The 114,112-nt window shown below is 73.5% G+C and carries 100 protein-coding genes, 1 pseudogene and 1 riboswitch (1 of these 102 cut by a window edge); of the genes and pseudogenes, 48 read left to right on the forward strand and 53 right to left on the reverse strand.

Annotated features, from left to right (window positions below):
* The first annotated feature begins 218 nt into the window (after window positions 1-218).
* Window positions 219-527, forward strand: a complete 309-nt coding sequence (locus BIV28_RS20050; RefSeq protein WP_207555984.1) for a hypothetical protein — start codon at window positions 219-221, stop codon at window positions 525-527.
* A gap of 18 nt (window positions 528-545) precedes the next feature.
* Here the strand turns inward: BIV28_RS20050 and BIV28_RS13695 are convergent, their stop codons facing one another.
* The 7 genes from BIV28_RS13695 to BIV28_RS13725 all read right to left on the reverse strand — a co-directional run bounded on the left by BIV28_RS13695 (window position 546) and on the right by BIV28_RS13725 (window position 8,418).
* Window positions 546-1,760 carry a pyridoxal phosphate-dependent aminotransferase gene (locus BIV28_RS13695; RefSeq protein WP_076262726.1) on the reverse strand — a complete coding sequence of 405 codons (1,215 nt, stop codon included), beginning with the start codon at window positions 1,758-1,760 and terminating at the stop codon, window positions 546-548.
* Window positions 1,761-1,890: 130 nt separating this feature from the next.
* Window positions 1,891-2,463, reverse strand: coding sequence for a hypothetical protein (locus tag BIV28_RS13700; protein WP_207555985.1), 573 nt, complete (start codon window positions 2,461-2,463; stop codon window positions 1,891-1,893).
* A gap of 81 nt (window positions 2,464-2,544) precedes the next feature.
* A complete protein-coding gene (mptB, locus tag BIV28_RS13705; protein ID WP_207555986.1) occupies window positions 2,545-4,245 on the reverse strand; it encodes a polyprenol phosphomannose-dependent alpha 1,6 mannosyltransferase MptB in 1,701 nt (566 codons plus the stop codon).
* Entirely contained in the window at window positions 4,238-4,834 is a 597-nt protein-coding gene (locus tag BIV28_RS13710; protein WP_076262729.1) for a histidine phosphatase family protein, read from the reverse strand. The genes mptB and BIV28_RS13710 overlap by 8 nt, the downstream gene beginning before the upstream one ends.
* 1 nt (window position 4,835) lies before the next feature.
* Window positions 4,836-5,327, reverse strand: coding sequence for a hypothetical protein (locus tag BIV28_RS13715; protein WP_207555987.1), 492 nt, complete (start codon window positions 5,325-5,327; stop codon window positions 4,836-4,838).
* Between the two features lie 110 nt (window positions 5,328-5,437).
* Window positions 5,438-7,696 carry an ATP-binding cassette domain-containing protein gene (locus BIV28_RS13720; RefSeq protein WP_242653021.1) on the reverse strand — a complete coding sequence of 753 codons (2,259 nt, stop codon included), beginning with the start codon at window positions 7,694-7,696 and terminating at the stop codon, window positions 5,438-5,440.
* Between the two features lie 107 nt (window positions 7,697-7,803).
* On the reverse strand, window positions 7,804-8,418 hold the full coding sequence (locus BIV28_RS13725; protein WP_076262732.1) for an ECF transporter S component: 615 nt from the start codon (window positions 8,416-8,418) through the stop codon (window positions 7,804-7,806).
* Window positions 8,419-8,486: 68 nt separating this feature from the next.
* A riboswitch (TPP riboswitch) is annotated at window positions 8,487-8,602 on the reverse strand.
* Between the two features lie 65 nt (window positions 8,603-8,667).
* Between BIV28_RS13725 and BIV28_RS13730 the strand changes: the two genes are divergently transcribed.
* On the forward strand, window positions 8,668-9,144 hold the full coding sequence (locus BIV28_RS13730; protein WP_076262734.1) for a DUF4235 domain-containing protein: 477 nt from the start codon (window positions 8,668-8,670) through the stop codon (window positions 9,142-9,144).
* A gap of 27 nt (window positions 9,145-9,171) precedes the next feature.
* On the opposite strand, the gene BIV28_RS13735 is transcribed toward BIV28_RS13730, so the two are convergent.
* Both BIV28_RS13735 and BIV28_RS13740 read right to left on the reverse strand, forming a co-directional pair.
* Entirely contained in the window at window positions 9,172-9,894 is a 723-nt protein-coding gene (locus BIV28_RS13735) for a response regulator transcription factor (protein WP_076262736.1), read from the reverse strand.
* On the reverse strand, window positions 9,891-11,192 hold the full coding sequence (locus BIV28_RS13740; protein WP_083707346.1) for a sensor histidine kinase: 1,302 nt from the start codon (window positions 11,190-11,192) through the stop codon (window positions 9,891-9,893). Before BIV28_RS13740 ends, BIV28_RS13735 begins: the two co-directional genes overlap by 4 nt.
* 201 nt (window positions 11,193-11,393) lie before the next feature.
* On the opposite strand from BIV28_RS13740, the gene BIV28_RS13745 reads away from it, so the two are divergent.
* Window positions 11,394-12,824, forward strand: a complete 1,431-nt coding sequence (locus tag BIV28_RS13745) for an MBL fold metallo-hydrolase RNA specificity domain-containing protein (protein ID WP_076262739.1) — start codon at window positions 11,394-11,396, stop codon at window positions 12,822-12,824.
* 227 nt (window positions 12,825-13,051) lie between these two features.
* Window positions 13,052-13,255, forward strand: coding sequence for a DUF1918 domain-containing protein (locus tag BIV28_RS13750; protein WP_076262740.1), 204 nt, complete (start codon window positions 13,052-13,054; stop codon window positions 13,253-13,255).
* Between the two features lie 28 nt (window positions 13,256-13,283).
* On the opposite strand, the gene hutI is transcribed toward BIV28_RS13750, so the two are convergent.
* Genes hutI through BIV28_RS13765 form a run of 3 tightly spaced genes read right to left on the reverse strand, consistent with a single transcriptional unit; the run spans window position 13,284 to window position 17,082 of the window.
* Window positions 13,284-14,489, reverse strand: a complete 1,206-nt coding sequence (gene hutI / locus BIV28_RS13755) for an imidazolonepropionase (protein WP_076262742.1) — start codon at window positions 14,487-14,489, stop codon at window positions 13,284-13,286.
* A complete protein-coding gene (locus BIV28_RS13760; RefSeq protein WP_076262744.1) occupies window positions 14,486-15,844 on the reverse strand; it encodes a formimidoylglutamate deiminase in 1,359 nt (452 codons plus the stop codon). The genes hutI and BIV28_RS13760 overlap by 4 nt, the downstream gene beginning before the upstream one ends.
* Window positions 15,841-17,082 carry an allantoate amidohydrolase gene (locus BIV28_RS13765; protein WP_278247779.1) on the reverse strand — a complete coding sequence of 414 codons (1,242 nt, stop codon included), beginning with the start codon at window positions 17,080-17,082 and terminating at the stop codon, window positions 15,841-15,843. The genes BIV28_RS13760 and BIV28_RS13765 overlap by 4 nt, the downstream gene beginning before the upstream one ends.
* A gap of 77 nt (window positions 17,083-17,159) precedes the next feature.
* Between BIV28_RS13765 and BIV28_RS13770 the strand changes: the two genes are divergently transcribed.
* Together BIV28_RS13770 and BIV28_RS13775 are read left to right on the forward strand one after the other, a co-directional pair.
* Window positions 17,160-17,705 (forward strand): aminoacyl-tRNA deacylase, encoded by a 546-nt coding sequence (locus BIV28_RS13770; RefSeq protein ID WP_083707347.1) that lies wholly within the window; start codon window positions 17,160-17,162, stop codon window positions 17,703-17,705.
* 28 nt (window positions 17,706-17,733) lie between these two features.
* The gene (locus BIV28_RS13775) at window positions 17,734-18,147 is read left to right on the forward strand and encodes a DUF2256 and DUF3253 domain-containing protein (RefSeq protein ID WP_076262746.1); all 414 of its coding nucleotides are present in this window, start codon (window positions 17,734-17,736) and stop codon (window positions 18,145-18,147) included.
* Window positions 18,148-18,158: 11 nt separating this feature from the next.
* On the opposite strand, the gene hutU is transcribed toward BIV28_RS13775, so the two are convergent.
* Both hutU and hutH read right to left on the reverse strand, forming a co-directional pair.
* A complete protein-coding gene (hutU, locus tag BIV28_RS13780; protein WP_076262748.1) occupies window positions 18,159-19,814 on the reverse strand; it encodes a urocanate hydratase in 1,656 nt (551 codons plus the stop codon).
* A gap of 41 nt (window positions 19,815-19,855) precedes the next feature.
* Window positions 19,856-21,451 (reverse strand): histidine ammonia-lyase, encoded by a 1,596-nt coding sequence (gene hutH / locus BIV28_RS13785; RefSeq protein WP_076262751.1) that lies wholly within the window; start codon window positions 21,449-21,451, stop codon window positions 19,856-19,858.
* 136 nt (window positions 21,452-21,587) lie between these two features.
* Here hutH and BIV28_RS13790 point away from each other — a divergent pair, with 136 nt between their 5' ends.
* The 7 genes from BIV28_RS13790 (at window position 21,588) to BIV28_RS13820 (ending at window position 29,190) form a co-directional block, all read left to right on the forward strand.
* A complete protein-coding gene (locus BIV28_RS13790; protein WP_076262753.1) occupies window positions 21,588-22,349 on the forward strand; it encodes an IclR family transcriptional regulator in 762 nt (253 codons plus the stop codon).
* A 30-nt stretch (window positions 22,350-22,379) separates the two neighbouring features.
* Window positions 22,380-23,357 (forward strand): NAD(P)H-quinone oxidoreductase, encoded by a 978-nt coding sequence (locus BIV28_RS13795; RefSeq protein ID WP_076262755.1) that lies wholly within the window; start codon window positions 22,380-22,382, stop codon window positions 23,355-23,357.
* Between the two features lie 149 nt (window positions 23,358-23,506).
* Entirely contained in the window at window positions 23,507-24,118 is a 612-nt protein-coding gene (locus tag BIV28_RS13800; RefSeq protein ID WP_076262757.1) for a hypothetical protein, read from the forward strand.
* Between the two features lie 89 nt (window positions 24,119-24,207).
* Window positions 24,208-24,822, forward strand: coding sequence for a PadR family transcriptional regulator (locus tag BIV28_RS13805; protein ID WP_076262759.1), 615 nt, complete (start codon window positions 24,208-24,210; stop codon window positions 24,820-24,822).
* Window positions 24,819-25,547, forward strand: coding sequence for an ABC transporter ATP-binding protein (locus tag BIV28_RS13810; protein WP_076262761.1), 729 nt, complete (start codon window positions 24,819-24,821; stop codon window positions 25,545-25,547). Before BIV28_RS13805 ends, BIV28_RS13810 begins: the two co-directional genes overlap by 4 nt.
* A 1-nt stretch (window position 25,548) precedes the next feature.
* Entirely contained in the window at window positions 25,549-28,449 is a 2,901-nt protein-coding gene (locus BIV28_RS13815; protein ID WP_207555988.1) for an FtsX-like permease family protein, read from the forward strand.
* Window positions 28,450-28,539: 90 nt separating this feature from the next.
* Complete coding sequence (locus tag BIV28_RS13820) at window positions 28,540-29,190, forward strand: bacterial proteasome activator family protein (RefSeq protein WP_076262765.1); 651 nt, start codon at window positions 28,540-28,542, stop codon at window positions 29,188-29,190.
* Between the two features lie 127 nt (window positions 29,191-29,317).
* On the opposite strand, the gene BIV28_RS13825 is transcribed toward BIV28_RS13820, so the two are convergent.
* Genes BIV28_RS13825 through BIV28_RS20055 form a run of 3 tightly spaced genes read right to left on the reverse strand, consistent with a single transcriptional unit; the run spans window position 29,318 to window position 30,729 of the window.
* Window positions 29,318-29,797 carry a GNAT family N-acetyltransferase gene (locus BIV28_RS13825; RefSeq protein ID WP_076262767.1) on the reverse strand — a complete coding sequence of 160 codons (480 nt, stop codon included), beginning with the start codon at window positions 29,795-29,797 and terminating at the stop codon, window positions 29,318-29,320.
* 25 nt (window positions 29,798-29,822) lie between these two features.
* Window positions 29,823-30,506: a histidine phosphatase family protein gene (locus tag BIV28_RS13830; RefSeq protein ID WP_076262769.1), complete on the reverse strand. Its 684-nt coding sequence runs from the start codon at window positions 30,504-30,506 to the stop codon at window positions 29,823-29,825.
* 31 nt (window positions 30,507-30,537) lie between these two features.
* Window positions 30,538-30,729 carry a hypothetical protein gene (locus tag BIV28_RS20055; RefSeq protein WP_207555989.1) on the reverse strand — a complete coding sequence of 64 codons (192 nt, stop codon included), beginning with the start codon at window positions 30,727-30,729 and terminating at the stop codon, window positions 30,538-30,540.
* A gap of 165 nt (window positions 30,730-30,894) precedes the next feature.
* Between BIV28_RS20055 and BIV28_RS13835 the strand changes: the two genes are divergently transcribed.
* On the forward strand, window positions 30,895-32,610 hold the full coding sequence (locus tag BIV28_RS13835) for a metallophosphoesterase family protein (RefSeq protein ID WP_242653022.1): 1,716 nt from the start codon (window positions 30,895-30,897) through the stop codon (window positions 32,608-32,610).
* Between the two features lie 30 nt (window positions 32,611-32,640).
* Here BIV28_RS13835 and BIV28_RS13840 read toward each other — a convergent pair whose 3' ends face one another.
* Window positions 32,641-34,383, reverse strand: a complete 1,743-nt coding sequence (locus tag BIV28_RS13840) for an AMP-binding protein (RefSeq protein WP_076262771.1) — start codon at window positions 34,381-34,383, stop codon at window positions 32,641-32,643.
* A gap of 59 nt (window positions 34,384-34,442) precedes the next feature.
* Entirely contained in the window at window positions 34,443-35,138 is a 696-nt protein-coding gene (locus tag BIV28_RS13845; RefSeq protein ID WP_076262773.1) for a PH domain-containing protein, read from the reverse strand.
* Between the two features lie 221 nt (window positions 35,139-35,359).
* On the opposite strand from BIV28_RS13845, the gene BIV28_RS13850 reads away from it, so the two are divergent.
* Window positions 35,360-36,454, forward strand: coding sequence for an SGNH/GDSL hydrolase family protein (locus BIV28_RS13850; protein ID WP_076262775.1), 1,095 nt, complete (start codon window positions 35,360-35,362; stop codon window positions 36,452-36,454).
* A gap of 150 nt (window positions 36,455-36,604) precedes the next feature.
* The gene (locus BIV28_RS13855) at window positions 36,605-38,179 is read left to right on the forward strand and encodes a phytoene desaturase family protein (protein ID WP_083707348.1); all 1,575 of its coding nucleotides are present in this window, start codon (window positions 36,605-36,607) and stop codon (window positions 38,177-38,179) included.
* Window positions 38,180-38,188: 9 nt separating this feature from the next.
* Here BIV28_RS13855 and BIV28_RS13860 read toward each other — a convergent pair whose 3' ends face one another.
* Together BIV28_RS13860 and BIV28_RS13865 are read right to left on the reverse strand one after the other, a co-directional pair.
* Window positions 38,189-38,776 carry a DNA-3-methyladenine glycosylase I gene (locus BIV28_RS13860; RefSeq protein ID WP_076262779.1) on the reverse strand — a complete coding sequence of 196 codons (588 nt, stop codon included), beginning with the start codon at window positions 38,774-38,776 and terminating at the stop codon, window positions 38,189-38,191.
* Window positions 38,777-38,831: 55 nt separating this feature from the next.
* Complete coding sequence (locus BIV28_RS13865; protein ID WP_076262780.1) at window positions 38,832-39,410, reverse strand: GNAT family N-acetyltransferase; 579 nt, start codon at window positions 39,408-39,410, stop codon at window positions 38,832-38,834.
* Between the two features lie 59 nt (window positions 39,411-39,469).
* Here BIV28_RS13865 and BIV28_RS13870 point away from each other — a divergent pair, with 59 nt between their 5' ends.
* Both BIV28_RS13870 and BIV28_RS13875 read left to right on the forward strand, forming a co-directional pair.
* Entirely contained in the window at window positions 39,470-39,748 is a 279-nt protein-coding gene (locus BIV28_RS13870) for a hypothetical protein (protein WP_076262782.1), read from the forward strand.
* Complete coding sequence (locus BIV28_RS13875) at window positions 39,745-40,245, forward strand: DUF4385 domain-containing protein (protein ID WP_076262784.1); 501 nt, start codon at window positions 39,745-39,747, stop codon at window positions 40,243-40,245. The genes BIV28_RS13870 and BIV28_RS13875 overlap by 4 nt, the downstream gene beginning before the upstream one ends.
* Before the next feature lie 15 nt (window positions 40,246-40,260).
* Here the strand turns inward: BIV28_RS13875 and BIV28_RS13880 are convergent, their stop codons facing one another.
* The 5 genes from BIV28_RS13880 to BIV28_RS13900 form a co-directional block, all read right to left on the reverse strand.
* Window positions 40,261-40,641 carry a VOC family protein gene (locus BIV28_RS13880; protein WP_076262785.1) on the reverse strand — a complete coding sequence of 127 codons (381 nt, stop codon included), beginning with the start codon at window positions 40,639-40,641 and terminating at the stop codon, window positions 40,261-40,263.
* A gap of 27 nt (window positions 40,642-40,668) precedes the next feature.
* On the reverse strand, window positions 40,669-41,583 hold the full coding sequence (locus tag BIV28_RS13885) for a carbohydrate ABC transporter permease (RefSeq protein WP_076262787.1): 915 nt from the start codon (window positions 41,581-41,583) through the stop codon (window positions 40,669-40,671).
* Entirely contained in the window at window positions 41,580-42,698 is a 1,119-nt protein-coding gene (locus BIV28_RS13890; RefSeq protein WP_076262788.1) for a carbohydrate ABC transporter permease, read from the reverse strand. The genes BIV28_RS13885 and BIV28_RS13890 overlap by 4 nt, the downstream gene beginning before the upstream one ends.
* Window positions 42,699-42,828: 130 nt before the next feature.
* Window positions 42,829-44,088 (reverse strand): sugar ABC transporter substrate-binding protein, encoded by a 1,260-nt coding sequence (locus BIV28_RS13895; protein ID WP_076262790.1) that lies wholly within the window; start codon window positions 44,086-44,088, stop codon window positions 42,829-42,831.
* A 146-nt stretch (window positions 44,089-44,234) separates the two neighbouring features.
* On the reverse strand, window positions 44,235-45,260 hold the full coding sequence (locus tag BIV28_RS13900; protein ID WP_076262792.1) for a LacI family DNA-binding transcriptional regulator: 1,026 nt from the start codon (window positions 45,258-45,260) through the stop codon (window positions 44,235-44,237).
* Window positions 45,261-45,476: 216 nt separating this feature from the next.
* On the opposite strand from BIV28_RS13900, the gene BIV28_RS13905 reads away from it, so the two are divergent.
* From BIV28_RS13905 to BIV28_RS13915, 3 genes are read left to right on the forward strand one after another with little or no spacing between them, the layout of a single operon-like run.
* A complete protein-coding gene (locus BIV28_RS13905) occupies window positions 45,477-47,579 on the forward strand; it encodes a glycogen debranching N-terminal domain-containing protein (RefSeq protein WP_076262794.1) in 2,103 nt (700 codons plus the stop codon).
* 23 nt (window positions 47,580-47,602) lie between these two features.
* Window positions 47,603-48,472, forward strand: coding sequence for a phosphatase PAP2 family protein (locus BIV28_RS13910; protein WP_076262796.1), 870 nt, complete (start codon window positions 47,603-47,605; stop codon window positions 48,470-48,472).
* 10 nt (window positions 48,473-48,482) lie between these two features.
* A complete protein-coding gene (locus tag BIV28_RS13915) occupies window positions 48,483-50,201 on the forward strand; it encodes an NAD(P)/FAD-dependent oxidoreductase (RefSeq protein WP_076262797.1) in 1,719 nt (572 codons plus the stop codon).
* Here the strand turns inward: BIV28_RS13915 and BIV28_RS13920 are convergent.
* From BIV28_RS13920 to BIV28_RS13940, 5 genes are all read right to left on the reverse strand, one after another.
* Window positions 50,188-50,514 (reverse strand): hypothetical protein, encoded by a 327-nt coding sequence (locus BIV28_RS13920; protein WP_076262799.1) that lies wholly within the window; start codon window positions 50,512-50,514, stop codon window positions 50,188-50,190. The two genes, BIV28_RS13915 and BIV28_RS13920, sit on opposite strands and share 14 nt — an antisense overlap.
* 80 nt (window positions 50,515-50,594) lie before the next feature.
* Window positions 50,595-51,251: an FMN-binding negative transcriptional regulator gene (locus BIV28_RS13925; protein ID WP_076262800.1), complete on the reverse strand. Its 657-nt coding sequence runs from the start codon at window positions 51,249-51,251 to the stop codon at window positions 50,595-50,597.
* A gap of 108 nt (window positions 51,252-51,359) precedes the next feature.
* Window positions 51,360-51,617 carry a hypothetical protein gene (locus BIV28_RS13930; RefSeq protein WP_076262802.1) on the reverse strand — a complete coding sequence of 86 codons (258 nt, stop codon included), beginning with the start codon at window positions 51,615-51,617 and terminating at the stop codon, window positions 51,360-51,362.
* Entirely contained in the window at window positions 51,614-52,480 is an 867-nt protein-coding gene (locus BIV28_RS13935; RefSeq protein WP_076262803.1) for a DUF4097 family beta strand repeat-containing protein, read from the reverse strand. The genes BIV28_RS13930 and BIV28_RS13935 overlap by 4 nt, the downstream gene beginning before the upstream one ends.
* 70 nt (window positions 52,481-52,550) lie before the next feature.
* Entirely contained in the window at window positions 52,551-53,099 is a 549-nt protein-coding gene (locus BIV28_RS13940) for a toxin-antitoxin system HicB family antitoxin (protein WP_076262804.1), read from the reverse strand.
* A 197-nt stretch (window positions 53,100-53,296) separates the two neighbouring features.
* On the opposite strand from BIV28_RS13940, the gene BIV28_RS13945 reads away from it, so the two are divergent.
* Together BIV28_RS13945 and BIV28_RS13950 are read left to right on the forward strand one after the other, a co-directional pair.
* Window positions 53,297-54,613 carry an MBL fold metallo-hydrolase gene (locus BIV28_RS13945; RefSeq protein WP_076262806.1) on the forward strand — a complete coding sequence of 439 codons (1,317 nt, stop codon included), beginning with the start codon at window positions 53,297-53,299 and terminating at the stop codon, window positions 54,611-54,613.
* A 48-nt stretch (window positions 54,614-54,661) separates the two neighbouring features.
* Window positions 54,662-55,759, forward strand: a complete 1,098-nt coding sequence (locus BIV28_RS13950) for an MBL fold metallo-hydrolase (protein ID WP_242653024.1) — start codon at window positions 54,662-54,664, stop codon at window positions 55,757-55,759.
* A 120-nt stretch (window positions 55,760-55,879) separates the two neighbouring features.
* Here BIV28_RS13950 and BIV28_RS13955 read toward each other — a convergent pair whose 3' ends face one another.
* The 5 genes from BIV28_RS13955 to BIV28_RS13975 all read right to left on the reverse strand — a co-directional run bounded on the left by BIV28_RS13955 (window position 55,880) and on the right by BIV28_RS13975 (window position 62,924).
* Window positions 55,880-57,514: a M1 family metallopeptidase gene (locus BIV28_RS13955; RefSeq protein WP_207555990.1), complete on the reverse strand. Its 1,635-nt coding sequence runs from the start codon at window positions 57,512-57,514 to the stop codon at window positions 55,880-55,882.
* 43 nt (window positions 57,515-57,557) lie between these two features.
* Complete coding sequence (locus tag BIV28_RS13960) at window positions 57,558-58,040, reverse strand: GtrA family protein (protein WP_076262808.1); 483 nt, start codon at window positions 58,038-58,040, stop codon at window positions 57,558-57,560.
* A gap of 31 nt (window positions 58,041-58,071) precedes the next feature.
* Window positions 58,072-60,213 (reverse strand): glycosyltransferase family 39 protein, encoded by a 2,142-nt coding sequence (locus tag BIV28_RS13965; RefSeq protein WP_076262809.1) that lies wholly within the window; start codon window positions 60,211-60,213, stop codon window positions 58,072-58,074.
* 202 nt (window positions 60,214-60,415) lie between these two features.
* Window positions 60,416-62,209: a sensor histidine kinase gene (locus BIV28_RS13970; protein WP_242653026.1), complete on the reverse strand. Its 1,794-nt coding sequence runs from the start codon at window positions 62,207-62,209 to the stop codon at window positions 60,416-60,418.
* Window positions 62,187-62,924 (reverse strand): response regulator transcription factor, encoded by a 738-nt coding sequence (locus BIV28_RS13975; protein WP_076262811.1) that lies wholly within the window; start codon window positions 62,922-62,924, stop codon window positions 62,187-62,189. Before BIV28_RS13975 ends, BIV28_RS13970 begins: the two co-directional genes overlap by 23 nt.
* A 183-nt stretch (window positions 62,925-63,107) precedes the next feature.
* Here BIV28_RS13975 and BIV28_RS20060 point away from each other — a divergent pair, with 183 nt between their 5' ends.
* Window positions 63,108-63,818 (forward strand): hypothetical protein, encoded by a 711-nt coding sequence (locus tag BIV28_RS20060; protein WP_076262812.1) that lies wholly within the window; start codon window positions 63,108-63,110, stop codon window positions 63,816-63,818.
* 57 nt (window positions 63,819-63,875) lie between these two features.
* Here BIV28_RS20060 and BIV28_RS13985 read toward each other — a convergent pair whose 3' ends face one another.
* A complete protein-coding gene (locus BIV28_RS13985; protein WP_076262814.1) occupies window positions 63,876-67,115 on the reverse strand; it encodes a hybrid sensor histidine kinase/response regulator in 3,240 nt (1,079 codons plus the stop codon).
* Between the two features lie 150 nt (window positions 67,116-67,265).
* Between BIV28_RS13985 and BIV28_RS13990 the strand changes: the two genes are divergently transcribed.
* The 3 genes from BIV28_RS13990 to BIV28_RS14000 all read left to right on the forward strand — a co-directional run bounded on the left by BIV28_RS13990 (window position 67,266) and on the right by BIV28_RS14000 (window position 71,895).
* On the forward strand, window positions 67,266-68,051 hold the full coding sequence (locus BIV28_RS13990) for a VIT1/CCC1 transporter family protein (RefSeq protein WP_076262815.1): 786 nt from the start codon (window positions 67,266-67,268) through the stop codon (window positions 68,049-68,051).
* Window positions 68,052-68,328: 277 nt separating this feature from the next.
* Entirely contained in the window at window positions 68,329-70,512 is a 2,184-nt protein-coding gene (locus BIV28_RS13995) for a DEAD/DEAH box helicase (protein WP_076262817.1), read from the forward strand.
* 342 nt (window positions 70,513-70,854) lie between these two features.
* Window positions 70,855-71,895 carry a zinc-binding dehydrogenase gene (locus BIV28_RS14000; protein WP_076262914.1) on the forward strand — a complete coding sequence of 347 codons (1,041 nt, stop codon included), beginning with the start codon at window positions 70,855-70,857 and terminating at the stop codon, window positions 71,893-71,895.
* Between the two features lie 33 nt (window positions 71,896-71,928).
* On the opposite strand, the gene BIV28_RS14005 is transcribed toward BIV28_RS14000, so the two are convergent.
* Both BIV28_RS14005 and BIV28_RS14010 read right to left on the reverse strand, forming a co-directional pair.
* Window positions 71,929-72,441, reverse strand: coding sequence for a GNAT family N-acetyltransferase (locus BIV28_RS14005; RefSeq protein ID WP_242653027.1), 513 nt, complete (start codon window positions 72,439-72,441; stop codon window positions 71,929-71,931).
* A 10-nt stretch (window positions 72,442-72,451) separates the two neighbouring features.
* Complete coding sequence (locus BIV28_RS14010) at window positions 72,452-74,506, reverse strand: NAD(+) synthase (protein ID WP_076262821.1); 2,055 nt, start codon at window positions 74,504-74,506, stop codon at window positions 72,452-72,454.
* Window positions 74,507-74,641: 135 nt separating this feature from the next.
* On the opposite strand from BIV28_RS14010, the gene BIV28_RS14015 reads away from it, so the two are divergent.
* The 3 genes from BIV28_RS14015 to BIV28_RS14025 all read left to right on the forward strand — a co-directional run bounded on the left by BIV28_RS14015 (window position 74,642) and on the right by BIV28_RS14025 (window position 77,326).
* Window positions 74,642-75,073, forward strand: a complete 432-nt coding sequence (locus BIV28_RS14015; protein WP_076262916.1) for a pyridoxamine 5'-phosphate oxidase family protein — start codon at window positions 74,642-74,644, stop codon at window positions 75,071-75,073.
* Between the two features lie 42 nt (window positions 75,074-75,115).
* Window positions 75,116-75,802: a hypothetical protein gene (locus tag BIV28_RS14020; protein ID WP_207555991.1), complete on the forward strand. Its 687-nt coding sequence runs from the start codon at window positions 75,116-75,118 to the stop codon at window positions 75,800-75,802.
* A gap of 66 nt (window positions 75,803-75,868) precedes the next feature.
* Window positions 75,869-77,326, forward strand: coding sequence for a PepSY-associated TM helix domain-containing protein (locus BIV28_RS14025; RefSeq protein ID WP_076262825.1), 1,458 nt, complete (start codon window positions 75,869-75,871; stop codon window positions 77,324-77,326).
* A gap of 94 nt (window positions 77,327-77,420) precedes the next feature.
* Here the strand turns inward: BIV28_RS14025 and BIV28_RS14030 are convergent, their stop codons facing one another.
* Together BIV28_RS14030 and BIV28_RS14035 are read right to left on the reverse strand one after the other, a co-directional pair.
* A complete protein-coding gene (locus BIV28_RS14030) occupies window positions 77,421-77,981 on the reverse strand; it encodes a hypothetical protein (protein WP_076262827.1) in 561 nt (186 codons plus the stop codon).
* Window positions 77,982-78,052: 71 nt separating this feature from the next.
* On the reverse strand, window positions 78,053-79,246 hold the full coding sequence (locus tag BIV28_RS14035; protein ID WP_076262829.1) for a glycine C-acetyltransferase: 1,194 nt from the start codon (window positions 79,244-79,246) through the stop codon (window positions 78,053-78,055).
* Window positions 79,247-79,321: 75 nt separating this feature from the next.
* Here BIV28_RS14035 and BIV28_RS14040 point away from each other — a divergent pair, with 75 nt between their 5' ends.
* Complete coding sequence (locus BIV28_RS14040) at window positions 79,322-79,747, forward strand: TIGR03668 family PPOX class F420-dependent oxidoreductase (protein WP_207555992.1); 426 nt, start codon at window positions 79,322-79,324, stop codon at window positions 79,745-79,747.
* 18 nt (window positions 79,748-79,765) lie between these two features.
* Here the strand turns inward: BIV28_RS14040 and BIV28_RS14045 are convergent, their stop codons facing one another.
* The gene (locus BIV28_RS14045) at window positions 79,766-80,320 is read right to left on the reverse strand and encodes a dihydrofolate reductase family protein (protein ID WP_076262833.1); all 555 of its coding nucleotides are present in this window, start codon (window positions 80,318-80,320) and stop codon (window positions 79,766-79,768) included.
* Between the two features lie 162 nt (window positions 80,321-80,482).
* Here BIV28_RS14045 and BIV28_RS14050 point away from each other — a divergent pair, with 162 nt between their 5' ends.
* The 3 genes from BIV28_RS14050 to BIV28_RS14060 all read left to right on the forward strand — a co-directional run bounded on the left by BIV28_RS14050 (window position 80,483) and on the right by BIV28_RS14060 (window position 84,830).
* The gene (locus tag BIV28_RS14050) at window positions 80,483-80,866 is read left to right on the forward strand and encodes a hypothetical protein (RefSeq protein ID WP_076262834.1); all 384 of its coding nucleotides are present in this window, start codon (window positions 80,483-80,485) and stop codon (window positions 80,864-80,866) included.
* Between the two features lie 120 nt (window positions 80,867-80,986).
* Window positions 80,987-81,811 (forward strand): caspase family protein, encoded by an 825-nt coding sequence (locus tag BIV28_RS14055; RefSeq protein ID WP_076262836.1) that lies wholly within the window; start codon window positions 80,987-80,989, stop codon window positions 81,809-81,811.
* A gap of 130 nt (window positions 81,812-81,941) precedes the next feature.
* Complete coding sequence (locus BIV28_RS14060; protein WP_076262838.1) at window positions 81,942-84,830, forward strand: CHAT domain-containing protein; 2,889 nt, start codon at window positions 81,942-81,944, stop codon at window positions 84,828-84,830.
* A 12-nt stretch (window positions 84,831-84,842) separates the two neighbouring features.
* On the opposite strand, the gene BIV28_RS14065 is transcribed toward BIV28_RS14060, so the two are convergent.
* Together BIV28_RS14065 and tdh are read right to left on the reverse strand one after the other, a co-directional pair.
* The gene (locus BIV28_RS14065; RefSeq protein ID WP_076262839.1) at window positions 84,843-85,508 is read right to left on the reverse strand and encodes an alpha/beta fold hydrolase; all 666 of its coding nucleotides are present in this window, start codon (window positions 85,506-85,508) and stop codon (window positions 84,843-84,845) included.
* Entirely contained in the window at window positions 85,505-86,542 is a 1,038-nt protein-coding gene (gene tdh, locus BIV28_RS14070; RefSeq protein ID WP_076262840.1) for an L-threonine 3-dehydrogenase, read from the reverse strand. Before tdh ends, BIV28_RS14065 begins: the two co-directional genes overlap by 4 nt.
* A gap of 45 nt (window positions 86,543-86,587) precedes the next feature.
* Between tdh and BIV28_RS14075 the strand changes: the two genes are divergently transcribed.
* Together BIV28_RS14075 and BIV28_RS14080 are read left to right on the forward strand one after the other, a co-directional pair.
* Window positions 86,588-87,061, forward strand: coding sequence for a Fur family transcriptional regulator (locus BIV28_RS14075; RefSeq protein WP_076262842.1), 474 nt, complete (start codon window positions 86,588-86,590; stop codon window positions 87,059-87,061).
* Window positions 87,062-87,142: 81 nt separating this feature from the next.
* The gene (locus tag BIV28_RS14080) at window positions 87,143-88,522 is read left to right on the forward strand and encodes an ATP-binding protein (RefSeq protein ID WP_242653029.1); all 1,380 of its coding nucleotides are present in this window, start codon (window positions 87,143-87,145) and stop codon (window positions 88,520-88,522) included.
* Window positions 88,523-88,553: 31 nt separating this feature from the next.
* On the opposite strand, the gene BIV28_RS14085 is transcribed toward BIV28_RS14080, so the two are convergent.
* The 4 genes from BIV28_RS14085 to BIV28_RS14100 are packed head-to-tail and all read right to left on the reverse strand — an operon-like array spanning window position 88,554 to window position 93,944.
* Window positions 88,554-90,755 (reverse strand): alpha-galactosidase, encoded by a 2,202-nt coding sequence (locus BIV28_RS14085; protein WP_076262844.1) that lies wholly within the window; start codon window positions 90,753-90,755, stop codon window positions 88,554-88,556.
* 1 nt (window position 90,756) lies between these two features.
* Complete coding sequence (locus BIV28_RS14090; protein WP_083707352.1) at window positions 90,757-91,683, reverse strand: carbohydrate ABC transporter permease; 927 nt, start codon at window positions 91,681-91,683, stop codon at window positions 90,757-90,759.
* Window position 91,684: 1 nt separating this feature from the next.
* Window positions 91,685-92,578, reverse strand: coding sequence for a carbohydrate ABC transporter permease (locus BIV28_RS14095; RefSeq protein ID WP_076262846.1), 894 nt, complete (start codon window positions 92,576-92,578; stop codon window positions 91,685-91,687).
* 16 nt (window positions 92,579-92,594) lie between these two features.
* Window positions 92,595-93,944: an ABC transporter substrate-binding protein gene (locus BIV28_RS14100; RefSeq protein WP_076262848.1), complete on the reverse strand. Its 1,350-nt coding sequence runs from the start codon at window positions 93,942-93,944 to the stop codon at window positions 92,595-92,597.
* A gap of 318 nt (window positions 93,945-94,262) precedes the next feature.
* Here BIV28_RS14100 and BIV28_RS14105 point away from each other — a divergent pair, with 318 nt between their 5' ends.
* The 7 genes from BIV28_RS14105 to BIV28_RS14135 are packed head-to-tail and all read left to right on the forward strand — an operon-like array spanning window position 94,263 to window position 102,646.
* The gene (locus BIV28_RS14105; RefSeq protein WP_076262850.1) at window positions 94,263-96,254 is read left to right on the forward strand and encodes a beta-galactosidase; all 1,992 of its coding nucleotides are present in this window, start codon (window positions 94,263-94,265) and stop codon (window positions 96,252-96,254) included.
* A gap of 2 nt (window positions 96,255-96,256) precedes the next feature.
* On the forward strand, window positions 96,257-97,039 hold the full coding sequence (locus BIV28_RS14110) for a DeoR/GlpR family DNA-binding transcription regulator (protein ID WP_207555993.1): 783 nt from the start codon (window positions 96,257-96,259) through the stop codon (window positions 97,037-97,039).
* The gene (galT, locus tag BIV28_RS14115) at window positions 97,036-98,145 is read left to right on the forward strand and encodes a galactose-1-phosphate uridylyltransferase (protein ID WP_076262856.1); all 1,110 of its coding nucleotides are present in this window, start codon (window positions 97,036-97,038) and stop codon (window positions 98,143-98,145) included. The genes BIV28_RS14110 and galT overlap by 4 nt, the downstream gene beginning before the upstream one ends.
* Window positions 98,142-99,326 (forward strand): galactokinase, encoded by a 1,185-nt coding sequence (gene galK / locus BIV28_RS14120; protein ID WP_076262861.1) that lies wholly within the window; start codon window positions 98,142-98,144, stop codon window positions 99,324-99,326. The genes galT and galK overlap by 4 nt, the downstream gene beginning before the upstream one ends.
* A gap of 17 nt (window positions 99,327-99,343) precedes the next feature.
* The gene (locus tag BIV28_RS14125) at window positions 99,344-100,657 is read left to right on the forward strand and encodes an MFS transporter (protein ID WP_076262862.1); all 1,314 of its coding nucleotides are present in this window, start codon (window positions 99,344-99,346) and stop codon (window positions 100,655-100,657) included.
* Window positions 100,654-102,102: a pyridoxal phosphate-dependent decarboxylase family protein gene (locus BIV28_RS14130; protein WP_076262863.1), complete on the forward strand. Its 1,449-nt coding sequence runs from the start codon at window positions 100,654-100,656 to the stop codon at window positions 102,100-102,102. Before BIV28_RS14125 ends, BIV28_RS14130 begins: the two co-directional genes overlap by 4 nt.
* A gap of 10 nt (window positions 102,103-102,112) precedes the next feature.
* A complete protein-coding gene (locus BIV28_RS14135; protein WP_076262865.1) occupies window positions 102,113-102,646 on the forward strand; it encodes a hypothetical protein in 534 nt (177 codons plus the stop codon).
* Window positions 102,647-102,739: 93 nt separating this feature from the next.
* Here BIV28_RS14135 and BIV28_RS14140 read toward each other — a convergent pair whose 3' ends face one another.
* Entirely contained in the window at window positions 102,740-103,384 is a 645-nt protein-coding gene (locus BIV28_RS14140) for a superoxide dismutase (RefSeq protein ID WP_076262866.1), read from the reverse strand.
* Window positions 103,385-103,570: 186 nt separating this feature from the next.
* Window positions 103,571-107,086 carry a DEAD/DEAH box helicase gene (locus tag BIV28_RS14145; protein WP_076262867.1) on the reverse strand — a complete coding sequence of 1,172 codons (3,516 nt, stop codon included), beginning with the start codon at window positions 107,084-107,086 and terminating at the stop codon, window positions 103,571-103,573.
* 66 nt (window positions 107,087-107,152) lie between these two features.
* Between BIV28_RS14145 and BIV28_RS14150 the strand changes: the two genes are divergently transcribed.
* From BIV28_RS14150 to BIV28_RS14165, 5 genes and pseudogenes are all read left to right on the forward strand, one after another.
* Window positions 107,153-107,620, forward strand: coding sequence for an acyl-CoA thioesterase (locus tag BIV28_RS14150; protein ID WP_076262868.1), 468 nt, complete (start codon window positions 107,153-107,155; stop codon window positions 107,618-107,620).
* Window positions 107,617-108,114, forward strand: coding sequence for a TY-Chap domain-containing protein (locus BIV28_RS14155; RefSeq protein WP_076262869.1), 498 nt, complete (start codon window positions 107,617-107,619; stop codon window positions 108,112-108,114). The genes BIV28_RS14150 and BIV28_RS14155 overlap by 4 nt, the downstream gene beginning before the upstream one ends.
* Window positions 108,115-108,181: 67 nt before the next feature.
* Window positions 108,182-109,024: pseudogene (locus BIV28_RS20295) on the forward strand (sulfatase-like hydrolase/transferase); the annotation flags it as partial.
* Between the two features lie 77 nt (window positions 109,025-109,101).
* The gene (locus tag BIV28_RS20300; protein ID WP_242653041.1) at window positions 109,102-109,683 is read left to right on the forward strand and encodes an alkaline phosphatase family protein; all 582 of its coding nucleotides are present in this window, start codon (window positions 109,102-109,104) and stop codon (window positions 109,681-109,683) included.
* A 31-nt stretch (window positions 109,684-109,714) separates the two neighbouring features.
* Window positions 109,715-110,629 carry a formylglycine-generating enzyme family protein gene (locus BIV28_RS14165; RefSeq protein WP_083707354.1) on the forward strand — a complete coding sequence of 305 codons (915 nt, stop codon included), beginning with the start codon at window positions 109,715-109,717 and terminating at the stop codon, window positions 110,627-110,629.
* A 15-nt stretch (window positions 110,630-110,644) separates the two neighbouring features.
* Here BIV28_RS14165 and BIV28_RS14170 read toward each other — a convergent pair whose 3' ends face one another.
* The 3 genes in view from BIV28_RS14170 to BIV28_RS14180 are tightly spaced (at most 8 nt apart) and all read right to left on the reverse strand, a layout consistent with a single transcriptional unit that may run on beyond the window.
* The gene (locus BIV28_RS14170; protein ID WP_076262871.1) at window positions 110,645-111,454 is read right to left on the reverse strand and encodes an SDR family NAD(P)-dependent oxidoreductase; all 810 of its coding nucleotides are present in this window, start codon (window positions 111,452-111,454) and stop codon (window positions 110,645-110,647) included.
* Between the two features lie 8 nt (window positions 111,455-111,462).
* Window positions 111,463-112,437, reverse strand: coding sequence for an NADPH:quinone oxidoreductase family protein (locus BIV28_RS14175; protein WP_076262872.1), 975 nt, complete (start codon window positions 112,435-112,437; stop codon window positions 111,463-111,465).
* On the reverse strand, window positions 112,437-114,112 hold the 3' portion of the coding sequence (locus tag BIV28_RS14180) for an exo-beta-d-1,3/1,6-glucosidase (RefSeq protein WP_076262875.1). 631 nt of this gene lie beyond the right edge of the window; the window shows 1,676 of its 2,307 coding nt (coding positions 632-2,307); its start codon lies off the right edge, out of view; the stop codon is at window positions 112,437-112,439. Before BIV28_RS14180 ends, BIV28_RS14175 begins: the two co-directional genes overlap by 1 nt.

Raw genomic sequence — 114,112 nt, forward strand, 5'->3', positions numbered from 1 at the left:
GCGTCGCGGCCGTGATGTCGACGCCGCGGTTGCGGGCGTCGAGGACGAACCTCGCCTCCGGCTCGCTGAGGCTCGGCCGGGCGCTCGCTATGTCGGAGGGCAGGTCCTGCAGGGTCGGTGCGTCGCTGCCGCAGGCCGCGAGCGTCGTGATCGTCGCGGCGGGCGGGGCGGGCGCGGCGTCGCAGGCGGCTCACGGTGTCCATCGTTACCCTGAACGCGTGAGCGACGCGGATCGTCCCGAGGACGCCGGCGCCGACCTGCCGCTGGTCGAGGCTCCGCGGGTCGGGCGGTTCTCCGACACCCCGTTGGCGGCCGGCTCGGTGGCCGCCGGGCTGGCGGGCGTCGTCGTCGGGTTCCTCTTCGTGCCGCAGCTGCTCGCGCTCGCGCTCGGCGGGCTGAGCCTGGCCCGGCGCGAGGTGAACGGCCGCGGCCGCGCCCTCGTCGGCATCGGGCTCGGGCTGCTGACGACCGTCCTGTGGGGCGTCGTCCTCGCGCTCCTGCTCAGGTGGTGGGCCACCTCGCAGTGAGGGCGGCCACCCGGCGCGTCACTGCGAGTAGGTCGACAGGAACTTGCCGATCCGGCCGACGGCGTCCTCGAGGTCCTCGACCCGGGGCAGGAACACGAGCCGGAAGTGGTCGGGCGTGGCCCAGTTGAACCCGGTGCCGTGCACGACGAGCAGGTGCTGCTCGCGGAGCAGGTCGAGGGCGAACCGTTCGTCGTCGCGGATGTCGTGGACCTTGGGGTCGAGGCGCGGGAAGAGGTAGAGCGCCCCCTCGGGCTTGGTGCACGAGACGCCCGGGATCTGGTTGAGCATCTCCCAGGCGACGTTGCGCTGCTCGAGGAGCCGGCCGCCGGGCAGGATCAACTCGTTGACGGACTGGTAGCCCCCGAGCGCCACCTGGATCGCGTGCTGCGCCGGCACGTTCGCGCACAGGCGCATGTTGGCGAGGATGTCGAGGCCCTCGAGGTAGCTGCGGGCGTGCTCCTTGGGGCCGGTGATGGCCAGCCACCCGGAGCGGAAGCCGGCGACGCGGTAGGCCTTGGAGAGCCCGTTGAAGGTGAGGCACAGCAAGTCGGGCGCGAGGCCGGCGATCGAGGTATGGGTGGCGCCGTCGTAGAGGATCTTGTCGTAGATCTCGTCGGCCATGACGATGAGCTCGTGCTCGCGCGCCACCTGCACGATGCCCTCGAGCACCTCGCGCGGGTACACGGCGCCGGTGGGGTTGTTCGGGTTGATGACGACGATCGCCTTGGTGCGGTCGGTGACCTTGCTGCGGATGTCGTCGAGGTCGGGCGCCCAGCCGGCCTGCTCGTCGCACACGTAGTGCACCGGCTTGCCGCCCGCGAGGCTCGTGGCCGCGGTCCACAGCGGGTAGTCGGGCGCCGGCAGCAGCACCTCGTCGCCGTTGTCGAGCAGGCCCTGCATCGCCATGACGATGAGCTCGCTGACGCCGTTGCCGAGGTAGATGTCCTCGACGCCGAGGTGCGGGAACTCGCGCACCTCGTAGTGCTGCACGATGGCCCGCCGCGCCGACAGGATGCCCTTGCTGTCGCTGTAGCCCTGGGCGCGGGGCAGCTCCTGGATGACGTCGACGAGGATGTCCTCGGGCGCCTCGAAGCCGAACGGCGCGGGGTTGCCGATGTTGAGCTTGAGGATCCGGTGGCCCTCCTCCTCGAGGCGCTTGGCCTCGGCGAGCACGGGACCGCGGATCTCGTAGCAGACGTCCTGAAGCTTCTTGCTCTGGCTCACCGCGCGCATGCGACCAAGGGTGGCACCGCCGTGCCGGCGTTCCCGGGAGATTCCCACCATGTGGCCCGTCGCGTCCGTCACGTCAGCGCGTGTCCCGAGGGGTGGACGCGTCGTCCACCTCGTGGAACGGGTCGACGCGTCAGCGGCCGAGGCAGCCGAACGCCGACGCCGGGCTCCGGGCGGTCAGCGTCGTCACGAGCTGGTCGAGGCTCGGCGCGACGAGGTCGATCGTCTGGGTGTGGCCCTCGACGGTGCGGGTGAGGTGGGCGACGGCCGGCGGGGTGGCCGTCGAGGACGACCAGCCGGTCTGCTGCAGGTAGCCGATCATCTGGGTGGCGGCAGGTCCGGTGGAGGGCGGGTACGTGCGGGTCACGACGCCGTCGTCGGAGTCGCGGCACGGCGGTGCCTCGCCGTGGCCCTGCGGGGTCAGGCTGCGGTCCATCACGGTGATGTCCGCGCCGAGGGCGGTGAAAGCAGCCACGTCGTCGGCGTGCACCCGCGAGCTCCAGGCCCACCCGGCCACGGCGACGAAGACGAGCAGCAGCGCGACGAACACGGTGCCCGCCGGGCCCGGTCGACGCGTCCCCCGCCGCCCGCTCTCATCCGACGGGCGAGGCGGCTCGGGCACCGCGGGTCCGCCGCCCGGTGCCGGGGCGCCACGCCGTGGCCGCGCCCGTTTCGGGGCCTCGTCGACGAAGCCGGAGTCGCTCACCGGCACAGTGTGGGACAGGGGCGACCGGCGCGTCAGGACCGGAGGCGAACCGTCTCCATTCCGTAACCGGAGATCAGCCCCTCACCGGTTGGCGCCCTCGCGTGCCGCCGGTTGCGGCGCCGGGGCGCGGCGCAGGAGCGGGCGGGAGAGTTCGAGCAGGTGCGGGTCGAGGCGTCGACCGGTGCGCCACGCGAGGACGAGCAGCACGACGAGCGCGACGAGGTCGAGCGGCACCCCGACCGCGGTCGTCGACAGCCCGAGGCTGTAGCCCTCCGGCAGCGTCATGAAGCACACGACCGTGGCGACGACGGCGAGCGGCTTCTCGGCGCGCTCCCACGTGGGGGCGAGCGACACGGCGAGCACCGGCAGCACCCACAGGTAGTACCAGGGCAGGAAGACCGGGGCGAGCCCGACGACGGCGAGCAGGCCCCAGCCCAGGGCGCGCACGGTGCGGGCGGTGTCGTCGGACGCGGCCCGGCGCCCGGGCCCGCGACGGCCCGACGCGCGGCGCCCCGTGGGGCCGGCCGGCGCGGCGGGCTTGGCGGCACCGAGCCACACGAGCACGAGCAGCAGGGCGAGCACGACGAGGCCCACGGTGCGGGCGAGGTCGACGGCGGGCTCGCGCCAGCTGTCCTGCCCGAGCACGGTCCCGACGGCCTGCACGGCGATCCCGAGGCCGGTGGGCAGCGAGGTCCACTGCTCGTTGCGTCCGGGCGTCGCACCGGGGTTGAGCCAGGCGAAGCCGAGCCGCGTCAGGAGCCCGCCGGCCGCCATGACCGCCCCGGCGACGAGCAGCGTCAGCGCCCCGGCGCGCACCACCCCCGGCCAGCGCAACGCGCCACTGCGCCCGGAACGTCGCAGGACGCGCCGGGCCCAGAGCAGCGCGAGGAAGGGCAGGGCCACGACGGCCGTCACCTTGACCATCGCGCCGAGGGCCACGATGACGGCCGCCGTGACGAACCGTCCGCGCAGCGCGAGCGCCAGCCCACCGAGGACCGCGGCGACCATGAGGGCGTCGTTGTGGGCGCCGCTGACGAAGTGCACGCCGACGAGGGGGCACGCGACCGCGAGCCACGTCGCGCGGGCCGGGTCGGTGCCGAGGCGGCGGGCGAGGTCGGGCACGGCCCACGCGATGACGACGACACCGACGACGGCGAGCAGCCGCAGCAGGAGCAGCGCTACCCAGAGGTGACCGCCCGACACCGACGCGACGCCGCGGGCCAGCAGCAGCCACACCGGGCCGTACGGCGTCGGGGTGTCGAGCCACGTCGGGGCGGTCGAGAGTCGCCAGTCGGAGTCGAGCTCGCGGACCGTGTGGTCGTAGGGGCTGAACCCCTCCGACCACAGCAGGCCCTGCGCGGCGTACGAGTAGAGGTCGCGGCTGTAGAGCGGCACCGACGCCACGAGGGGCGCGAACCACAGCGCTGCCGTCGTCTGCCACCAGGCGACGGTGACCCGCGCCCACCGCAGCCGCCACCACGCGACGACGAGCCCGAGCATCGACAGGAGCGCCACCGTCGCGAGCAGCGGGGAGCCGCCGGCGTCGCGCCACCAGGCCACGCCGGGCCAGAGCACGTGCTGGTTCAGCTCGGTGCGGGCGCCTGCTCCCCACGACGCGGCGGCCAGCACGACGGACGCCGCGACGCCGGCCCAGCGCCACCGCGCGGGGTGCGCCCGGCCGGCGACGGAGCCCAGGGCCGCGACGCGGTCGGGGTCGTCGCGCACGAGCCGGCCCCAGGCGTCGGAGAGACGGGCCCGTGGGCCGCGCGGCGATTCAGCCATGGGTGATCGGCTCGTCGCCCCAGGCGAGCAGGCGCCAACCGGCGTCGGGATCGCCCTCGAGGGTCACGACGTGGGTGTTGTCGACGCGCCGGTCGTCGAAGAAGGACCCCGGGAGCCCGAGCGAAGCCGCGCACCACACCCGCATCGCGGCTCCGTGGCTGACGGCGAGCGCCGACTCGTGGCCGTCGGAGACGATCCGGGCGATGGCGGCGTCGTAGCGGGCGAGGAACTCGGCGCCGCTCTCGCCGCCGGGGATGGCGTGGAAGGGGTCCTCCCGCCACTTCACGAGGACGTCGACGTACGGCTGCCACTCGGTCGACATCTCCCAGTCGCCGGCCTGGATCTCGCGCAGCCCGGGCAGCACGACCATCTCGAGGCCGAGCTCGGCGGCGAGCGGTGCGGCGGTCTGCTGGGTGCGGACGAGGTCCGAGGTGTAGATGGCGCCGAGGTCCTCACCCCCGAGCCGCTCGGCGAGGGCGTGCGCCTGGGCGCGACCCTCGTCGGTGAGGTCGAGGCCGGGCACCGCAGTGTCGAGCTGGCGGGCGACGTTGGCGTGGGTCTGGCCGTGGCGCACGAGGAAGAGCCGCACGTCACTGGTCCTTCACGGTGACGCCGGTGAGGCACTCGACGCCCTTCTTCGGGCCGGTCCAGAGCTTCGCGACCGACACGGGTGCGGACGCGCCGGCGGCCAGGGGCACGTCGACCTCCTTGCTCACCACCTCCGAGCCGTCGGCGGACTTGACGATGAACACGGCGACCGTGAACGTGTGCTGCTGGCTGTCGGGGTTCTTCAGCGTGCCGGTGAGGCCCCAGACGTCACCGGCCCCGGGCGCGCACTCGACGCCGGTCAGGCTCGAGCTCGCGTCGAAGAGGCCGCCGTCGCCCGCGGCGGACGGCGTCGTGTCGTCGGACCCGGTGGCGGTGTCGGGCAGGATCGTCGGCTGCACGGGCACGCTCACCGTGGCGCCGTCGTCGGGGGCCGAGGGCGTCGGCTGCCCGCACGCCCCGAGGGCGAGGGAGCCGAGCACGAGCGGCACGGCGAGAGCGAGCGGCCTCGGGGCCAGACGTCGGGGACGCGGCACGGGTCCACCTCTTCCTGCGGGTGCGTCGACGGGTGCGCCGCGGGTGGGTCGACGAGGCGTCGACGGGGTGCCCGGGCGCGGTTCGCGCCCATTGTGCCCCGGGCACCTGTTCAGGGCAGGAGCAGGCGCGCGGCCACGCCGGAGGCGATGACGAGCAGCCCCGCGAGCACCGCGAGGGTGTCGGCCCTGCGCCAGGGGGCGGGCCCGGCCCACGTGCGGCGCCGGGCCTCGGCGAACCCGCGCGCGTCCATGGCGAGCGCGAGCGCGGCCGCCTGACCGAGGGCCCCGAGGAGCAGCCCGCCGGTGACGACGACCGCCTCCCGGCCGCGGGCGAGGACACCGGCACCGGCGATGCCGCGCACCCGGCGGGTCGTCATGAGCTCGCCCCAGAGCGCGTCGAAGGACTGGAGCCGCTGCAGGGCCGCGGTGGCCGCGACGACGGGGCGAGCAGGCAGCCGAAGCCGTTGGGCGAGGTGGTCGCCGAGGGCGTCGGGGTCGATGGCGCCGACGACGACGGCCGAGGGCAGCAGGAGGCACAGGACCCGCAGGGCCGCCCCGGCCGCGACCTCGAGGTCGCGCCCGCCGAGCAGCCACGCCGACCAGGCGACGCCGGCGACGGCGAGCGCCGCCGGGGCGAGCCGGGCGAGCACGCCACGCAGGCGCCCGACCGGACGCCGTCCCTCCGCGTCGCCCCCGGGCGCGAGGAGCGCGACGATCGCGAGGAGCGCCTCGACGCCGAGCACGGCCAGGCCCTGGCGCCACGTGTCGAGCAGCGCCGGCAGCGGCAGGACGCACAGCGCGGCCGCGACGAGCGAGAGCGGTCCCGCCCGCGAGACGAGGGTGCGCCGCTCGGGCACCGGGTCGGGTGGCGGCTGCTCGGGACGCCTCACCTGGCGGACGCCGTCGGCGCGGGCGACGACGCCGGGGTCGTGGGTCGTGACGACGACGGCCGAGCCCTCGCGGCGGGCGGCGTCGAGGACGCCGGTGACGGCGGCCCACGTCAGGCGGTCCTGCCCGACCGTCGGCTCGTCGGCGAGCAGCAGCGCGGGTCCGTGGGCGACGGCCGAGGCCATGGCGAGGCGGCGCTGCTCTCCACCGGAGAGCTGGCGCGGGTCGGCGGCCGCGAGGTGGGCCAGGCCGAGGGCGGCCAGGAGCGTGTCGGCGCGGGTCGCGGCCGCCGCGTCGTCGACGCCGAGGGCGCGCAGGGTGGTGAGCACGTCGTCGCGCACGGTGCGGCCGACGACGGCCGTGGCGGCGCGCTGCGGCACCCACGCGACGGCGCGGGCGAGGTCGCGCGAGGCCCAGTCGTGCGGCGGGTCGGCGCGGGTGCGCGACGCGTCGTCGCCGGGCACGAGGGGCAGGGCGAGCTCGACGCGTCCGGTGCTCGGCTCGACGAGGCCACCGAGGGCGCTCATGAGCGACGACTTGCCGGCGCCGCTCGGGCCCACGAGGGCGAGGGTGCGTCCGGCGCGCGCCTCGAGGTCGGCGTCGACGACCGCGGTGGTGGTGCGGGCCGGCTCGCCGAGGCGGCGGGTGCGGTGCTCGACGCCGACGCCGGCCGCCGAAGCGACGACCCCACCGGTGGGCGCGAGGCCGGCCGACGCGTCGGGCAGCGGTGGGAGGTCGAGGTGCTGCGGTTCGGGGTCGGGAACGCCAGGCACCCAGATTCCTTGTGCCGCAAGGGCGCCCGCCTCGCGTTCGAGAACGTCGCGCGGCGGTCCGTCGGCCACGACCGAGCCTGCGGCGTCGAGCACGACGAGCCGGTCGACGAGGTCGACCCAACCGTCGAGCCGGTGCTCGACCACGACGAGCGTCAGGTCGCGACGCGCCACGACGTCGGCGACGACGCGTCGGACCTCGGCCGCGGTGGCGGCGTCGAGCATCGCGGTCGGCTCGTCGAGCAGCAGCACGGACGGCTCCATGACGAGCGCCCCGGCGAGGGCCAGCCGCTGCGACTCCCCGCCGCTCAGCGTCGCCGGCGGGCTCGAGGGCGGCATCGTCAGGCCGACCTCGGCGAGGGCGGCGTCGACGCGCGGGGGCATCCGGTCGCGCGGGACGAGCACGTTCTCGAGCCCGAACGCGACGTCGCGCCCCACGGTGGAGGCCACGACGCCGGCACCGGGGTCCTGCAGCACGAGGCCGACCGATCCCGGGACCGACTGCGGCGCAACGCCGCCCACGGTCACCTCGCCGGACAGGTCACCCGCGTCGGCGGTGAGCAGAAGCCCGGCGACGGCGCGCAGGAGCGTCGACTTGCCCGACCCGCTCGGGCCGGCGAGCAGCACGCGCTCGCCGGGCCCGACGGTGAGGTCGAGGTGCTCGAGGACCGGGCGCGAGCGGCCGTACGGCCGCCACGTCAGGTCGCGCACCTCGATGCCGGCACCGGATGCGTCTGCATCGGGTCGAGGTATTCGGCGACCGGATGTGGTCGCGGAATACCTCGACCCGGCGTCAGAGAGGTCGTGCACGGCGAGCCTCAGGACGCGGTCCGCTCCCGGGCCTCCTGGCCGGGCGGGAACGCCGCGAGGGCGCCGGCCCGGGCCAGCAGGCGCGTCAGGCCGACCGCGAGGGCCGAGCCGAACACGGCCACCGAGCCGCCGAGAAGGAAGAGGTAGGCGATCTTGTAGCCCCAGCCCCAGTCGGTCCAGTACGAGTACCACTCGTACACGGCCTCGAACGCGCCGCCGAGGAAGCCGCCGAGCAGCAGCGGCGCCCACCGGTACACGGCGTAGCCGAAGAGCGCGAAGCCGAGCTCGACGCCGAGGCCCTGCGCGAGGCCCGACACGACGGTCGTGATGCCCCACTGCGTGCCGATGAGGGCCGAGACGATCGCGGCCAGCAGCTCGGTGAACACGGCCGCACCGGGACGGCGGATGACGAGCATCCCGACGATGCCGGCGACGAGCCACGGCCAGTTGAAGAGGGCGCCGAGCGGCGGGAAACCGGCCGACACGGCGTCGGACGGGATGGCGTAGACGAGCCCCCAGGCCCAGTAGGCGACGCCGAAGGCGACCCCGAGGAAGGCGCAGGTGAGCAGGTCGATGGTGCGCCAGCGGGTCAGCGGCCCGCTCGCGGTGATGGTGCTGGTCATGGTGTGACTCCCGGGTCTCCGATGGATACCTCGGGGAGGACACGCCGCGGCGTCGTGACGCCGTCGGGTGGCCTGAGATACCGACTTCCTTCGCCGGTGCTAACCGGAGCAGGTTCGAGGGTCTGCGGCTCCGCCCTCCGGGCTGCCGCACTCTCAGCGCGTTCGCGCTCCCCTGTCGTATGGGTGTGGGTGGTGCTGTTCAGTTGTCGGGGGTGACTCTACCCCCGACGCCGTGGGTACAGTCACGCCATGGCACGCAGTGGAAAGCAGAGCGCGAAGAAGGCCAAGGGGGCGGCCTCCCGGGCCGCTGCGAAGGCGGACGACGCGACCACCCAGCACACCGGTGCGGGCAACGCGATGTGGAAGCTGCTGAGCGTCGGCACCACGCTCGTGGCGACCAAGCTGGCCACCGACGCCGCCCAGAAGGGCTGGAAGCTGGCCACCGGCCGCAACGTGCCGGTCAAGGGCGACTACGAGCGCGAGAAGACCCGCGACGTCATCCTCTTCACGGCGATCTCGTCGATGGCCGTGGCCGCCGCGCGCGTCGCCGCCGAGCGGGGGGCCGCGACGTACTACCGCCGGTCCACCGGCCACCTGCCCAAGGCCCTCGAGGACGACCAGGTCAAGCCCGAGGACAAGAAGACCGCCAAGAAGCTCGCCAAGGCCAAGCACAAGGCCGAGAAGGCCACCCAGAAGGCCATCGACAAGGCCACCGGCAACGGCTGAGGGCGGGGCTGCTCGGGACGGGCCGCCCTACGCGTCGCCGACGCGGACGAGCCCGGTCTCGTAGGCCAGCACGACCATCTGGACGCGGTCGCGCAGGCCGAGCTTGGCCAGGATCCGGCCGATGTGCGTCTTGACGGTCGCCTCGGCGAGGAAGAACGACGCGGCGATCTCGGTGTTGTTCAGGCCGCGGCCCACCGCGACGAGCACCTCGCGCTCGCGGTCGGTCAGCACGTCGAGGCGCTCGATCCCGTCGGGCCGCCCCGGCTCGTCGAGGGCCGGCAGGAAGCGGTCGAGGAGGCGACGCGTCGGGCCGGGGGCGACGACGGCGTCGCCGGTGCGCACGGCGCGGATCGCCGAGAGCAGCTCGGCCGGGCCGGCGTCCTTGAGCAGGAACCCGGCCGCGCCGGCCCGGAGGGCGGCGAGGACGTACTCGTCGAGGTCGAACGTCGTGAGCACGAGGACCCGCGGCCCGAAACCCCCTGCGGCGGAGGCGTTCTCGACGATCCGCCGGGTGGCCTCGATGCCGTCGAGGCGCGGCATCCGGATGTCCATGAGCACGACGTCGACGTCGCGACCGGGCAGCAGGTCGAGCGCGGCCTGGCCGTCGCCGGCCTCGGCGACGACCTCGACGTCGGGCTCGGCGTCGAGGACCATCCGGAAGCCGGCCCGCACGAGCGCCTGGTCGTCGACGATCATGACCCGGACCGGGCCGGCGGGAGCCGGCGGCTCGAGGGTGGCGGGGATGGTCATCGGGTCCTCTCGTCGACGGCGTTCGCGGTCGGGTCGTGCGTCGGGACCGCGCGGGTGGGCGTCAGCGTGACCGGCACGGTGGGGTCAGTCGGCGGTCCTGCCGGGGGCACGGCGGGCTGGGGCGGCACCGGGATCGTCGCGAGCACCTCGAACCCGCGGACCCCGCGCGGCCCCGCGGTCAGCGTGCCGTCGTGGACCGCGACGCGCTCGCGCATGCCGGCGAGGCCGTGGCCCCGGCCGTCGTCGGCGCTCGCCGCCCCGACGCCGTCGTCGGTGACCCGCACGCGCAGCCGCCCGTCCTGCTGGACGACCTCCACGACGGCCTGCGCGCCCGGGCCGGCGTGCTTGATGACGTTGGTCAGCCCCTCCTGCACGACCCGGTAGGCGGCGAGGTCGAGCGCGACCGGTCGGGACACGTCGGTGCCCCGGACGCTGAGGGTGACCGGCACGCCGGCGGCGCGGACGCCCGCGACGAGGTCGTCGAGCTGGTCGAGGCCGCCCGTCGGCGCGAGCTCGGCGCCGGACTCGGGGTCGCGGAGCACGCCGACGAGGCGGCGGGTCTCGCCGAGGGCGTCGCGAGCCGTCGCGGCGATCGTCTCGAGGGTGCGGGTGGCCTGCTCGAGGGCTCCCTCGGGCCGGCGCGTCGCGGCGTAGCCGGCGCCGTCGGCCTGCACGACGATGACCGACAGCGCGTGGGCGACGACGTCGTGCATCTCGCGGGCGATGGCGGCGCGCTCCTGCTGGGCGGCCAGGCGCAGCTCCTGCTCGCGCTCGCGCTCGACGCGCTCGGCGCGGTCCTGCAGGTCGGCCAGGCGCTGGAGCCGGGCCCGCTTGAGGTCGCCCAGGGTGTAGGCCGACAGGGCCGCCGTGGCACACGCGACGAAGGTGAAGACGACCGCCACGACGTCGGGCGAGCGGTCGACCTCGCCGGTGAAGCGCATCGCGGCGATGGCCGCCCCGAGGGCCGCCACGCCGAGGCCCGCCCACCGCACCCGGCGGCGCCGCTCGTACGCGGCCAGCGAGTAGAGGGCGACGAGGAAGGCGAGGTCGCCGAAGAGGATGTTCGACTCGGGGATCGTGCGCAGGGCGAGCCCGACGCTGACGACGCCGAAGGCGAGGGCCGGACGCCGGCGGCGCACGACGAGGGCGAGGTTCGGCAGCCCGAGGAGCGCCCAGTACACCGACGAGCTGCTCGCGCCGAGCACGAGCGTGCCCGCACCGGCGAAGAAGAGGGCGAGGGGCACGTCGAGCAGGAGGGGACGCCGCTGCAGCCAGTCGTACACGGACCCCTCCCTCATGGCTCGGAGCCTAGGCGAGCCACGGGCCCCGGCGCGTCCCACCGTGGTCGCACCGGCGTCGGGGCGGGGTGCGACCGGGGTCCGACCCCGGTCCGACGCGGGGTGCGTGGCGGGGTGCGTCGAGCGTCACGTCGCGGGTCCGCGTCGAGTCGGGGACGCGGGCCCTCCCGCGGCGGACGATGGAGGTGGGAAGGAGACGCCATGGGTGCTCGGACGCGTGGGCACCGGACCCCGACGCTGACGTTCCTCGGGGCCGCGGGCACGGTGACCGGAAGCATGTTCCTCCTCGAGGCCGCCGGGGAGGCCCGGGCCGGGCGGGGTGCGGGCTGCCGCGTCCTCGTCGAGTGCGGGCTCTACCAGGGCGAGCGTCGCTGGCGCGAGCTCAACTGGCGCCCGGCGCCGGTCGACCCGTCGGGCCTCGACGCCGTGGCCCTGACGCACGCGCACCTCGACCACTGCGGCTACCTGCCGGCGCTCGTGCGCGAGGGCTACCGCGGTCCGGTGCTCGCGACGTCCGGCACCGCCGAGCTCGCCGCGGTCGTGCTGCGCGACAGCGCCCACCTGCAGGAGGAGGAGGCCGAGTGGGCCCGGAGCAGCGGGTGGTCCAAGCACGACCCGCCGCTCCCCCTCTACACCGGCGAGGACGCCGAGCGGGCCGTGGCCCTGCTGCGCCCGACCGAGTTCGACACCGCCGTGCCGGTGTCGGCCGACGGCACGACCCGGCTGCGGTTCGTGCCGGCCGGGCACATCCTCGGGTCCTCGAGCATCCTGCTCGAGAGCGACGCGTCGAGCGTCCTCTTCTCCGGCGACCTCGGCCGGCCCACGCACCCGGTCCTGCAGCCGCGGGCCCGGCCGCCGGCGGCGCGCACCGTCGTCGTCGAGTCGACGTACGGCGACCGCGCCCACCCGCCGGTCGACCCGGGGCACACCGTCATGGCCGAGGCGATCCGTCGGACCGTGGCGCGGGGCGGGTCGGTCGTCATCCCGGCCTTCGCCGTCGACCGCACCGAGGTGGTGCTCCACGCGCTCGCCGAGCTCGTGGCGTCGGGGGCCGTGCCCGACGTGCCGGTCTGGGTGGACAGCCCGATGGCGCTCGCGGCCCTGCGGATCTACCGCGAGGCCTCCCACACCGGGGAGGTGCGCCCCGAGGCGCTCGAGGTGCTGCGCAGCCTCCACAACCTGCGCGAGGCGCGCACGGCCGAGGAGTCGATCCGGCTCAACACCCCGGGCACCCCGTCGGTCATCGTGTCGGCCTCGGGCATGGCGACCGGTGGGCGCGTCGTGCACCACCTCGCCTCGCTGCTGCCCCACGCCCGCAACACCGTGCTGCTCACCGGCTACCAGGCCGTCGGCACGCGCGGGCGGGCGCTGCTCGAGGGGGCGCGCGAGCTGAAGATCGGCGGCCGCTACGTGCGGGTGCGCGCCGAGGTCGTGTCGCTCGACGACCTGTCGGTGCACGCCGACGCCGACGAGCTGCTCGCCTGGCTGCACGAGCTGCCCGAGGCGCCGCAGACCGTCCACGTCGTGCACGGCGAGCCCGAGGCCGCCCGCGCCCTGGCCCGACGCGTCCGCGACGAGCTCGACTGCGCCGTGTCGGTCCCCCGCCTCGGCGAGCGCGTCCTGCTCGACTGACTCTCAGCCGTCCAGGAAGACGACCACCATCGACGCTAGCCGGCGCGGTCGTGCACGGGCGTCCGGCCGGACGCGGTTGGTGGTCGTCATCGTGAACGCGTGGACGCGGGACGCCGGTGATCGAGTCCGAACCCTTCCCGCGCGGGGTCCGGTGGTGGTGTGCTGGGAGTGGGCCCTCCCCGGGCTCCGGTCACGAGCACGCAGGCACTGCACGAGGAGGTGGGCCCATGGACGCCAAGGTGGGCGACCGCATCACGATGGCGGCCGAGCACGTCGGCCAGACGACGCGGACCGGCGTGATCCGCGAGGTCAAGGGCGAAGGCGGCGGCCCGCCGTACGTCGTCGAGTGGTCCGACGGCCACACCGGGCTCATCCACCCCGGCCCGGGGTCCGTCCTCAGGTGCGAGCACCCGGAGGACGCCCCCGGCTGATCCGGGCCCGACGCGTGGGCCCGACGCGTCAGAGGTCGAGGGCGCGGACGAGCGGGACGCCGGCGCGGTAGGACAGGTGCAGGTGGCTCGGGCCGTCGACGACCGCGAGCTCGGCGGGCTGCCCGGGCGCGACGCGTCGGTCGAGTCCCAGCGAGCGTGCCGACACCGCCGTGGCCGCGTGCAGCGCCTCGGCCGGGGTCATCCCCATCTCGCGGACCGCGAGGGCGATGGCGAACGGCATCGACGAGGAGTAGCAGGTGCCTGGGTTGCAGTCGGAGGCGAGCGCGACCTCGACCCCGGCGTCGATGAGCCGGCGGGCGTCGGGGTAGGGCGAGCGGGTCGAGAACTCGACGCCGGGCAGCAGGGTCGCCACCGTGGTGCCGCGCGCGTCGACGAGGGCCTCGACGTCGGCGTCGGACAGGTACGTGCAGTGGTCGACGCTGGCCGCGCCGAGCTCGCAGGCGAGCCGGACGCCGGGGCCGTGGCCGAGCTGGTTGCCGTGGACGCGCAGACGCAGGCCGCGGTCGCGCCCGGCCGTGAGCACGGCTCGCGACTCCTCGCCGTCGAAGGCGTGCGCCGAGTGCGGCTCGCAGAACACGTCGATGCTCTCGGCGAGGGCCGGGCCGCCCTGTGGCGCAACGGCATCGAGCATCGCGCCGGTGACGAGGTCGACGTAGCCGGCCCGGTCGGACGCGTACTCCGGCGGCACGACGTGGGCGCCGAGGAACGTCGTGTGCGGGGTGACCGCCCGGGCGATGCGCAGCGCCCGCACCTCGTCCTCGAGGGTCAGGCCGTAGCCGCTCTTGATCTCGACCGTCGTCGTGCCCTGGGCGCGCATCTCGGCGACCCGGCCCCGCACGAGCGCGAGCAGGTCGGCGTCGGTGGCCGACCGCGTCGCCTCGACGGACACCCGGATGCCGCCGCCGTCGTAGGGCGTGCCGGTCATCCGCGCCGCGAACTCGGCCGAGCGGTCGCCGGCGAACACAAGGTGGGTGTGCGAGTCGACGAACCCCGGGATGACGGCGCGGCCACCGAGGTCGCGCGACGCGTCGGCCGCCGGCGCGTCGGCAGCTCGGCCGACCCACTCGACCAGCCCGGCGTCCGAGACCACCACCGCGGCGTCGCGGATGATGCCCAGCAGTCGGTCGCCCGAATCGGCCTGTGCGGCAAGCGAGTCCGAGACCGTGGGGTCGTTCGTCGTCAGCTCGGCGATCCCGGTGAGGAGCAGGCTCACGCGTGCACACCACCGTGGACGCCGCTGGGCACCCCGGCGCTGAGCCGCTCGATGGCGCCGCCGAGCAGCCGGCCGACGTCGCCGATGCGGTGGTGCCCGTCATTGACGACGACCTCGCCGCCGACGACGACCGTCGACACGTCGGAGGCCGCGCACGAGTAGATGATCTGGTCGTGGTTGGACCCGGCCGTGTTGACCGTGTCGGTGCGCACCGTGACGAAGTCGGCGAGGGCGCCCTTGCTCAGGTGGCCGCCGTCGGACCAGCCGAGGGCCCGGTAGCCGTTGAACGAGGCGGCGAGGAGCAGGTCGTTGGCCGAGAACCGGTCGCGCTCGTTGGTCAGGAGCCGCTCGTGCATCTCGATGCCGCGCAGCTCGACGAAGGGGTCGATGATGACGTTCTGGTCCGAGCCGAGCGAGATCGGGCTGCCGGCGTCGTGCAGCGCCCGCGACATCCCGAGGCCGTCGGCGAGGTCGCGCTCGGTCGTCGGGCAGATGCAGGCGCCCGTGCCGGTGCCGCCGAGCAGGTCGATGTCGTGCTCGGTCAGGTGCGTCGCGTGGATGCTCGTGAGGTCGGGGCCGAGCGCCCCGGCGCCGTCGAGCAGCTCGGTGGGCGTGCAGCCGTAGTACATCTGGCAGGCGAGGTTCTCCCCCGGCTGCTCGGACAGGTGCACGTGCAGCGGCAGGTCGCCGGCCGCCTCGACGACCTTGGGCAGGTCCTCGCGGCGCACGGCGCGCACCGAGTGGATCGCGGCGCCGAGCCGGACCCGGTCGGTCGGGGCGGGGCGCGAGGCCATCCGCTCGGCCCACGCGTCGACGGTGCCGTCACTGAACCGCAGCTGCCCGGGGTGCAGCTCGACGTGACCGCCGCCGTTGAGGCCGCCCTCGAGGTAGCACGTGTCGAGGAGCGTGAGGCGGATGCCGGCCTCCTCGGCGGCCTGGCGCACGGCCAGGCCCATCGCGTTGGGGTCGCGGTAGGGGTGGCCGCCCGGCCGGTGGTGCACGTAGTGGAACTCGCCGACGACGGTGAACCCGGCCTGCACCATCTCGGCGAACACGGCCCGCGCGAGCGTGAAGTAGGTGTCGGGGTTGAGCTTCTCGGCCGCGGCGTACATCTGCTCGCGCCAGCTCCAGAAGTTGCCGCCGCCTCCGTTGACGCGTCCGCGCAGCGCCCGGTGGAAGGCGTGGCTGTGGGTGTTGGCCATGCCGGGCAGGGTGACGCCCGCGAGCCGCACGTCGCCCGGTTCGGGGTCGGCGTCGACGAGGACCTCCTTGAAGTAGCCGTCGGCGGTGACCAGCCTGACACGGTGGGCGAAACCGCCTGTCAGCCAAGCACTCTCGCACCAGAACGAAGTCATCGAGGGGTGTCCTTCCGGGTGGTGAGGGCAGAGACCACGGCCGTGAGGGCGCTGACGCCGTGGTGGCAGTCGTCGAGGTACGCGGACTCCTTCGGCGAGTGCGACACCCCGGTCGGGTTGCGCACGAACAGCATCGCCGAGGGGACGCCGTGGGTGGCGAGGATGCCCGCGTCGTGGCCGGCGCCGGTGCCGAGCAGGGGCGCGTCGGGCAGCACGGCCCGCAGCTCGTCGACGAGGCCTGCGTCGAAGGTCGTCGGCGGCGTCCACGACTCGATGGTCGTCTCGCCGCCGGTGCGCATGGCGTCGGCGCCGACGGCCTCGACGACCGCGCGCACCGCGTGCTCGGAGCGGCCACGGGCGTCGAGCCAGGCCGTGACGTGGCTCGGGACGGCGTTGACCCCACCGGGCTCGACGACGAGCTTGCCGACCGTGGCGACGCAGCCGAGCGCCGTCGCGTAGGAGCGGGCGGCGTGCACGACGTCGGCGAGGGCGATCATCGCGTCGCGGCGGTCCTCGAGGCGGGTGGTGCCGGCGTGGTTGGCCTCGCCGGGCAGGTCGATGCGCCAGCGGCCGTGCGGCCAGATGTCGGTGCCGATGGCCACGGCGCGCGCGTCGTCGGAGAGGTCGTCGGTGCCGTCGGGGGCGAGGGCGAGCGCCTTGCCCTGCTCGATGTGCAGCTCGACGAACCGGCCCACGCGGCGCACCGCCTCGGGGTCGGGCCCCATGGCGGCGGGGTCGCGGCCGGCCTTCTGCCAGGCCTCGGCCATCGTGACGCCGTCGCCGTCGGCGAGCCCGCGGGCGCGGTCGGCGTCGAGCTCGCCGGTGATGAGGCGCGAGCCGGCGCAGGCGACCCCGAAGCGGGCACCCTCCTCGTCGACGAAGTTGACGACGCCGAGGGGCACGTCGGGCTTCTCGACGCCGGCCGCCCGCAGGTCGTCGACCACGGCGAGGGCGCTGACGACCCCGAGCGGGCCGTCGAAGGCGCCGCCGTCGGGCACCGAGTCGAGGTGCGAGCCGATGACGACGCCCGGCGTCGTGTCGGGGTCGCCCCACCAGGCCCACTGGTTGCCGGCGCGGTCCTCGACGACCGCGAGCCCGCGGGCCCGGCACTCGGCCGCGAACCACTCGCGCAGGTCGTCGTCGGTGCGGGTCCACGCGTAGCGCCGGTACCCGCCTGTGCCGTCATGTCGGCCCACCGGCTGGAGGTCGGCCCACATCCGGTCGAAGCTCGTCGTCACCTCGTCACCTCGTCATTCCTGCCTCGGTCCTGCATCGCCGGTGCCGTGCACCGACCCGCGAACCTAGGCTGTCGAACATGTCCCCCGACGCCGCACCAGACACCCCTGACCGTGATGACACCGCCGAGCGTAGTGAGTCCGGGGAGATCCGCACGCCAGCGGTCGACGCCGCGCGTGCCGCGGGCATCGAGTTCACGGCGACGCGGCACGGCCGGGTGCGCAGCCTCGAGGAGGCGGCCGCCGCCCGGGGCATCGAGCCGCGCGACCTCATCAAGACCCTCGTGGTGCGCCGGGCCGAGGACGACCACGTGTTCGTGCTCGTCCCGGGCGACCGAACGTTCTCGTGGGCCAAGGTGCGCGCCCTGCTCGGCACCAACCGCATCTCGATGCCCGACGCCGACGCCGCGAGGGCCGTGACCGGCTACGAGCGCGGCACCATCACCCCGTTCGGGTCGGCCACGCCGCTGCCGGTCATCGCCGACAGCCACCTCGTCGGGCGCCGCATCTCGATCGGCGGCGGCGCGCACGGCGTCGGGCTGACCCTCGCCGGCGACGACGTCATCCGCGTCTTCGGGGCGACCGTGGCCGACATCTCCGACGAGGAGGTCCGCAAGGACCGCTGAGGCAGGCATCGGGGCGCAGACTGGCCCCATGTCACGCCGGCCGCGCCCGCCGCTGCCCACCAAGCCGTGCGCCCGCTGCGGCCGCACCATCACGTGGCGCAAGGCGTGGGAGCGCGACTGGGACGACGTGCGCTGGTGCTCCGACGCGTGCCGCCGCCACGGCGTCACCGCGGTGGACCGGCAGCTGGAGGCGACGCTGGAGGACCTCCTCGACGCCCGCGCCCGGGACGCGTCGGTGTGCCCGAGCGAGGTGGCCCGGGCCGTCGCCGGCGGTGGGAGCGCCACCGACGACGACCCGGAGCAGTGGCGCGCGCTCATGGAGCCGGCGCGGATGGCGGCCCGGCGGCTCGTGGCCGCCGGGCGCGCCGAGATCACGCAGGGCGGGCGCGTCGTCGACCCGAGCCGGGCCACGGGCCCGATCCGGGTGCGTCGACCGCGCTGAGGCACTGCGGCTCAGCCCTCCTGCATGGGGATGCGGACGCCGCGCTCGTGGGCGACCCGGTCGGCGATCTCGTAACCGGCGTCGACGTGCCGGATGACGCCCATGCCGGGGTCGTTCGTCAGCACGCGGGCCAGCTTCTGCGCCGCCAGGTCGGTGCCGTCGGCGAGGGACACCTGGCCGGCGTGGAGGCTGCGGCCGATGCCGACGCCGCCACCGTGGTGGATCGACACCCAGCTCGCGCCCGAGCTGGTGTTGACGAGGGCGTTGAGCAGCGGCCAGTCGGCGATGGCGTCGGAGCCGTCGGCCATGGCCTCGGTCTCGCGGTAGGGGCTCGCGACCGATCCCGAGTCGAGGTGGTCGCGGCCGATGACGATGGGGGCGCTGACCTCGCCGGTGCGGACGAGCTCGTTGAAGGCCAGGCCGGCCTTGTCGCGCTCGCCGTAGCCGAGCCAGCAGATGCGGGCGGGCAGGCCCTGGAAGGCGATCCGCTCCTGCGCGCCGCGGATCCACTTGTGGAGGCGGTCGTTGTCGGGGAAGAGGTCGAGCACAGCCTTGTCGGTGGCCGCGATGTCCTTGGGGTCGCCCGAGAGGGCCGCCCAGCGGAACGGGCCCTTGCCCTCGCAGAAGAGCGGGCGGATGTAGGCCGGGACGAAGCCGGGGAACTCGAAGGCGCGGTCGTAGCCGCCCTGGCGGGCCTCGTCGCGGATCGAGTTGCCGTAGTCGAACACCTCGGCGCCGGCGTCCTGGAACTCGACCATCGCCTTGACGTGCTTGGCCATCGAGGCGCGGGCGCGGTCGGTGAAGTCCTCGGGCTTCTTCTCGGCGTACTCGGCCCAGTCCTCGAGCGAGACGCCCTCGGGCAGGTAGGACAGCGGGTCGTGCGCGGAGGTCTGGTCGGTGACGATGTCGATCTCGACGCCGCGGCGCAGCAGCTCGGGGAAGACCTCGGCGGCGTTGCCGACGACGCCGACCGACCAGCCGCGACGCTCGCGCTTGGCCGCGAGGGCCTTCTCGATCGCGTCGTCGAGGTTGTCGGCCACCTCGTCGAGGTAGCGGTGCTCGACGCGGCGGTGCAGGCGGGCCGGGTCGACGTCGACGATGAGGCAGGCGCCGTCGTTGAGGGTCACGGCGAGGGGCTGCGCGCCGCCCATCCCGCCGCAGCCACCGGTGAGGGTCAGCGTGCCGGCGAGGGTGCCGCCGAAGCGCTTCTCGGCCACCGCGGCGAAGGTCTCGTAGGTGCCCTGCACGATGCCCTGGGTGCCGATGTAGATCCACGACCCGGCAGTCATCTGGCCGTACATCGTCAGGCCGAGGTGCTCGAGGCGGCGGAACTCCGGCCACGTGGCCCAGTCACCGACGAGGTTGGAGTTGGCGATGAGCACGCGCGGCGCCCACTCGTGGGTCTGCATGACGCCGACCGGGCGGCCGCTCTGGACGAGCATCGTCTCGTCCTGCTTGAGCGTCGTCAGGGTGCGGACCATGGCGTCGAACGACTTCCAGTCGCGCGCGGCGCGGCCGGTGCCGCCGTAGACGACGAGGTCGTCGGGGCGCTCGGCCACCTCGGGGTCGAGGTTGTTCATGAGCATCCGCAGCGGGGCCTCGGTGGCCCACGACTGCGCCGTCAGCTGCATACCGCGCGCGGCGCGGACCGGACGTGCACCTTCCATGGGGATCTCCTTGTGCGTCAGGGTCGTTCAGGAACGAGGTGTCAGTTGAGGGGGCCGGTGACGGCCTCGACGGCGGCGAGGACCGAACGGTCCACCACCGCGGCGCGGGCGCCCTCGATGTCGGGGGCGAGGAACCGGTCGGGGCCGGGGGCGGTCGTGGCGACGGCGTCGAGGGCGGCGATGGCGGCCGCCGTGGCCGGTGCCGGCGCCAGCGGCGCACGCAGCTGGATGCCGCGCGCCGCGGTGAGCAGCTCGACGGCGAGGACCCGTCCGAGGGCGTCGACCGACCGGCGCAGCTTGCGCGCGGCCGACCAGCCCATCGACACGTGGTCCTCCTGCATCGCCGAGCTCGGGATGGAGTCGACCGACGCCGGCACGGCGAGGCGCTTCATCTCCGAGACCATCGCGGCCTGCGTGTACTGGGCGATCATGAGGCCCGAGTCGACGCCGGGGTCGTCGGCGAGGAACGGCGGGAGCCCGTGGTTGCGGGCGGCGTCGAGGAAGCGGTCGGTGCGCCGCTCGGCCATCGAGGCGACGTCGGCCGCGACGATGGAGAGGAAGTCGAGGACGTAGGCGACCGGGGCGCCGTGGAAGTTGCCGTTGGACTCGACGCGGCCGTCGGGCGTCACGACGGGGTTGTCGACGGCGGAGGCCAGCTCGGCCGACGCGACGCGCACGGCGTGCTCGACGGTGTCGCGGGCGCCGCCGTGCACCTGGGGCGCGCAGCGCAGCGAGTACGCGTCCTGCACGCGGGTGCACTCCTCGGTGCGGTGCGACTCGCGGATCGGCGAGTTCGCCATGACCGCAAGGATGTTCGCGGCCGCGGCAGCCTGGCCCGGCTGGGGGCGCAGTGCGTGGAGGTCGGCGGCGAACACGTCGTCGGTGCCGAGCAGGCCCTCGACGCTCATGGCCGCAGACACGTCGGCGACGCGCAGCAGGTGGCGCAGGTCGTCGATGGCGAGGCAGAGCATCCCGAGCATGCCGTCGGTGCCGTTGATGAGGGCCAGGCCCTCCTTCTCGGCCAGGACGATCGGCTCGATCCCGTTGTCGCGCAGCGCGGTCGCGGCGTCGGCCAGGGTGCCGTCGGCGAGGCGGACCGGACCCTCGCCCATGACGGCGAGCGCGCAGTGCGACAGCGGGGCGAGGTCGCCCGAGCAGCCGAGCGACCCGTACTCGTGGACGACGGGCGTGATGCCGGCGGACAGCACCGCGGCGTAGGCCCGGGCGGTCTCGAGGCGCACGCCGGTGCGGCCGGTGGCGAGGGTCGACAGGCGCAGCAGCATGAGGGCGCGGACGACCTCACGCTCGACCTCGTCGCCGGTGCCGGCGGCGTGCGAGCGCACGAGGGAGCGCTGGAGCTGGGCGCGCAGGTCGGTGGGGATGTGCCGCGTGGCGAGGGCGCCGAAGCCGGTGGACACGCCGTAGTGCGGGATCGGGTCGTCGGCCAGGGCCTCGACGACGGAGCGGCTGCGCGCGATCTCGGCCTGCGCCTCGTCGGAGAGCGCGACGCGCGCGCCGTGACGGGCGACGGCGACGACCTCCTCGATGGTGAGCGGTCCGGTGCCGACGGTGACGGTGACGTCGGAGGACACCGGGGCGGGGGCGACCGAGGGGGTGCCGGGCAGCGCTGCGTTCATGGCTCCATGGAACCGCGTCCCGACTGGTGCGAACGCGTTGCGGGGAGCACAATCGTCTCGGATGCGAGACGTTCGCCGACCTCGCACCCGACCTTGCACCCGGCCTCGCACCCGGCCCCGAGGAGGTGGTGGACGCGTGTCGAACGCCCCGGCCGCCGCCAACGCGCTCGACGTGCTCGAGCACCTGTCGCGCCACGCCGAGCCGGTGCCCGCGGCCTCGATCGCCCGCGACCTCGGCCTGCCCCGCAGCTCGGTCTACCACCTGCTCAAGGTGCTCCTCGAGCGCGGCTACGTCACGCACTACGTCGAGGAGCGTCGGTACGGCCTCGGGCAGGCCGCCTACGAGCTCGGCTCGGCCTACCAGCGCCAGGCACCACTGGCCCGCGTGGCGCGCGGCCCGATGCGTCGGCTCGTCGACCGGTCCGGGCGCAACGCCCACTTCGCGACGCTCGACGGGCGCGACGTCATCTACCTGCTCGAGGAGCGCGCGCCCGGGCAGCCGATGCTCGTCACCGACGTCGGCGTGCGCCTGCCGGCCCACCTGACGGCGTCCGGGCTCGCGATGCTCGCCGCGCTGCCCGGCACCCAGGTGCGCGCCCTCTACCCTGACCGCGGGGCGTTCGTGCAGCGCCACGGCACCGGCCCCCGCTCCCTCGCGGAGCTGCGGGGCGTGCTCACCCGTTGTCGCGCCGACGGCCACGCCCGCGAGGAGGGCACGGTGACGCCCGACCTGTCCTCGGTCGCCGTGCCGGTCCTCGGCCGCGGGGGGCGTCCGCTCGCGGCGATCGCCGTCACCTTCCGCACCGCCGAGTCCTCCCCCGAGCACGTCGCCGACCTCGTCGCGCGCGCCCGGTCGGCCGCCGACGACGTCGCCCGACGCCTCAGCCCGGCCCGTTGACGCCGCTGCCGCGTCGCTAGGCTCGGCCCCATGCGCGCGATCACGGTCCCGGAGTTCGGCGACGCCGACGCCCTCGTCCCCGCCGACGTGCCCGCCCCCGTGGCCGGCCCCGGCCAGGTGCTCGTCGACGTCGTCGCCGCCGGCGTCAACCGGGCCGACGTCATGCAGCGCCTGGGGCACTACCCACCGCCGAAGGGCGCGAGCGAGCTGCCCGGGCTCGAGGTCAGCGGACACGTAGCGGCCCTCGGCGAGGGTGTCACGGGCTGGTCGGTCGGCGACGAGGTCTGCGCGCTGCTCGAGGGAGGCGGCTACGCCGAGCAGGTCGCCGTCGCGGCCGGGCAGCTGCTCCCCGCCCCGCGCGGTGTCGACCTCGTCGACGCGGCGGGCCTGCCCGAGGTCGCGTGCACCGTGTGGTCCAACGTCTTCCTCACCGCCAACATCCAGCCCGGCCAGTGGCTGCTCGTGCACGGCGGCAGCTCGGGCATCGGCACCATGGCGATCCAGCTGGCCAAGGCCGTCGGTGCGCACGTCGCCGTCACCGCCGGGTCGCAGGCCAAGCTCGACGCGTGTCGCGAGCTCGGCGCCGAGGTGCTCGTCAACTACCGGGAGCAGGACTTCGTCGAGGAGGTCCGCGCCGGCTCGAACGGCCACGGCGCAGACGTCGTCCTCGACAACATGGGCGCCAAGTACCTCGCCCGCAACGTCGACGTGCTCGCCGTCAACGGGCGGCTCGTCACCATCGGCCTGCAGGGTGGGCGCACCGGCGAGCTCGACCTCGGGATGCTCCTCGCCAAGCGCGGCGCCGTCATCGCCACGAGCCTGCGCTCCCGCCCCGCCACCGAGAAGGCGGCCATCGTTGCCGCGGTCCGCGAGCACGTGTGGCCGCTCGTCGAGTCGGGCGTCGTGCGGCCGGTGATCCACGGCCGGTTCCCGCTCGAGCAGGCCGCCGACGCGCACCGCGAGCTCGAGGCGTCGGGCCACATCGGCAAGGTGCTGCTCACCACCTGAGCAGCCCAGCCGACCTCGGGTCCCGCTGGGCCGCGGGACGATCCGGCCGAGTCCGACTCGTCCCGGTGACGCCCCCGGCCGCCCGGCGTACCGTCGACAGGTGGACCACTTCGCCAGGAAGCGGCCCCCGACCGACGGGAGGTCCCCAGGTGTTCATCCAGGTCATCCAGGGCAGGTGCACCGATGCCGACGCCCTCCACCGGCAGATGGACCGGTGGCGCGACGAGCTCGAGCCCGGCGCGTCCGGCTGGCTCGGCGGCACGTACGGCATGACCGACGACGGTGAGTTCGTCGGCGTCGTCCGCTTCGACTCCAAGGAGTCGGCCGAGCGCAACTCGGGCCGCATGGAACAGGGTGCGTGGTGGGCGGAGACGTCGAAGCTGTTCGACGGCGACGTCACCTTCCACGATTGCGACGACGTGACGATGATGCTCGACGGCGGCCGCGACGACGCCGGCTTCGTCCAGGTCATCCAGGGCCGGCTCAGCGACGCCGAGAAGTTCCGCCACGCGATGGAGGAGCCGATGGACGGTCTGCGCCAGATGCGTCCGGAGATCATCGGCGGCACGATCGCGATCGACGCGAACGGGTTCTTCACCCAGACCATGGCGTTCACGACCGAGGACGCCGCCCGCGAGGGCGAGCGGCAGACCCCGCCGCCCGACGCCCAGCAGATGATGGACGAGATGTCCTCGCTCATGACCGACGTCAGCTACCACGACCTGCACCACCCGTGGTTCGCCTCGGCCGGGGCCCGCTGACGCCTGTCCCGCACCTGCTTGCGGACCCCTGATACTCGGTATACATTCACCTCACCACAGGGGATACCGAGTATTCAGGGGAGGCGGAGATGTCCGTCAAGCAGGGACTGCTCGCGCTGCTCGCCGAGGAGCCGATGTACGGCGCTCGGCTGCGCAGCGAGTTCGAGGCACGCACCGGCGGCACGTGGCCGCTCAACGTCGGGCAGGTCTACACGACCCTCGCCCGGCTCGAGCGCGACGGCCTCGTCGAGGCCGTCGGCGGTGCCGACGACGAAGGCCGCATCGCCTACCGGCTCACCGACGCCGGCCGCGAGGCCACCGCGTCGTGGTGGCTGACGCCCGTCGACCGCGACTCGACGCCGCGCGACGAGCTCGTCATCAAGCTCGCACTCGCCGTCACGTCCCCCGGCGTCGACGTCCCGCGCGTCGTGCAGACCCAGCGCACCGCGACGCTGCGGCACCTGCGCGACCTCACCCGCCTCAAGAGCCGCGCGAGCGACGAGCCGGACGCCAACGACCTCGCCTGGCTCCTCGTCCTCGAGAACCTCCTCTTCGCCGCCGAGTCCGAGGTGCGCTGGCTCGACCACGTCGAGGCGACCATCACCCGGATGCCGCCGGCCACGCTCCGACGCCGGGGCGAGGCGGGTGCCGACGCGTCCGACGCACCCGACGCCTCCCCCGCCGTGGAGGGGGCCCGGTCGTGACCGCCGACGCTCCCGTCCTCGTGCTCGACGACGTCTCGCGGGTGCACGGCTCCGGCGAGACCGAGGTCGTCGCCCTGAGCCACGCCTCGCTCACCGTGGCCCGCGGCGAGCTCGTCGCCGTCATGGGCCCGTCGGGCTCCGGCAAGTCGAGCCTGCTCAACCTCTCCGGCGGCCTCGACCGCGCGACGAGCGGACGCGTCGTCGTCCAGGGCGTCGACGTCGCCTCGCTCGACGCGTCGGGCCTCGCGGCGCTGCGTCGCCGGTCCATCGGCTTCGTCTTCCAGGACCTCAACCTCATCCCGAGCCTCACCGCCGCCGAGAACATCGGCCTGCCGCTCGAGCTCGACGGGTGGTCGGTGCGTCGAGCCCGCACCCAGGCCATCGACGCGCTCGACCAGCTGAAGCTGCGTGAGCTCGCCGACCGCTACCCCGACCAGATGTCCGGCGGTCAGCAGCAGCGTGTCGCCATCGCGCGGGCACTCGTCGGCGAGCGGACGCTGGTCCTCGCCGACGAGCCCACCGGCGCCCTCGACTCGCACACCGGGGAGGGCGTCCTCAAGCTGCTGCGGCAGCGCTGCGACGCCGGTGCTGCGGGCCTGCTCGTCACCCACGAGGCACGGCACGCCGCCTGGGCGGACCGCGTCGTGTTCCTGCGCGACGGCGTCATCGTCGACGAGACCGGGTCCGCCGACAGCGCGGAGTCCCTTCTGGCAGAGGCCCGCTGAGGTGGGCGCGGCAGAAGTGGGCGGCCGCGAGGCGGGCCGCCTCGATCGCTGGCGCGCGGGCTGGCGGGTGTCGCTGCGGATGGCGCGCCGCGACGTCCGACGCCACCGTGGCCGAAGCCTGCTCGTCATCATCATGGTCGGCCTCCCGGTCCTGCTCCTCACGGCTGGCAGCACCCTCTGGTTCAGCGAGAACCTCGACACATCCGAGCGACTGCCGCTCCAGCTCGCGAGCAGCCCGGGCTACCTCGTCGACCCGACCCCTCAGGTCCTGCAGCAGCTGACCGATCCGCGGTCGTCGTGGTCCCGTGACGGCCAGGAGCCGCCGCCGGCCAAGCCCGTGCCGGGGTATGCCCCCGGCCGCGAGCAGGCCGCCCTCGAACGCCTCGTCGGGGCTCGACTGCGCGAGGTGACCCAGTCGATGGGCACGGCCCGGGTAGCGGGTCACGGGTCCCAGGTCGGTGTGCTGGGTATCGACCCTCGTGGCGCGGGAGACTGGTTCTCCCCGCGGGCGACCCTTCAGGCCGGTCGCTGGCCCACCGGGCCCGACGAGGTGGTCGTGACCGGGCTCGGAATCGCCGCGGGGCTGCCGAGCTCGGGGACGATGGAGCTGCGCGTCAGCACGGGCGGTGAGGAGTCAGCCACCTGGCGCACCGTGACCATCGTGGGGGTCGGCACGGGATATGCGTCCTGGGGCGTCGACGAGGTCCACCCCGTCGAGGTCGTCACGCTGCCGGCCGCAGGGTCCGGCGATCGTCAGTGGCTGGTCGATCGCCCGGCCGCCATCGGGTGGCCGGAGATCCAGAAGCTCAACGAGTACGGCGTCGGTGCGTACAGCAGGTACGTCGCGGAGCACCCCGAGTCCGTCACGACGGGCTTCACGTCGGGAACAGGTGACAACGAACTGGCGACGCTGTACGTCGTGGCGGCGGCCTCGTTGGGCCTGCTCCTGCTCACGTCGCTCTTGGCCGGACCTGCCTTCGCGGTCGGCGCCGCGCGGCAGCGGCACACCCTTGCCCTCGCGGCGTCGAACGGCGCGACCCGGGCACAGCTGCGCCGGACCGTCCTCGCTCAAGCGTTCGTCCTCGGCGTGGTGTCCGCCCTCAGCGGGGCCGTTCTCGGCGTTGCCGGCGCCGTTGTCGCCACGGCCGTGGTCCACCGCTTCGCCCCCGCCCACTTCTTCGGGCCGGCCCAGGTGTCGTGGCGCGCCGTCGCGATCGTCACCGTGGCGGGCATCGTCAGCTCGGTCGTGGCCGCCCTCATCCCCAGCCGAGGTCTCGGACGCATCGACATCGTCTCCGTGCTGCGCGGGCAGAGCATCTCGCCGCCGCTGCGACGTCGGGTGCCGGTCGTCGGCGCCGTGATGGCGGCCGTGGGCGTCGCGGCGGTGTCGTTCGCCTCCTTCCGTTCCGACGACCGGTACTTCTTCGTCTTCCTCGGCGGCGTACTGCTCATCGTCGTCGGCGCGCTGCTCATCGTCCCCCTCGTGCTCGCTCTCGGCGCTCGGGTCGCCCACCGGCTGCCTTTGCCGGCCCGCATGGCGGCACGGGAGTCGGGTCGGCTGCGAGGACGTGCGACGCCCACCGTCGCCGCCATCATGGGCAGCGCTGCGGTCCTCGTCACGGTCTGCGTCGGGCTCCAGGCCGACACCGAACGGGGGGCGCGTACCTACCATCCCGACATCGCCGTGGGGCAGGCCATCGTCTACGCCGGGACCACGCCGGCCGACGCCGAGGAGACGACGCGGGCCATCACGTCCGGCGACCCCTCGCTCCACGTCCTCCAGCCGCGCCGCGTGGCGCCGCCGGCGAGGGTCGGGGACGCGGTCGTTCGGCTCGCCGCGGTCCGCCCCGGCTGCTCGTTCGCCGAGACCGCGCCCGAGCTGCTCGCCGCCCAGACCCCGACTTCCACGCAGGAGCCCACGCTGCCGCGCTGCGCGACGGTCGCGACCGAGACGTCCTGGCCCGGCAGCCCGGCGCTCGTCGTCGACGTGGACGAGCTCGCCGACTTCGCCGGTCTCGATGCCACGCAGCGGTCCGCGCTCGCCGCCGGGGCCGTCGGCATGCTCGACCCTGCCGAGGCCGCTGCGCTGCCGCCCTCGCAGGCGACCGCGTTCACTGGGCTGGCCCTCGACCAGCTCCGCCCCCTCGATCTCGCGGTGTCGGACGGCAAGAGCCGGTGGTTCAGGTACTCGGTCACCTACGACGCGAATGCGACTCCCACCATCGTCACGAGGCACCCCGAAGTGGTCACCCTGCCCGTGGTCACCCTGAGCCACGCTCAGTGGCTGCGCACGGTCGTCGCCGGGTACGGCGGCCCCGGGGTGTTCCTGCCCAGACCGGTCGCAGACCGCCTCGGCATCGTGACGGGTCCCGACCAGGCACTGGTCCGCGCGGACGGTCCCATCACCCAGGAGCAGGAGGCGCGGCTGCGCGATGCAGTGCAGGCCCGGTTCGCTGAAGGGATCGTGAGGGTCGAGCGCGGCTACGAACGCGACGACACGATGATCATCACCCTCGTCATCGCCCTCATCGCCTTGATCATCCTCGTCGCGACGCTCATAGCCACGGCGCTGGGCCAGGCGGAAGCTGCGCCGCTGCTGGGCACGCTGGCCGCCGTGGGCGCCACGAAACGCACGCGGCGCGCGCTCGCGGCCTCGCAGGCCGTCTACCTCGCGCTGGTCGGTGCAGTGCTCGGCCTCCTCGTCGGACTCGCGCCAGGCGTCGCCATCTCACGCATCCTCACCGCCACCTACACCGACAGCGGCATGGACTACAGCACCGTCATCATCGACGTGCCGTGGCTGCAGGTGCTGGTGCCGGTCGTCCTGGTGCCGGTCGTGGCGGGGGCACTGGCGTGGGTGTCGATCCGCACGGCGCCGGTCGTCGTCCGCCGGACCACCTGACCGGGCCCGTCCCCCCAAGGACCGGGGCCCGCGCGAACCGACGGGGGACGCGCGGGCCCCACTCCCTGCCCGTGAGGCAGGATGGTCGGCATGAGTGACGACGCCACGACCACGGGCTCGACCACCGGCTCGACCACCGGCCAGGGCGGCACCGGCGACGAGCAGCGCGTCGTCGTCGTGACCCCCGACGGCATGGGCGTCTCTGCCACGCCGGTCGGCGACGCGTCGGACGGCTCCGGCGAGCGCCGCGGCCACGACCGCGACGAGCGCGAGCCGACCAACCCGGCCGACCTCGTCGAGGAGCCGGCCAAGGTCATGCGCATCGGGTCGATGATCAAGCAGCTGCTCGAGGAGGTGCGCAACGCCCCGCTCGACGCCGCCGGCCGCCGCCGCCTCGCCGAGATCCACCACCGCTCCATCGAGGAGCTCAAGGACGGCCTCGCCCCCGAGCTCGTCGCCGAGCTCGACCGCATCGCCCTGCCGTTCCGCGAGGACGAGCCGAGCGACGCCGAGCTGAGGATCGCCCAGGCCCAGCTCGTCGGCTGGCTCGAGGGCCTCTTCCACGGCATCCAGACCGCCCTCGTCGCCCAGCAGATGGCGGCCCAGCAGCAGCTGCAGCAGATGCGCGCCCTGCCGCCCGGGCCCGGCGCGTCCTACGGCACGCCGCCCGGACTGCGCCCGCACGACGGCTCGCTGCCGCCCGAGGCCGGCGACCCCGGTCCCACCGGCCAGTACCTCTGACCCGACTCCATTCCGTCACCGCCACAGGACGCCACGTGGCACGTTGTTGCGGTACCGGCGGCGTCTGGAGCGCAACAGGACGCCACCTGGCGCGTTGTCGCGGCACGTCGGCCACGGCCGCGGCGGCTCAGGCGTCGTCGAGGCGACGCTCGTGGCGTCGGAGCACGGGGAACGGGGCGAACGACGAGCGTGACGTGACGTCGGTGGCGACCCACCCGCGTCGGGCGTAGAACCGCACCCCACGCTCGTTCTCGTCGAAGACCCGCAGCGACGCCTCGGCGTGCCCGGCCGCCCGCAGCCGGTCGAGCAGCTCGTCGTGGGCACGCCCGGCCAGCCCGGTCCCCCACGTGTCGACGGCGGTGCCGAAGTGCAGCAGCTCGCTGCCCCGCAGGGCCCCGAACCCGCGGAGCCGACCGTCCTCGACGACGGCGTAGCACTCGACGTCGGGGCTCTCGATCTCACGGGCCCACCGCTCGCGGATCCGCTCGGTCGGGAACGGGTGCGTCTCCTGCGGGAAGAAATGCCCCATCCCGGCGACGGCCCCCTCGCGCTGCACGACGAGCAGGTCGTCGAGGTCGGCGTGGTCCAGGTCTCGCAGCAGCGGCACCCGCCGAACCTAGCCCACCGACGCGTCAGAGCCAGGAGGAGCGCTCGCGCTCGGTCGGGTTGACCGACGGGTCCCACTGGCGGAAGGGGCGCTGCAGGCGATAGCGGAAGTCCGGCTGGCGCTCGAGGACGACGGCCTCGGCGTTGCCGGGGTTCTCGAGCGACTCGAAGTACTCGACGCTCCAGTGGAACCAGCGCATGCAGAACAGGCGCATCGTCAGGCCGTGGGTCACGATGACGACCTCGCCCGGCGCGTGCTGGGTCTCGAAGTTGCGGAACATCGACTCGAGGAAGGTCGAGACCCGGTCGTAGACGTCCGAGCCGGACTCCCCGTGGCTGAAACGGTAGTAGAAGTGGCCGTAACGGTCGCGCACCGCCTTCTGCTCGGCGATGTCGGCGGGGTCCTGGAAGTTGGCCCAGTCCTGCTCTCGCAGACGGGGTTCCACGCGCACGTCCCGGTCGTCGACGGGCAGGGCCATCGCCTCGAGCGTCTGGCGGGTGCGCAGGTACGGCGACACGTACACGTCGACACGGTCGCCGTCGATGATCTGGCGGACGGCGGCGCCGGTCGCCTGGGCCTGCTCGATCCCCTTGGCGGTCAAGCCGATTCGGTGGTCGGGCACCGTCTCGTAGATCGTGTCGTCGACGTTGGCGAGGGACTCGCCGTGACGCACGAGGATGATCCGGTTCGGCCGGTGCTCGACACCCACGCCCCCACCCTAGGGCGGTCGCGGTGGCGCATCACGGACGCGGGCGCCCCCGCGCGGCCCAGGGAGCGACGAGCAGGAGCAGCCAGGCGAACCCCACGACGAAGCTGCCGACGAGGACGGCGACCCCGGCGCCACCGCCGAACACCCGCTGCCCGAAGAGGAGCAGCAGGACGTAGGCGGCGAGCAGGACCACGACGACGTGGCGGCGACGAGCTGGACCCATGGCTCCTCCCTTCTGCCCCGATAGCAGCAGACGCAGGTGAACGCGCGGTGCCGGCACGGTGTCGGCGCGTCGGAGTCCAGCCGGACACTGCGCAGCACCAACGCCGCTCGCGCCGGCCGCGGGCAGGTCACCGGACCGGACGCGTCGGGCAGTTAGGGTGAAACGGTGCGACGCGTGCGGGACCTCGTGCGGGATCTCCGGTCCGGCGACAACCCCTGGTTGCGCCGGGGCTCGCACGTGCTCAAGTGGCTCGCCGTCCTCGCGGCCTGCTACCTCGGCGGCGTGGCCGCCACGAACCTCGCGCCGACCGTCGCCGAGACCTCGCAGTACCGGGCCGTCCTGCGCCTCGACCCGATCCCGCGGCACACCCCCGTCCTGCACTCCCCCACGATCATCGGCGACGTCGACGTCGCCTTCGCCTCGCCGCTCATCGCGCCCGGGCTCGACGTGCAGGTCGCGGTGCGCGAGGAGATCACCAACCTCTTCACCCGGCCCAACGTCGACATCCGCTCGCTGCAGCCGTCCGGCGAGGAGATCTCCTCGGCGATCACCCAGGCCGCGGTCGGCGTCGGCATCCGCTTCCTCCTCGGGGCGCTCGCGATCGCGGTGCTCCTCTCCTTCGCGTCGCACTACATCCGCCAGCGCAACACCCGCCGCCACCACGTCGCGTTCGTCGCCTCGGCGATGGTCGTCGCGCTCGTCGGCACCTTCGGCGGCATCGCCCTGACCTACCAGCCGACACGGTTCGCCGAGTACCGCACCACCGGCGTCCTCGGCGTCGTGCAGCGCAACGCCGGGCTGCTCGCCGACGTCGAGGCCCGCGCCGCGCAGGTGACCCCCTACTTCCGCAACCTGCTCGCCGTCACCCAGGCGCTGCAGCAGAAGTACGTCCAGGGCAGCGTCAACGAGCCGGTGTCGGCGCGCATCCTGCTCGTGTCCGACATCCACGGCGCCAACCAGTACGCCCTCATGAAGACGATCGTCGAGGAGGAGGGGATCGACGCCGTCGTCGACAGCGGCGACCTCATCAACTTCGGGCGCGTGCAGGAGGCCGAGGCGGCCGGGATCTTCCGCTCGATCCAGGGCCTCGGCGTGCCGTACGTCTTCGTCAGCGGCAACCACGACCAGTCCTCCCCGACCGACCGGGCCCTCGTGGCCCGGCTGGGTCGCATCCCCAACGTCGTGCTCCTCGAGGACGCCAAGGGCGACCTCCGCGAGCTGTCCTTCCACGGCCTGCGCATCACCGGCTTCAACGACCCGCGCTACTTCGGCGACGACAACGAGGACCCCGTCGCCAAGGAGAAGCCGGCCGTCGACCGCTACAACGCGACGATGGCGGACCAGCCCGAGCCCGACGTCGTCGTCGCGCACGAGCCGTACGCCACGCAGGGCATCGACAAGGGCCGCATCCTCGTCAACGGGCACATGCACACCCCGAAGCTCGACGGCAACCGCATCCAGGTCGGCACCTTCACCGGCGGCGGGGTCGTGGCGCACTACGCCGAGGGCCAGGGCGAGGAGCTCAACGGCCAGCCCTACGCCTTCGACATCCTCGCCTTCGGCAACGCGTGCGAGCTCAACTCGCTGACCCGCTACACCTTCCGCAACCTGCTCGAGGGCCGGCCCGCCTACGACAGCGTCGAGGTCATCAGCGGCAGCCGGATCGACTCCTACGAGCCGGACAAGACGACGTCCCAGCCGGGCGAGACCGCCCCGGCCAAGCGCACGTGCGGACGCGTCGACGACACGACGCTGCGCACGCTGCCGGCGCCCGCTCCCGAGGGCGCCGGGGCGACGACCGCCCCGGGCGGGTCGACCGCGCCGGCCACGCCGACGCCGACGACCTCCACCGTGACCCTCCCGCCGCAGCTCATCCCGTGACGGTCGCTCCCGGCGGTCACTCCCTGGCGCTCAGCCCCTGAGGTCGGGGAACTGGTCGTCGCGCCACTCGTTCTCGGGCTGCGCCGCGCCCGATGCGTCGAGGTCGTTCTCGCGCCCCCGCAGCTCGACGCGGCGGATCTTGCCCGAGATCGTCTTGGGCAGCTCGTAGAACTCGATGCGCCGCACCCGCTGCCACGGCGCGAGCTTCGCGCGGGCGTGGGCCAGGATCGAGCGCGCCGTGTCGGCGCCCGGCTCGTGGCCCGGCGCGAGCGCGACGTAGGCCTTGGGCACGGCGAGGCGCACGGGGTCCGGGGCGGGCACGACGGCGGCCTCGGCGACGGCCGGGTGCTCGATGAGGACCGACTCGACCTCGAACGGGCTGATCTTGTAGTCGCTGGCCTTGAAGACGTCGTCGGTGCGCCCGACGAAGGAGATGTAGCCCTCGGCGTCGACCGAGGCGACGTCGCCCGTGTGGTAGAAACCGCCGGCCATCGCCTCGGCGTTGCGGGTCTCGTCGCCCTGGTAGCCGGTCATGAGCGGAACCGGCCGCTGCGACAGGTCGAGGCAGATCTCGCCCTCGCGGTTGCCGTCCGGATCGGCCTGCGTGACAGGCTCGTTCGTCACCGGGTCGACGACCACGACCGGGTAGCCGGGCAGCGGCCGGCCCATCGATCCCGGCTTGACCACGGACCCTGGGGTGTTGCCCACCGACAGCGTCATCTCGGTCTGGCCGTAGCCGTCGCGGATCGTCAGGCCCCACGCCTTCTCGACCTGAGCGATGACCTCGGGGTTGAGCGGCTCGCCGGCGCCGATGACCTCGCGCAGCGCGCCGGGACCGCCCGTCAGGTCGCTCTTGATGAGCATCCGCCACACGGTCGGCGGGGCGCACATCGAGGTCACCGCGTGCTCGCGCAGCACGCGCAGCAGGGCCGCGGCGTCGAAGCGGGCGTAGTTGTACACGAAGATCGTCGCCTCGGCGATCCACGGCGCGAAGAACGAGGACCACGCGTGCTTGGCCCATCCCGGGCTGCTGATGTTGAGGTGGACGTCGCCGGGCCGCAGGCCGATCCAGTACGTCGTCGTGAGGTGGCCGACCGGGTAGGAGCGCTGGGTGTGCTCGACGAGCTTGGGCCGGCTCGTCGTGCCCGAGGTGAAGTAGAGCAGGAGCCGGTCCTCGGGGCCGGTGCCCGGGTGCGGTGCCGGTGCGGCGTCGGACGCGTGGGCCTCGGCGTAGGCGTGCCAGCCCCCGAGCGTGCCTCCGGCCGGGTCGGCGCCGACGGCGACCCGCACGTAGTCGCCGGGCAGGTCGTCGAGCTTGTGCACCTCCGACGCGTTCGTCACGACGGCACGCGCCGCGACCCGCTCCATGCGGTCGGCGAGGTCGCCGGGCCCGACGGCCGTGGTGGTCGGCACGATGACGGCGCCGAGCTTCATGACGCCGAGCATCGTCTCCCACAGCTCGACCTGGTTTCCGAGCATGAGCACGACCGAGTCGCCCCGCCCGATGCCGAGTGAGCCGAGCCACGCCGCGACCCGGTCCGACCGCCTGGCCATCTCGTCGAAGCTGACGGTGGCCGACGACTCGTCCTCCTCGACGATCGTCAGAGCCGGCTTGTCGTTGCCGCGGGCGATGGCGTCGAACCAGTCGACGGCCCAGCTGAACCGGTCACCGAGCTCGGGCCAGGCGAACTCCGCCACGGCGCGGGCGTGGTCACCCCGCAGGTCGAGCAGCTGGTCGCGGGAGGCGCGGTAGGCGTCGGTCGGGTTCGTCATGGGACCGACTGTGCCACGCGGACGCCCGCTCCAGAAGAGTCTGCCGCCGGCGCTCCGCGTCAGTACGTGTCGTCGCCGGCCGTACCGGGGCGGCGGCGCTCCTCGGCCAGCGGCGGGCGGTCACGCGGGTCGCGGCGACCCTGGCGGATGACCGTCGTGTCGTCGACCGAGCCCGCCCCGCGCTCGCGGGCGTCGTCATAGCCGGCGTCGTCGTAGCCGGCGTCGTAGGCGTCGGCGACCTCGCCCCGGCCGTGGGCTCGGCGTCGGAGGTCGTCCTCGTCGATGAGGCGGTTGATGAGCTGCTGCACCTCGTTGCTGCGCGGGATGTAGCGGAGGTTCTCGTCGGGGCTGTCGCCGGCGGACTCGATGTGCAGCGAGCCGGAGCGGATGAGCCGGTCGAGAAGGGTCTGCTCGAAGCTGACGTCGGTGATCTTCGACAGGGTGATGTCCTTGCCGGTCTTGGTGAGGATGCCGCGACGCACCATGACCCGGTGCGAGGTGATGACGTAGCGCGTCGTGCGCCAACGCAGGTAGGGCGTGACCACGAACGCGACCGCCACGACGACGAGGACCGCGACGGCGATCCACTGGATCGTGTTGCCGGTGCTGTCGTTCGGGGTCCAGACCACGGCGAGCACGCACACGGCCACGACGACGAGCCCGACGAGCGTCGGACCGACGACGGTCAGCCAGTGCGGGTGCAGGTCGCGCTCGACCCGCTCGCCCCGGGCGAGGACGTTCTCGGGGAAGCCCATCGGTACTCCTGTGGTCACGGTCGCCGTCAACGGTGCGCAGCAACCCCTGTCGTCAGCGTAGGCGCTCGACGCCGGAGCGGCCCGCGACACTTCGGCTCGCGGCCCGGACCGGGTGGCCCTACCGTCCGGTATGGACGTGTGATCAGGGGCACACACGACGTGCCGGAGGACCTGTCGACGCCCGCGCTCTTCCCAGTGATCGATCCACGAAGGAGTGTGTCGTGAGTACCAGGTCTTCCCTCGGTCGCCGCCTCGCCGGTGCCGGAGCCATCGCCCTGACCGCAGCAGCCACCGCCCTCGCGCTGGGCGCCCCCGCGTCGGCCGCCGGAGCGAGCTACGTCGCCCTCGGCGACTCCTACTCGTCGGGCACCGGCACGCGCACGTACATCAGCGACGGCACCTCGTGCCAGCGCTCGGTGTACGCCTACCCCTCGCTCGACGCGTCGAGCCTCGGGCTCGCCCTGACCTTCCGGGCGTGCTCGGGCGCGACGGTCGCGGACGTGACCAACACCCAGCTGTCGGCGCTGTCGAGCAGCACCGCCTACGTGACGATCTCGGTCGGCGGCAACGACGCCGGGTTCGCCGACGTGCTCACCGAGTGCGCCCAGCCGGGCTGGATGAGCGACTGCAACGGCGCCATCGACGGCGCCCAGAGCATCATCAACAACACCCTGCCGGGGCGGCTCACGACGCTCTACACCTCGATCCGGTCCAAGGCCCCGAACGCCAAGGTCATCGTCGTCGGCTACCCGCGCATCTTCAACGGCGAGGACTGCAACGCCTTCACGTGGTTCAGCCCGACCGAGGAGAGCCGCCTCAACGCCACGGCCGACCTGCTGAACAGCAAGACGTCCTCGATCGCCGGGTCGAAGGGCTTCACCTTCGTCAACCCGACCTCGAAGTTCGTCGGGCACGCGGTGTGCGACAGCACCGAGTGGCTCAACGGCCTGTCCAACCCCATCACCGAGAGCTACCACCCGAACGTCGCCGGGCACCGCGACGGCTACGCGGTCCTGACGAAGCCGGCCTTCGGCCTCGCCGTACGGCTGTCGCCGGCGGCGGCGCTCGCCCAGGCCGAGGCGTCGGGACCCGCACTGGCCCGCGGCGCAGCCCGGTACGCGTCGGTCGACCGCACCATCACGCCCGAGCGCTTCAGCGCCCCCGACCTGACCTCGGCCAGGGCGCGTGCCGCGGCCGCCCGCGCCGGGGTCGACCTGTCGAGCCGCGCGAGCATCGACGCCGCCGACCGGGCCTGGAGCGCCCGCCAAGCCGCCGCCCACGCCCGGGCGACCTCGGGTTCCACCACGACACGCTGACCCCAGGCCACCCGCAACACACCGAGTAGCTGCCAACCCCTACTGGATATTCCAGTGGGGGTTGGCGATTTCTCGGTGTGTTGCGGGTCGGGTGCCTGACCCGTCGCGGGACCTGTTGCCCGACCACGGGCGGTGGCTAGGGTGGCGCGCGTGCACTACGACGACATCGTCATCGGGGCCGGCCACAACGGCCTGACCGCCGCCGCCTACCTCGCCCGCGCGGGCCGACGGGTCCTCGTGCTCGAGAAGGGTGAGCACGTCGGCGGGGCCGCGGTGTCGGCCCGCGCGTTCCCCGGCGTCGACGCCCGCCTGTCGCGCTACTCCTACCTCGTCTCGCTGCTGCCGCGGCAGGTGCTCACCGACCTCGACCTCGACCTGCGCCTCATCCGGCGCCGGTACTCCTCGTACACGCCGGTGCCCGCCGACCCGGCCCGCGGCCTGCTCGTCGACCACGGCGACGCCGACGCCACCCGGACCGCGTTCCGCGCGCTGACCGGCGGCGAGGACGCGTACGCCGGCTGGACCGACTTCTACGGCCGGATGGCGACGCTCGCCGAGAAGGTCTTCCCGACCGTCCTGCACCCGCTTCGCTCGCGCGATGACGTGCGCGCCCTCTCCGGCGACCCCGAGCTCTTCGACGCGCTCACGACCCGCCCGGTCGGCGAGCTCGTCGAGGCAGTGACCGATGACGACACCCTGCGCGGCATCATCGCCACCGACGCCCTCATCGGCACCTTCGCCTCGATGCGGGGCGAGGACCTGCGCCAGAACGTCTGCTTCCTCTACCACCTCATCGGCGGCGGGACCGGCGACTGGGACGTGCCGGTGGGCGGCATGGGCGCGCTGACCGACGCGCTGGCCCGGGCTGCCGTCGACGCCGGCGCGACGATCGTCAACGGCGCCGAGGTCACGGCCGTCGACCCGTCCACGGGTGAGGTCACCTGGGCGGGCGGCAGCGGCATCGACGCCGGCAGCGCGGGCGGCAGCGCCCGGGCCACGACGCTGCTCGCTGCGTGCGCGCCGACGGTCCTCAACCGGGCCCTCGCCGCGACCGGCGCCGAGCCGGTGCCCACCGAGGACGACGTCGAGGGCGCCCAGCTCAAGGTCAACATGCTCCTGACGCGCCTGCCGCGGCTGCGCGAACCGGGCGCCGACCCGCGTGCGGCGTTCGCCGGCACCTTCCACATCAACGAGGGCTACCGCCAGCTCGAGGACGCGTGGGCCGCGGCCGCCGCGGGGCGCGTCCCCGACCTGCCGCCGTGCGAGATCTACTGCCACACGCTCAGCGACCGCTCGATCCTCGGGCCCGAGCTCGCGGCGTCCGACGCGCAGACCCTGACCCTCTTCGGCCTTCACCTGCCGGCCCGGCTCTTCCGCGAGGACAACGAGGCGGCGACGAAGGCGGCCCTCGAAGCGACCCTGCGCTCGCTCGACTCGGTGCTCGCCGAGCCCATCGAGGACGTGCTCATGCGCGACGGCGACGGCAACCCGTGCCTCGAGGTCAAGAGCCCCGTCGACCTCGAGCAGTCCGTCGGCCTGCCGGGCGGCAACATCTTCCACCGCTCGCTGCAGTGGCCGTGGGCCGAGCAGCAGTCCGAGGTGGGCACGTGGGGTGTCGAGACGCCGCACGCGTCGCTGCTGCTCGCCGGTGCCGGCGCCCGACGCGGCGGCGGCGTCAGCGGCATCCCGGGCCACAACGCCGCCCGGGCCGTGCTCGAGGGCTGACGAGCGGCGTCAGGCGGGCCAGACGCCGCTGCTGCCGCGCCGGTGGCTGGTGACGAGGTGCGTGTCGACGATGCCGACGGCCTCCATGAGGGCGTACATCGTGGTCGGCCCCACGAAGGCGAAACCCTTCTTGCGCAAGGCTTTCGACAGCGCCTTGCTCTCGTCGGAGACGGTCGGCACCTCGGAGTGGTCGCTGGGTCGGGGCGTGTCAGTGGGCTGGAACGACCAGACGAAGTCGACGAGGCCACCCTCCTCGCGCAGCGCGATGGTGGCCCGCGCGTTGGAGATCGCGGCCTGGATCTTGCCGCGGTGGCGGATGATGCCGGCGTCGCCGAGGAGGCGCTCGACGTCGGCCTCGGTGTAGGCGGCCACGACGTCGGGGTCGAAGTCGGCGAAGACCTCGCGGAACCGGGGCCGCTTGCGCAGGATCGTGGCCCACGACAGCCCGGATTGGAACCCCTCGAGGCAGATCCGCTCGTAGAGCCCCCGCTCGTCGCGGACCGGCATGCCCCACTCGGTGTCGTAGTACTCCATGAGCATGGGGTCGGACGCGGCCCACACCGGGCGCACCAGACCGTCAGTTCCGACGACCGTCATGGCGCCGACCCTACGACGCCCCGGCGACAGCCCGACGCGCCGGCCGGACGCGCGCTCAGGTGAGGTCGCGCCGCATGACGACGCGCGGGAACCCACCCGAGATCGAGTCGGTGTCGGCGGCCTTGGTGAACCCGGCGCGCTCGAAGAGGCCGCGCGTGCCGACGTAGGCCATGGTCTGGTCGACCTTCTGCCCGTGGTTGTCGACCGGGTAGCCCTCGACGGCGGGCGCGCCGTGCTCCCGGGCGTAGGCCACCGCGCCCTCGAGCAGCGGCAGCGAGATGCCGCGCCTGCGGTGACCGGACCGCACCCGGATGCACCACGCCGACCACACGGGCAGGTCGTCGACGTGCGGGATGAGGCGCGAGCGTTCGAACGGCAGCTCGGCCCGTGGGGCGATCGCCGCCCACCCGACGACCGTGTCGCCGTCGTAGGCGAGGACGCCGGGGGCGACATCACGCCCGCAGAGGTCGCGCACGTACTCGCCGCGGGCCGCCCCCAACAGCGACCGGCTCTGCTTCGACGGGAGGCGGTGGCTCAGGCACCAGCAGACGGTCGAGTCCGGGTTCTTCGGCCCGAGCATTGTCGCGACGTCGTCGAACCGGTCGGCGGTGGCGGGCCGCACCTCGAAGGTCATGCCGGCAACCTAGCCCGCACCACCGACGCTCGGACCGGTGTCGGCGCTACGGTGCTGGCATGTCGCTCCGTGTCCGGGTCGCCGCCGTGGCCGTCGTCGCCCTCGCGCTCCTCGTCGCTGCCGCGGTCGCGTGGTCGCAGTCGGGGCCTGCGGTCTACGGGTGGTTCGCCTACGCCCCGCTCGCCGACCAGGCGGTCGTGCCGGACGTCTCGATGCTGACCCCGAGGATGCAGGTGGCGCTCGGCCTCGCCGCAGGCGGGCTCGTGCTCCTCGCCGGGCTGATCGGCTTCGGGCTCGGCCGCCGCGGAAGGCCGGCGCGGGGTACGTCCGAGGCGTGAGCCCACCGCCGGACCCGTACGAGGGTGTCGACCTCGAGCACCTCGACCTGCGCGCCCACCCGGAGCAGTACCGCGTCGGCCGCGGCGAGCAGGGCGTGCTGCGGGTCCCGCCGTACAAGGACGAGCTGCTGCCGCTGTGGCGGTTCCGCACGCCCGAGCTCGCGCGCGAGAGCGCTGCGGCCATCCGGGCGCGGTTCGAGGCCTACCTCGCCGACGGCGACCTCGTGGGGGCCGACGTCGCGCGCAAGTTCCTCCAGATGGGCCACACCCGGGCGCGTCGGTACGCCAACCACCCCGGTGGCCGGAAGTACGACGGTCCGGTGCCGGAGGACCGACGCGGCAGCAGCGGGGCCCACGGCCGGCGCGAGCTGCCCCGCGGCCCCGAGGACCCCGACAAGGTCGAGGCCGCCCGCATCTTCAAGGACGCGTGGGACGCCGTCGAGCAGGTGGAGGCCTACACGTCGTGGCGGGCCGAGCACCGACGCCGCTTCGGCTGAGCGGCGCGAGTGGCCTCAGTCGGGGCGCACCGCGCTGAGGCAGAACGGGTGGCCGACGGGGTCGAGCATGACGCGCCACTGGTCGGGCGCGGCCTGGTGCTCGGCCTCGCGTGCGCCGATCTCGAGCGCGGCGGCGACGCACGCGTCGAGGTCATCGGCCGCGAGGTCGAGGTGCATCTGCTGGCGCTGCGGGCCGTGCGGCCACTGCGGCGCCTCGTACGCGTCGACGCGCATCAGCGTCAGCATCGGCCCGGCGCCGGACAGGCACACCACGCCGCGGTCGGGCGTCGCGAATGCCTCCTCGAGACCGAGCAGCGCCCGGTAGAACGGCGCGAGCGCGTCGGGGTCGGGGCAGTCGATCGAGATGGATGCGAGCGGGGCGACACGGGCAGTCATGGTCACCGACCCTAGGCCGCCCCGGCGTCACTCCTTGACGGCGCCCTCGAGCGAGCCGGAGATGATGCGCTTCTGGAAGACGAAGAACATCGCGGCCACCGGGATCGTCATGAGCACCGCCGCCGCGAGCTTGAGCGGGTAGCGGTTGCCCGACCCGAGGGCACCGGTGAGCAGCCCGGCGACGCCGGTCGTCAGGGTGTTGGTCTCGGGCGACTGCCGTGACACGAGGAAGTGCGGCAGCTCGTTCCACGACGACTGGAAAGCGATGATCGTGATCGTGATGAGGGCCGGTCGGGCGATCGGCAGCACGACCGACCAGAAGGTGCGGAACACCCCGGCCCCGTCGAGCTTGGCGGCCTCCTCGAGGCTCACCGGGACCGACTCGAAGAAGTTCTTCATGATGAACACGCCTGCGGCGTCGGCGAGCAGCGGCACGACCATGCCCGCGTACGTGTCGTAGATGCCGAACTGCTTGATGATGAGGAACTTCGGGATGAGCAGCACGACGCCCGGCACCGCCATCGTCGCGACGATGGCCAGGGTGACGGCACCACGGCCGCGGAAGCGCAGCCGCGCGAGCGCGTAGCCGGCGAGCGAGTCGAAGAAGACGCGTCCGAGCGTCACGAGGACCGCGACGACGACCGAGTTGCCGAACCACAACGGGAAGTCCTGCTGGAACAGCGACTGGTAGGCAGCCGTCGTGAACTGCGAGGGGATCGGGTTGAGCGGGTTGGCCGTGGCGTCGGGGTCGGTCTTGAAGCTGGTGCCGACCTGGATGACGAACGGGAACAGGTAGAGCAGCGCGAAGACGGTCAGCGCCGAGTAGCCGAGCGCCTTGAGGATCGCCCTGCGGGTCGCGTGCGGACGCGGCTCGGCGGCCGGCGTCGGAGTGGCGGTTCCGCCGGCCGCCGCTGGCCGGGTGGTCGTCGAGGTCTGGCTCATGCGCCTGCTCCAGTCGTGGGGTTCGCGGGTGCCGCGGGCGGTCCGGTGCGACGCCGTCCGAGGAAGCCGCCCACGCGGGCGTCCTTGTCGCGCAGGACGAATGTCTGGATCGCGGTGAAGACGATGATGATCGCGAAGAGGACGAACGACATCGCCGTGCCCGTGCCCCACTCGCCGTTGTTGATCGACTGGTCGTAGGAGAGGAAGGCCGGGGTCAGGGTCGTCTTGCCCGGGTTGCCCTTGCTCATGACGTACACCTGGTCGAAGACCTGCCACGTGCCGATGAGCCCGAGCGTCAGCACCGTGAAGAGCGTCGGGCGCAGCAGCGGGATCGTGATCGAGCGCATCGTGCGCCACCGCGTCGCACCGTCGATCGCGGCGGCCTCGTAGACGTCTGCGGAGATGTTCTGCAGGCCGGCGAGGAAGAGCAGCATGTAGCCGCCGGCCGACACCCAGATGACGAGGGCGATGATCGTCAGCATCGCGACCGACGGGCCGGACACCCAGTCCCACCAGGTGAGCCCGAGGAAGTCGTGCGAGGTCATGAACGCCGGCCCGGGCGCGTCGGGACCGTTGCCGATGCCGACCCAGCCGAGCGCGATGTGGAGCACCCCGCGCGGGTCGGCGAACCAGTTCGGCCCGTCGATGCCGAAGATCCCGAGGAGCGCGTTGATGCTGCCGCTGCCGGCGAAGAGGAAGAGGAACACCGACGCGATGGCCACCGAGCTGGTCACCGACGGGAAGTAGTACGCGGTGCGGAAGAAGCTGAGCCCCTTGAGGCGTCGCTGGTTGAGCAGCAACGCCAGGCCGAGCGCGAGCACGGTCTGGATCGGGACGACGAGCAGCACGTAGTAGAGGTTGTTGCGCAGCGAGGTGGCGAAGTCGCTGCGGGTCAGGGAGTCCTGGGTCAGCAGCTGCTGGTAGTTCTCCCCGCCGACGAACTGGACGCTCGGGCTGAGCGGCGACCCGCGACCCTGCCAGTCGCTGAGGCTGACCCAGAAGGCCAGCAGGATCGGCAGCACGAGGAACAGCCCGAGGATGATGATGACGGGCGACACGAACAGCCAGCCGGATCGGGTCTCTGCTGCGCGGGCGCTGTTGCGTCCCAGCTTCATTCGACTCTCCTCGATGACGGGGCGGTGAGGTCGTGCGGGATGGGGCCCGGGTGTCGGGTCGGGGTTGCGGTGGCCGGTGCGGGCAGGGGTGTGTGCGGCACCGGCCACCGCTGCTGGTGGGGTCAGCGCGTCACTTGAGGACGGCCTCGCCGTTCTTCTGGAGCCGCTCCAGCATCGCCTTCGGGTCGCCGCCCGGCAGGCTGGCCAGCTGGGTGTCGAAGTCCTTGAGCACGGGGTCCATGCCGGCGACGGTGACCGGGCCCTGGGCGTACTCGGCCCCGGCGAGGAAGGCGGCATCGTTCGGGAAGGCGCCCTTGTAGGCGGTGACCGCGGACTTGATCGACGGCATGACGCCGAGCCCGGTCGCGAGGGCCATCGCCGGCTTCTCGGTGGAGAGGTACTTGACGAGGTCGATCGCGGCGGCCTGGTTCTTGCTCGCCGACGCGATGCCGTAGCACTGCGTGAACGACAGCGTGCCCTTGGCGGCCGGGCCCGCGGGCAGCTCGACGGCCTGCCACTTGAGGTTGGGGTAGTCGTTCTTGATGGCGCCCTTGATCCAGTTGCCCTCGATCGTCATGGCGGCCTTGCCGGTGCCCAGGGCCTCCCCGCCCCAGCCGGCGTCGACGCCCTTGGGGAAGGAGGTCGAGCCGCTGGCGAGCAGCTTCTTGACCTCGGTGAGGCCGGCGAGGTTGCTCGCGGTGTCGGCCGTCATCTTCGTCTGGTCGGGGCTGACGATCCAGCCGCCGGCCTGCTTCATGAAGGCACCGACGCGGTCACGCGTGTCGCCGATGACCAGACCCTTGACCTTGCCCTTCGTCAGCTTCTGGGCGACGGTCTCGAGCGCGGACCAGTCCTTGGGGACGTCCGCCGTGGTGAGCCCGGCCTGCTGCCACAGGTCGGTGTTGATGATGAGGGCGAGGGTCGAGAAGTCCTTCGGCGCGCAGTAGAACTTGCCGTCGTAGGTGAACGTCTGCACGAGGTTGGGGTAGAAGTCGCTCTTCATGTCGAGCTGGTCACCGTAGGCGACCATGTTCCCCGCCTTGGCGTACGTCGGGAAGACGTTGGCGTCGGTGAAGAAGAGGTCGGGCGGGGAGCCGGCGGCGAAGCCCTGCGTCAGCTGCTGGTTCATGTCCGAGGCCGCGATGACCTCGACCTTGTTGCCGGTCTTGTCCTCCCACGGCTTGACCGTGTCCTGCTGGAGCTTGACGTCGGCGGGGCCGTTCGAGGTGATCATGAACTTCAGCGTCACCGGGCCGCTCTTGGCCGGCTGGGTGGCGCCGCTTCCGGATCCGTTGTCGAACCCGCTGCCACCGCCGCACGCGGCGAGGGCGAGGGCTCCGGCGAGACCCGCGGCGAGGGCCGCGGTGGTGCGCCTGGTCCTGCGTGACATCGTTCTTCTCCTGACTGCGCTGTCGGCATCTGGTCGGTGCTGGTGCTGCGTGCTGCTGGAGTGGTGCTGGTGGTGCTCAGGTGGTGCTCGGGTGGTGCTCGGGTGGTGCGGTCCGGGCGGGTCCCGGGGGTCTCGGGGTGGGGCGGCTAGTCCCCGCGCAGGCTCGAGGCGCGGATCGTCAGCGTCGGCTCGAGCAGGACGGGGCCGGGGTGGCGGTCGGGGTCGACGAGCATGTCCCAGGCGATGCGGGCGGCGTCGGCGACGGGCTGGTGGACGCTGGTGAGGCTCATCGCGGCGGCCACGTCGGTGTCGTCGAAGCCGACGACGCCGACGTCGGCGCCCGGGCGCAGGCCGTGGTTGCGCACGGCGCGCAGCGCCCCGAGCGCGAGCAGGTCGGAGGCGCAGACGATCGCGGCGTCGGGCCCGAGCCGGCCGAGCAGCTGCTCGGCGGAGTCGGTGGCCTCGTCGATGTCCTGCACCGACGCGGCCGCGGGGGCCGCCGCGTCGAGGCCGAGCTCGGCGAGCGCGTCGCTCCACCCGCGCCGGCGGTCGTCGCCGACGGGCGAGCCGGCCGGCCAGCCGAGGAAGCCGACCTGGCGGTAGCCGGCGTCGACGAGGTGGTGCACGGCGGTGCGGACGCCGGCGTGGCCGTCGACGTCGACCCAGCGGGTCAGCTCCGGCAGGTCCCAGACGCGTCCGAACGACACGAACGGCACCTCGTGCTCGATGAGCCAGGGCGGCCGCGGATCGGACTGGCGGGTGTCGGCCAGGACGAAGCCGTCGACGAGGCCGCTCGCCAGGGTCTGGCGGTAGCCGGCGACGACGTCGTCGGGGTCGGGCGCGAAGGCGACGAGGTGGCTGGTGTGGCTCGGCGCCGAGACGGTCAGCTCGACGAGGAACTCGTCGAGGATGTGGCCCATGCGCCGGTGTCCCGACGGGTTGACCTCGAAGCCGTAGGCCCAGGCCCGCTTGCGGCGAAGCTGCTGGGCGCTGACGTGCGGCGTGAAGCCGAGCCGGTCGATCTCGCGCTGCACCCGTTCGAGGGTGTCGGGGGCGACGCGGTCGGGCCGGTTGAGGACGTTGCTCACGGTCTGCCGCGACACGCCGGCAGCGCTCGCGACGTCGACGATGGTCGGGCGTCCGCCCGGCGTCGTCGTCGTCCCGTCGCCCATGACCGCTCCTTCGCGCTCGCTGTCTTTGATCGTTCAAAAGCCGCGACGGACGCGGACTTGAACGTTCATACGAGACGGAGCATGCTCTGTCCTGCCGACGAGGTCAAGCGCCCGACACCGGATCGTGACAGGTTGGGAGGCGGCCGCGCCGGCCGCCCGACCCGCACCCCGGATCGCCGACACCGCCCCACCCCCGCCCGACGGAAGGCCCACGACGTGCCCCAGCCCGACGCGTCCACCCCCGCTCGCCAGCCCTGGCTGCACGAGCTGTCGATCCTCGTCGACGGCAACGCCACGGTGCTCGCCGACCGCTCGGGCGACGTCCTGCCGGGCACCGCCCAGGGCCTCTACGTCGACGACCGCCGGGTGCTGCACACCCTGCGCCTCGAGGTCTCCGGGGAACAGCCCTCCCCCGTCGCCGAGCGGGCCTCCGGCGCCGTCGGCCACTACGCGAGCGCCGCTCGGGCACTGGGCAACCCGGGTCCCGACCCCACGGTCGAGGTGGCCCGCACGCGGACCCTTTCTTCGACCGGCGGCCGGTGCCTCACCGAGGTCGTCGCGGTCACGTCGCGGGCCGACGCGCCCGTCACGGCCGTCCTGCGCCTCGTCGTCGCCGGCGACGGCCGCGACATCGCGGCGGTCAAGTCGGGCCACCTCGCCGGGACCGACACGACACCCGAGATCGACGGCGCGACAGTGGTGCTCGCCGACGAGTGGCACCGCACCACCGTGTCGCTCGACGGCTCGCAGCCGGCGAAGGTCGAGGCGCTGCCCGACGGCACGGCGGCCCTGACGGCCGAGGTCGTGGTGGCCCCGGGCGCCACGGAGTCGGTCGCCCTGACGGTCCGCACCGAGCGCGTCGCGGCCTCCGCCTTCGACGCCGACGCCGGGGCCGACGCCGTGCCGTGGTCCGAGGTCGTCGTCACGGCCGGCGACCACCGCCTCGGCGCCACCGTGCGCGCCGGTCTCGACGACCTCCAGCACCTGCTGCTGCGCGATCCCGAGCACCCGTCGGACGTCTTCACCGCAGCCGGATCCCCTTGGTACCTCACGCTCTTCGGTCGTGACTCGCTGTGGGCCGCGCGGCTCCTGCTGCCGTTCGGCACCAAGGTGGCCGCCGGCACGCTCCGCACCCTCGCCCGCCGCCAGGGACGCACCACCGACCCCCTCACCGGCGAGGCGCCGGGCAAGATCCCGCACGAGCTGCGCCGCCACGTGCTGCGCGACGCCAACACCGGCATGACCCTGCCGCAGGTCTACTACGGCACCGTCGACGCCACGGCGCTGTGGGTCTGCCTCCTCGCCGAGGCGCGGGCCTGGGGGCTGCCCGACGCCGAGGTCGCCGACCTCCTGCCGGCCCTGCGCGCCGCCGTCGCGTGGCTCACCGGCGACGGGCAGCCCGACGGCGACGGCGTGCTCAAGTACGTCGACGAGTCGGGCACCGGCCTCGCCAACCAGGGCTGGAAGGACTCCGGCGACTCCATCCGCGGCCGCGACGGCGTCGTCGCCACGGCACCGATCGCCCTCGTCGAGGCCCAGGCGTACGCGGTCGAGGCGCTGCGCGCGGCGGCCGGGCTGCTCCGCGCGCTCGGCGAGCCGGACGAGGAGGCCGCCCCGGCCGACGCCGCTGCCGATCGGCTGGAATCCACACTGCGAGAGCGGTTCTGGGTCGACACCGACGCCGGACACCACCTCGCGATCGCCCTCGACGGTGGCGGCCGCGCCGTCGACGGGCTCGCCTCGAACATGGGGCACGTGCTCGGCACCGGCGCCCTCACGGCCGACGAAGCCCGTCAGGTGGCCACCACCCTCACCGGGCCCGAGCTGCTCGACGCGTTCGGGGTGCGCACCTTCGGCACGGGCAACGGCGGCTTCAACCCCATCGGCTACCACACCGGCTCGATCTGGACCCACGACACCGCGATCGCCGCCACCGGCCTGGCCCGCGAGGGCCTCACCGACGAGGCCGTCGCCGTCGGACGCACCCTGCTCGCCTCGGCCGAGGCCTTCGGCTACCGCTGGCCCGAGCTCTACTCCGGCGTGCCGTTCGCCGGAGCGCCGACGCCCTACCCGGCCTCGTGCCGACCGCAGGCGTGGTCGGCGGCCTCGGCCGCGGCCCTCGTCTCCGTCGCCCTCGGGCTGCGCCCCGACGCGCCGGCGCGCACGCTGCGCCTGTCGCCGGCGCGTCCGGCACCGTTCGGGCCGATGCGGGTCGAGGGGCTGCGCTTCCTCGGCGGTCGCGTCGACCTCGAGGTCGACGCGTCGGGCGAGGTCACGGTGCTCGCGGCCCCCGAGGGCGTCACGGTCGAGGTCGGCTGAGTCCCGACGGGTACGACGGGGGCATGACCGAGCCCACGCGTCGGCGCACCCCCGACGACACCATCGGCGCCCGCGACCTCACCGCGTGGCACACCCGTGCGGGCCGGTGGCTCGTCGGCGTCTTCACGGCGCTGGCCCGGGCCTCGCGCCCGGCTGCCCGACGCGTCGCCGCGTGGTCGTCGGCGCACGTGGCCTTCGTCGTGTTCGCCGTCATCGCGGTGCTCGTCATGATGGCCCTCGTCGAGGGTGCCGAGACCGTCTACGAGGCCGTCGTCGGGCGCGACGGCGTCACCGTCGTCGACCAGCCGGTGCTCGACGCCGCCGTGTCGATGCGCTCCCCCGGGCTCGACTCCGCCGTCACCGCCTTCACCGACGTCGGGGGCCCGGTCGGCATGCCGATCCTCGCCCTCGTGGCCGTCGCCGTCATCACGTGGCGTCGCCGGCGGTGGACCCCGCTCGTGCTCATGCTCGTCGCGGCCGCCGGGTCGCTGCTCATGACGATCGTCGGCAAGGGCTTCGTCGACCGGGCCCGCCCACCCGCCTCGCTCGCCGTGCCACCGCTCGAGACGTCGGCATCCTTCCCGAGCGGTCACACGCTCAACGCGACGGTCCTGACGACCGTCGTCGTCTACCTCGTCCTCATCGAGACGACGGCCACCTGGCAGCGGGCCGTCACCGTCACCGTCGGCGCGGTCTTCGTCGTGTCGATGGGGCTGTCGCGGGTCTTCCTCGGCCACCACTGGCTCACCGACGTGCTGGCCGGGTGGCTCATCGGCCTGGCGTGGGCGCTCGTCGTCATCACGGCACACCGGCTCTGGCTCACGCTGCGCGAGCACCCGGAGGCGGTCGCGGCCGGGCCCGAGGGCATACCGCAGGCGCCGCGCGGCTCCTAGGATCGACAGGGTGAAGCCGGCCATCATCCTCGTGTCCGAGACCCGCTGCGAGCAGCTGCGCGACGAGTTCAGCCGCTACGAGCGCGACTACGAGCTGCCCACCGCCACCTCGGCCCGCGAGGCCAAGCAGGAGGCCAGGCGCGTCGTCGCCGAGGGCGGGCAGGTGGCGATGTTCGTCACCGAGTCGCGGCTGCCCGACGCCGACGTGCACCAGGCCTTCCACTGGTGGCGCCAGACCGTCCCGACCGCCCGGCGCGTCATCGCCGCCCACGTGTCGACCTTCCGCGACGACGCCGAGCGCCTCCGCGGCGGCATGGCCAAGGGCAAGTACGACGCCTACCTGCTCATGCCGCGCGGGGCCCGCGACGAGGAGTTCCACACCGCCGTCTGCGAGCTGCTCTCCGACTGGGGTTCCACGGTCGCCGAGCCCGAGGTCGTCGCCGTCGCGATCGTCTCGCCGGTCGAGGACGCCCTGACCCTCGCCATCCGCGACTACCTCGACCGCATGGGCATGCCCAACCGGGTCTACCCGCCCGAGAGCGAGAAGGGGCAGTACGTCCTGCAGCTCGTCGCGGCCGAGGGCGGCGAGCCCGAGTTCCCGCTCGTCATGGACCTCAACAAGCGGGTCGGGAGCGCGCGGAGCGTCCGCGACGTCGCCTCGCGCATCTACGGCCGGCCCGCCGACGTTACCGTCGACCGCGTCGTCGACGTCGCCATCGTGGGGGCCGGTCCGGCGGGGCTGGCCGCCGCCGTCTACGCCTCGTCCGAGGGCCTGACGACCGTCGTGCTCGAGGCGGAAGCCGTCGGCGGACAGGCCGGTACGTCCTCGATGATCCGCAACTACCTCGGCTTCCCGCGCGGCATCTCGGGCATGCGCCTGGCCCAGCGCGCCCGCAACCAGGCCATCCGCTTCGGCACGCAGTTCTTCACCGGCTGGCCCGTCACGACGGTCGTGCCCGGCACGGTCGGCGACGACGGCGTGCCCACGCCCCACCGGCTCTGCACCGAGGGCGGCGACGTGCTGGCCCGGGCTGTCGTCGTGTCGGCCGGCGTCAAGTACCGACGCCTCGACGCCCCGGGCATCGAGAAGCTCGTCGGCCTCGGCGTCCACTACGGCAGCGCCATGACGGCGGCTCGCGAGATGGAGGGCTACGACGTCATCGTCGTCGGCGGCGGCAACTCCGCCGGGCAGGCCGCGATCCACCTCGCCCGCTTCGCCGGCTCGGTCACGATCCTCGTCCGGCGCGAGACCCTCGCCGAGACGATGTCGGACTACCTCGTCGGCGAGATCGAGTACAACCCGCGGATCACGGTGCAGGGCTGCTCCGAGGTCGTGGCCGGCGGCGCCGGCGACGACGGCCGCCTCGGCTGGGTCACCGTCCGCGACACCCGCGACGGCACCGAGACGCGTCGCGACTGCCGGGGGCTGTTCCTGCTCATCGGCGCGGCGCCCTACTGCGACTGGCTGCCCGACGCCGTGGCCCGCGACGGGCGCGGGTTCGTCCTCACCGGCCGCGACGTGCCGCAGGACCGCTGGACCGGCGACCTGCCGCCCGAGAGCCTCGAGACCACCGTGCCCGGGGTCTTCGCGGCCGGCGACATCCGTGCGGGGTCGATGAAGCGGGTGGCCGCCGCGAGCGGCGAGGGCGCCTCGGTCGTGCCCCTCGTGCACGCCTGGCTCGACCCGACGCGGTGGGCACCGGCCGCCGAGCGCGTCACAGCTCGATGAGCCGGCCCGAGTCGAAGGTGTAGCGCACCGCCGTCGTCGTGGCCGGCGGGAGCGTCGTCGGGTGCGCGGCACGGCGCGGCGGGTGCTGGCGGTGCGACGCGTCGGCGGCGTACGCCAGCCCGCGCTCGACGCCGGCGGCCTGCGCCTGGGCCGCGCCGATGCCCGCCGTCCCGACGAAGGCCACGGCCACCGCGGCCCCCGCGGCACCGAGGCCGCGCCGCAGCGAGGACCGCACGCGGTGACGCGTCGCGGGGCGCGCGTCCGTCGGCAGGTCGGGGAGGTCGGTGGGCCGGGGTCCGTGTGTCGTGTCCATGTCCCGACCCTCGGGCCGGGCGCTGTGGGGCGTCTGTGACGATCCCCTGAGCCACCGAAGTCCTTGCGGCAGCGACGGGCTCAGCCCTCGTGCGCTCGCGCCGCCTCCTCCGCCATGTCGTCGGCGACGGCGTGCGCGAGCCGGCCCGGCTCGTCGCGCAGCCCGGCCACCACGCCCTCACGGTCGGCGTCGGAGCGGTTCTGCGACAGCTTCGCCTTGCCCTCGACCTTCTCCACGACGAGCTCGACGCCGAGGATGGCCCGCAGCTGCCCGCGCACGTAGGCGGCCGGTGCGTCGGTGACGGCCCACGGCTGCGGCCGGGCCGACTCGTGCCGCTGGGTCAGCCGGGTGACGACGTCGAGGACCCAGTCGGGGTCGTCGTGCACGGTGACGGCGCCGGAGAGGTGCACCTCGCTGTAGTTCCACGTCGGCACGACCCGGCCGTGCTCGCGCTTGCTGGCGTACCAGCCCGGCGACACGTACGCGTCGGCCCCGGTGACGACGACGAGGCCCGGGGAGCCCGCGGCGATCCGGGCGCACTGCTCGTTGAACCGGGCCAGGTGTCCGACGAGCCGCAGGCCGGCCGGTGCGTCGGGCGCGTCGTCGACGAGGACGGGCAGCAGCGTCGCGTCGGGACGCCCGTCGGGGCCGACCGTGACGAGGTGGCCGGACGGATGGGCGTCGAGGAAGCGCCGCACGTCCGCGTCGGCCATGGCGTTGGCGCGGGGCACGTACATGCCCTCGATCGTCGCACGCGGAACCGCCCGCCCGACGGGAGTGTCGGGCGGGCGGTCCGGGGAGGGAGCCAAGAGGGAGCCGAGGAGGGACCGGGAGGCGGCCTCGGCTCAGGAGTGCCGGTGGGGTGCCCGGCGGGGCTCGGCGGTCCACGGCCGCGGTGCCGTGCGGTCGGCGTGGACCTCGGGGGCGCAGGTCGCGGCGGGCGGGTCGAGCCGCTCGGCGAGCCGGCGCAGCAGGAGCGCGGCGCGCACGTGGCGGGTGACGCGTCGGGGCGCGTGGTGCCGCGCGGCCGAGCGCTGGACGATGAGGTCGCGGGCGAGCGCCTCCTGCGGGCTCAGGGTCATGGCCCCGTTGACGGTGCTCATGCGAGGCTCACCGAGGCGCGCTTGACGTGGATGTCGCCGCTGCCGGAGTGGACCGTCAGGCTGGCCCGGGCCTCGGAGTCGCCGGGCGCGTCGGTCGACTCGAGGTCGACGTCGACGTCGCCGGTGACGCTGTTGAGGTCGAGGTAGGTGGCCACGCCGTGCGCGATGCCGATGGTGACGTCGCCGGTGCCGGTGCGGGCCTGGACCTGCCCGCCGTGGACGGCGCCGAGGACGACGTCGCCCGTGCCGGTCATGAGCTCGAGGTCGCCGGTGCTCGCGTCGACGTGGAGGTCGCCGGAGCCGGTCTTGGCCTTGACCGGGGCGTCGGAGCGGCGCAGCGCGATGTCGCCGCTGCCGGAGACGAGGTCGAGCCGGCCGCCGGCCGTGCCGATGGAGACGTCGCCCGAGCCGGTCTTGGCGTTGACGTCACCGCGGGAGGACTGGAGGGTGAGGTCGCCCGAGCCGGACTTGAGCTGTGCCGAGGCCACTTCGTGGAAGGTGAGGTCACCCGCGCCCGTGCTGGCGCGGACGTCGCCGAGCAGGCCGGTGGCCGTGACGTCGCCGGCGCCGGTCTTGGCCTCGACCGTGCTGTCGGACGGGAGCTCGATCTCGACGTCGACCGAGCCCTTGCTGCCGAGGCCGAAGAAGCCCTCCTTCTTCGGGGCGATGACGACGACGTCGTTGCCGCGGGCCTCGACGGTGAACTTCTCGGCCATCTCGGCGCCGCTGCGGCCGCGCGGGATCAGCCGCACGACGGTGGCCGTGCCGGGCGTGACGGTGAGCGTCGCGTCGCCGACGAGCAGCTCGACCTTGAGGTTGATGGGACCCGTCGTGTCGAAGCGGGTCTCGAGGGTGTCGCTCATGGTGGTTCCCCTTCGTGGTGTCGTGCGGTAGCCGGTGGGCGGTGTGTGTCAGGTCAGCGGGTCAAGCGGGTCAGCGGACCCAGCCCTGGACCCGCTTGTTCGAGGAGCGGTTGCGGCCCGGGGCGCCCGGGCCGAACTGGACGCCGGTGGGGCCGACGTTGACGCTGAAGCCGGGGTTCGTCGCGGCGCGCACGGCGTTGACGATCCACGTGTTGAGGGACTGGCCGCGCTGCCCGGCGAGCTCCTCGGCGCGGCCCTTGAGGGCCTCGGGCAGGCGCAGGGTGATGCGGGAGGTCTCGGCACCCTCGTCGTCGGCCGACAGGGCCGTCGTGTCCTCGGTGCGGACGGCCTGGGTGTCGTCGGCCACGGCCGCGGGGCCTCCGCCGACGACGACGAAGACGGGCTCGCGGCCCTGGAGGCGAACCTCGACCGACGTGCCGTCGAGCTCGTTGGTGATCTCGGCGGCGGCGTGCGACAGCGCGTCCATGAGGGCGAGCCGGGCCGATGAGTCGAGGGCGTACCCGAGGCGTTCGGCGGCCTGCTCGAGCTCCGGACCCATCGCCCTGGCCGCCTGGGCGAGATCCCGACGCAGTGCGTCGACGTGCTCCGTGATGTCCATACGCATCACTATGACACCACTGTGGTGTCACGTCAACACCATGACGCCATCAAATGGCGTCACGGGCGCGCGGCTCTGCTCGAACCGCTCGGGAGACGGGCCGGAAACGGGTACGTCGGAGGCGTCGACGGGACGCAGAATGGTCCCCGACCGCGACCCCTCCCCTCGGGCCGTGGACCCCTCACGAAAGGGTGCCGATGCGCAGCCTCGCCACCTCCGAACACCCGGCCGTCCGGACGCTCTCGTCCGTCATCGGCACCGTCTCCTCGCGCACCCGCGCCCGGCAGTTCTCCCGGGTCATGCGGCGCATGGGCGCGGCCCCCGCGTCGATCGTGCCGCGGGTGCAGGACTCCCCAAACTTCCGCAACGGACGCTTCCAGTCGGCAGAGCCGTCGCTGCGCCCCCGCGTCAAGGCCCAGACGAGCGCCCTGCTCGCGGCGGTCCGGGTGCACAAGCGCGGCCAGCCCGTGGGCACCGTCCCGGTCGTGCCCGCCGAGCACCCCGAGCAGCCCGGCGACCTCGCCGTCACGTGGTACGGCCACGCGACGAGCGTCCTGGAGGTCGACGGCGTCCGGTTCCTGATCGACCCGGTCTTCGGCGAGCGCGTCTCACCCGTCCTGCGCACCGGCCCCAAGCGGATGCACCCGGTGCCCGGCGAGATCGAGGACCTCCCGCCCATCGACGCCGTCCTGCTGAGCCACGACCACTACGACCACCTCGACGAGCCCTCCATCGCGCGGCTCGAGCGCGCCCACCGCCCGCGCTACGTCGTCCCCCTCGGCGTCGACGCCCACCTCGTCGCCTGGGGCGTCGACGAGCACCGCGTCACGGCCCTCGACTGGCGCGAGTCCACCGAGGTCGGCGCCGTCCACGTCACGTGCACCGAGGCGCGGCACAACTCCGGGCGCGGGCTCATCGACTCCCAGACGCTCTGGGCCGGGTGGGCCCTGCGCGGCCCCCGCCACTCGGCCTACTTCCCCGGCGACTCCGGCACCTCCAAGCGCTTCGCCGCCATCGGCGCCGACCTCGGGCCCTTCGACCTGACGCTCATGCCGGTCGGCGCCTACGACCCGTACTGGCCCGACATCCACATGGACCCCGAGCAGGCCGTCGCCGCCCACCGCGACGTCAACCGGATCGGCTCCGACCCCGAGGGCGTCACCGCCGACGCCGCCGGCGAGGCCGACGGGTTCCTGCCCGAGGAGCACCGGGTCGACACCCCCGGTGGGGCGCACGAGGAGGGCGAGCCGACCTCGGGCGAGCACCGCGTCGCGACGGCGGCACGCCGGTCGGTGATGGTGCCGGTGCACTGGGCCACCTTCAACCTCGCCATGCACTGGTGGTCCGAGCCGGTGCGCCGCACCCGTGCCGCGGCGGCCGCGGCGGGCGTACCCGTCGCCTGCCCACGCGTCGGCGAGCGGGTCGACCTGACGATCGGGGAACCGGACGAGGTGGCCCGAAAGTTCAACGAGCAGTGGTGGGAGGAGTGCGCGGCCCCCGAGGACCGCGACTGACCCCGCCGACCGACCAGCCGGTCCCCCGAGGACCCGAGAGGACACCCGGTGCAGCTGCCGATCCTGCGACGCATGGGCGCCACGACGAGCGCCGTCCGTTCCCGCGTCACCGCCTCCCCCAACTACCGCGACGGCAAGTTCCGGGCGCACGAGCCCGCGCACGTCGTCGCGACGCCGGAGGCCGAGGGGCCGGGCAGCCTGCTCGGCACGATGTGGCGCGAGCGGGGTCGCGGGCGCCCGGCCGGACGCGTCCCCCTCGTGCGCCCGCAGCACCCGGCGCAGCCTGCCGAGCTCGCGGTCACGTGGTACGGCCACGCGACGTCGGTCGTCGAGGTCGACGGCGCGCGCTTCCTCCTCGACCCGGTGTTCGGCCGCCGCGCCTCGCCCTCGGGGATCGTCGGGCCCCAGCGGCTGCACCCGGTGCCCGGCACCATCGCCGAGCTGCCGCCCCTCGACGCCGTCGTCATCAGCCACGACCACTACGACCACCTCGACGAGCCCTCGATCGTCACGCTCGAGCGCACCCACCGCCCCCACTACGTCGTGCCGCTCGGCGTCGACGAGCACCTGCGGGCCTGGGGCGTGCCCGCCGGTCGCATCACCAGCCTCGACTGGCGCGAGTCGACCGTCGTTGCCGGCATCACGCTGACGTGCACCGAGGCCCGGCACTTCTCCGGGCGCGGGTTCGTGCGCGACCAGACGCTGTGGGCGGCGTGGTCGCTGCGCGGGCCCCGGCACGCCGTGTTCTTCGGCGGCGACTCCGGCCCGACGCACAGCTACGCCGACATCGGCACCGACCTCGGCCCCTTCGACCTGACGATCATCCCGGTGGGCGCGTACAGCGTGCACTGGCCCGACATCCACCTCGATCCCGAGCAGGCGATCTCGGCCCACCTCGACGTCAACCGCGGCGGCACCGAGGCCGTCATGCTGCCGATCCACTGGGCCACCTTCAACCTGGCCCACCACTGGTGGAGCGAGCCGATCCGCTGGGCCCGACGCGTCGCCGCCGACAAGGGCGTGCGCCTCGTGGCACCCCTCGTCGGTGCGCGCGTCGACCTGTCGGGCGGGGACGTCGACGCGGTCGTGGCGCAGCACCAGGACCCGTGGTGGGAGCCCGCCGCCGGTCCCGAGGACCACGACTGAGCGCACCCCGTCGTCGGCCCTGCCGACGACCGTTGGTGCGCGCCCTACCCGTGAGGCGGCGTGTCGCGCCGCGTGTCGGGACCTCGCGCGGACCAACGGTCGTCGGTGGGCGCTCCGCCGTCAGTACCGACCGGTGGCGACGCGTCGGTCGAACGCGCCCTGCCAGGAGCGCACCGCGAGCGACGTGTCGAGGGTGCGGCCGGCGAGGGCCGACCCGGAGCGGGCTGCGGCAGCGAGGCCGGTGACCGTCGGCTTGGACCCGGTGAAGAGCCACGCGTCGAAGAGGTCGTCGAGCTGCTGGCCCGACACCCGCTCGGCGAGCGCGATGAACTGCGCGGTCGTGCCGGTGCCGCCGCCGCGCTCGCGCACCCAGTCCCTGGCGATCTGCCAGAACGCGGTGTCGCCGACGCGGTTGCGCAGGACCTGCAGGGTCATCGCCCCGCGGAGGTAGACCGGGTTGCCGAACAGGTCGTCGGCCGGCGGCTGCCCGACGACGAACGACCAGAACGGGTCGTCGGCCGGGATGCCCGCGTAGGCGTCGGCGAAGACGTCCTGGGGCGTGAAGAGGCCCTCGTGCTCGGCCCAGACCCACTCGGCGTACGTGGCCCAGCCCTCGTTGAGCCAGATGTCCTGCCAGTCGTGCAGCGCGACGTCGTCGCCGTACCACTGGTGCGCCAGCTCGTGCGCGACGACGAAGTCGCCACCGTCGGGCCAGAAGTACTTCGAGTACACCGGACGCGTCTGCGTCTCGAGCGCGAAGAACAGGTCGGGCTGGTCGTCGACGATGGCGCCCACGGTCCCGAACGGGTAGCGCCCGAAGGCGGCCCCGAGCACGTCGAGCACCTCGCCCTGGCGGGCCAGCGACGCGTCGATGGAGGGCCCGTACACCGGGTCGGCGACGAGGTCGGGGTCGACGGCGTCGTAGACGGGCAGGCCGGACGTCGTCGTCCAACGGCGCACGTCCCACCTGCCGATGTCGATGGTGGCGAGGTAGCTGGCCATGGGTTCGTCTGCGCGCCAGTCGAACCGGGTCCAACCCTTCGACGAGCTCGTCCGCTTGAGCACGCCGTTCGCCACGACGCCGAGACCGGTGGGCACCTTCACGTGGAAGGCGTAGGTGGCCTTGTCGCGCGGGTGGTCGTTGACGGGGAACCAGCCCGCTGCGACGTCGGGCTGGCCCGCGACCGTCGCGCCGTCGTCGGTGGCCATGAAGCCGGTGCGCAGCGAGTTCCCGCCACCGATCGGCAGGGCGAACTCCCTCGGCACGCCGGTGTAGGAGACGCGCACGACGAGGTCGGTCCCGCGCCGGACCGGGTGCCGCGGCGTCACGACGAGCTCGCCGCCGTTGCGGGAGTAAGACGCCGCGTGCCCGTTGACGGTGAGCGTCCGGATCGTCATGCCGTCGAAGTCGAGGTCGAAGCGGCTGAGGTCCTGGGTGGCTCGGGCGCTGACGACGGTCGTCGCGGTCCAGACGTCGGTGGCGGGGTCGTACCGGCCGTCGATGTCGTAGTGCCGCACGTCGTAGCCGCCGTTGCCGGCGAGCGGGTAGTAGCGGTCCCCGACGCCGGGGGCGCCGGGCGTGAAGTGGCGGTGCCCACCGGGCCCGCCGTGGTCGTCCTTCGCCCCGGCGACCGGGGCCCCGAGGGCGAGAGTCGTGGCTGCGAGCGCGACGGCGGTGGCCGTGGCACGCTTCGGGATCCGCTTCGGAGTGGCCCCTGTCGCAGTCGTGAGTCGTGACGTCGTGCGTAGCATCATCGCCTCCCCTGCGCCCGCGCCCGGGCGACGCGGGCACTCAACGCTACTGCGGCACGGAGGCGTTCCGGGGGTGATCGTCCGCAGGTGAGGCCTCGGTCCGCTTCGGGGCGAAGATCCAGCGCCGCATCGCCACGAAGCGCGCGGAGGTGGACAGCACGTTGGCGACGGCGACGACGAGCGTCTGGACCGCGGTGCCGGCGTCGGGGGCGACGGCACCGAGCACGGCCAGCGCCGCCGTCGTCGCGGCGTAGGTGATCGCGAAGACCACGAGGGCCTGGCCGTGGTGTGTGACGAGGCCCCGTCGCCCGGTGACCCCGAAGGTCCACGCCCGGTTGAGCCCGGTGTTGAACAGCGTCGCGACGACGAGCGCCAGCCCGTTGGCGAGGATCGAGCCCACCCCGCCCCGCACCAGGGCCGCGAAGAGGCCGAGGTGCAGGGCGGTGGAGAGGACGCCGACGCCCGCGAAGCGGATCACCTGCTGCGAGAGCCGGACTCGCGTGCCACTCGTGGACGTCAGGGTCGTCATGGTCGGTCCTCCTCGCGGGGTCGGGTCGGTGTCACTGGACGGTGGTGGTGCCCGAGCCGGCCACCGGCTGGGTCAGGTCGTAGAACGTCGAGCCACCGATGGTGACGCTCGTGAAGTTCTGCTCGACCCACGACGCGATCTGGGAGGACGCGTTGCTGCCGCCATTCTGGCCACCGAAGCCGCCGCCGGAGGCGAAATAGTGGATCTTGCCGTCGGCCACGTACTGCTGGAACTGGGCCAGCGTCGGGCTCGGGTCGGAGCCGTTGAACCCGCCGATCGCCATGACCGGCAGCTGCGTGCCGAGCTGGAGCCCGGCCGCCGTCTGCGAGCCGACCGCCGCCGCGACCCAGGCGTACTTGTCCGCGTCGGCCGACAGGGCCGCGACCACCGCGGTGCTCGGCGTCGACGCGTCGAGCAGGCCGCCCATGCCCCCGCCACCGCCAGGGCCACCCTGCGGACCGCCCTGCTGCGTGGTGCCGTTGCCCTGGGTCGTGCCACCGGGCAGCTGCGGAGCCTGGCCCTGCGTGCCGGTCTGGCCGCCGAAGGGACCGCCGCCACCGAAGCCGCCACCGCCACCGGGGCCACCGCGGTTGGAGCCCGCGGGGCCCGCCGTGACGATCGAGCCGGTGTGGCCCTGCGCCGTCGTCGACACCGTGTAGGCGGCCGGGCCGGCGAGGCCCGCGACGAGCGCCCCGGCGAGGACGAGCGGCACCGCCTTGACGTGCAGCCACTGCGTGGCGAGCAGGAGCAGCGCCGAGGCCATCCCGACCGCGAGGACGGTGATGCGCAGCCAGTCGCCGTAGGCCGTCGTGCCCGACAGGAGGATGAAGCTCCAGACCGACGCCGCGGCGACGGCCACCGCGAGGGCGACGGTGCCGACGGCGCGCCGGCGGTTCTCCCAGGCCTCGACGGCACCCATGCCGACGAGCGCACCGATCGCGGGGGCGAGAGCCACGGTGTAGTACTCGTGGAAGATGCCGGCCATGAAGCTGAAGACGAGCATCGTCACGACGAGCCAGCCGCCCCAGACGAGGTAGGCGGCGCGGCGCAGGTCGGTGCGGGGGCGACGGCCCCGGAGGAAGAGCCCGACGCCGAGCAGGACCAGCGCGCTCGGGATGAGCCACGAGATCTGGTCGCCGACGCTGCTGGAGAACATCCGGAACAGGCCGGTCGAGCCCCACATGCCACCCCCGGTCGCGCCACCGCCACCGCCGCCGACCGAGCCGGTCTCGTTGCCGCTCAGTCGGCCCAGGCCGTTGTAGCCGAAGGTCAGCTCGAGGAAGGAGTTGTTCTGGCTGCCGCCGATGTAGGGGCGGGCCGAGGCAGGGATGAGCTCGACGATCGCGACCCACCAGCCGGCCGACAGCACCATGGCGCCGACCGCCATGAGCGAGTGGACGATCCGCTTGCGCAGCGTCGTCGGTGCCGCGATGAGGTAGGCGAGCCCGAAGAACGGCACGACGAGCAGCACCTGGAGCGTCTTGGTGAGGAAGCCGAGGCCGATGAAGACGCCGACGATCATCATCCACTTGGGCGAGGCCTGGGCGATCGCCTTCATCGTGGCCCAGGCACCGAGCGCCATGAGCAGCGTCAGGAGGGCGTCGGGGTTGTTGAAGGTGAACATCAGCGCGGCGACCGGCGTCAGGGCGACGACGGCGCCGGCGATGAGGCCGGCGGCGGCACCGAACTGCTTCTTGACGGTCGTGTGCACGACGCCGACGGTCGCGACGCCCATGAGCGCCTGCGGGATGAGGATGGCGAACGAGCTGAGCCCGAGGACCCGAACCGACAGCGCCATGATCCACAGCGACGCCGGGGGCTTGTCGACGGTGATCGAGCTGGCGGCGTCGGAGCTGCCGAAGAAGAACGCCTTCCAGCTCGCGCTGCCGGCCTGGACCGCGGCCGAGTAGAAGGAGTTGGCATAGCCGCTCGCGGTGAGGTTCCACGTGTAGAGCACGAGGGTCACGAGGAGCAGGCCGAACAGGGCGGGGCGCGCCCAGCTCGGGTCGGAGTCGGCGCCGCGCCAGAGGCGGTGCAGCCGGCTCGTGCCACGGCCCGCACCGGCGGGCGGCGGGGCGTCGGTGGGCCGGCGCCCCGGCAGCCCGGTGGTCTCGGCGGTCTCGGCGGCCGCGGGGGCCGAGGCGCCCGGGGAGGTGAGGGTCATGGTGTCCATGGCTCAACGGTCGGGCCGGTCGCTGTGCCGTTCCTATGACATGACTTTGGCGTGCTGATGAGTGGTTTGCCCTCCAGCCCGGCCTCGCTCCCCCTCCATCGAGTGAGCACGAAACCCCACGAGCCCCACCCGTCGTGTGACGGGTGGGGCTGGGTGCTCCCTCGACGAGGAGGGGGTGGGACGCGTCAGGTGGCGGGACGCGTCAGGTGGCGGGGAGCATGAGCGAGAACGTCGTGTCGCCGGGGCGGCTGTCCATCTCGACGCGCCCGCCGTGGGCCTTGCTCACCGCGGCGACGATCGACAGTCCGAGACCCGTGCTGCCGCCGGCCCGGTTGCGGGCGTCGTCGCCACGGGCGAACCGCTCGAAGACGTTGGGCTGCAAGGAGTCCGGGATGCCGGGGCCGTCGTCGTGCACGGCCACGCGGACCCAGTCGCCCTCGGGGCGCACCGACGTCGTGACGCGGGTGCCCTCCGGGGTGTGGGTGCGGGCGTTGGCGAGCAGGTTCGCGACGACCTGGTGCAGCCGTGCGGCATCACCCCGCACCTCGACCGGCTCGGGCGGCAGGTCGAGGTCCCACCGGTGCTCGGGCGCGGCGGCGTGCGCGTCGCTGACGGCGTTGATGACGAGCATCGAGACGTCGACCGGCGCGTCGTCGAGGGGGCGCCCGGCGTCGAGGCGGGCGAGCAGGAGCAGGTCCTCGACGAGCGAGCTCATCCGGTTGGCCTCGGACTCGATGCGGCCCATCGCGTGGGTCACCGACTGTGGCACCGGGTTCGGCTCGCGCCGGGAGATCTCGGCGTAGCCCTTGATCGAGGCCAGGGGCGTGCGCAGCTCGTGCGAGGCGTCGGCGACGAACTGGCGCACCCGCTGCTCGCTCTGGTGGCGGGCGTTGAGGGCCTCGTCGACGTGGTCGAGCATCTCGTTGAAGGCCGCGCCGACCTGGCCGACCTCGGTGCGGGTGTCGGTGTCGGCGGGGTCGACGCGTTCGGCGAGCGCCACCTTGCCGGTGTCGAGGGGCATCCGCGACACCTTCGTGGCCGTGGCGGCGAGCCGGCTCAGCGGCTCGAGGTTGCGCCGCACGAGCCACGTCCCGAGGACGGCGACGAGGATGATGCCCGCACCGAGGGTCATGACGGCGACGAGCACCATCTGCTGGATGGTCCTCTCCGTCGGGTCCATCGGCAGGCCGATGACGAGCACCCCGATCGGGACGTTGTTCGCGGTGACCGTGGTGGTCTGGACCCGGTAGCTGCCGAGGCCCGGGATCTGGATGTTGCTGGCCTCGCCGCGCAGCCCCGCACTGTCGAGCGCGGACAGCTGCGTGGCGGTCAACGCGACCGGCCGCTGTCCGCCGCTGCTCACCTTGCCGATCGCCTTGGGCAGCGACGAGGTCGGGGTGGACGGCAGGTAGGCGAGCAGGCCCTCGTCACCGGGGCCGCGGGGCGGGCCACCGTCGGGCTGCGTGCCGAAGTCGATGATGCCGCCCCGGTCCGACATGAGGCGCCCCATGGACGTGTGCAGCTGGTCGTCGACCTGGCTCGTCAGCTGGCGGCTCAGGGCGACCACGGTGAAGGCGCCCGTCGCTGCCCCGATGACGGTGAACAGGATGAGCATCGAGGCGACGAGCTTGGCGCGCAGGGTCCACGTCGACAGCGGCCGGACGCGGCCGCGCGCCTCGGCGAGCCGCTCGCGCAGCGTCGGCCCCGGCTCGTGCACCGCGTCGGCCGCCTCGGTGGCGGGGCCTGCCGCCGCGGGCACCCCGTCCCGGAGCACGACGCGCGGGTCGCCGAACGGGGACCGCGTGCCGGGCTCGGTGTCGTCGGAGAAGCCGACGCCCGACGGCTCGGGGGCGGACGCGTCGAGGCCCGGCATCGGGGCCGGGACCGACTCGGGCAGGTCGGCGCGGGTCGCCGGCACCTCGGCCGGCACCTCGACGGGCAGGTCGACCTCGGTGTCGCCGGGCGGCGCGGCCTCAGGCCGCCGGCTTGAGGACATACCCGGCACCCCGCATCGTGTGGATCATCGGCTCGCGGCCGGCGTCGATCTTCTTGCGCAGGTAGGAGATGTAGAGCTCGACGACGTTGGCCTGGCCGCCGAAGTCGTAGTTCCACACCCGGTCCAGGATCTGCGCCTTGGACAGCACGCGGCGCGGGTTGCGCATGAGGTAGCGGAGGAGCTCGAACTCGGTGGCGGTCAGGTGGATCTCCTCGCCGCCGCGGGTGACCTCGTGGCTGTCCTCGTCGAGGGTGAGGTCGCCGACGACGAGCACCGAGTCGGACGCCGAGACCGCCACGGTGGTGCGGCGCATCAGCGCGCGGACGCGGGCCACGACCTCCTCGAGCGAGAAGGGCTTGGTGACGTAGTCGTCGCCGCCGGCGGTCAGGCCCGAGACGCGGTCCTCGACGGCGTCCTTGGCCGTGAGGAAGAGGACCGGCACGTTGGGGTTGTCGCCGCGCATCCGCCGCAGCACCTCGAGGCCGTCGAAGTCGGGCAGCATCATGTCGAGGACGACGGCGTCGGGGTCGAACTCCCGGGCGGCCCGCACGGCCTCCATGCCGGTGCCGGCCGAGCGCACCTCCCAGCCCTCGTAGCGCAGGGCCATGCCGAGCAGCTCGGTGAGGTTGGCCTCGTCGTCGACGACGAGGACGCGCACCGGCGACCCGTCGAGTCGCTGGAGTCGCGCTGCAGCCGGCTTGGTCTTCTCGCTCATGTCACCCAGTGAAACCCCGGGGACTGTGCGACCGCCAGTACCTTCCTGTGCGATTCCTGTGGGATCCCGGTGCGGATCCGCCCGGCTCGGGCCGGCTCGGGAGGTGCGTGCGCCGGGCAAGTCACGGCACCCCGACGGCTGTGGCACAGCACCCGCACAGCATCCGGCCCGACCGTCGTCCCCATGAGCACCGATGCCACGACGCCGGTCCCGGTCGCCCCGGGGCGTTCGGCCCTGCCCCAGTTCGACGCGACCCGCGAGGTCCCGACCGCCGACGTGACGCGGGAGATCCCCGCCCAGGGGAGCGCCGACACGGCGACGCTTCCCGCGGCGCCCGCGCAGCCCTCCCCCATCGCCCCGCCGCAGGTCCCGTACACCTACACGGCGGCGCACCCGGCGCCCGAGGACCGGACCGGGGCCGCGGCGCCGGTCGTCCCGCCGCGTCCGGCGACAAGCGACGGACCGCGTTGGAGCGCAAAGAAGACCGCCGTGACGGCCGGGCTCGCCATCGTCCTGGCCTCGGCCGGGGCCATCGGCGCCGCCGCCGCGATGCCGGCCGGCTCGACCGGCGGCGACACCGGCCGCTTCGGGCGCGGCTTCGGGCCCGGGGGCCAGAACGGCCAGAACGGGTTCACCCCGTTCGGCCGCGGCAACCAGGGCTTCGGCAACCAGAACGGGCAGGGCAACCTGCAGAACCAGCTGCCGGGCCTGAACGGCCTGGGCAACCAGAACGGCCAGCAGGGCGGACCGGGCCTGACCAACCAGGGCGGCCAGCTGCCGAACCTGAACGGCATCGACCCGAACCAGCTGAGCCGGCTGGACCCGCAGGACCTCCTCAAGCAGCTGGACCAGCTGACCGGCGGCAGCGACGACGGCTCGTCCAGCACGACCTGAGCCGGGACGACCGTCCCGCTCCCACCTGAGCCCGATCGGCCGCCCGGCCGGTCGGGCTCAGCCGGCGCGGAGGGTGTCGGCGTACCGCTCGAGCGCGTTCGTCGCGCGCTCGACGTCGTCCTCGAGGCGTGCCACGAGGTCGGCGCCGGCGACCTGCCCATCGCGACCGAGGTCCTCGATGGCGCGGCACGTGTCGGCCAGAGCTGCCGCGCCGAGGTTCGACGCGGTCCCCTTGAGCCCGTGGGCGATCCGCTGCTGCTCCTCGGCGTCGCCCACGTGGGTGGCGCCGCGCAGCTCGGCCACCTTCTCGCGCGCCCCCACGCCGAACCGGGCGATGAAGCGCAGCAGCAGCGCGGTGTCCTCGGGGTCGATGCCGCCGAGCTCCTCGAGGCGCCGGTGGTCGATGACGTCGAGCACCGGGGCGCCGCCGGAGGAGGCCGCCACGGGCGTCGCGGCCGCTACCGCGGCCCGGAGGTGGTTCGGCCGGTGCCGGGCCACGCGCGAGCCGGTCCACCGCTGCAGCGTCGTGCCGAGCAGCGCGACGTCGATCGGCTTGGTGAGGAAGTCGTCCATGCCGGCCTGCAGGCAGCGCTCGCGCTCACCGGCGATGGCGGCCGCCGTCATGGCGATGACGGGCAGGCGCGTGCCGGGCGGCTCCTGACCGCGGATGCGCCGGGTGGCCTCGTAGCCGTCCATCTGCGGCATCTGGCAGTCCATGAGGACGGCGACGAAGTCGCGGGCGCGCTCGCGGTGCAGGTCGACGGCCTCGACGCCGTTGACCGCGAGCACGACGTCGTAGCCGAGGCTCTCGAGCACGCCCTGCGCGACGAGCTGGTTGATCTCGTTGTCCTCGACGACGAGGACGGTGCCGTTGCTCGTGGCCGGCGTCGCGGCGTCGCGCTGGCGGGCGTCGGGCCGCGGGTCGTCGGACAGGTGGGCCCCGGCGACGTTGACCATGGCGTCGAAGAGCGCGGACGGCATGACCGGCGAGGTGAGCCCCGCCTCGATGCCGGCGGCACGCAGCGTGTCGGGGTCCGGGGGCGTCGGGGTGTCGGTGACGAGCAGGATGCGGCCGTCGGTGAAGTTGCGGTCCGAGCGGATCATCGAGGCGATCTGCAGGCCGCCGGTGCCGACACCGGGGTCGTCGCACACGACGACGTCGAACGGGGTGCCCGCGCGGTCGGCGCGGTGCATCTCGACGATGCCCTCGACGCCGGAGGAGGCCGAGCGCACGTCGACCTGCCACGCGCCGAGCTGGTCCTCGATGCGCTGGCGGTGCCCGGCGTCGCGGCCGATGACGAGGACGCGGAGCGACGACACCGCCGCCACCTGCGCCTCGGGCCGGCCGACCGACCGCGACGACGCGCCGGAGAAGCAGGCGGTGAACCAGAAGACGCTGCCCTCCCCGGGCACGCTCTCGACGCCGATCTCGCCGTTGAAGGCCGCGACGATCTGGCGCGAGATGGCCAGGCCCAGCCCGGTGCCGCCGTACTGCCGGGTCGTTGAGGAGTCGCCCTGGGTGAAGGACTCGAAGAGCCGTTCGCGGACCTCGGGCGTGATGCCGGTGCCGGTGTCGTGCACCTGCACGCGCAGGACGGGCCCGCCGACCTCCATGCGCTCGAGCGACATCCGCACGTCGACGCGTCCGGAGTCGGTGAACTTCACGGCGTTGGTCGTCAGGTTGGCGACGACCTGGCCGAAGCGGACCGGGTCGCCGGACACCATGAACGGCACCTCGCCGTCGTGCGCGACGGTCAGCTCGAGGCCCTTGGCCCTGGCCCGCTCGGCGACGAGCATCGCGCTGCGCTCGAGCACCGCGGCCGGGTCGAAGTCGACCGACTCGAGCTCGAGGCGGCCGGCCTCGATCTTGGACAGGTCGAGGATGTCGTTGACGAGCTCGAGCAGCACGTGCCCGGCCTGGTCGATGCCGTCGGACAGGCGACGCTGGTGCGGCGTGAGGTCGGAGCGGCCGAGCAGCTCGGACAGGCCGATGACGCCGTTGAGCGGGGTGCGGATCTCGTGGCTCATCGTCGCGAGGAACTCGGACTTGGCGCGCGAGGCCTTCTCGGCCTCGTCGCGGGCCTGGGCGAGCCGCTCGGCGTTCCACTCGCGCTCGGCGACGCGCGCGAAGAGCGCCGTGACCTGCCGGATCGTCTCGGCGTCGCCGGCGACCGGTGGCGTCGCGGCGCGGGTGTCGAGGACGACGACGCAGGCGACGCGGTTCTCGGCGATGACGGGGATGCCGGCCACGTACGTACCGGTGCGCCCCGGCTCGAGGCGGACCTCGCGGGCGTTGACGGCACGGTTGGCCAGCTCGAGGCCCTCGTGCGGGGCGATCGCGCTGGGCTCGACCCCGCGCGGAGGAGGCACGACGCCGCCGACGTGGCCCTCGGCGTCGACGACGGCGGCCACGACGGGGCGCCACGTGGTGTGGGCGGCCACCTCGGCGAGGATCGCCGGGAGCGCCTCGGACAGCGTCGCCGACTCGTTGGCCGCCGTGGCCATCGCGGTGATGAGCGCGAGCGCCTGCTCGGCGTCCTTCTTCTCGGTGATGTCCTGGGTCGTGCCGCCCATGCGCACGACGGCGCCGTCGGCGTCGCGGCTGACGACGCCGCGACCGCGCACCCACACGTTGCCGCCGTGGCGACGCACGACGCGGGCGTCGAACTCCCACGTGTTGCCCTCGGCGAGGGCCCGCTGGATGGTGTCGGCGACGTGAGACCGGTCGTCGGGGTGGATGAGCGCCAGGAAGTCCTCGTAGGTCGGGGCGGGCTCGGACGGGTCCATGTCGTAGATGTGGAACATCTCCTGCGACCACGTCACGGCGGCCGAGCCGACCTCCCACTCCCAGCTGCCGAGCCGGGCGATCGACTGGGCCTCGGCGAGGAGGTCGACGAGCTCGCGCTGGTGGCTGTGCTCGCTGACACGGTGCAGCCAGCCCCGGCACACGCCGTCGTCGTCGAGGAGCGGGGTGTGCGAGACGAGGGCCCAGAACCGGTTGCCCTGCTTGTCGAGGAGGCTGCACTCGATGTTGTCGCCGCTGCCGGCGCTCACGCCCGAGCGGAGGTCGGCGAGGTGCGCGCGGAACTGGTCCTGGCCCACGGCGTCGACGGCGTCGAGCACGCTGAAGCCGACCATCTCCTCGACGGTGCGCCCGAGCATGGCGGCCATCCGCGGGTTCGCGTAGGTGGTGCGCCCCTCGCCGTCGAACAGCCAGAGGCCGTCCGGCGACGCAGCGGTGATCCACCTGGCGAGGTCGCCGGCGGCGGCGTCTCCCAGGCCCGGAATGTCCGACATGGTGCGAATCCTCCCCCATCGCCCGGCCTTGCACCGGGCAGTTCGCGAATTCCGTCCCAGTCTGCCCCGGTCTCCGCGTCGACGGAAGCGGAGGCAAGGACAGCCTCGCCTACCGTGACAGGCCCGCACCGCGGTGCGACGATCGGGCCCATGACGCAGCCTGAGTCGCACGAGTCCCGGAGCGACGCCGTCGCCGACGCCGACGCCGGGCACGACACCGGGCACGACAACGGGCACGCCCGTGAGGAGCCGCACGACGACAGCGTCGGGGCCCGGCTCAACTGGTTGCGGGCCGGCGTCCTCGGGGCCAACGACGGCATCGTCTCGACGGCCGGGGTCGTCGTCGGGGTCGCGGGCGCCACGACGAGTCGCGCGGCGATCGTCGTGGCCGGCATCGCGGCCCTGTCGGCCGGCGCGCTGTCGATGGCGGCCGGCGAGTACGTGTCGGTGAGCACCCAGCGCGACACCGAGCGGGCCCTCATCGCCCTCGAGCGGCGCGAGCTGCACGAGGACCCCCACGGCGAGCTCGAGGAGCTGACCCAGCTCTACGAGGCCAAGGGCATCAGCCGCCCGCTCGCCGAGCAGGTGGCCCGCGATCTGACGGCGCACGACGCCCTCACCGCGCACGCCGAGGCCGAGCTCGGCATCGACCCGACCGCCCTGACCAACCCGTGGCACGCGGCGGGCGCCTCGATGGTCGCCTTCTTCGTCGGGGCCCTCCTGCCGTTGCTGACGATCTCCTTCAGCCCCGAGTCCGTCCGGCTCTGGGTCACCGTCGCGAGCGTCGCCGTGGCCCTCGCCGTCACCGGGTGGGTCAGTGCCCGCCTCGGTGGGGCGCCGGTCGGACGGGCGGTGGCCCGCAACGTCGCGGGCGGCCTCGTCGCCATGGGGGTCACGTACGCGATCGGGGCCCTGGTCGGCGTCAACGTCGGCTGAGCCGTCCGTATTGTCCCGTCGACGACGCGTCGAGGTCGGCGGCGATGTAGAGTCGAGGAGTCCCCGCGCCGACGAGGCGCGGCCCGACCCGCCGACTCCCGCCTCCGACGGGCTCCGGCTCGGGCCCACCGGGACGTCAGCGGGGGCACGTCAGCGCGTGTCCCCCGACTCGAGTCGAGGCCGTCACGGCCGGCGGGGTCCTCCCCGTCCGGGTCGTCGCGGCATCGCGGCATCGTCAGGGCGTCGCCACGGCGCCAGACGCGTCACCAGGAGGAACATGCCCACGCGTGCGCGCACCCGGGCCGGCAACGGCCAGGCCGCTTCGAAGGGCCAGAACGGCTCGGCCGCGAACGGCTCGCGCCGGGACGAGCCGGCGCCGCTCATCCCCGTGCTCGCCCGACGCGTCCGCGAGGTCGAGTCGCGGGTCGCGAGCAAGGGCAAGGCCAGCCCGACGAACCGGACCAAGTTCCTCGTCGTCGCGCTCCTCATGCGCTCCGAGCGGGCGCGCGTCCGCGACGACGCGACGCTGCCCGCCGGCACCCGCGCCGACCTGCTCAAGCGGCTCGACGGCATCGCCGGCATCCTCGCGCAGATCGCCGCCCGCGACACCAGCCTCATCTCCCTGCTCGACGCCAGCGTCAAGCCCGGCCCCGCCGCGCAGCAGATGCGCCGCGAGTGGCTGCTCGAGTCCGGCGCCGAGGTGCCGGACGAGCCGGCCGAGGCCGCCCCAGAGCCCGACCGCCCCGTCGTGCCGCCGCAGATCGCGGCCCGCCAGGTGCTGCCGCGCTCGGTGCCGGCCCGCGCCCGCGCCAACCCCTTCCTCGTGCCCGACCTCGAGGCGGCCACCCGCCGCCCGTACCTGCCGACGCGACTGGCCGGGTGGGAGCTGCTCTCGCCGCTCTACCGCGCCTTCGAGCAGGGTGCCGGCGGCGAGGCCGCGTCGATGGACCTGCCACCCAAGCCGCGCGTCGACCGGTTCTCCCCGGCCGGGCAGCAGCTCATGGTGCACCAGTCGCAGTTCCTGCAGGCCGTCCAGGAGGGGCACCGCACCTTCCTGCTCGCCGACGAGCCCGGCCTCGGCAAGACGGCCCAGTCGGTGATGGCCGCGTCGGTCGCGAACGCCTACCCGATGCTCGCCGTCGTCCCGAACGTCGTGAAGATCAACTGGGCCCGCGAGGTCGAGCGGTGGACGCCGCAGCGCCGGGTCACGGTCATCCACGGCGACGGTGACGACGTCGACGCCTTCGCCGACGTGTTCGTCGTGAACTACGAGATCCTCGACCGGCACTTCGGCTGGCTGTCCTCGTTCGGCTTCCGCTCGATGGTCGTCGACGAGGCGCACTTCATCAAGAACCTGTCCTCGCAGCGCTCGCAGCAGGTGCTGGCCCTCGGCGACCGGCTCCGGGCCACGACGCCGGGCGGCGACCCGCTCCTCCTCGCGCTCACCGGCACGCCGCTCATCAACGACGTCAAGGACTTCGACGCGATCTGGCGCTTCCTCGGCTGGATCAAGGACGGTAAGCCGGCCTCGCCGATCCTGCGTGAGCTCGACGGCATCGGCCTGACCCCGGCCGACCGCGGGTTCTACCCCGAGGCGCGCAAGGTCGTGATCGAGCAGGGCATCGTGCGCCGCCGCAAGGTCGACGTCGCCAAGGACCTGCCCGACAAGCGGATCGCCGACATCACCGTCGAGCTCGACGACGACCTCGGCCGCTCCATCCGCGAGGCCGAGCAGGCGCTGGGCCGCCGTCTCGCGCAGCGCTACCGGGCCCTGCTCGCCGAGGGCGAGGGGCACGAGTACGACGGCGAGCCCGACGAGGCGCTGCTGCGCCGCGTCGCCGCCGCCGAGCTGCGGCACGCGTCGGAGGGCGGCGAGAAGGGCGAGAACGTCTTCAGCCTCGTGCGCCGCATCGGCCAGGCGAAGTCGACGCTGGCCGCCGACTACGCGGTGCAGCTGTCGCACTCCGTCGGCAAGGTCGTCTTCTTCGCCAAGCACATCGACGTCATGGACGCCGCCGAGGCCATATTCGCGTCGGCGGGCCTGACGACGGTGTCGGTGCGCGGCGACCAGACCGGCAAGCAGCGCCAGGAGGCCATCGACGGGTTCCAGAAGGACCCCGAGGTGTCGGTGGCGGTCTGCTCCCTCACCGCGGCCGGCGTCGGGCTCAACCTGCACGCCGCGTCCAACGTCGTGCTCGCCGAGCTGTCGTGGACGGCGGCCGAGCAGCAGCAGGCCATCGACCGCGTGCACCGCATCGGCCAGGACGAGCCGGTCACCGCGTGGCGGATCCTCGCCGCCGGCACGATCGACTCGAAGATCGCCGAGCTCATCGACGCCAAGCAGGGCCTGGCCGCCCGGGCCCTCGACGGCAGCGACGAGGAGGTCGCCTCCGGCGACACGCTCCAGCGCGACGCGCTGGTCGCGCTGCTGCGCGAGGCGCTCACGCAGACCTGGGCCTGACGCGTCGAGGGCCTGACGCGTCGGCGACCGACGCGTCGGCGACGTTCGTGCGAGCGGTGACATCCGGAGCCCCGTGCCGGGAGCAGGCACGCGGGTCGACCGAATGCCACCGGCTCGGCCATGCCCTCAACCTCGCTCCGGAACCGGCCCACTGGTAGGGACCAACGGACCTGTTTCGCTCCGCCCCGGCGGCATCCACTGGTGGTGGAGCCGCAGTCCGTTGCGGCGGTCACGAGGAGGAATGATGAGCGCGAACTCGGAGGCCACCGAGGCCAAGACCACGCACATCGAGATCAGCTGATCACCATGACCACCGACGCAGGAACGACCGGCGCGGACACGATGCGCGCCATCGTCTACCACGGTCCCGGCCAGAAGGCCTGGGAGGAGGTGCCGAAGCCGACCCTCCGCGAGGACACCGACGCCGTGGTCAAGGTCGACACCGTCACCATCTGCGGCACCGACCTGCACATCCTCAAGGGCGACGTCGCGGCCGTCACCGACGGGCGGATCCTCGGCCACGAGGCGGTCGGCACCGTGGAGCAGGTCGGGGCCGGCGTCACGAACGTCCGCCCCGGCGACCGCGTCCTCGTCTCGTGCATCACGGCCTGCGGCTCGTGCCGCTACTGCCGCGCCGGCAGCTACGGCCAGTGCATCGGGGGCGGCGGCTGGATCCTCGGACACCTCATCGACGGCACCCAGGCGGAGTACGTCCGGGTGCCCTTCGCGGACACCTCGACCTACGCCGTCCCCGACGGCGTGACTGACGAGGAGGTGCTCATGCTCGCCGACATCGGGCCCACGGGCTACGAGGTCGGCGTGCTGAACGGCCGGGTCTCACCCGGTGACGTCGTAGCGGTGGTGGGCGCCGGCCCGGTCGGCCTCTCCGCCATCATGGGTGCCAAGCTCTTCAGTCCTTCCCACGTCGTGGCCATCGACCTGGCCGATGCCCGACTCGAGGCCGCCAAGCAGTTCGGGGCCGACATCACCGTCAACCCGACCCACGAGGACGCGGTCGAGGTGCTGCGCGGCCTCACGGACGGCCTCGGCGCCGACGTCGCCGTCGAGGCCGTGGGCGTGGCGGCGACCTTCGAGCAGTGCGCGGCGCTGGTCCGACCCGGCGGCCGGGTGGCCAACGTCGGCGTGCACGGCGGCCCGGCCACGCTGCACCTGGAGGACCTCTGGATCAGGAACGTCACCATCACCACCGGGCTCGTCGACACCTACTCGACGCCGACGCTGCTCAAGCTGCTCGCGACGCACCAGGTCGACCTCGCGAGGTTCGTCACCCACCGCTTCACGATGGACGAGTTCCTCGACGCCTACGACACCTTCGCCCGTGCCGCCGACACCCGCGCCCTCAAGGTCGCCATCTCCGCCTGAGCGGGCCACGCGGGCCGGACGCGCGACGGGCCCTCAGAGGTCGACGTGCATGACGTGCGCGCCGACGAGGGTGCCGTCGGGCATCCGGTGGGCGCGGGGCACCGTGCCGATGACGGTGAACCCGAGGCTCTCGTAGAGCCGGACCGCGCCACGGTTCGTCTCGACGACGGCGTTGAACTGCATGGCCGCGAAGCCGGCCTCGCGCGCCCACGTGAGCGAGTCCTCGACGAGGGCCCGCCCGACGCCGCGCCCGCGGGCCGCGTCGCTGACCATGTAGCTCGCCGTGGCGACGTGCGAGCCGGGGCCGGGCCGGTTGCGGCCCATCTTCGCGGTGCCGAGCAGCTCGTCACCGACGAGGGCGACGCTCACCCGCCCGCCCGGGCCGTTGTCGAGCCAGATCGCGCGGCCCGTGGCCTCGTCGAGGTCGACGGGGTACGGGAAGGTGTCACCGGCGCGGACCACCTGCTCGACGATCGCCCACACGGCGGGCCAGTCGGCGTCGGTGTGGTCGCGGACGGTCACGGCGGTTCGGGATCCCAGGGGCACGGGCCCAGCCTCACGCGTCGGGGACGTTGGCGTCCAGCTCGTCCAGCCACGCCGACGCCGACGCGTCGGACGGCATCCGCCAGTCGCCGCGCGGCGACAGCGACCCGCCGGGCAGGACCTTCGGGCCGTTCGGCAGCGCCGATCGCTTGAACTGGTTGGCGAAGTAGCGGGTCACGAACACCTCCAGCCAGCGCCGGATCGTCGGCAGGTCGTAGGCGACGCGGTCGGCGTCGGGGAAGCCGGGCGGCCACTCGCCGAGCTCCGGGTCGTGCCAGGCGTTCCAGGCCAGGTAGGCGATCTTCGAGGGCCGGTAGCCGCGCCGCAGCACGTGGAAGAGCGTGAAGTCCTGCAGCGAGTACGGCCCGATCGTCGCCTGCGTGCTCTGCGGCGCCTCGCCCTCCCGGGCCGGCACGAGCTCGGGGCTGATCTCGGTGTCGAGGATCGACAGGAGCGTCTCGTCGACGTGGTCCTCGAACTGGCCCGACGACACGACCCAGCGCACGAGGTGCTGGATGAGGGTCTTGGGCACACCGGTGTTGACGGCGTAGTGGCTCATCTGGTCGCCGACGCCGTAGGTGCACCAGCCGAGGGCCAGCTCGGACAGGTCGCCGGTGCCGAGGACGATGCCGCCGCGCTGGTTGGCGATGCGGAAGAGGAAGTCGGTGCGCAGACCGGCCTGGACGTTCTCGAAGGTGACGTCGTAGACCTCCTCGCCGCGGCCGAACGGGTGGCCCATGGTGTCGAGCATCTGCGTGGCCGCCGGGCGGATGTCGAGCTCCTCCCACGTGACGTCGAGCGACTCCATGAGCGCGACGGCGTTGCGCTTGGTGTGCTCGCTCGTGGCGAAGCCGGGCATCGTGAAGGCGAGGATGTCGCTGCGAGGCCGGTCGAGGCGGTCCATCGCCTTGGCCGCGACGATGAGGGCGTGGGTCGAGTCGAGGCCGCCGCTGACGCCGATGACCACCTTGGGGCGCCACGTCTCGGTCGACATCGCGCGCAGGCGCTGCTCTAGCCCGGAGACCTGGATGTTGTAGGCCTCGTAGCAGTCGAGGGCGAGGCGCTCGGGGTCGTCGGGCACGAACGGGAACCGGTCGACCTTGCGGAGCAGGCCGAGGTCGCCGGTCGGTGGGGCGAGCTCGACCTCGACGGTGCGGAACTGGGCGGTGCGTGCCGCGTGCGTGCGCCGGTTGTCGTCGAAGGTGCCCTGCCGCTGGCGCTCCTGGCGCAGCAGGTCGAGGTCGATGTCGGCGACGGACCGGCGCGGGCCGTCGGGGAAGCGGTCGGACTCGACGAGCAGGGCGCCGTTCTCGTAGACGAGCGTCTGGCCGTCCCACGACAGGTCGGTCGACGACTCACCCTCGCCGGCCGCCGCGTACACGTAGGCGGCGAGGCAGCGGGCGGATGCGCTGCGGCACAACAGCTTCCGGTCGTCGGCGCGGGCGACGGTGATCGGCGACCCGGAGATGTTGGCGAGCACGGTCGCGCCCGCGAGCGCCGCCTCGTGGCTCGGTGGGAGCGGCACCCACATGTCCTCGCACACCTCGACGTGCACGACGAGGCCTGGCACGTCGGTGGCCCGGAAGAGCAGGTCGGGCCCGAAGGGGACGCGGTCGCCGGCCACCTCGATGGTTCCGCCGCGCTGGTCGTCGCCCGCGCCGAAGTGGCGCCGCTCGTAGAACTCCCGGTAGTTCGGCAGGTACGACTTGGGCGCGACGCCGACGACGCGTCCGGCGTGGATGACGACCGCGCAGTTGTACAGGCGGCCGTCGCGATCGAGCGGGGCTCCGACGACGACGAGCGGTCGCAGGTCGGCCGTGGCCTCGGCGATCCGCGCGATGGCGTCGTCGACGGCGTCGAGGAGGGGGTCCTGCAGGAGCAGGTCGTCGATCGCGTAGCCGGACAGGCACAGCTCGGGGAAGACGGCGAGGGCGACGCCCTCGTCGTGCAGGTCGCGCACCTGCTCGAGGACGGCGTCGGCGTTGCGGGCCGGGTCGGCGACGGTGATGGGCAGGGTGCAGGCGGCCACTCGCGCGAAGCCCTGGGCGTACGCACTCCAGAAGTCCATGGCCACAGTCAATCGCACCGTGGCTGTGACGCGAGCCTCGCCACGATCCGGGTGCGTCGGGGCCTCTTCTTACTACAATCAGTAGTAGTCCGAGGCGGGACCCGACCGACCCGGGAACCGAGAGAGGTGACGACGATGAACACGACTGAGGGCCCGGTGCACGAGCTGCATCCCGGGGAGAGCTGGGACTTCATGCGCACCAAGGAGTTCGGGCGGCTCGCCTACCACCTCGCCGACGAGGTCCACCTCGTCCCGATCAACTACGCCGTCGTCGACCACCGGTTGCTCTTCCTGACGGCCGAGGGCAGCAAGCTGCTCGGCGTCGCGATGAACTGCGACGTCGCCTTCGAGGTCGACGACTTCGAGGGCGAGCACGCCACGAGCGTCATCTGCCGCGGCCGCGCCCACGAGCTGACCGGCGACACGACGTGGGCCACCGAGCAGCTGCCGCTGCGTCCGTGGGTCGACACCCCGAAGACGATCGTCGTCGAGATCGTCGTCGACGAGATCACCGGCCGCCGCTTCGACCTGCACCGCCCCTGGCTGCACGCCCGCGTCGACGCCTGAGCAGCCTCGTCCCCGTCGGCCACGCCCGGCTAGCCTTGGCGCGTGCCGACCGGGGAGACGAGCCAGCGCGTGCAGCTGCTGCGCGCCCTCGTGCTCGCCTCCGTCGCGTCGGTGACGGCCACGGTCGCGCACGCCGCGGCCGGCGGCCACGTCGCGTCGGGGCCGGCGGTCCTCGTGGCGGTCGCGCTGCTCACCGGCGGCGCGCTGCCGCTCGTGCGCGCCCGCCCCGGCCGGGTCCGCACGGTGGCCCTCCTCGCCGGGCTGCAGGTGACGGCGCACGTCGTCCACGGCGTCTCCGGTCTCGTCGCCGGGGGTTCGGGAGGCCGCGCGCCGGGTGGCCACGCGCCGGGCGGCCACGCGCACCACGCCCACGGCGCGGTCGCCGCGTCGAGCGTCGCCGACGCGTCCACCTCCCTGCCGCTCGCCGACCTGCTGCCCTCTCCGGCCATGGTGCTGGCCCACGTCGCCGCGGCCGTGGTCGTCGGCGTCGTCCTCGCCCGCGGCGAGGCCGCCTGGTGGGCGGCGACGTCGCTCGTGGACGCCCTCGCCCGACGCGCCGCGCAGGCCCTGGTCGCGATCCTCGCGGCAGTCAGGGCGCCGGTCACCCTCGTGCCCCGACGCGTCACGCGCGCCGGGACCACCCCGCGGGCGCTGCCCCGCTCCCTCCGCGACGCCTGGCGCGCCGGTGTGCCGGGCCACCGCGGCCCACCCCTGCTCCTCGGTTCCTGACACCCCTTCCCGGCTGCCGCGTCGTACCGCGGCGGCCGAGCCGTTCCGTCATGCCCGAGGAGACCCGTGTCCGTCGTCGACGACCCCGCTCGCCCTGCCCACCCTGCCCGCCCACTCACCGAGCCGAGGCGCCGACCGGCGTCCGGCCTGTTCCGCGCCTTCTGGCGCTGGCACTTCTACGCCTCTGCGGTCGTCGTGCCCGTCCTGCTCGTGCTGGCCACCACCGGCCTCGTCTACCTGTTCCGGTTCCAGCTCGAGCCCCTGCTGCACCCCGACCTCATGCGCGTCGACCACGCGCAGGGCCAGCTGACCCAGCCGTGGCAGACCCAGCTCGGGGCCGTCACCGACGCGACGACCGACGCCGGTGCCGTGGCGCGCGTCGTGTCCTTCACCGAGCCCGACTCCCCCGACGCCTCGACCCGCTTCACCGTCGAGACGACGGCCGGCGCGACGCGCGACGTCTTCGTCGACCCGTACACGGTCCGGGTCCTCGGCTCGCTCGACCCCGACACGACGCTGAGCGGCACCGCCGTGCGGCTGCACGCCGACCTCATGGCGGGCCGGATCGGCGACACCGTCATCGAGCTCGGCGCGTGCTGGGCCGTCGTCATGGCGGTCACCGGCTACGTCCTCTTCGTCCGCGGACGCCGGGCCCGACGTCGCCAGCGTGCCGCTGGGGCCCGCGGGGCCGGGTGGCGCACGTGGCACGCGCGCACCGGCGCGTTCGTCGGCGCCGGCCTGTTGCTGCTCGTCGTGTCGGGACTGCCGTGGACCGGCTTCTGGGGCGAGCAGGTGCAGCGGTTCGCCACCGACGGCGGCACCTCGATGTGGGCCGAGGACCCGGGAGCCCTGTCGAACCCGACCTCGACGCTCGACGAGTCGCTGCCGCACAGCCACCACGCCGTGCCGTGGGCGCAGGGGAAGTCGCCTGTGCCGCAGTCGGACCCGAAGACCGGCACCGAGGATGACGCGGAGGTCAGCGTCGCGAACCTCGACACCGCGGTGGAGGTCGGCGACCGCGCCGGGTTGACGCACCCCTTCACCGTCGCGCTGCCGTCGGACGAGCGCGGCGTCTACTCGGTCATCGGCTACGCCTTCGACGACCCGGGCCGCGAACGCACCGTCCACGTCGACCGGTTCGGCGGCGAGGTGGTGAGCACCTACGGCTACGACGACTACCCGGCCCTGGCCAAGGTCGTCGCCCAGGGCATCGCGCTGCACGAGGGGCGGCGGTTCGGCCCCGTCAACTTCTGGCTGTCGGCGCTGCTCTGCGTCGCGGTCGTCGTGTCGTGCGTGACCGGTCCGGTCATGTGGTGGCGGCGCCGACCGCGCGGCTCGGGCTCCGTCGGGGCGCCGCGGGGCGGGATGCCGCTGGCCGCCTCACCGCTGCTCGCCGCCGTGGTCGTCGCCCTCGGGGTGTTCCTGCCGTTCTTCGGGGCCTCGCTCGTGCTGGCCCTGCTGCTCGACCGGTTCGTCGTGCGCCGCGTCCCCGCCCTGGCCCGCCGCCTCGACACGGTCGGCTAGCGACGCGCACTCCCTCCAGGAGTGCGGGCTTCCCGCATCGGTGCCCGCTGCATCGCGCACCCTTCGCGGAAGCCCGCACTCCTGGGGCAGTCGCTCACTGGACGGGGTGCGGTGGCGGGGAGACCGACGCGAGCGCGTCGAGGTAGCGGGTACCGACCGACACCTTGGTCAGGTGACGCAGCCGGTACCCGAGCGGCCGGTCGTGCCACGACCCGTCCGAGCGAACCTCGACCAGCCAGAGCATCCCGTCGGCCACCTCGTCGACGATGCCGACCCACATGACGTCGCGGTGGCGCCGCTCCTGCTCGACGGCGACGAGCCGACCCTCAGCCACGAGCGTCCGCAGGACGTCCCTCGTCCGGTCGAGGAGCAGACCCTCCGGTGCGGCAGGAGGCCAGCCGGGCTGCGTCGGGGCCACGAGGCGGGCGAATCCCGTGGCCGGGCGGACGCGTCGGATGCCCTTGACCCGGATGGCCGTCAGGCCGTCGAGGAACCCGTCGTCGGCGACCTCGGCCACGAGCGCCCACCGGCAGCCAGCGGCCAGCACCACCCCGGTGACCCTGGCGCTGCGATGCCCGAACCGGTGCACGTCGACGACCTCGCGGTCGGCGGCTGCGGACGCGAGGCGTCGGTGCAGGCGTTCGCGACGGCTCATGCCGGGATGGTGACACCCACGGCGCTGCCCCCGCGACGGGTTATCGACGCGGGGGCACCGTGGCACGTGGGTCAGCCGACGGCGTCGCGGCCCTTGACGAAGGCGTCGACGCAGGCGCGGACGTCGTCCTCGGAGTGCGCGGCCGAGAGCTGCACGCGGATGCGCGCCTTGCCCTTGGGCACGACCGGGTAGGAGAACGCGATGACGTAGACGCCGTTGCCGAGCATGTGGTCGGCGACCTGCGCGGCGCGGCGGGCGCCGTCCTCGCCCGGGAACATGACCGGGCGGATCGGGTGCGTGCCGGGCAGCAGCTCGAAGCCGGCCTCGGTCATGAGCGAGTGGAACAGCTCGGTGTTGCGCCGCAGCTGCTCGCGCTTCTCGGCCGAGCTCGCGACGAGCTCGATGGCGGCCTTGGAGCCCGCGGCGACGGCCGGCGCGACGGAGTTGGAGAACAGGTACGGGCGCGAGCGCTGGCGCAGCAGGTCGACGATCTCGCGGTGGCTGGCCACGTAGCCGCCCGACGCGCCGCCGAGGGCCTTGCCGAGCGTGCCGGTGATGATGTCGACGCGGTCCTGGACGCCGAAAAGCTCAGGGGTGCCGCGCCCGCCGTCGCCGACGAAGCCGACCGCGTGCGAGTCGTCGACGAACACCAGCGCGCCGAACTCGTCGGCGAGGTCGCAGATCTCGTCGAGCGGCGCGTACGAGCCGTCCATCGAGAAGACGCCGTCGGTGACGACGACCTTCCGCTTGGCCCCCGCAGCGACGGCGGCCTCGAGCTGGGCCCGCAGGTCGGTCATGTCGGCGTTCTTGTAGCGGTAGCGCATCGCCTTGGACAGGCGCACGCCGTCGATGATCGACGCGTGGTTCAGCTCGTCGCTGATGATGGCGTCCTCGGCGCCGAAGAGCACCTCGAAGACGCCGCCGTTCGCGTCGAAGCACGAAGAGTAGAGGATCGTCGCCTCGGTGCCGAGGAACTCGCTGATGGTGCGCTCGAGGTCGGTGTGCAGCGTCTGCGTGCCGCAGATGAAGCGGACCGACGCCATGCCGAAGCCCCAGTCGTCGAGCGCGGCCTTGGCGGCCCCGATGATCGCGGGGTCGTCGGCCAGGCCGAGGTAGTTGTTGGCGCAGAAGTTGAGCGCCTCGGCCTTGAGGGTGGTGACGTGGGCCGACTGGGGTGAGGTCAGCTCGCGTTCGTTCTTGTAGAGGCCGGCGTCCTCGATCTCCTGCAGGGTCGCTGCGATCTCGTCCTTGACCGATCCGTACATGGTCGTCCTTCGCGCGTCGGCGGGCGTGTGGCGTCACCCAGCGTATTGCGGCCCGCCGGGACTAGCGTGGGCCGGGTGGACGCGGACGAGGCGAGGGCGCGCTTCGCCGCCGCGCGGGTGGCCCGGCTCGCGACGGTCGCCCCCGACGGGGCACCGCACCTGGTGCCCGTCGTCTTCGCCGTCGTGGGGGAGGTCACCGGCGACGTCGTGTGGTCGGCGGTCGACGACAAGCCGAAGTCCACCCGGGCGCTGCGCCGCCTCGCCAACATCGCCGCGCACCCCCGGGTCAGCCTCCTCGTCGACCACTACGACGACGACTGGACGAGGCTGTGGTGGGTGCGCGCCGACGGCACCGCGCGCGTCCTCGACGCCACCGACGCTGCGACGCGCGCCGGCCGGGACGCGCTCGTCGGCCGCTACCCGCAGTACGCCGAGCAGCCGCCCGCGGGCCCGTTCGTCGCAGTCACCGTCGACGCGTGGCGCGGCTGGTCGGCCCGCTGACCCACGACGGGAGTGGCGTCAGACGTCGTAGCGGGCGTAGGTCGTGCCGTTGCCGAACGTGCGGGAGTCCGTGAGGCGCAGCTCCATCCGTACGTCGCCCGGCAGGACCGGCGTCCCTCCCCCGACGACGTGCGGCACCCGGAAGACGCTGACCTCGTCGACGACGCCGGCCCGCAGCGCCTGGGCCGCCAGCGTCGGCCCGCCGATGCCGACGTCACGGGGCTGCTCACGCACCCACGCCGCGACCTCGACCGGGTCGAAGAACCGCTCGAGCCGCGTCCGCGGGGCGCTGACCCCCTCGAGCGTCGTCGAGTACACGACCTTGTCGGTGGCCTGCCACACGCGGGCGTAGTCGTCCCCGACCGAGCCCTCGGGGTCGTCGGTGGGCGCGGTGTCCCAGTAGCGGAGCACCTCGTAGAGCCGTCGGCCGCACAGGTGGGTGCCGAGGCCGCGCTCGAGGTCGTTGACGAAGCGGTGCACCTCGTCGTCGGGTGCGGCCCACCCGAAGCCGCCCGACGCGTCGGCGACGTACCCGTCGAGCGAGCAGATGGACGTGTAGACGAGGCGTCCCATGTGTCGACTGTGTCACGCCGGCGTGCTCGGCGGGCCCGTCCGAACTCCGTCGGAGCCCCTTTCGAGTCGGTGCGAAGCACGTTGCGCCACTAGAGTGGCGGGGTTTGCGCGGCCCACGAGGCCCGCCGGACCAGCCCTCCCACCAGGACGCCAGGACCTCCCGTGCACCGACGACTCGCCCTCAGCTGCGCCACCGCGGCCACCGTTCTCGCCCTCGCCGCCTGCGGCGACGGCGGCCCGAGCGCCACGAAGGAGGTCGCGGGCGCGCACCCCGCGTGGATCACGGTGGCCCAGGTCGTCTGTCCCCCCGACTCCGACGCCAAGGGGTCGGTCGACGACCACAAGGTCACGTGCACCGGGCCCAAGGGCCAGCAGGTGGAGGCGTCCTTCTACGACCGGGCCGTCGACCTCGACCGCACGGTCAGCACCTTCCAGTGCAAGACCGGCGTCAAGTCGATCTCGGGCGACGACTGGCTCGTGCCCGTCGTGCCCGACGACGCCATGGCCGGCAAGCTGCTCGACGCCGGCGGCATCAACCTCTGCTGAGGGCCCGAAGCGCCCGAGACGCCTGAGACGCCCGAACCGGGTGTATCACCGCCGGCGCAGGAGGACTCTGGGAGGTGGGGCCCCACCCTGCCCCAGTGCGCTCGGCGGAAGGAGTCCGTCATGGCCCGGCGCGCCCTGCTCATCGGCATCAACCAGTACGCGATCCCGGGGGCCGACCTCCGCGGCTGCGTCAACGACGTCGAGCTCGCCGCCGGCGTCCTGCGCGACCTCTACGGCTTCCCGGACGACGCCGTCACGCTGCTCACCGACGCGGCGGCCACGAAGACGGCGATGCAGGAGGCGATCTCCGGCCTCGTCGACGGCGCCGCCCCCGGCGACGTGCTCTACCTGCACTACTCCGGCCACGGCTCGAACGTGCCCGACACGAACGGCGACGAGGCCGACGGCCGCGACGAGATCCTCTGCCCGCACGACCTCGACTGGGACGACCCGCTCACCGACGACTGGCTGCGCACGACCTTCGACCGCCTCGACCCGGCGGCGAGCCTCACCGTCGTCATGGACTGCTGCCACTCCGGCACGAACACCCGCGAGCCGCTGCCGCCGCCCGGCATGCCGCAGCCCGAGGTGGTCGACCGCTTCCTGCCCAACCCCGACGACGAGGACCGGGGCGGTGCCCACACCGGCACGCCGCGTCGGGCCCGCCGGCGCCGCGACGGCGACGTGCACGACGTCGACATCGTCGAGACGCTCGTCAGCGGCTGCCGCGACACGCAGACCTCCGCCGACGCGCACATCGACGGCTCGTACAACGGCGCCCTGACCTACTACCTCGTCAAGGCGATGCGCGAGGACCCGACCGCGTCCTACCGCGACGTGCACCGCCGCACCCTGGTCGGGCTGCGCGGCGCCTACCCGCAGGTGCCGCAGCTCGAGGGCCGCGGCGTCCGCCTCGACGCCCCCTTCCTGTCGCCCGCGGGGTGAGGTCGTGGCCCCGCTCGACGGGCCCGTCCCCACGGCGACGCCGCCCGTCCCCTCCACGAGACCCAGCCCACCCGCCGCATCGCCGGACGCGAGGGACACCGGGCCGTCCGGCACGTCCGGCACGTCCGGCGTGTCCGACGCGCGCGACACGTCCGACCCGCGTCCCCGCCCGACGGTGCACGTCGCCCACGGCGACCTGCGCTTCGCGCGCAACCACCTCGTCGTGGGCCACTACGCCGGCAGCACGCTCGTCGGCGGCGAGGCGGCCCTCGACCAGCTGCTCGACGGGCGGCTCTCCCGCGCAGCCATGCTCGGCATCTACCCGGGAGCGCTCGAGACGTGCCAGGTGTTCACCGACCCCGACAAGTGGTCGACGCCGCCGGGTGCGGTCGTCGCGGGCCTGGGCCCCATCGGCCAGCTGAGCGCGGCCTCGCTGGCCCGCGCCGTCGCCCACGCGGCCCTGACTGCGGCGCTCGGGAACCTGTCGATCGCCCGGCCCCGCAAGGCATCCCGCCGCACCGGCGGCGTGCTGCAGATGCGGCTGTCGAGCCTGCTCATCGCCACCGGCGCGGGCGGCCTGCCGGTGCGCGACAGCGTCCAGGCGCTGCTCACCGGCCTGCAGCGGGCCAACGACCGCCTCGCCGACACCGGCATGGCCGTGCACATCTGCGACCTCGAGGTCATCGAGCTGTGGCAGGACCGCGCCCTCCAGGCCCTCGACGCCGTCTCCGCGTCGATGTCGACCGGCGAGCTCGCCGACTGCTACGTGCTCGACCCGCGGCTGCGGGAGATGCCGGGGCGGCAGCGTCGGCTCGTCTTCAGCGAGCGCGACGGCTGGTGGCAGCAGGTGCGGGTGCGCAGCGAGGACGACGGGGCGCTGACGTTCGAGGCCTCGGTCGGACGGGCGGGCACGCCGACGCGGACGGTGGGCACCCAGCGGGCCCTCGTCGACCGGCTCGTCGAGTCGCTCGTCGACACCCCCTCGCCCGACGCGGTGTCGGCCCACACGCTCTTCGAGCTGCTCTTCCCCAACGACCTCAAGGCGCAGGCGCCCGACACCGACAACATCGTGCTCGTCGTCGACCGCGGCTCGGCCCACTTCCCGTGGGAGCTGCTCGACGACCACGGGGCCGACCGGGTCGGCGCGGGTGACGGCGAGCGGCGCACGCCCCTCGGGGTGCGCCGCGGCCTCGTGCGCCAGCTCGAGGGGACGACGATGCGCAGCCACGTGCTGTCGGCGACGACCGGACGGGCGTTCGTCATCGGTGACACCGAGAGCGGTCTCGGGCCGCTGCCGGCCGCCCAGAACGAGGCCCGAGCTGTGGCGAAGACGTTGCAGGACAAGGGTTTCCAGTGCGATCCGCTCATCACGGCGTCGGGCACCCAGGTGGTGCAGGGGCTCTTCGACGGCGCGTACCGCATCGTGCACCTCGCCGGGCACGGCGTCTTCGACTGGCCGGTGCCCGCGGCCGGGACCGACGGTGTTGACGGGACGGCGCGCGTCACGGGCCTCGTCCTCGGGGGCGGGATGTTCCTCACCGCCGGGGAGATCGGGCAGCTGCGCCAGGTGCCCGAGCTCGTCTTCGTCAACTGCTGCCACCTCGGCGCGGTGGCCGAGAGCGGCACGGCCGCACCGACGCTCGGGGGCCGCTACCACCGGCTCGCCGCGAGCGTCGCCACCGAGCTCATCGACATCGGCGTGCGGGCCGTGGTGGCCTGCGGCTGGGCCGTCGACGACGAGGCCGCCGCGACCTTCGCGACGACGTTCTACGACGCGATCCTCGCCGGCGAGACGTTCGGCGACGCCGTGACCCGGGCCCGCGCGGAGACGTGGAACCAGCACCCCGACGTCAACACGTGGGGTGCCTACCAGTGCTACGGCGACCCCGACTACCGCCTGGCCCGCGAGGGCATCGAGCTGACGTCCGGCCCGGCGCACCACCTCGCGAGCACCGAGCAGGCCCGCGTCGAGATCGAGAACCTCGGCCAGTCGGTCGACGTCAGCCGCGACACGAACTACGGCCTGCGCCGGCTGCACACCCTCGTGGGCCAGCTCGACGCGTCCGACCTGGCCGACGGCGCGCTGCAGGTGCTCATCGCCCGCACGTACAACAAGTTCGGCAACTTCGACCTCGCCCGCGACTACTTCCGCCGCACGCTCGCCTCCGGCGGGACGGCGCTCACGGTCCGCGACTTCGAGGTGTGGATCGACCAGACCGTGCGGACCGCCGCGACCGACGCCGTGCACGGCTCGGGCGCCCCCGGCGGCTCGGGGATCGCGCTGCTCGGCGCCGACGCGGTGGAGACCGCGGCCGCGACGATCGAGTCCTCGATCGCGACGCTGCGCCACCTCATCGACGACCCCGGCTCGGTCGTGCTCGGCAGCGGCCCGGGGCCCTCGGTGCTCGCGGCCGCGGACGCCGTGCCCGCCCCGAGCATCGACCGGCTGTGGCGTGTCGCCAGCGCCTACAAGCGGCTCGCGCTCGTCACGTGCCCGGCCCGGTCCGCCGCGGCGGCCGCCGCGGCTCCCGACGACTGGACGCGCGCGACGGCGGCACTCGTCGACGCCGCGGACTGGTACCGGCGGGCCCACGAGGCCGCCGGCCCGCACGACCGGCGCACCAACGGGGCCCTCGCCAACTGGCTCGCGGCCGAGCTGGCCCTGACGTGGCGCCCGGTGGCCGACCGCCCGGGCGTCGAGCCCGACACCGCGCGGCGGCTGCTCCACGACGCCCTCGAGGAGGCCGACGAGGAGGCGCGCCACTCGCCCTCGTTCTGGACCGTCGCGGTGGTCGGCGACCTCGTCGCCCTCGCGGCGCTGTGGGCACCGGAGCCGACACGCGCCAAGGCGGCGAAGGCCGTCGACCGCTACGAGCGGGCGGCCCTCATCGGCAGCGAGGAGCAGCTGCGCCAGGTGCGCGACCAGGTCGACTGGCTCGCCGACATGGCCAACTCCGACCACCCGCCGCAGGCGGCGTTCCTCCGGACGCTCCAGGAGGGCCTCGACGCCATCACGTGAGCCGCGCCGGCGTCAGGCGTCGGGGTCGTCCTCGGCGAGGAACTCGGCGGTGAGGTCGGCGAGCTCGCGCGCCGACTCGGTGTTGAGCATCGCCCCGGCCCCGTCGACGACGTGCAGGCGCGCACCGGGCACCTCGGCCGCGAGGCGGCGTCCGGCCTCGACCCCGGCGCGGTCGCGCGACCCCGCGACGACGAGCGTCGGGGCCTCGACGCGTCGCAGCGCGTCGGTGCCGTCGAAGTCGCGCAGCGCGTCGAGGACGGCGAGCATCCGCGGGCGCGACACCCCGGCGTCGACGAGCCTCGACTCGGGCACGAGCCGCATCGCGAGCTTCTGCATCCGCAGCGCCCCCTTCGACGGGCGCACGAGCGCGCCGGCCACGACGAGGCGCCCGACGAGCTCGGGCCGCTGCACCGCGAGGCGCAGCGCGACGCTCGCCCCGACCGACACCCCGAGGAGGTCGGCCTTGCGCACGCCCTGCAGCTCGAGCCCGTCGGCGACGCCCGACGCGGCGGCGTCGAGGTCGAACCCGACGGGGTCCTTGGGGCGCAGGCCGCGCATCCACGGGGCCGTCATCGGGCGACCGGCGCCGAAGGCCGACACGAAGTCCTGCCAGGCGATGGGCGACTGCCCGACGCCGTGGAGCAGGACGAGCGGGCGCGGCTGACCGGGCTGGTTCATGACCAGTCGAGGACGACCTTGCCGCACTGGCCCGAGCGCGCGGTGTCGAAGGCCTCCTCCCAGCGCTCGGCCGGGAACCGGTGCGTGATGACCTGCGTGACGGCCGACCGGAAGCGCTCGGACGTCGCGATCATCTGCGACATGGCGTACCACGTGTCGTACATCTCGCGGCCGTAGATGCCCTTGAGCGTCAGCATGTGGGTGATGACCTTGCCCCAGTCGAGCTCGTAGCTCTGGTGCGGCAGGCCGAGCAGCGCGATGCGCCCGCCGTGGTTCATGTTGGCGATCATGTCGGTGACGGCCGGGGCGGCCCCCGACATCTCGAGACCGATGTCGAAGCCCTCCTTCATGCCGAGGTGGTGCTGGGCGTCGGCGAGCGACTCGCGGGTGACGTTGATCGTCAGGTCGGCGCCGGCGTGCTCGGCGAGGGAGAGGCGGTAGTCGCTCGCGTCGGACACGACCACGTAGCGGGCACCGGCGTGGCGTGCGATGGCCGCGGCCATGACGCCGATGGGTCCCGCGCCGGTGATGACGACGTCCTCGCCGACCATCGGCCACTGCAGCGCCGTGTGCGTGGCGTTGCCGAGCGGGTCGAAGACGGCGCCGAGGTCGGGGTCGAGGTCGGCGGGCTGCACCCAGACGTTGCTCGCCGGCAGCACGACGTAGTCGGCGAAGGCGCCGTCGCGGTTGACGCCGATGCCCTGGGTGCGGATGCAGAGGTGGCGGCGGCCCGCGCGGCAGTTGCGGCAGACGCCGCAGACGACGTGGCCCTCGCCGGACGCGCGGTCACCGACGGACACGCTCGTGACGTCCTCGCCGACCTCGACGACCTCGCCGTAGAACTCGTGGCCGATGACGAGCGGCGGCTTGACGGTGGACTCGGCCCAGTCGTCCCAGCCCGCGAGGTGCAGGTCGGTGCCGCAGATGCCCGCCCGGAGCACGCGGATCTTGACGTCGGTGGGGCCGCAGTCGGGCTCGGGGCGGTCGACGAGCTCGAGACCGGGGCCGGCGGACAGCTTCGTGAGGGCACGCACGGAGGGCAGTCTGCCACCCGACGCCGGACGCGGGATGATGAGGGCGTGCCGACGACCCAGTCCCCGACGCCGCGCGTCGCCGAGGTCCTCGCCCGGCTGCGCGCCGTGGGTGAGCGCATGACACCCGCCCGGCGGGCCGTGATCTCCGTCGTCGACGCGGCCGACGCGTCGGGCGAGCACCTGACCGCCGAGCAGATCGGAGCGCGCGTCGGCGACCTCGAGCCGGCCGTGCACCGGGCCACGCTCTACCGGACGCTCACCTCGCTCACCGAGCTCGGCGCCCTCTCGCACGTGCACCTCGGCGGGTCCGCGACGGTCTACCACCTCGGCGGTGGGCCCGAGGAGGAGGGACCGCACGACCACGCGCACGTCCAGTGCCACGCGTGCGGACGCGTCCTCGACGTCCCGCCCGACGTCCTCGACGACGTCGCGGCGCGCCTCGAGGCCGACCTCGGCTTCGTCCTCGACACCGGCCACGCGGCCCTGCTCGGCACCTGCCGCGACTGCGCCGCCGATTGAGCCGATTCGCCGACACCGGTCACGTCGGCGCGCCACCATGGAAAGGGTGGCGAGTTCCGGGCAGCGGGTGCGGAGGCGATGATGACGACCCACGACACGACATTCGGCGCGGACGTCCGGTCCGACGACGGGCGCACCTTCGTCGCGGCGACCGAGCGGCTCAGTCCCGGTGACCTCGCCGTCATCGAGTCCGACCACGAGGCGCTGCTGGCGCAGGTGCGGTCCCGGTCCGGCAGCCCGGCCATGGCCGCGGGGGTCGTGCTCGGCCACCTCAAGGACGGCCGGCTCGTGCGCCCGCAGGGCCGCGACCTGCTCGAGCAGGCGACGATCCGGCCCGCGAACCGCGAGGAGGCCGAGCAGCTGCAGGCGGCGACCCGGGCCACGATGGAGGTCGGCACGTGGCAGCTCGGTGGCGCCGAGGCGACGCTGCGCCTGCGGCCTGCGGGGTTCGCGCGGCACACCTTCGTCTGCGGGCAGAGCGGCTCGGGCAAGACGTACGCGCTCGGCGTCGTCCTCGAGCAGCTCATCCTCCAGACGCGGCTGCGGCTGTTCGTCATCGACCCGAACGCCGACTTCATCCACCTCGGCACGACCCGCGACGACGCCCCGGTGGACGCCGGCGCGCGGCTCCGCGCGGCCGGCGACCTCGACGTGCAGCGGGCCGACGCCGATGGCTCGGATGCCCTGCGCGTGCGCTTCGGGCACCTGTCGCTCGCGGCCCAGGCGTCGGTGATGCAGCTCAACCCGGTGACCGACCGAGGCGAGTTCAACGAGTGGCTGCACGTCGACGTCGACGACCCGAGCATCGACCTCGGCGACCTCATGGCGCGGATGGCCAACGGTTCGGCGTCGGAGCGGGCCTTCGCGCAGCGCGTCGAGAACCTCGGCATCGGGGGCTGGCAGGTGTGGCCCATCAACACCCCCGGCGCGGTGCCGATGCACGAGCGGTCCGCGCGCACCACGGTGCTCGACGTCTCCGGCTTCGGCCGCCACGAGGAGCAGCTCGTCGTCGCCCTCGACCTGCTCGACCGGCTCTGGGCCGAGCGCGAGCAGCGCCAGCCCGCGCTCGTCGTCATCGACGAGTCGCACAACATCTGCCCGTCCGACCCCTCGACGCCCCTGCAGCGCGCCGTGACCGACCGGCTCATCCAGATCGCCGCCGAGGGGCGCAAGTACGGCTTGTGGCTGCTGCTGTCGACGCAGCGGCCCTCGAAGGTCCACCCGCAGGTCGTCTCGCAGTGCGACAACCTCATGCTGATGCGGATGAACTCGCCCTCCGACGTCGCCGACCTCTCGCGCCTCTTCGGCTTCGCGCCGGAGGCGATGCTCGACGCGTCGCCGAACTTCTACCAGGGCGAGGCCCTCTTCGCCGGCGCGTTCGTGCCGGTGCCGTCGTTCGGGCGCATGGGCGCCCGGCTGACGATCGAGGGCGGCATCGACGTGCCGGTGCCACTGCCCTGAGCCGGGCGGCCGGGCAGCCGGGCAGCCGGCGTCAGACGGCGCGGACGTCGAGCAGGTAGCCCTGGGCCGGGCCGAGCACCGGCACCGGCAGGCCGACGACGCCGAGCACCGAGCCGGGCACGACGACCCCGTCGGCGGCGAGGGCCGGCTCCCACCACGACGGCGCCCCGTGCTGCACGACCGCGGGCGCTCCCGCCTCCGGACGCACCCGCACGGCGTAGCTGCGCCGCGGGTCGAGACCCGGCAGGGGCAGCGCCCCCGTGGTGGCGTCGCGGCCCGTGACGAGGCGCGCCACGGTGTAGGCGGCGCGGCCACGGTCGGCGTCGACGGTGCCGGTGACGAAAACGGTCCCGTCGGGGCTCTCCGAGCGGACGAGGTCGCCGGAGTGGAGCAGCGGACGCAGCTCGCGGGCCAGGGCGGTCCAGGCGGTGATCCGCTCCAGCTCCTCCTCCGAGCACGAGCTGATGTCCCACTCGAGGCCGGCGTGCCCCTGCAGTGCCATGAGCGTGCGGAACCCGAGGTCGACGGTGCGGTGCGTCGTGTGCGCCGTGGCCGGGCCGACGTGCGTGCCCATGAGCTCGGCGGGCACGAGCAGGCTGGTCCACCGCTGGATGCTCGCCCGCTCGAGGGCGTCGTTGCAGTCGCTGGTCCAGATGCGGTCGGTGTGGTCGAGCACCTCGAGGTCGACGCGCCCGCCACCGCTGCTGCACGACTCGATCTCGAGCCGCGGGTGGCGTGCCCGGAGGTCGTCGAGGAGCCGGTAGAAGGCGAGCGTGTGCGCGTGGACCGCCGGGGCGTCGACGCGGGGCCCGCCGGGACCCTCGACCGTGTGGACGGCCTCGAGGAGGTCGCGGTTGTGGTCCCACTTGATGTAGTCGATGCCGTACTCGGCGACGAGCGCGCTGATCCGCTCGAGCAGCTGCTCGCGGGCGGCGTCGACCGTGAGGTCGAGCAGCTGTTGCCAGCGCCACTCGCGCGGTGCGCCCTCGGCCGGGCCGAGGACCCACTCGGGGTGGGCGCGCACGAGGTCGCTGTCCTCGTTGACCATCTCCGGCTCGAACCACAGGCCGAACTCGAGCCCGAGGCCCTTGACGTGGTCGACGAGGGGTCCCATCCCGTCGGGCCAGACCTCGCGCGACACGACCCAGTCGCCGAGGCCGGCGCGGTCGTGGCGACGCCCGCCGAACCAGCCGTCGTCGAGAACGAACCGCTCGACGCCGACGCGGGCGGCCGTGTCGGCCAACGACCTCAGGTGGTCGAGGTCGGTCTCGAAGTACACGGCCTCCCACGTGTTGAGCACGACGGGACGCGGTCGCGACGGGTGGCCGGCGCGGGCCCGCAGGCTGCGGTGGAGGCGGCGCGAGAGGCCGTCGAGCCCCTCGGTCGAGTGGACGAAGACGACGGTCGGGGCCGCGTACGTCTCGCCCGGCGCGAGGCGCACCTCGCCGGGTGCGAGGAGCTCCCCGCCGCCCAGGACGGCGTGGTGGCGCCCGGCTCCCTCGGGCAGGGACTCGACGAGGTGCTCGTGGTTGCCGCTCCAGGCGGTGTGCACGGCCCAGACCTCGCCCGTGCCCCAGTCGAACCCGCGGGTGCCGGCCATGAGCAGCAGCGTCGCGTCGTGCCCCGTGCGACCGCGCCGGGACGCGCGCAGGTGCGTGCCGTGGTCGAGCCGGCTGCGCTGCGGTGAGCGCTCGCGGCACCAGCGCCCGGTGAGGTCGAGCACCTCGTCGGCGCGCAGCGGCAGGGGCAGGATCGCGCGCAGCGCCGACACGTCGAGCGGGGCCTCGGCGTCGGAGGTGTTCGTCACCGACGCGTCGACGCGGAGGACGCCGTGCGCGTCGAGCGCGTGGCGCAGCTCGAGGCGGATGCCGTCAGGAGAGGTCGCGCGCGTCACGGCCGTCGTGCCCTCGGCGGTGCACGTGACGTCCGACCAGCGCACCGCGCCGGCCGCGCCGCCACGGTGCCCGGCCCACCCGGGGGTCCCCGACCAGCCGTCGGCCTCGCCCGGCAGGACGGTGAGCGGCCACGGCTCGTCGAGCGCGCTCGGCGGGACCGGGGCGACCGTCAGGGCGGACAGGGCCGCGTAGCTGCCGGCGCCACCCTCGAGGACGGGACCCCAGTGGAGCACCTCCGGCAGGCCCCCGGCGCGCGGCTCGAGCGCCAGGGCGGTGCCGGCGGACTCGACGACGACCGGGGAGGAAGTGGGCTGGGACGGGTGGGTCGGGTCGTTCACGTCATCCCTTCGTCGCGCCGAGCGTCAGGCCCGCCACGAAGTGTCGTTGGAGCACGAAGAAGATCACCAGCGTAGGCACCGCGATGATGATCGACCCGGCCGCCACGAGGTTGTTGTCGGTGAAGAACTGGCCCTGCAGGTTGTTGAGCGAGCTCGTCACCGGGTACTTGTCGCCCTGCTGGAGCAGCACGGTGGCCCAGAAGAACTCGTTGTAGATCCACGTCGTCTGCAGCACCGCGAGGGCGGCCAGGGCCGGCCGGCACAGCGGCAGGGTGATCTGGAAGAACTGGCGGGTCACGCTCGCGCCGTCGATGACGGCCGACTCGTAGAGCTCCCGGGGGAGTGCCTTCATGTAGTTGCTGAGCACGAAGGCGCAGAAGCCGGTCTGGAAGGCGACGTTGACGAGGATGAGCCCCTGGAAGCTGTTGAGCAGGGTGCCCGACTCGCTGAACCAGAACGGCACCTCGATGGCGCGGAACATCCGGTACACCGGGATGAGCAGCGCCTGCGGCGGCAGGAGGTTGGCCGCCATGAAGAAGCCGAGCAGGGCGAAGTTGACCTTCCACGAGAAGCGCGCGACGACGAAGGCGACGCACGCCGACAGGAACAGCGTCAGGAGCACGGCGGGGACCGTGATGATGAACGAGTTCCAGAAGTGGAGCGCGAAGTCGCCTCTCTCCCAAGCGTTCTTGTAGTTGTCGAGGGTGAAGCCACCCCACGACACGTAGCCGTTGCGCGCCGTGTACGCGTAGTCGCGGAAGGAGTTGACGAGCGCGAGCAGCAGCGGGAAGAGCCAGATGAGCGAGACGACGGTCAGCACGAGCGGCAGGAACCAGCGGCGTCCTGACGTCGGGCCGCCCTCGCGCGGCTGGACCCGCGACCGGGTGCGCTCCTGGACGGTGTCTGCGGCGTCGGCGGTGACGGACATGTCAGTCCTCCTTCATGGCGATGCGCAGGTAGACGAAGACGAGCACGCTCGAGATGGCGAGCATGATCGTGGCGAGCGCCGACCCGAAGCCGATGCGGCTCGCCTCGCCGACGACGTTCTGGGTGACGAGCGTCGAGATCATCTCCAGGCCGTTGCGCCCCTTGTTGATGATCCAGACCAGGTCGAAGGCGCGCAGCGACTCGATGAACGTGACGATGAGGACGATGATGTTGATCGGCCGCATCACCGGGAAGACGACGCGGAAGAACGTCGTCGTCTCGCTCGCGCCGTCGATCTTGGCGGCCTCGCGCAGCGACGGGTCGACGCCCTTGAGGCCGGCCAGGTAGAGCAGCATGATGTAGCCCGAGTGGCGCCACGTCGCCGCAACGAGGGCGGCCCAGAGGTTGACGCTGGAGTCGCCGTACCAGTCGGTCTTGGTGTGCAGGACCGCGTTGAGCAGGCCCTGGTCACGGGAGTAGATGAGCTGCCAGATGAAGCCGATGAGCGCCAGCGACAGCACGACCGGCAGGTAGATGCTCGTCTGGTAGAACCGCGTGCCTGCCGCGCCGCGGTCGACGAGGACCGCGAAGAGCATGCCGAGCGGCGTCGCGACGAGGAACATCACGGCCAACCAGATGAGGTTGTGCTGGATCGCCGGCCAGAACGGCGGGTAGATCGACGTGACGTCGCGGTAGTTCTGGAGCCCGACCGACTTGATGCCGGAGAGCGGCCCGATCCCGTCCCAGTTGGTGAACGAGAGCAGGACCGAGCCGATCGCCGGGATCCAGACGAGCCAGAGGACCAGGAGGGTCGGCACCGCCACCATGAGCGCGATGACCACACGGTCACGCGCCGACAGCTGGTCGATGCCCTTGTACCTGCGTGTGCTCGCCATGGTGAGTCGCCTCCTGTCAGGACCCGAAGATGCTCTTCTTCTGGGCCTGGATGCTCGAGCAGAGGCCGTCGATGTCCTTCGGGTTCTTCAGGAAGGTCTGCAGGGCGGGGATCATGACCGTCGAGGCGAAGTCCGGGCGGGTGTCGCGGTCCATGAACTGCGCGATGGACTTGGCCGACTGCACGTACTCCTTCGACTTCTTCTGCAGCGCCGTGTAGCCGCTCGTGTCGGCCTTGTCGTTCGTCGCGATGACGCTCGGGTCGGCCTTGAGCGCCAGCAGCTGGGCCTCGGGCTGCGAGATGTACTGGAGCAGCTTCTTGGCCGCGCCCTCGTTCTTGGGGCGGGCGCTCATCATGTAGCCGTCGATCGGCGCCTCGATGGCGTCGGTGCCGATGGTCGAGTCGACCTCGGGGAAGGTGAAGAAGTCGAGGTCGTCCTGCTCCGCACCCTTGCCGAACTGCTGGGCCAGGAACGAGCCGAGCACGTACATGCCGGACTTCTTCTGCTGGAGCGACTGCGCCGCCTCCTGCCACGTGCGGCCGAGGGCGTCGGGCTGGTGCAGCGGGAGCAGGCCGGCCCAGGTGTCGAAGACCTTCTTGACCTTGGGGTTGGTCCAGTCCTCCTTGCCGGCCATGAGGCTGACGTGGAAGTCGTAGCCGTTGACGCGCAGGTTGAGCTGGTCGAAGGTGCCCATGGCGGGCCAGCCGTCCTTGTCGCCGAAGGCGATCGGGGCGAGGCCGTCCTTCTGCATCTGGGCGCCGAGGGTCTTGAGGTCATCGAGGGTCTTGGGCACCTCGTAGCCCTTCGCCTGCCAGAGGCTCTTGCGGTAGAAGACGGCCCACGGGTAGTTGGTCATCGGCACGAAGTACTGCTTGCCGTCGGCGCCCGTCGAGGCCTTCTTCAGGGCGTCGCCCATGCCGGTGATGCCGGACCAGACGTCGGAGATGTCGCCGGCGAGGCCCTTCTCGGCGAAGAACTGCATGCGGTAGCCGGCGAACCACGTGAAGACGTCGTCGGGCGAGCCCTGCAGGTAGTTGTTGATGTTCTCCTGGAAGGAGTTGTGGTCGACGGTGTTGATCTTGACCGTCGTACCGGCGTTGGCCTTCTGGAAGGCGTCCATGTAGGACTGCACGGCGGCCTTCGGCACGGCGTCGGACTGGTTGGAGCCGACGGTGACGGTGCCGGTCACGGCCCCGGTGGGCACGCCGCTGCTGCCCGAGTTGCTGCCGCAGGCCGCGAGGCCGCCGGCACCGAGCAGGGCGCCGACGCCGACGGCGCCGCGCAGCAGGGTCCTGCGGTCGATGCCGCGAACGGAGGGGGGAACCATGCGAGCGAGGTACTCGGCCTCGGTGCTCGGGCGGGTCATTGCGGTCTCCTTTGACGCTTGCCTGGTGTGGTGCGGACGGCTTCAGAACGAACACTGACGATCAGAACCGGCCAACAACAAACATGAGAATCCCGAGCGCTGACACTTCTGTCAAGAGGACCGGACATAAAGATTCGGCCGAGAACCTTGGACAGGCCATGCTCGGACCACGCTGGGACGGTGCGTGTTCCGGGCGGTGCGGCACCGCCCGAAGCCGCGCTCGAGGAACGGCGACTGTCGTGGCGACCGGACAACCCGAGCGAGCGGACGTGTTTGAAAATGTTGACATCGCTCACGTCACCGGCCACGCTGGGCGACATGCGATCCTGGCCGACGAAGACCCTCGCCCTCGGCGGTGACTACAACCCCGAGCAGTGGCCCCGTGCCGTCTGGGACGAGGACGTCGCGCTCATGCAGCGGGCCGGCGTCTCGTTCGTCAGCCTCGGCATCTTCTCGTGGTCCTGGCTCGAGCCGGCCAAGGGCGAGTACGAGTTCGAGTGGCTCGACACGGTCATGGACAAGCTCCACGCGGGCGGCATCGCCGTCGACCTCGCGACCGCCACCGCGACCCCGCCGCCGTGGCTCTCGGCCGCGCACCCGGAGATCCTGCCGGTCGACGTCGACGGCCACACGCTGTGGCCGGGCAGCCGGCAGGCGTGGTGCCCCACCTCACCCGTCTTCCGCGAGTACGCCCTCGCCCTGACGCGGCAGCTGGCCATGCGCTACCACGAGCACCCGGCCCTGGCGATGTGGCACGTGTCCAACGAGTACGCCTGCCACAACCTGCCCTGCTACTGCGACGAGTGCGCGCGCCACTTCCGCTCGTGGCTGCAGCGTCGGTACGCGACGCTCGAGCGCCTCAACGACGCGTGGGGCACCGCCTTCTGGAGCCAGCGGTACACCGCGTGGGAGCAGGTGCTGCCGCCGCGTCGCTCGACGACGTTCAACAACCCGACCCACGTGCTGGACTACAAGCGCTTCTCCTCCGACGCGCTGCTCGACTTCATGCGCGCCGAGCGCGCCGTCCTCGACGAGTGCTCCCCCGGCGTCCTCGTCACGACGAACTTCATGACCCTGGCCCACTTCCGCCACCTCGACTACGCGCAGTGGACCGACACCGTCGACGTCGTCAGCACCGACCACTACATCGTCGACGCCCTGGCCCACCCGCGCGCCGAGCTGGCCTACAGCGGCGACCTCACCCGCGGCCTCGCCGGCGGGGCGCCGTGGATGCTCATGGAGCACTCGACGAGCGCCGTCAACTGGCAGCCGGTCAACCACGCCAAGGCCCCCGGCCAGACGATCCGCGACGCGCTCGCCCACGTCGCGCGCGGCGCCGACACCATCGGCTGGTTCCAGTGGCGCCAGTCGCGCGCCGGCGCCGAGAAGTTCCACAGCGCCGTCGTGCCGCACGCCGGGCCCGACAGCGCCCGGTTCCGCGAGGTCGAGGAGCTCGGCCGCATCGCCGGCCGGCTCGGCGAGCTCGTCGGCAGCCGCGTCGAGTCGCGGGTCGCGATCCTGCACGACTACCAGGCGATCTGGGCCTCCGAGGGTCCGTGCCTGCCCTCCTCCGACCTCGACGCGCTCGAGGCCGCCTACGCCGTGCACCGCGTGCTGCACGACCGGGGCGTCACCGCCGACGTCGTGCACCCCGACACCGACCTCGGGCGCTACGACGTCGTCGTCGTGCCGCAGCTCTACGCCGTGACCGACACGGCGGCCGCCGCGGTCTCCGCCGCGGCCGAGCGTGGCGCCCAGGTCGTCGTCACCTACTTCTCCGGCATCAGCGACGAGGACGACCACGTCCGCCTCGGCGGCTACCCCGGCGCCTTCCGCGACCTGCTCGGCGTCCGCGTCGAGGAGTTCTTCCCCCTCGACGGCGACGAGACGGTCGCGCTGTCGCAGGGCGAGGGCACGTGGTGGAGCGAGGACCTCACCGCGCTGCCGGGCACCGAGGTGCTCTCGACGTACACGGCCGGACCGCTGTCGGGCCGTCCAGCCGTGACGCGTCGCGACACCGGCGGCGGCGCCGCCTGGTACCTCAGCACGCTGCCCGACGACGCGACGCTCGGCGCCCTCCTCGACGACGTGCTCGGCGCCGCGGGGGTCGGGCCCTCGCTCGCCGGGCTCCCCTCCGGGGTCGAGGCCACGCGTCGCGTCGGGGACGACGGCTCGTGGTTGTTCCTGCTCAACCACACCGGTGCCGCGCACGAGGTCGCCGCGACGGGGTACGACCTCGTCACCGACCGACGCGTCGACGGTGTCGTCGCGCTTTCCGCCGGAGCGGTCGCCGTCGTACGAGAGGATTGAGCGTGCTCGCCAGCCAACGCCGAACCGTCATCCTCGACCTCGTCGAGGGCGAGGGCGCCGTCCGCGTGTCCGACCTCGTCGAGCGGCTCGGCGTGTCCGACATGACGATCCGCCGCGACATCGAGCGGCTCGCCGGCGACGGCCTGCTCGAGCGCGTCCACGGCGGGGCCCTCGCCATCGGCGGCACGCGCTCGAGCGAGGAGCCGGGCTTCTCGGCCAAGTCGCACCTGCAGCTGGCGCAGAAGCAGGCGCTCGGCCAGCACGCCGCCCGCCTCGTCGGGCCGGGCATGGCCGTCGGCATCTCCGCGGGCACGACCACCTACGAGCTGGCCCGCGCCGTCAAGGACGTGCCGCAGCTGACCGTCGTCACCAACTCCGTGCCGGTGGCGCAGCTGCTCCACGAGTCCGGCGCCCCGGGGCAGACCGTCGTGCTCACCGGCGGCATCCGCACGCCGTCGGACGCCCTCGTCGGGCCGGTCGCCGTGTCCGCGCTGCGGTCGCTGCACTACGACGTCCTCTTCCTCGGCGCGCACGGCGTCGACGACCGCGCCGGCCTCACGACGCCCAACCTCGTCGAGTCCGAGACCAACCGGGCCCTCATCGCCTCCGCCCGCACCGTCTGCGTCCTCGCCGACGCCTCGAAGTGGGGCACTGTCGGGCTCAGCACCTTCGCCGACCTGCAGGACGTCGACGTCTTCGTCACCGACGCCGGCCTCGGCGAGCGCGCCCGCACCGCCCTCGGAGACGCCGTGGGCTCCCTCGAGATCGTGGAAGCCACCTCATGAGCCACCGCTTCACCACCCGCACCCTGGCCGACGGCCGGGAGATCATCTACGTCGACGAGCCGGGCACGCCGGAGCGCACCGCGCCCGACCTGCGTCCGGTCGAGCCGCGCGTCCAGTCCGGCGAGGTGCGCTACGACGCCCTCGTCGACGACTGGGTGGCCGTGGCCGCGCACCGGCAGAACCGCACGTTCATGCCGCCGAAGGACGAGTGCCCCCTCTGCCCCGCCTGCCGTGGCACGGCCCCCTCGGAGATCCCCGAGTCCGAGTACCAGGTCGTCGTCTTCGAGAACCGCTTCCCGTCCTACGCCGTCGAGGCCGCCGGCTGTGAGTCCTCCACCGCCGCAGGGCTGCTCGACACGCGTCCGGCCGTCGGGCGGTGCGAGGTCGTGTGCTTCACGAGCGACCACGAGAGCTCGTTCAAGGACCTGTCCGTCGACCGCGTCCGCACGGTCGTCGACACGTGGGCGCAGCGCACCGAGGCCCTCGGCGCCCGGCCCGAGGTGCAGCAGGTCTTCGCCTTCGAGAACCGCGGTCGCGAGATCGGGGTGACCCTGCCGCACCCGCACGGGCAGATCTACGCCTACCCGTACGTGCCGGCCCGCACCCGCCAGCTGCTCGACGCCGCCGAGCGCCACCTCGAGCGCACCGGGCGGCTCCTCGGCGCCGACCTGCTCGCGGCCGAGCGCGAGGACGGCTCCCGCGTCGTCATCGAGGGCAGGCACTGGACGGCCTACGTGCCGTTCGCGGCCCGGTGGCCGGTCGAGGTGCACCTTGCGCCGCACCGCGACGTGCCCGACCTCGTCGCCCTCGACGACGACGAGCGAGACGACCTCGCGGCCGTCTACCACGACCTGCTCGGCCGGCTCGACCGCTACTACGTCGCCGAGGACGGCTCGCCGGTGGCGCTGCCGTACATCGCGGCGTGGCAGCAGGCGCCGGCCAAGGTCGGCCGCGACGCCTCGCGCCTGCACCTGCAGCTCATGTCGGTGCTGCGCGGCCCGGGGCGGCTGAAGTACCTCGCCGGGTCCGAGTCGGGCGTGGGCGGCTGGGTCAACGACGTCGCACCCGAGCGGGCCGCGGCACGGCTGCGAGAGGTGGCTCCGTGAGCTCCCGCGAGCCGGCGCAGGTGATCGAGAGCGTCCGGGCGCACTTCGCCGAGCGGTACGGTCGCGAGCCCGAGGGTGTGTGGTCGGCGCCCGGGCGCGTCAACCTCATCGGCGAGCACACCGACTACAACGGCGGGCTCTGCCTGCCCATCGCGCTGCCGCACCGCACGTACGCGGCCGTCGCCACCCGCGACGACGGCGTGCTGCGCGTCTGCTCGCTCCAGAGCGAGGCCCCGGCGGAGGTCGCGCTCGACGACGTGTCCCCCGAGCGTCCCGGGGGCTGGGCGTCCTACGTCGCGGGCGTGCTGTGGGCCCTGCGCCGGGAGGGCCACGACGTGCCCGGGCTCGACGTCGTCATCGACTCGGTCGTGCCGGTCGGCGCGGGCCTGTCGAGCTCGGCGGCCCTCGAGTGCTCGGTCGGCGCTGCCGTCAGCGACCTCGCCGGGCTCGGGCTGCTCGACGGCGCCGACGCGCGGGCCCGCCTCGCCCAGGCGTGCATCCGCGCCGAGAACGAGATCGCCGGGGCACCGACGGGCGGCCTCGACCAGTCGGCCGCGCTGCTCTGCGACGAGGCCACCGCGCTGCTGCTCGACTGCCGGTCCTGGCAGACCGAGCCGGTGCCCTTCGACCTCGCCTCGGCCGGCTACGCCCTGCTCGTCACCGACACCCGCGCGCACCACGAGCTCGTCGACGGCCAGTACGCCGCGCGTCGCGACGCGTGCGAGGAGGCGGCCCGGATCCTCGGCGTCGACACCCTCCGCGAGGTGCCGGCGTCGGGGCTCGATGCAGCGCTCGACCGGCTGCCCACCGACGAGATGCGTCGGCGGGTGCGGCACGTCGTCACCGAGATCGACCGCGTCGAGCGGGCCGTCGCGGCCCTGCGCGCCGGCGACCTCGACGAGGTGGGCCGGCTCTTCGACGCCTCGCACGCCTCGATGCGCGACGACTACGAGATCTCCTGCGACGAGCTCGACCTCGCCACCGACACGGCTCGACGCCTCGGCGCGCTCGGGGCCCGGATGACCGGCGGCGGGTTCGGCGGGTCGTGCATCGCCATCGTGCGCACGGACGCGGTCGACGACATCACGCAGGCCGTCGACGCGGCGTTCGCCGAACGGGGCTTCACCGCACCGTCGTCCTTCGCCGTCACCGCGGGAAGTTCGGCACACCGCGACGCCTGAGCACCTAGGGTGCGTCCATGACCCTCGCGTCGCCGCCGCTGCCCCCGGTCGTACGGCGTGGCTACGGCCTGGGGTCGGTCGCCACCGGCGCGTTCGGCACGGTGCCCGGCCTGCTGCTGCTGCCCTACCTGACCGACCACGTCGGGGTGCCGGCGGCCGCGGCCGGCGTCATCGTCTTCGCCCCCAAGGCGTGGGACGTCGTGCTCAACCCTGTCGCCGGACGCGTCAGCGACCGCTCGCGCCACCCCGACGGACGCCGCCGGCCCTTCCTCATCCGCGCTGGCCTGCTGCTCGCGGCGGCCTTCGTGCTGCTGTTCCTCGGCCCGTCGGCGCCCGTGTGGCTCGGGGCCGCGTGGGTCGCCGTCGCCTACCTGGCCTGCGCGACGGCCTACGCGTTCTTCCAGGTGCCGTACGTCGCGATGCCGGCCGAGCTGACCGACGACTACGACGAGCGGACCCGCCTGATGACGTGGCGGGTCGCCGTGCTCGCGCTCGCCATCCTCGTCAGCGGCGGCGCCTCCCCCGCGATCCGCGACGCGCTCGGCCCGGAGTGGGGGTACCGCGCCGTCGGGTTCTTCGTCGCGCTGCTCATCGCCGGCGGCGCGTACGGCGCCTGGCGCGCGACGCGCTCCGCCCACCTGCACGAGGCGGACGCCCCGACCGCACCGCTCGGCGAGCAGCTGCGGGTCGTGCGCGCCGACCGGACGTTCCGCTCGCTGCTGCTGACGTTCGTGCTCCAGGCCCTGGCCACGGGAGCGATGCTCGCCGGCGTCGACTACGTGGCGCGGTGGGTGCTCGGCACCCCGGTCGCAGCCACGCTGCTCTTCGTCTGCTTCGTCGGGCCGGCGCTCGTCGTCATGCCGCTGTGGCAGCGGGTCGGCACCGCGTACGGCAAGCGGCGCGGCTGGGTCGTCGCCTCGGTGCTCCTCGCCGCTGGCGCGCTGCTGCTCCTCGGGGCCCGGGTGCTGCCCGACGGCGCCGTCTACGCCGCGGTGGCCCTCGTCGGCGTCGGGTACGCCGGCGCGCAGATGTTCCCGCTCGCGATGCTGCCCGACGTCGCGACGCGCACCGGTGAGACCCGTACGCGCGCCGGCCTCTACACCGGCGTGTGGACCGCCGGGGAGACGCTCGGCCTGGCCCTCGGGCCGGGGCTGTACGCGGTGGTGCTGGCCGTCGGCGGGTACCAGTCGTCGGCGGGTTCGACCGTGGCGCAGTCCGACTCGGCCCTCACGGCGATCGTCGTCGGCTTCTCGGTGCTGCCGGCCTCGCTCGTGCTGCTGTCCCTCCTCGCGCTCCGCTCCTTCCCGTCCCACGAAGGGGGCACGCCATGACGATGGACCACGACGAGATCAGGGCGGCACTGGTCGCGATGCGCGGCCGCGACCTGCCCACGCACGGCGGCCGCACGCTCGCCTACGTCTACGACTCCGGTCTCGCCGAGGCCGACGCCATCGGTCGCGAGGCCCTGGCCGAGTTCGCCTCGACGAACGGCCTCGACCCCACGGCGTTCCCGTCGCTGCTCGCCATGGAGAACGACCTCGTGGGCATCGCGGGCGGGCTCGTCGACGCCCCAGAGGGATTCGCGGGCGTCGTCACCTCCGGCGGCACCGAGTCGATCCTCCTGGCCGTCCTCGCGGCCCGCGACGCCCGGCCCGAGGTCACCCACCCGCGGATGGTCCTGCCCGTCACGGCCCACGCGGCGTTCCACAAGGCCGCGCACTGGCTGCGCGTCGAGCCGGTGCTCGTCGACGTCGACCCGGTGACCAAGCGGGCCGACCCCGAGGCGATGGTCTCGGCGATCGATGCCGACACCGTCCTCGTCGTCGCCTCCGCGCCCTCGTACGCGCACGGCGTCATCGACCCCGTGACGCCGATCGCCGCCGCGGCGGCCGCGGCCGGCGCCCGCTGCCACGTCGACGCGTGCATCGGCGGCTGGGTGCTGCCGCACCTGCGCGCCACCGAGCCCGACCAGCCCGCGTGGACCTTCGCCGTCCCCGGCGTCACGAGCATCTCCCTCGACCTGCACAAGTACGCCTACACACCCAAGGGCGTGTCGGTGCTGCTCCACGCGTCGGCCGCGCTGCGGCGCACGCACCTGTTCGCGTCGGCACGGTGGCCCGGGTACACGATGCTCAACACGACGGCGCAGTCGACGAAGTCGGGCGGCCCCGTCGCCGCCGCGTGGGCGGTCGTCCACCACATCGGGGCCGAGCGCTACGGCGAGCTGGCCCGCACCGCCCGACGCGCCACGCTCGAGCTCGCCGCTGCGGCAGCCGGCGCGCCGGGCCTCTCCCTCGCCGCGCCACCCGACTCGACGCTGCTCGCGCTGACCACCGACGACACCTGCGACGTCTTCACGGTCAGCGACGAGATGCTGGCCCGAGGGTGGTTCGTCCAGCCGCAGATGCGGTTCGGTCCGCTCCCCCCGACGCTGCACCTCACGCTGAGCGCGGCGACGGCCGCGTCGACCGACCTGGCTGCGCGCGACCTCGCCGACGCCACGGCCGCGGCGCGCGCGTCGGGGCCGGTCGTCGTCCCGGGCGAGCTGGCGGCGATGGCCTCGACCGTCGACCCCGTCACGCTCGACGAGGCGACCTTCGACGCGCTGCTCGCGGCCGCCGGGCTCGGCGGCGAGGGCGGCACCATCGAGCTGCCCGAGCGGATGGCCCCGGTCAACGCGCTGCTCGACGTCGTGCCACCCGCGCTGCGCGAGGCGCTGCTGCTCGGCGTCGTCGACCGCCTCGCCCGGCCCACAGGACCCACCGCCACCCCCTAGGGTCGCCGGCATGACTCGTACACAGGGGAACAGGGGACGAGCCCTCGGCGTCGTCGGTGCCGTCGGGCTGCTCGCCGGCTGCACGGCCGGACCGGGAGCGGCACCGACGGCCATCGGGCAGCGCACCGCCACGTCGTCGTCGGCCGCGCCGGCGAGGGAGCTGGCGTGCGGGACAGCGCCGAAGGCTCTCGTCGAGCGTGCGGCCACGTCGATCGCTGCCCATCCGGGCACGATCACCGGCACGTCCTACGTCTTCGCCGCGACGACCGACACGGGTGACTGGTACGTGCTCGGCCTCGACCGCACCTACGTCCACGACGACGGCAGCCCCGGCCTCGGGCCCGAGGGCGACCACTCGCGCTCGCTCGCGCTGACCAACGCGGCTCGCAGGACCGACGGCTCGGTGGCGATGATCCCGCTCAGTGTCGCCGTGTCGGACAGGCTGCCGGTGTCGTGGGACCGCGTGTCGTGGTCGGGCGAGACCCTCGCGGCCGGCAAGCGCGCGGCGGCCCGGGCCGTCGAGTGCCTCGACGCACAGGGCTGACTTCTCCAGCGCGCAGTCGCGTGGGGCGCCGTCCCGGGGACGACGGAGGGCGGCCACCCGTATGGGTGACCGCCCTCCCGCGTACGGCGTGGGTCAGGCCGGGATGATGAGGCCGGACGTCGCCTTGGCGCGCTCGAGGCGGGCCGAGACGTCCTCCCAGTTGACGAGGTTCCACCAGGCCTTGACGTAGTCGGCCTTGACGTTCTCGTACTGCAGGTAGAAGGCGTGCTCCCACATGTCGAGCTGCAGCAGCGGGATCTGGCCGACCGGGATGTTGCCCTGCTGGTCGAACAGCTGCATGATGTGCGGCCGCTGCGCGATGGTGTCCCAGGCCCAGATCGACCAGCCGGAGCCCTGGATGGCGTTGGCGTTGGCGTTGAAGTGCGCCTGGAACTTCTCGAAGCCGCCGAAGTACTCGTCGATCGCGGCCTTGACCTCGCCCTCGGGCTGGCCGCCGCCGTCGGGGCTCATGTTCTTCCAGAACACCGAGTGGTTGGTGTGGCCACCGAGGTGGAACGCGAGGTTCTTCTCGACGCCGTTGACCGCTGCGTAGTCACCGGACTCGCGCAGCTCCTCGAGCTTGGCGACCGCGGCGTTCGCGCCGTCGACGTAGGCCTTGTGGTGCTTGCTGTGGTGCAGCTCCATGATGCGAGCGCTGATGTGCGGCTCGAGAGCTGCGTAGTCGTAGTCGAGCTCGGGAAGCGTGTAAGCCACTTGTCGTTCCTTTCTGGAGACCATCCGGCTCCGATCACTCTATGCCGCGCGCTCGAGGCGTCGACAGGGGTGTCCGGAGGGCCGGCTCGCCGGGTTTCGTACCCGTTCGCCCCATCCTTGAACTTCGAGCACACTTGAGGTCAAACGAGACCCGTGCCCCTGCGAACACCGTCGCAGCGGCCGGTACGACGCACCACCCACGGAGTCCGCTCAGTCGAGGCCGAGCAGGTCACGGACGTCGTCGGGGGTGATCGCCCCGGTCATCGACCCACCCTCGTCGACCACGCGGTCGAAGAGGTCGCGCTTGCGCTCCTGCAGCGCCACGACCTTCTCCTCGATGGTGCCGGCCGAGACGAGGCGGTAGACGGTGACGGGCTTGTCCTGGCCGATGCGGTGGGCACGGTCGATGGCCTGGGCCTCGGCGGCGGGGTTCCACCACGGGTCGAGGACGAAGACGTAGTCGGCCTCGGTGAGCGTGAGGCCGAAGCCGCCGGCCTTGAGGCTGATGAGGAACGCGACGGCGTCGCCCTCGCGGAAGCCGCGCACGACGTCCTGGCGGTCGGTGGTCGAGCCGTCGAGGTAGGAGGTGGCGAGGCCCGCCCTGGTCAGCGCGGCCTCGACGAGTCGCAGGAACCCGGTGAACTGGCTGAAGACGAGGGCGCGGTGCCCCTCGGCGGCGAGCTCGCGCAGCTGGTCGACGAGGAACTCCACCTTGGCCGCGGTGGCCCGCCCCGCCTGGGCGGGGTCGACGAGCGAGGGGTCGAGGGCGAGCTGGCGCAGGCGCGTCAGCGAGGCGAGGATCGCCACGCGGTTGGCGTCGGCGTCGCCGAGCAGGCCGAGGATCCGCTGTCGCTCGCGCTGCAGGTGCTGGTCGTAGACGTGCCGGTGCACCGGGTGCGGCTCGAGCGGCACGACCTGGACCTGCTTGGGCGGCAGGTCGAGCGCCACCTGCTCCTTGGTGCGGCGCAGCACGAGCGGCCGGATGCGCCGGCGCAGGAGGTCGAGCAGGTCGGGCCGCTCCCCCGACTCGATGGGCCGCCGGTAGTGCTGGGTGAAGACGTCGGGGCGCGGGTAGAGCCCGGGCGCGGTGAGCGACAGCAGCGACCAGAGGTCCATGAGGGAGTTCTCGAGCGGGGTGCCGGTGACGGCGAGGGTGAACGGCACCCCGAGCCGGCGCACCGCGAGGTGGGTCTTGGCCTGGCGGTTCTTGACGAACTGGGCCTCGTCGAGAACGACTCCGCCCCAAGCGATCCCGTGGAACGCGTCGGAATCGAGGCGCAGCACGGCGTACGACGTGACGACGACCTGGGCCTCGGCGACGGCCTCGGCGAGGGCGGTGCCGCGCTTGCGCTCGGTGGCGGTGACGGCCGTGGCACGCAGGTGCGGCGCGAACGTGTGCAGCTCCTGCAGCCACGTGCCGACGACGCTCGTGGGCGCGACGACGAGCACCGGTCCACGTGCGTCGGGCCGCTCGGGGGTCACGCCACCGAGCTCGCCGCGATCGTGGGCCCGCGCGAGCGCCGCGATGACCTGGAGCGTCTTGCCGAGGCCCATGTCGTCGGCGAGGATGCCGCCGATGTGGGCGTCCCACAGGCGGGTCAGCCAGTGGTAGCCCTCGAGCTGATACGGGCGCAGGGTGGCCCGGAGGTCGGGCGGAACCTCGGCGGCGGGGGCGTCGGCGAGGGGCGCGAGCGCCGCGACGTTGGCCGCCCAGCGGGCGCTCTGCTGCTCGACGACGCCGAGTGCCGCGAGCTCCTCCCAGAGGTCGGCGTGGTGGGCGCTGAGGCGCAGCCCGCCGGTCTCGGGGTCGGCGAGGTCGCGGGCCTCGTCGATGAGGGTGCGCAGGCGGACGAGCTCGGGCCGGTCGAGGCGGAACCACGAGCCGGACTCGAGCAGCATGATGTCATCGCCCGCGGCGAGCGCGGCGAAGAGCGGCTCGAAGGGCACCTCCTCGCCGTCGACCTCGACGGTGACCCGCAGGTCGAACCAGTCGCCCTGCTCGGCGGGCTCGCGCCGCCGCGTGGGGCCGCCGGCCGGCAGCGCGTCAGTGACGACGTCCGTGGCCCCGATGCGCACGACGGGCGGCGCCGTGACCTCCTCGTACGGCGGGAGGTCGCCGTCGACCTCGACGGTGACGTGCTCGTCGGCCTCGAGCGCGGGCAGCTGCTCGGAGACGAACCGGGCTGCGTCGACGCCGCGCAGGTGCAGCCGCGAGCGCAGCCAGGGCAGCTTCTCGGCGAGCCCGCCGACGGCGCCGGGCACGGCGTGCAGCGACGTTGCCGCGAGCGTCGCGACGGTCTCGGCGTCGCGGTCGCGGGTGCGGCGGATGCCGAGGGCGCCGAGCGCACCGTGCGTGCCGTGGGTGGGTCGTTCGCTGATCGGCCGCAGCACGCCGTCGTAGGCGTGCCCGAGCTCGAGGCGCAGCTCGCCCGGCACGTCGTGGACGACCCGGACGTGGACGGTGACCCGCTCGGGGCCGCCCGGCGCGTCCGCGGGGTCGGCGACGGGCAGCGGCACCTCGGAGCGCACCCGCACCCGCTGGCGCAGGCCGGGAACGGTGGACCCGAGGAAGCGGGCCCGCTCGTCGGCCGGGACCCGCAGGCCGGCAACGGCCTGCTCGAGGGCGGCCGGGGTGAGCCCGAGGTCCTGCTCGAGCGGCACGAACGTCAGGGTGCCGTCGTCGGCGGAGACCGCGACGCCGTGGACCGGGTCGCCGAGGAAGAGGACCTCGGGCTCCTCGCCGGCACCTCCGTCAGGCTCGGGCAGACCGACGACCTGCACGTCGACGACGAGGTCGCCGGAGTCGCCGGGGGCCCGGCGCACGTGCAGCTCGAGCGTGGCGGGATCGTCGAGGACGGTGACCGGTCCGGTGACACCCTCGCCCGGCAGGAGCGCGACGCCCGCGTCGCGGGCGCGCGAGAGCAGCGGCCACACGTCGGGGCTCGCGTCGAGGGCGATGGGCGGCGCGGCGGTCAGGTGCGTCGTGCCGCCGGAGCCGTGGCGCGCGGCGTCGTAGAGACGCGTCAGGACCCGCTCGTGCTCGGGCAGCAGGCGGATGCCGGCGCGCCACTGGGGCAGGGCGTCGTGCCAGGTGAGGGTGCGGTGCCACGTGCCGGCGCGGGTCCACCGGGTGGGCCGGACGCCGTAGCCCGGCTCGGGCAGGCCGCCACGGCCGCGCGGGTCGCGGTAGACGACGTCGACGAGCAGGCCCGCGGGCATGAGGTCGCCGCGGGGCTCCGGTGGCGCGTCGGGGCCCGGGGCCGTGTCGGCGCGGGGGCGGACGTGGCCGAGGACGTCGGACCAGTGCACGAGCCGGGGCGCGGTGTCGGGGCGGGGAGCCGCGGCGGTCTCGCCGACGCGCGGCCCCTCTTCCGGCTCTACGACGGCCTCGGGCAGGACGCCGTTGGCGACGTCGCGGGCGGTCATGAGCAGGGCGACGACGTGCTTGCAGTCGGTGGCGACGGGGCAGCTGCAGCGCCCGTTCCACAGGTGCGCGCGGCCCTTCGGGTGCGGGCGGGCCTCGATGATCGTCTGGTAGGTCTCGGTGCCGCTGCCCTCGATGGTGCCGAGGATCATGAGCCCGTCGGGGCGCGTGGCGATGGAGCGGACCCGGCGCTCGGCGGCGTAGGCCTCGCCGCGGCCGAAGGTGCGCGAGCCGACTTGCTGGGCGATGTCGGGATCGGTGACCTGCGCGACCCACGTCGCCCGCCCCACGCTCCACGCCATCCCTCGACTCTAGGTCGCCGCGCCGACACCGGCGGCGGCCGTCCACCGGTCCGGCAGGATGGGCGGATGGCCGACCCACGCTCCCTGACGCTCGCCGACTTCCCCGTGCACCGGCCCGTGACGACGCGGTGGTCGGACAACGACATGTACGGCCACCTCAACAACGCCGTCTACTACGAGCTCTTCGACTCGGCGATCAACGGCTGGCAGGCCGAGCACGTGACGATCGACCCGACGCGCGACCCCACGCAGGGCGTCGTGGCCGAGTCCGGCTGCGCGTTCTACGCCGAGGTGGCCTTCCCGACCCCACTCGTCGTCGGCCTGCGGGTCACCCGCCTCGGCACGAGCAGCGTCACCTACCAGCTCGGGCTCTTCGCCCACGGCGCCGACGCCGCCGACGCCACCGACCAGCCCATCTGCGCGCTCGGGCACTGGGTGCACGTCGAGATCGACGCCAGGACGCGTCGGCCGACGCCGATCCCGGACCACCTGCGCGCCCTCATGGAGACGGCGGTGGCGGGGCCGGACGCATGACCGATCCGCTCGAGGAGACGTGGGAGGCGTGGACCGCGCGCATCGCAGCCGACCTCACGGACCTGGCCGAGGACGACTGGATGACGTTCACGGTCCACGTGCCGTCGCGGGCCGCGGTCGAGCACGCCGACCCGCGGCCCCGACGCGGGTGGCGTCGGGGCGCGGCGTGTCCGGGTGACCGGCCCTCGGTGCCCGACGTCCTCGTCCAGGCGAGCCGCGTCGGTGGCGTGGTCGCGCTCGAGTGCATCGGCGACACCGAGTTCGAGGGCCTGACCGACCTGACCCGCGACCAGCAGACGACCCTCACCGGGCTGGGCTGGGAGCGGGAGGGCCCGGAGCCGGAGTTCGGCCGGACCTTCACCGCCGGCGCCGACGCCGCCCGGTTGGTGCACGCGAGCCTCGCCCTCGTCCTCGGCGCGACCAGCCCGGCCGACGTCGACGTCCGCCGGGCGCCCCGGCCCTCCGGAACCGCCGAAGCCACCCTCGAAGAGTGAGTTCCCGGGGCCCAGCGACCCCTAGCGTGCTGGGATCGGACCGTCCGTTCCTGTCTCTGGAGGCGCCATGGCCGACCGGCCGAACATCCTCGTCATCTGGGGCGACGACATCGGGATCAGCAACCTCAGCTGCTACTCCGACGGCCTCATGGGATACCGCACCCCGAACATCGACCGGATCGCCGACGAGGGCGTCCGGTTCACCGACTACTACGGCGAGCAGTCCTGCACGGCGGGACGGGCGGCGTTCATCACCGGCCAGAACCCCTACCGCACCGGGTTGACGAAGGTGGGCTTCCCGGGCGCCGACATCGGCCTGCGTGCCGAGGACCCGACGATCGCCACGGCCCTGAAGAACCTCGGCTACGCCACCGGCCAGTTCGGCAAGAACCACCTCGGCGACCGCGACGAGTTCCTGCCGACGATGCACGGCTTCGACGAGTTCTTCGGCAACCTCTACCACCTCAACGCCGAGGAGGAGCCGGAGCTGCCGGACTACCCGACGGAGGAGGAGTTCCCGAACTTCCGCCAGAGGTTCGGTCCCCGCGGCGTGCTGCACTGCTGGGCCGACGGCGACGGCAGCCAGCGCGTCGAGGACACCGGCCCGCTCACCAGGGAGCGGATGAAGACCGTCGACGACGAGGTCCTCCCCGAGGCCCTGCGCTTCATGCGGGACGCCCAGGCGGCCGACACCCCGTTCTTCGTGTGGCTCAACACGACGCACATGCACTTCCGCACCCACGCCAAGCACGGCAGCCGGGGACGGGCGGGCCGCTGGCAGTCCGAGTACCACGACGTCATGTGCGACCACGACGACCTCGTCGGCGAGGTCCTCGACTTCCTCGACGAGGCGGGCCTGGCCGAGAACACGTTCGTCATGTACTCCACCGACAACGGCCCGCACATGAACAGCTGGCCCGACGCCGGCATGACCCCGTTCCGCAGCGAGAAGAACTCCAACTGGGAGGGGCCTACCGGGTGCCGGCGATGGTCCGGTGGCCCGGACACGTCGAGCCGGGCACGGTGCTCAACGGCATCGTCAGCCACAGCGACTGGTTCGTCACGCTGCTCGCGGCCGCGGGTGACACCGACGTGGCCGAGCGGCTGCGCGGCGGCACCGACCTCGCCGGCACGTCCTACCGGGTGCACCTCGACGGGCACGACCAGCTCGCCTACATCACGGGCGAGACGGACCGGAGTCCCCGCCAGCACTTCTTCTACGTCTCCGACGACGGCGACCTCACCGCGATGCGCTTCGACAACTGGAAGGTGGTCTTCCTCGAGCAGCGCACCCCCGGCACGCTGGCGATCTGGCAGGACCAGTTCACCGAGCTGCGGTTCCCCAAGCTCTTCAACCTCAAGACGGACCCGTACGAGCGGGCCGACGTCACGTCGAACACCTATTGGGACTGGATCCTCGACCACATCTGGCTCTTCGTGCCGGCCCAGCAGTACGTCGGGCAGATGCTGCAGACGCTGGTCGAGTTCCCGCCTCGCCAGGAGCCAGCGAGCTTCACCATCGACCAGGTCCTCGCCAAGCTGAAGGCCGCCGGTGCGGGCAGCTCCTGACACGGTCGCGCTCCCGGGCGGCACTTTCCTCATGGGCTCGGCGGCCCACTACCCGGAGGAGGCGCCGGTGCACCCGGTGCGGGTGGGCGCGTTCGAGATCTGGGCGACGCCGGTCACCAACGCGCAGTTCGCAGCCTTCGTCGGGGTCACCGGCTACGTCACGGTGGCGGAACGGCCGCTGGACCCCGAGCAGTTCCCGGGCGCCCCGGCGGAGAACCTCGTCCCGGGCTCGATGGTGTTCACCCCGACGTCGGGGCCGGTCGACCTGCGGCACCTGAGCCAGTGGTGGACCTGGGTGCCGGGGGCGTCGTGGCGCGCGCCGTACGGTCCCGGCAGCTCGGTGAAGCGGATCCCGGACCACCCCGTCGTGCACGTGTGCCACGAGGACGCCCGGGCGTACGCCGACTGGGTCGGTGCCGACCTGCCGACCGAGGCCGAGTGGGAGTACGCGGCGCGGGGAGGTCTCGAGGGTGCGACCTTCACCTGGGGCGACGAGGCCCGTCCCGGGGGTCGCATCATGGCGAACACGTGGGACGGCCCCGACTTCCCGTGGCGACACACCCGCGAGAGCGGCTTCCTGCGCACCTCGCCTGTCGGCAGCTTCCCCGCGAACGGCTTCGGCCTGCACGACATGGCCGGCAACGTGTGGGAGTGGACCGACGACTGGTGGACGAGCGCCCACCCGGAGGCGGCCGAGTCGCACTGCTGCGCGCCGGTGGACCCGCGCGGCGGCAGGGTCGAGGGCAGCTACGACCCGAGGCAGCCGCAGTTCCGGATCGGGCGCAAGGTCATCAAGGGCGGTTCGCACCTGTGTGCCGACAGCTACTGCCTGCGCTACCGTCCCGCGGCACGCCGGCCGCAGATGGTCGACACCGGCATGAGCCACGTCGGGTTCCGCTGCGTGCGACGCTCTCCCGTCGACGACAGGACACCCCACGACGCGTGACCCGCCGGGGGAAGGTCAGCGGCCGGCGGACACCCGCCGCGCGGCGCGCTTCATGACGGCGGTGTAGGCCGGACGCGCGAACCGCTTGGCGCGCCAGGCGATCCGGCCGTCGAGGTCGGTGAGCACGACGTCTCGGCGGGCGTCGATCCCACGCACGACGGTCGCGGCCACCTCGTCGGCCGAGCGGCGCGACCGGCTGACCATGGCGCGTCCGGCGTCCTCCATCTCGGCGTCGGCACCCTGGAAGGAGGCGTCGAGGCCGCTGCGGAAGAACGACGGGCACACGACGGTGACGGCGATGCCGTGCGGCGCGAGCTCGTGCGAAAGGGTCTCGCTCACGGCGACGACCCCGGCCTTGACGGCGTTGTAGGCGGACATCCCGGGCGCGTGCACGAGGCCGGCGAGCGAGGCGGTGTTGACGAGGTGACCGCTGCCCTGCTCCTTGAAGAGCGGCGTGAACGTGCGGCAGCCGCGGACGACGCCGAGCAGGTTGATGTCGACGATCCACCGCCACTCGTCCATCGTCGCGACGTCGATGCGTCCGCCGGCGGCGACGCCCGCGTTGTTGACGAGGACGTCGAGGCCGCCCCACGTGTCACGCACGTGGGCGAGCGCGGCGTCCCAGTCGGCGTCCTCGCGCACGTCGAGGCGCCGGTAGCCGACCGACGCGGGCAGCGCGTCGGGACGCTCGGGCGAGAGGTCGGTGGCGAGGACGCGGTCGCCGCGGGCGTCGAGCGCGCGCACGAGCGCGAGCCCGAGGCCGGACGCGCCGCCGGTGACGAGGACGCGTCGGGGCGATCGGGGGGCGCGGCGTCGCAGCGGCACGGCTCGCCTCACGACCCGCGGACGGTGATCGTCACCTTGCCGGTGGCGCGCCGCTCGTCGATCTCGGTCAGGGCCGCGGCGACGTCGTCGAGGGCGTGGCGGCTGCCGATCGGGGGGTCGAGGAGGCCGCGCTCGAGGAGCGGCAGCAGCGCGTCCCACTGGGTGCGGACGAACTCGGGCTGCTTCTGCCAGAAGGCTCCCCAGCCGACGCCGACGACGCTGACGTTGTTGAGGAGCAGCCGGTTGACCTTGACCTCGGGGATCGAGCCCGCCGTGAAGCCGATGACGAGCACGCGGCCCTCCGGGGCGAGCGCGCGGAGGCTGTCGGTGAAGCGGTCGCCGCCCACCGGGTCGACGACGACGTCGACGCCGCGACCCTGGGTCAGCTCGCGGGTGGCCTCGAGGAAGCCGTCGGCGGGCACCACGTGGTGGGCACCTGCGGCCTGGGCGACGGCTGCCTTCTCCTCGCTCGACACCACCGCGATGACCCGTGCGTCCATGGCCCGCGCGAGCTGGATCGCCGCCGTGCCGATGCCGCCGGCGGCACCGTGCACGAGGACGACCTCTCCGCGCTCGAGGCGACCGCGCTGCGTCAGGGCGAAGTGCACGGTGAGGTAGTTCATCGGCAGCGCGGCGCCGGCGACGAACGACACGGCGTCGGGCAGCGGGAAGGTGAGCGCCTCTGGTACGAGGACCTGCTCGGCGAAGGCTCCGAGCACCGGGAAGGCCGCGACGCGGTCCCCGACCGAGTAGGCGCTCCCCTCGGGCACCGCGCTGACCACGCCCGCGCACTCGGCGCCCGGGGTGAAGGGCGGGTCGGGACGCATCTGGTAGAGCCCGCGCGTCAGCAGGACGTCGGGGAAGGCGACGCCCGCCTCGTGCACGTCGACGACGACGTGCCCCGGCGCGACGGTCGGTGCCTCGACGTCGTCGAGGCGGACGGACGACGGGCCGTCCAGGGTGGTCACTCGGGCGGCGCGCATCATCGGGCTCCTGCTGGGTCGGGGGCGGGGTGGCGGACGGAGAAGGGGACGCGGAGCAGGTCGGCGTCGCGAGACGTCGGGCCGACGAGCAGCTCGAACTCGCCCGGCTCGACGACGCGGCGGCCGGACGCGTCGACGACGGTGCACGCCGCGACCGGCACCTGCACGTCGACGACCAGCGACTCCCCCGGCGGGACGGTGACGCGCCGGAACGCCTTGAGCTCCTTGGCAGCCCACGTGACGCTCGTGACGACGTCGGCGACGTAGGCCTGCACCACCTCGTGCGCCGGACGGGTGCCGGTGTTCCTCAGCGTGACGCGCGCCCGGACGGTGCCGCCGGTGTCGAGCTCGGTGGCGTCGAGGGCGAGGTCGGACCAGTCGACGGTCGTGTAGGACAGGCCGTCGCCGAAGACGAACTGCGGCTCCTGGGTCAGGTCGGCGTAGCGGTGGCCGTGCTGGCCGCGCACCTGGTTGTAGTAGGTGGGCTGCTGGCCGACATGGCGCGGGACGGACACCGGGAGGCGCCCCGCGGGGTCGACGTGCCCGAGGACGAGCTCGGCGACGGCGCGGCCGCCGCGCATCCCCGGGCTGAACGCCTCGACGATCGCCGAGGCGCGAAGGGCGCTGGGCGGCAGGACGTTCGGCTTGGAGTGGAGCAGCACGAGGACGAGCCGGACTCCCGTGCCCTCGAGGGCGTCGACGAGGGCGTCGAGCAGGGCGACCTGGCCGCCCTGGAGGTCGAGCGTGGCGGTCGAGCAGCCCTCGCCGGTGAGGGCCACCGTGTCGCCGAGGACGACGACGGCGAGGTCGGCCGCCCGTGCCGCGGCAACGGCCTGCGCCACCTGGTCGGCGTCGACCGGGGCGGGCGAGGACACGGGCGGGCGCGGCTGCCCGTCGGGGAAGGTCGGGCCGTCGGGGTCGGGCAGGAGCTCCTCGATGTCGGCGCCGCGGGCGTGCGTCACGGTCCACGTGTCCGGGACGACGGCCCGGAAGCCGTCGAGGACGGTCTCGACGGTCTCGCGCGGGTGCCCGTCGGGCATCCAGTCGACCTGGCCCGACGCGCCGGCCCAGTCTCCGAGGTTCGCCTGCGGGTCGTGGGCGTTCGGGCCGATGACGGCGACGGTGCGCGGCATCGCGTCAGGGCCGTCCGGCTCGAAGGGCAGCGAGCCGTCGTTGGTGAGCAGGACGAGGGACCGCCGGGCGACCTCGAGGTTGAGGGCGGCGTGCGGGGCGGAGCCGATGACGGCCCGCTGGCGCTCGGCGTCGGGGGCGCGGGGGTCCTCGAAGAGGCCGAGCTCGACCTTGAGGCGCAGGACGCGGCGCACGGCGTCGTCGACGGCCGCCTCGTCGAGCAGGCCTCGGGCGACGGCCTCCTGGGCACTTTCGAAGAACTGGGGGGTCGTCATGACGAGGTCGTTGCCGGCCCCGACCGCGACGGCCGCAGCCTCGACGTCGTCGGCGCAGACCTTCTGCTCCCAGACCATCCGGCCGACGTTGTCCCAGTCGGTGACGAGCGTGCCGGTGAAGCCCCACTCGCCCTTGAGGACGTCGTCGAGCAGCCACCCGTTGGCGGTCACGGGCACGCCGTCGATGGCCTGGTAGCCGAGCATGACGGTGCGGCAGCCCTCGCGGACGGCACGCTCGAACGGCGGCAGGAACCACGAGGCGAGCTTGC

The sequence above is a fragment of the Intrasporangium flavum genome (assembly GCF_001956915.1).
GTDB classification, from domain to species: Bacteria; Actinomycetota; Actinomycetes; order Actinomycetales; family Dermatophilaceae; genus Monashia; species Monashia flava.

Bases quoted from the DNA above. Each gene is read 5' to 3' on its own strand.
- BIV28_RS13870 (WP_076262782.1), top strand. From the start codon at position 39,470: ATGTCGCTCCGTGTCCGGGTCGCCGCCGTGGCCGTCGTCGCCCTCGCG.
- BIV28_RS13760 (WP_076262744.1), bottom strand. From the start codon at position 15,844: ATGACTTCGTTCTGGTGCGAGAGTGCTTGGCTGACAGGCGGTTTCGCC.
- hutH (WP_076262751.1), bottom strand. From the start codon at position 21,451: ATGAACGCAGCGCTGCCCGGCACCCCCTCGGTCGCCCCCGCCCCGGTG.
- BIV28_RS14145 (WP_076262867.1), bottom strand. From the start codon at position 107,086: ATGGCGTGGAGCGTGGGGCGGGCGACGTGGGTCGCGCAGGTCACCGAT.
- BIV28_RS14065 (WP_076262839.1), bottom strand. From the start codon at position 85,508: ATGAACCAGCCCGGTCAGCCGCGCCCGCTCGTCCTGCTCCACGGCGTC.
- BIV28_RS14105 (WP_076262850.1), top strand. From the start codon at position 94,263: ATGCGATCCTGGCCGACGAAGACCCTCGCCCTCGGCGGTGACTACAAC.
- BIV28_RS14175 (WP_076262872.1), bottom strand. From the start codon at position 112,437: ATGCGCGCCGCCCGAGTGACCACCCTGGACGGCCCGTCGTCCGTCCGC.
- BIV28_RS20055 (WP_207555989.1), bottom strand. From the start codon at position 30,729: ATGGGTCCAGCTCGTCGCCGCCACGTCGTCGTGGTCCTGCTCGCCGCC.
- BIV28_RS13930 (WP_076262802.1), bottom strand. From the start codon at position 51,617: ATGAGCACCGTCAACGGGGCCATGACCCTGAGCCCGCAGGAGGCGCTC.
- BIV28_RS13725 (WP_076262732.1), bottom strand. From the start codon at position 8,418: ATGACCAGCACCATCACCGCGAGCGGGCCGCTGACCCGCTGGCGCACC.
- BIV28_RS14130 (WP_076262863.1), top strand. From the start codon at position 100,654: ATGACGATGGACCACGACGAGATCAGGGCGGCACTGGTCGCGATGCGC.
- BIV28_RS14135 (WP_076262865.1), top strand. From the start codon at position 102,113: ATGACTCGTACACAGGGGAACAGGGGACGAGCCCTCGGCGTCGTCGGT.
- BIV28_RS14010 (WP_076262821.1), bottom strand. From the start codon at position 74,506: ATGGACTTCTGGAGTGCGTACGCCCAGGGCTTCGCGCGAGTGGCCGCC.
- BIV28_RS13885 (WP_076262787.1), bottom strand. From the start codon at position 41,583: ATGAGCCAGACCTCGACGACCACCCGGCCAGCGGCGGCCGGCGGAACC.
- BIV28_RS13880 (WP_076262785.1), bottom strand. From the start codon at position 40,641: ATGACTGCCCGTGTCGCCCCGCTCGCATCCATCTCGATCGACTGCCCC.
- BIV28_RS20300 (WP_242653041.1), top strand. From the start codon at position 109,102: ATGGTCCGGTGGCCCGGACACGTCGAGCCGGGCACGGTGCTCAACGGC.
- BIV28_RS13925 (WP_076262800.1), bottom strand. From the start codon at position 51,251: ATGTACGTGCCCCGCGCCAACGCCATGGCCGACGCGGACGTGCGGCGC.
- BIV28_RS14165 (WP_083707354.1), top strand. From the start codon at position 109,715: ATGGGCTCGGCGGCCCACTACCCGGAGGAGGCGCCGGTGCACCCGGTG.
- BIV28_RS13920 (WP_076262799.1), bottom strand. From the start codon at position 50,514: ATGGACACGACACACGGACCCCGGCCCACCGACCTCCCCGACCTGCCG.
- galT (WP_076262856.1), top strand. From the start codon at position 97,036: ATGAGCCACCGCTTCACCACCCGCACCCTGGCCGACGGCCGGGAGATC.
- BIV28_RS13970 (WP_242653026.1), bottom strand. From the start codon at position 62,209: ATGTCCTCAAGCCGGCGGCCTGAGGCCGCGCCGCCCGGCGACACCGAG.
- BIV28_RS13740 (WP_083707346.1), bottom strand. From the start codon at position 11,192: ATGAGGGAGGGGTCCGTGTACGACTGGCTGCAGCGGCGTCCCCTCCTG.
- BIV28_RS13975 (WP_076262811.1), bottom strand. From the start codon at position 62,924: ATGAGCGAGAAGACCAAGCCGGCTGCAGCGCGACTCCAGCGACTCGAC.
- BIV28_RS13940 (WP_076262804.1), bottom strand. From the start codon at position 53,099: ATGGACATCACGGAGCACGTCGACGCACTGCGTCGGGATCTCGCCCAG.
- BIV28_RS14080 (WP_242653029.1), top strand. From the start codon at position 87,143: ATGACGACCCACGACACGACATTCGGCGCGGACGTCCGGTCCGACGAC.
- BIV28_RS14140 (WP_076262866.1), bottom strand. From the start codon at position 103,384: ATGGTCTCCAGAAAGGAACGACAAGTGGCTTACACGCTTCCCGAGCTC.
- BIV28_RS13985 (WP_076262814.1), bottom strand. From the start codon at position 67,115: ATGTCGGACATTCCGGGCCTGGGAGACGCCGCCGCCGGCGACCTCGCC.
- BIV28_RS14035 (WP_076262829.1), bottom strand. From the start codon at position 79,246: ATGTACGGATCGGTCAAGGACGAGATCGCAGCGACCCTGCAGGAGATC.
- BIV28_RS13750 (WP_076262740.1), top strand. From the start codon at position 13,052: ATGGACGCCAAGGTGGGCGACCGCATCACGATGGCGGCCGAGCACGTC.
- BIV28_RS13990 (WP_076262815.1), top strand. From the start codon at position 67,266: ATGACGCAGCCTGAGTCGCACGAGTCCCGGAGCGACGCCGTCGCCGAC.
- BIV28_RS13860 (WP_076262779.1), bottom strand. From the start codon at position 38,776: ATGACGGTCGTCGGAACTGACGGTCTGGTGCGCCCGGTGTGGGCCGCG.
- BIV28_RS14150 (WP_076262868.1), top strand. From the start codon at position 107,153: ATGGCCGACCCACGCTCCCTGACGCTCGCCGACTTCCCCGTGCACCGG.
- BIV28_RS13795 (WP_076262755.1), top strand. From the start codon at position 22,380: ATGCGCGCGATCACGGTCCCGGAGTTCGGCGACGCCGACGCCCTCGTC.
- BIV28_RS14045 (WP_076262833.1), bottom strand. From the start codon at position 80,320: ATGGGACGCCTCGTCTACACGTCCATCTGCTCGCTCGACGGGTACGTC.
- BIV28_RS13730 (WP_076262734.1), top strand. From the start codon at position 8,668: ATGGCACGCAGTGGAAAGCAGAGCGCGAAGAAGGCCAAGGGGGCGGCC.
- BIV28_RS13845 (WP_076262773.1), bottom strand. From the start codon at position 35,138: ATGGGCTTCCCCGAGAACGTCCTCGCCCGGGGCGAGCGGGTCGAGCGC.
- BIV28_RS13935 (WP_076262803.1), bottom strand. From the start codon at position 52,480: ATGAGCGACACCCTCGAGACCCGCTTCGACACGACGGGTCCCATCAAC.
- BIV28_RS20060 (WP_076262812.1), top strand. From the start codon at position 63,108: ATGAGCACCGATGCCACGACGCCGGTCCCGGTCGCCCCGGGGCGTTCG.
- BIV28_RS13910 (WP_076262796.1), top strand. From the start codon at position 47,603: ATGACCGAGCCCACGCGTCGGCGCACCCCCGACGACACCATCGGCGCC.
- BIV28_RS13820 (WP_076262765.1), top strand. From the start codon at position 28,540: ATGAGTGACGACGCCACGACCACGGGCTCGACCACCGGCTCGACCACC.
- BIV28_RS13840 (WP_076262771.1), bottom strand. From the start codon at position 34,383: ATGACGAACCCGACCGACGCCTACCGCGCCTCCCGCGACCAGCTGCTC.
- BIV28_RS13945 (WP_076262806.1), top strand. From the start codon at position 53,297: ATGCGCAGCCTCGCCACCTCCGAACACCCGGCCGTCCGGACGCTCTCG.
- BIV28_RS14055 (WP_076262836.1), top strand. From the start codon at position 80,987: ATGGCCCGGCGCGCCCTGCTCATCGGCATCAACCAGTACGCGATCCCG.
- BIV28_RS13865 (WP_076262780.1), bottom strand. From the start codon at position 39,410: ATGACCTTCGAGGTGCGGCCCGCCACCGCCGACCGGTTCGACGACGTC.
- BIV28_RS14000 (WP_076262914.1), top strand. From the start codon at position 70,855: ATGCGCGCCATCGTCTACCACGGTCCCGGCCAGAAGGCCTGGGAGGAG.
- BIV28_RS14015 (WP_076262916.1), top strand. From the start codon at position 74,642: ATGAACACGACTGAGGGCCCGGTGCACGAGCTGCATCCCGGGGAGAGC.
- BIV28_RS14100 (WP_076262848.1), bottom strand. From the start codon at position 93,944: ATGACCCGCCCGAGCACCGAGGCCGAGTACCTCGCTCGCATGGTTCCC.
- BIV28_RS14155 (WP_076262869.1), top strand. From the start codon at position 107,617: ATGACCGATCCGCTCGAGGAGACGTGGGAGGCGTGGACCGCGCGCATC.
- BIV28_RS14095 (WP_076262846.1), bottom strand. From the start codon at position 92,578: ATGGCGAGCACACGCAGGTACAAGGGCATCGACCAGCTGTCGGCGCGT.
- BIV28_RS13955 (WP_207555990.1), bottom strand. From the start codon at position 57,514: ATGATGCTACGCACGACGTCACGACTCACGACTGCGACAGGGGCCACT.
- BIV28_RS13890 (WP_076262788.1), bottom strand. From the start codon at position 42,698: ATGAAGCTGGGACGCAACAGCGCCCGCGCAGCAGAGACCCGATCCGGC.
- BIV28_RS13695 (WP_076262726.1), bottom strand. From the start codon at position 1,760: ATGCGCGCGGTGAGCCAGAGCAAGAAGCTTCAGGACGTCTGCTACGAG.
- BIV28_RS13965 (WP_076262809.1), bottom strand. From the start codon at position 60,213: ATGGACACCATGACCCTCACCTCCCCGGGCGCCTCGGCCCCCGCGGCC.
- BIV28_RS13775 (WP_076262746.1), top strand. From the start codon at position 17,734: ATGTCACGCCGGCCGCGCCCGCCGCTGCCCACCAAGCCGTGCGCCCGC.
- mptB (WP_207555986.1), bottom strand. From the start codon at position 4,245: ATGGCTGAATCGCCGCGCGGCCCACGGGCCCGTCTCTCCGACGCCTGG.
- BIV28_RS14125 (WP_076262862.1), top strand. From the start codon at position 99,344: ATGACCCTCGCGTCGCCGCCGCTGCCCCCGGTCGTACGGCGTGGCTAC.
- BIV28_RS13960 (WP_076262808.1), bottom strand. From the start codon at position 58,040: ATGACGACCCTGACGTCCACGAGTGGCACGCGAGTCCGGCTCTCGCAG.
- BIV28_RS13735 (WP_076262736.1), bottom strand. From the start codon at position 9,894: ATGACCATCCCCGCCACCCTCGAGCCGCCGGCTCCCGCCGGCCCGGTC.
- hutU (WP_076262748.1), bottom strand. From the start codon at position 19,814: ATGGAAGGTGCACGTCCGGTCCGCGCCGCGCGCGGTATGCAGCTGACG.
- BIV28_RS13895 (WP_076262790.1), bottom strand. From the start codon at position 44,088: ATGTCACGCAGGACCAGGCGCACCACCGCGGCCCTCGCCGCGGGTCTC.
- BIV28_RS13805 (WP_076262759.1), top strand. From the start codon at position 24,208: ATGTCCGTCAAGCAGGGACTGCTCGCGCTGCTCGCCGAGGAGCCGATG.
- BIV28_RS13745 (WP_076262739.1), top strand. From the start codon at position 11,394: ATGGGTGCTCGGACGCGTGGGCACCGGACCCCGACGCTGACGTTCCTC.
- BIV28_RS14030 (WP_076262827.1), bottom strand. From the start codon at position 77,981: ATGAGCCGTCGCGAACGCCTGCACCGACGCCTCGCGTCCGCAGCCGCC.
- BIV28_RS13995 (WP_076262817.1), top strand. From the start codon at position 68,329: ATGCCCACGCGTGCGCGCACCCGGGCCGGCAACGGCCAGGCCGCTTCG.
- BIV28_RS14090 (WP_083707352.1), bottom strand. From the start codon at position 91,683: ATGTCCGTCACCGCCGACGCCGCAGACACCGTCCAGGAGCGCACCCGG.
- BIV28_RS13770 (WP_083707347.1), top strand. From the start codon at position 17,160: ATGTCCCCCGACGCCGCACCAGACACCCCTGACCGTGATGACACCGCC.
- BIV28_RS13900 (WP_076262792.1), bottom strand. From the start codon at position 45,260: ATGGGCGACGGGACGACGACGACGCCGGGCGGACGCCCGACCATCGTC.